The organism is Rhodovulum tesquicola (genome assembly GCF_024128855.1).
GTDB classification, from domain to species: domain Bacteria; phylum Pseudomonadota; class Alphaproteobacteria; order Rhodobacterales; family Rhodobacteraceae; genus Rhodovulum; species Rhodovulum tesquicola.
Map to the genome: position 1 here is coordinate 54499 of NZ_JAMYDV010000004.1, position 111648 is coordinate 166146.

110 protein-coding genes, 1 tRNA gene and 1 riboswitch (2 of these 112 cut by a window edge) are annotated in these 111648 nt (G+C 68.8%); of the genes, 41 read left to right on the forward strand and 70 right to left on the reverse strand.

Annotated elements, in window-relative coordinates; all coding sequences use genetic code 11:
• From NHN26_RS05525 to NHN26_RS05580, 12 genes are all read right to left on the reverse strand, one after another.
• On the reverse strand, nt 1–315 hold the 5' portion of the coding sequence (locus NHN26_RS05525; RefSeq protein ID WP_253088511.1) for an FAD-dependent oxidoreductase. 1668 nt of this gene lie to the left of the window's left edge; 315 of the gene's 1983 nt are visible here — the first part of the coding sequence; its start codon is at nt 313–315; its stop codon lies beyond the left edge, outside the window.
• Between the two features lie 100 nt (nt 316–415).
• Nucleotides 416–2275, reverse strand: a complete 1860-nt coding sequence (locus tag NHN26_RS05530; RefSeq protein ID WP_253088512.1) for an SLC13 family permease — start codon at nt 2273–2275, stop codon at nt 416–418.
• Between the two features lie 75 nt (nt 2276–2350).
• Entirely contained in the window at nt 2351–3172 is an 822-nt protein-coding gene (phnE, locus tag NHN26_RS05535; RefSeq protein ID WP_253088513.1) for a phosphonate ABC transporter, permease protein PhnE, read from the reverse strand.
• Nucleotides 3169–3930, reverse strand: a complete 762-nt coding sequence (gene phnE, locus NHN26_RS05540) for a phosphonate ABC transporter, permease protein PhnE (RefSeq protein WP_253088514.1) — start codon at nt 3928–3930, stop codon at nt 3169–3171. Before phnE (NHN26_RS05540) ends, phnE (NHN26_RS05535) begins: the two co-directional genes overlap by 4 nt.
• Before the next feature lie 74 nt (nt 3931–4004).
• Nucleotides 4005–4832, reverse strand: coding sequence for a phosphonate ABC transporter ATP-binding protein (phnC, locus tag NHN26_RS05545; protein ID WP_253088515.1), 828 nt, complete (start codon nt 4830–4832; stop codon nt 4005–4007).
• Nucleotides 4833–4900: 68 nt separating this feature from the next.
• A complete protein-coding gene (locus NHN26_RS05550) occupies nt 4901–5077 on the reverse strand; it encodes a hypothetical protein (RefSeq protein ID WP_253088516.1) in 177 nt (58 codons plus the stop codon).
• Between the two features lie 91 nt (nt 5078–5168).
• Nucleotides 5169–6116: a phosphate/phosphite/phosphonate ABC transporter substrate-binding protein gene (gene phnD / locus NHN26_RS05555; protein ID WP_253088517.1), complete on the reverse strand. Its 948-nt coding sequence runs from the start codon at nt 6114–6116 to the stop codon at nt 5169–5171.
• 112 nt (nt 6117–6228) lie between these two features.
• On the reverse strand, nt 6229–6807 hold the full coding sequence (locus tag NHN26_RS05560; RefSeq protein WP_253088518.1) for a c-type cytochrome: 579 nt from the start codon (nt 6805–6807) through the stop codon (nt 6229–6231).
• The gene (locus NHN26_RS05565; RefSeq protein ID WP_435594176.1) at nt 6807–8069 is read right to left on the reverse strand and encodes a PQQ-dependent sugar dehydrogenase; all 1263 of its coding nucleotides are present in this window, start codon (nt 8067–8069) and stop codon (nt 6807–6809) included. The genes NHN26_RS05560 and NHN26_RS05565 overlap by 1 nt, the downstream gene beginning before the upstream one ends.
• Nucleotides 8070–8477: 408 nt before the next feature.
• A complete protein-coding gene (locus tag NHN26_RS05570; protein WP_253088519.1) occupies nt 8478–10049 on the reverse strand; it encodes a hypothetical protein in 1572 nt (523 codons plus the stop codon).
• Nucleotides 10050–10093: 44 nt separating this feature from the next.
• A complete protein-coding gene (locus NHN26_RS05575; RefSeq protein ID WP_424511160.1) occupies nt 10094–10810 on the reverse strand; it encodes a winged helix-turn-helix domain-containing protein in 717 nt (238 codons plus the stop codon).
• Between the two features lie 6 nt (nt 10811–10816).
• Complete coding sequence (locus NHN26_RS05580; protein ID WP_253088520.1) at nt 10817–11110, reverse strand: hypothetical protein; 294 nt, start codon at nt 11108–11110, stop codon at nt 10817–10819.
• Between the two features lie 198 nt (nt 11111–11308).
• On the opposite strand from NHN26_RS05580, the gene NHN26_RS05585 reads away from it, so the two are divergent.
• The 4 genes from NHN26_RS05585 to NHN26_RS05600 all read left to right on the forward strand — a co-directional run bounded on the left by NHN26_RS05585 (nt 11309) and on the right by NHN26_RS05600 (nt 14507).
• The gene (locus NHN26_RS05585; protein ID WP_253088521.1) at nt 11309–11740 is read left to right on the forward strand and encodes a hypothetical protein; all 432 of its coding nucleotides are present in this window, start codon (nt 11309–11311) and stop codon (nt 11738–11740) included.
• 118 nt (nt 11741–11858) lie between these two features.
• Entirely contained in the window at nt 11859–12509 is a 651-nt protein-coding gene (rnhB, locus tag NHN26_RS05590) for a ribonuclease HII (RefSeq protein WP_253088522.1), read from the forward strand.
• Between the two features lie 98 nt (nt 12510–12607).
• Nucleotides 12608–13711: a site-specific DNA-methyltransferase gene (locus NHN26_RS05595; RefSeq protein WP_253088523.1), complete on the forward strand. Its 1104-nt coding sequence runs from the start codon at nt 12608–12610 to the stop codon at nt 13709–13711.
• A 157-nt stretch (nt 13712–13868) separates the two neighbouring features.
• Nucleotides 13869–14507 (forward strand): NAD(P)-dependent oxidoreductase, encoded by a 639-nt coding sequence (locus NHN26_RS05600; protein ID WP_253088524.1) that lies wholly within the window; start codon nt 13869–13871, stop codon nt 14505–14507.
• Nucleotides 14508–14522: 15 nt separating this feature from the next.
• Here the strand turns inward: NHN26_RS05600 and NHN26_RS05605 are convergent, their stop codons facing one another.
• Together NHN26_RS05605 and mutY are read right to left on the reverse strand one after the other, a co-directional pair.
• Complete coding sequence (locus NHN26_RS05605; protein WP_253088525.1) at nt 14523–15662, reverse strand: alkane 1-monooxygenase; 1140 nt, start codon at nt 15660–15662, stop codon at nt 14523–14525.
• A 65-nt stretch (nt 15663–15727) separates the two neighbouring features.
• Nucleotides 15728–16789, reverse strand: coding sequence for an A/G-specific adenine glycosylase (gene mutY, locus NHN26_RS05610; protein WP_290442832.1), 1062 nt, complete (start codon nt 16787–16789; stop codon nt 15728–15730).
• An 84-nt stretch (nt 16790–16873) separates the two neighbouring features.
• Here mutY and NHN26_RS05615 point away from each other — a divergent pair, with 84 nt between their 5' ends.
• From NHN26_RS05615 to NHN26_RS05625, 3 genes are read left to right on the forward strand one after another with little or no spacing between them, the layout of a single operon-like run.
• Nucleotides 16874–17392 (forward strand): DUF721 domain-containing protein, encoded by a 519-nt coding sequence (locus NHN26_RS05615; protein WP_253088526.1) that lies wholly within the window; start codon nt 16874–16876, stop codon nt 17390–17392.
• A 13-nt stretch (nt 17393–17405) separates the two neighbouring features.
• Nucleotides 17406–18068, forward strand: a complete 663-nt coding sequence (locus NHN26_RS05620) for a DsbA family protein (protein WP_253088527.1) — start codon at nt 17406–17408, stop codon at nt 18066–18068.
• Nucleotides 18069–18071: 3 nt separating this feature from the next.
• Complete coding sequence (locus NHN26_RS05625; RefSeq protein ID WP_253088528.1) at nt 18072–19229, forward strand: CaiB/BaiF CoA transferase family protein; 1158 nt, start codon at nt 18072–18074, stop codon at nt 19227–19229.
• On the opposite strand, the gene lpxK is transcribed toward NHN26_RS05625, so the two are convergent.
• The 6 genes from lpxK to NHN26_RS05655 all read right to left on the reverse strand — a co-directional run bounded on the left by lpxK (nt 19201) and on the right by NHN26_RS05655 (nt 25404).
• Nucleotides 19201–20202 carry a tetraacyldisaccharide 4'-kinase gene (gene lpxK, locus NHN26_RS05630; RefSeq protein WP_253088529.1) on the reverse strand — a complete coding sequence of 334 codons (1002 nt, stop codon included), beginning with the start codon at nt 20200–20202 and terminating at the stop codon, nt 19201–19203. The genes NHN26_RS05625 and lpxK overlap by 29 nt on opposite strands.
• A complete protein-coding gene (locus NHN26_RS05635; protein WP_253088530.1) occupies nt 20202–21374 on the reverse strand; it encodes a 3-deoxy-D-manno-octulosonic acid transferase in 1173 nt (390 codons plus the stop codon). The genes lpxK and NHN26_RS05635 overlap by 1 nt, the downstream gene beginning before the upstream one ends.
• An 11-nt stretch (nt 21375–21385) precedes the next feature.
• Nucleotides 21386–21631, reverse strand: a complete 246-nt coding sequence (locus NHN26_RS05640) for a DUF4170 domain-containing protein (RefSeq protein ID WP_132693343.1) — start codon at nt 21629–21631, stop codon at nt 21386–21388.
• 80 nt (nt 21632–21711) lie between these two features.
• The gene (locus NHN26_RS05645) at nt 21712–22485 is read right to left on the reverse strand and encodes a 3'(2'),5'-bisphosphate nucleotidase CysQ (protein WP_253088531.1); all 774 of its coding nucleotides are present in this window, start codon (nt 22483–22485) and stop codon (nt 21712–21714) included.
• Nucleotides 22472–23818, reverse strand: coding sequence for a TldD/PmbA family protein (locus tag NHN26_RS05650; RefSeq protein ID WP_253088532.1), 1347 nt, complete (start codon nt 23816–23818; stop codon nt 22472–22474). Before NHN26_RS05650 ends, NHN26_RS05645 begins: the two co-directional genes overlap by 14 nt.
• Before the next feature lie 83 nt (nt 23819–23901).
• Nucleotides 23902–25404 (reverse strand): DUF2125 domain-containing protein, encoded by a 1503-nt coding sequence (locus NHN26_RS05655; RefSeq protein ID WP_253088533.1) that lies wholly within the window; start codon nt 25402–25404, stop codon nt 23902–23904.
• Nucleotides 25405–25543: 139 nt separating this feature from the next.
• Between NHN26_RS05655 and NHN26_RS05660 the strand changes: the two genes are divergently transcribed.
• Both NHN26_RS05660 and NHN26_RS05665 read left to right on the forward strand, forming a co-directional pair.
• Nucleotides 25544–26299 (forward strand): SDR family oxidoreductase, encoded by a 756-nt coding sequence (locus tag NHN26_RS05660; protein ID WP_253088534.1) that lies wholly within the window; start codon nt 25544–25546, stop codon nt 26297–26299.
• Nucleotides 26296–26910 (forward strand): enoyl-CoA hydratase/isomerase family protein, encoded by a 615-nt coding sequence (locus NHN26_RS05665; RefSeq protein ID WP_253088535.1) that lies wholly within the window; start codon nt 26296–26298, stop codon nt 26908–26910. The genes NHN26_RS05660 and NHN26_RS05665 overlap by 4 nt, the downstream gene beginning before the upstream one ends.
• Nucleotides 26911–26966: 56 nt before the next feature.
• Here NHN26_RS05665 and NHN26_RS05670 read toward each other — a convergent pair whose 3' ends face one another.
• Nucleotides 26967–27596, reverse strand: coding sequence for a VPLPA-CTERM sorting domain-containing protein (locus NHN26_RS05670; RefSeq protein WP_253088536.1), 630 nt, complete (start codon nt 27594–27596; stop codon nt 26967–26969).
• A gap of 202 nt (nt 27597–27798) precedes the next feature.
• On the reverse strand, nt 27799–28665 hold the full coding sequence (locus tag NHN26_RS05675; protein ID WP_253088537.1) for a branched-chain amino acid aminotransferase: 867 nt from the start codon (nt 28663–28665) through the stop codon (nt 27799–27801).
• A gap of 186 nt (nt 28666–28851) precedes the next feature.
• Here NHN26_RS05675 and NHN26_RS05680 point away from each other — a divergent pair, with 186 nt between their 5' ends.
• Genes NHN26_RS05680 through dxs (NHN26_RS05705) form a run of 6 tightly spaced genes read left to right on the forward strand, consistent with a single transcriptional unit; the run spans nt 28852 to nt 34112 of the window.
• Nucleotides 28852–29367: a MarR family winged helix-turn-helix transcriptional regulator gene (locus NHN26_RS05680; protein ID WP_132693351.1), complete on the forward strand. Its 516-nt coding sequence runs from the start codon at nt 28852–28854 to the stop codon at nt 29365–29367.
• Between the two features lie 5 nt (nt 29368–29372).
• Nucleotides 29373–30068 (forward strand): response regulator, encoded by a 696-nt coding sequence (locus NHN26_RS05685; protein WP_253088538.1) that lies wholly within the window; start codon nt 29373–29375, stop codon nt 30066–30068.
• 39 nt (nt 30069–30107) lie between these two features.
• Nucleotides 30108–31043: a histone deacetylase family protein gene (locus tag NHN26_RS05690; RefSeq protein WP_253088539.1), complete on the forward strand. Its 936-nt coding sequence runs from the start codon at nt 30108–30110 to the stop codon at nt 31041–31043.
• Nucleotides 31040–31282, forward strand: a complete 243-nt coding sequence (locus NHN26_RS05695) for an exodeoxyribonuclease VII small subunit (protein WP_132693354.1) — start codon at nt 31040–31042, stop codon at nt 31280–31282. Before NHN26_RS05690 ends, NHN26_RS05695 begins: the two co-directional genes overlap by 4 nt.
• The gene (locus NHN26_RS05700) at nt 31282–32151 is read left to right on the forward strand and encodes a polyprenyl synthetase family protein (RefSeq protein WP_253088540.1); all 870 of its coding nucleotides are present in this window, start codon (nt 31282–31284) and stop codon (nt 32149–32151) included. Before NHN26_RS05695 ends, NHN26_RS05700 begins: the two co-directional genes overlap by 1 nt.
• A 26-nt stretch (nt 32152–32177) precedes the next feature.
• Nucleotides 32178–34112, forward strand: a complete 1935-nt coding sequence (gene dxs / locus NHN26_RS05705; RefSeq protein WP_253088541.1) for a 1-deoxy-D-xylulose-5-phosphate synthase — start codon at nt 32178–32180, stop codon at nt 34110–34112.
• Here dxs (NHN26_RS05705) and aroC read toward each other — a convergent pair.
• Nucleotides 34109–35212, reverse strand: a complete 1104-nt coding sequence (gene aroC, locus NHN26_RS05710; RefSeq protein WP_253088542.1) for a chorismate synthase — start codon at nt 35210–35212, stop codon at nt 34109–34111. The genes dxs (NHN26_RS05705) and aroC overlap by 4 nt on opposite strands.
• A 93-nt stretch (nt 35213–35305) precedes the next feature.
• Nucleotides 35306–35413, forward strand: a riboswitch (TPP riboswitch).
• Nucleotides 35414–35451: 38 nt separating this feature from the next.
• Between aroC and thiB the strand changes: the two genes are divergently transcribed.
• Genes thiB through NHN26_RS05725 form a run of 3 tightly spaced genes read left to right on the forward strand, consistent with a single transcriptional unit; the run spans nt 35452 to nt 38667 of the window.
• The gene (gene thiB / locus NHN26_RS05715; RefSeq protein WP_253088543.1) at nt 35452–36441 is read left to right on the forward strand and encodes a thiamine ABC transporter substrate binding subunit; all 990 of its coding nucleotides are present in this window, start codon (nt 35452–35454) and stop codon (nt 36439–36441) included.
• The gene (locus NHN26_RS05720) at nt 36417–37988 is read left to right on the forward strand and encodes a thiamine/thiamine pyrophosphate ABC transporter permease ThiP (protein WP_253088544.1); all 1572 of its coding nucleotides are present in this window, start codon (nt 36417–36419) and stop codon (nt 37986–37988) included. The genes thiB and NHN26_RS05720 overlap by 25 nt, the downstream gene beginning before the upstream one ends.
• Entirely contained in the window at nt 37975–38667 is a 693-nt protein-coding gene (locus NHN26_RS05725; protein ID WP_253088545.1) for a thiamine ABC transporter ATP-binding protein, read from the forward strand. Before NHN26_RS05720 ends, NHN26_RS05725 begins: the two co-directional genes overlap by 14 nt.
• 132 nt (nt 38668–38799) lie before the next feature.
• Here the strand turns inward: NHN26_RS05725 and NHN26_RS05730 are convergent, their stop codons facing one another.
• The 7 genes from NHN26_RS05730 to dapF form a co-directional block, all read right to left on the reverse strand.
• Complete coding sequence (locus NHN26_RS05730) at nt 38800–39588, reverse strand: cytochrome c1 (RefSeq protein WP_253088546.1); 789 nt, start codon at nt 39586–39588, stop codon at nt 38800–38802.
• A 17-nt stretch (nt 39589–39605) separates the two neighbouring features.
• Complete coding sequence (locus tag NHN26_RS05735; protein ID WP_253088547.1) at nt 39606–40949, reverse strand: cytochrome b; 1344 nt, start codon at nt 40947–40949, stop codon at nt 39606–39608.
• An 11-nt stretch (nt 40950–40960) separates the two neighbouring features.
• Nucleotides 40961–41518: a ubiquinol-cytochrome c reductase iron-sulfur subunit gene (petA, locus tag NHN26_RS05740; protein WP_253088548.1), complete on the reverse strand. Its 558-nt coding sequence runs from the start codon at nt 41516–41518 to the stop codon at nt 40961–40963.
• Nucleotides 41519–41816: 298 nt separating this feature from the next.
• Nucleotides 41817–42422 carry a glutathione S-transferase gene (locus NHN26_RS05745; RefSeq protein WP_253088549.1) on the reverse strand — a complete coding sequence of 202 codons (606 nt, stop codon included), beginning with the start codon at nt 42420–42422 and terminating at the stop codon, nt 41817–41819.
• Nucleotides 42422–42700, reverse strand: a complete 279-nt coding sequence (locus NHN26_RS05750) for a hypothetical protein (protein WP_132693365.1) — start codon at nt 42698–42700, stop codon at nt 42422–42424. The genes NHN26_RS05745 and NHN26_RS05750 overlap by 1 nt, the downstream gene beginning before the upstream one ends.
• A gap of 84 nt (nt 42701–42784) precedes the next feature.
• Nucleotides 42785–44050: a tRNA (N(6)-L-threonylcarbamoyladenosine(37)-C(2))-methylthiotransferase MtaB gene (mtaB, locus tag NHN26_RS05755; RefSeq protein WP_253088550.1), complete on the reverse strand. Its 1266-nt coding sequence runs from the start codon at nt 44048–44050 to the stop codon at nt 42785–42787.
• Entirely contained in the window at nt 44051–44887 is an 837-nt protein-coding gene (gene dapF / locus NHN26_RS05760) for a diaminopimelate epimerase (protein WP_253088551.1), read from the reverse strand.
• Between the two features lie 110 nt (nt 44888–44997).
• Here dapF and NHN26_RS05765 point away from each other — a divergent pair.
• Nucleotides 44998–45073, forward strand: a tRNA-Lys gene (locus NHN26_RS05765).
• A gap of 433 nt (nt 45074–45506) precedes the next feature.
• Here NHN26_RS05765 and NHN26_RS05770 read toward each other — a convergent pair.
• Complete coding sequence (locus tag NHN26_RS05770; RefSeq protein ID WP_253088552.1) at nt 45507–45995, reverse strand: peroxiredoxin; 489 nt, start codon at nt 45993–45995, stop codon at nt 45507–45509.
• A gap of 80 nt (nt 45996–46075) precedes the next feature.
• Here NHN26_RS05770 and NHN26_RS05775 point away from each other — a divergent pair, with 80 nt between their 5' ends.
• The 4 genes from NHN26_RS05775 (at nt 46076) to NHN26_RS05790 (ending at nt 50276) form a co-directional block, all read left to right on the forward strand.
• Nucleotides 46076–47284 (forward strand): NAD(P)/FAD-dependent oxidoreductase, encoded by a 1209-nt coding sequence (locus NHN26_RS05775; protein WP_253088553.1) that lies wholly within the window; start codon nt 46076–46078, stop codon nt 47282–47284.
• Nucleotides 47281–47856 (forward strand): 16S rRNA (guanine(966)-N(2))-methyltransferase RsmD, encoded by a 576-nt coding sequence (gene rsmD / locus NHN26_RS05780; RefSeq protein WP_253088554.1) that lies wholly within the window; start codon nt 47281–47283, stop codon nt 47854–47856. Before NHN26_RS05775 ends, rsmD begins: the two co-directional genes overlap by 4 nt.
• Nucleotides 47857–47941: 85 nt before the next feature.
• Nucleotides 47942–49180, forward strand: a complete 1239-nt coding sequence (locus NHN26_RS05785; RefSeq protein ID WP_253088555.1) for a PAS domain-containing protein — start codon at nt 47942–47944, stop codon at nt 49178–49180.
• Between the two features lie 76 nt (nt 49181–49256).
• The gene (locus NHN26_RS05790; RefSeq protein ID WP_253088556.1) at nt 49257–50276 is read left to right on the forward strand and encodes a DUF6635 family protein; all 1020 of its coding nucleotides are present in this window, start codon (nt 49257–49259) and stop codon (nt 50274–50276) included.
• Nucleotides 50277–50342: 66 nt separating this feature from the next.
• Here NHN26_RS05790 and NHN26_RS05795 read toward each other — a convergent pair whose 3' ends face one another.
• Nucleotides 50343–51896 (reverse strand): alpha/beta hydrolase family protein, encoded by a 1554-nt coding sequence (locus NHN26_RS05795; RefSeq protein ID WP_253088557.1) that lies wholly within the window; start codon nt 51894–51896, stop codon nt 50343–50345.
• Nucleotides 51897–51971: 75 nt separating this feature from the next.
• Complete coding sequence (gene map / locus NHN26_RS05800; protein ID WP_253088558.1) at nt 51972–52844, reverse strand: type I methionyl aminopeptidase; 873 nt, start codon at nt 52842–52844, stop codon at nt 51972–51974.
• 159 nt (nt 52845–53003) lie between these two features.
• Between map and NHN26_RS05805 the strand changes: the two genes are divergently transcribed.
• Genes NHN26_RS05805 through NHN26_RS05820 form a run of 4 tightly spaced genes read left to right on the forward strand, consistent with a single transcriptional unit; the run spans nt 53004 to nt 55946 of the window.
• A complete protein-coding gene (locus tag NHN26_RS05805) occupies nt 53004–53735 on the forward strand; it encodes a competence/damage-inducible protein A (protein ID WP_253088559.1) in 732 nt (243 codons plus the stop codon).
• Nucleotides 53732–54463, forward strand: coding sequence for a GNAT family N-acetyltransferase (locus tag NHN26_RS05810; RefSeq protein ID WP_253088560.1), 732 nt, complete (start codon nt 53732–53734; stop codon nt 54461–54463). The genes NHN26_RS05805 and NHN26_RS05810 overlap by 4 nt, the downstream gene beginning before the upstream one ends.
• Entirely contained in the window at nt 54460–55035 is a 576-nt protein-coding gene (locus tag NHN26_RS05815; protein WP_253088561.1) for a peroxidase-related enzyme, read from the forward strand. The genes NHN26_RS05810 and NHN26_RS05815 overlap by 4 nt, the downstream gene beginning before the upstream one ends.
• Complete coding sequence (locus NHN26_RS05820) at nt 55032–55946, forward strand: OmpA family protein (RefSeq protein WP_253088562.1); 915 nt, start codon at nt 55032–55034, stop codon at nt 55944–55946. Before NHN26_RS05815 ends, NHN26_RS05820 begins: the two co-directional genes overlap by 4 nt.
• 15 nt (nt 55947–55961) lie before the next feature.
• On the opposite strand, the gene NHN26_RS05825 is transcribed toward NHN26_RS05820, so the two are convergent.
• From NHN26_RS05825 to ilvD, 6 genes are all read right to left on the reverse strand, one after another.
• On the reverse strand, nt 55962–56864 hold the full coding sequence (locus NHN26_RS05825) for a LysR family transcriptional regulator (RefSeq protein ID WP_253088563.1): 903 nt from the start codon (nt 56862–56864) through the stop codon (nt 55962–55964).
• A 145-nt stretch (nt 56865–57009) separates the two neighbouring features.
• On the reverse strand, nt 57010–59025 hold the full coding sequence (locus tag NHN26_RS05830) for an NADPH-dependent 2,4-dienoyl-CoA reductase (protein ID WP_253088564.1): 2016 nt from the start codon (nt 59023–59025) through the stop codon (nt 57010–57012).
• Between the two features lie 59 nt (nt 59026–59084).
• Nucleotides 59085–59492, reverse strand: a complete 408-nt coding sequence (locus tag NHN26_RS05835) for a hypothetical protein (RefSeq protein ID WP_253088565.1) — start codon at nt 59490–59492, stop codon at nt 59085–59087.
• Nucleotides 59489–60250 (reverse strand): DUF6478 family protein, encoded by a 762-nt coding sequence (locus NHN26_RS05840; protein ID WP_253088566.1) that lies wholly within the window; start codon nt 60248–60250, stop codon nt 59489–59491. The genes NHN26_RS05835 and NHN26_RS05840 overlap by 4 nt, the downstream gene beginning before the upstream one ends.
• A gap of 111 nt (nt 60251–60361) precedes the next feature.
• The gene (locus tag NHN26_RS05845; RefSeq protein ID WP_253088567.1) at nt 60362–60967 is read right to left on the reverse strand and encodes a hypothetical protein; all 606 of its coding nucleotides are present in this window, start codon (nt 60965–60967) and stop codon (nt 60362–60364) included.
• A 40-nt stretch (nt 60968–61007) separates the two neighbouring features.
• On the reverse strand, nt 61008–62741 hold the full coding sequence (gene ilvD, locus NHN26_RS05850) for a dihydroxy-acid dehydratase (RefSeq protein WP_435594179.1): 1734 nt from the start codon (nt 62739–62741) through the stop codon (nt 61008–61010).
• A 98-nt stretch (nt 62742–62839) separates the two neighbouring features.
• Here ilvD and NHN26_RS05855 point away from each other — a divergent pair, with 98 nt between their 5' ends.
• The 4 genes from NHN26_RS05855 to NHN26_RS05870 all read left to right on the forward strand — a co-directional run bounded on the left by NHN26_RS05855 (nt 62840) and on the right by NHN26_RS05870 (nt 67021).
• Entirely contained in the window at nt 62840–63739 is a 900-nt protein-coding gene (locus tag NHN26_RS05855) for a CPBP family intramembrane glutamic endopeptidase (RefSeq protein ID WP_253088569.1), read from the forward strand.
• Between the two features lie 63 nt (nt 63740–63802).
• On the forward strand, nt 63803–64678 hold the full coding sequence (locus NHN26_RS05860; RefSeq protein ID WP_253088570.1) for a CPBP family intramembrane glutamic endopeptidase: 876 nt from the start codon (nt 63803–63805) through the stop codon (nt 64676–64678).
• A gap of 76 nt (nt 64679–64754) precedes the next feature.
• On the forward strand, nt 64755–65750 hold the full coding sequence (accD, locus tag NHN26_RS05865; protein ID WP_253088571.1) for an acetyl-CoA carboxylase, carboxyltransferase subunit beta: 996 nt from the start codon (nt 64755–64757) through the stop codon (nt 65748–65750).
• Entirely contained in the window at nt 65747–67021 is a 1275-nt protein-coding gene (locus tag NHN26_RS05870; protein ID WP_253088572.1) for a bifunctional folylpolyglutamate synthase/dihydrofolate synthase, read from the forward strand. Before accD ends, NHN26_RS05870 begins: the two co-directional genes overlap by 4 nt.
• Here the strand turns inward: NHN26_RS05870 and zapE are convergent.
• From zapE to NHN26_RS05900, 6 genes are read right to left on the reverse strand one after another with little or no spacing between them, the layout of a single operon-like run.
• Nucleotides 67018–68103, reverse strand: coding sequence for a cell division protein ZapE (gene zapE, locus NHN26_RS05875; protein WP_253088573.1), 1086 nt, complete (start codon nt 68101–68103; stop codon nt 67018–67020). The two genes, NHN26_RS05870 and zapE, sit on opposite strands and share 4 nt — an antisense overlap.
• Nucleotides 68104–68154: 51 nt before the next feature.
• Nucleotides 68155–69066: an alpha/beta fold hydrolase gene (locus tag NHN26_RS05880; RefSeq protein ID WP_253088574.1), complete on the reverse strand. Its 912-nt coding sequence runs from the start codon at nt 69064–69066 to the stop codon at nt 68155–68157.
• Complete coding sequence (locus NHN26_RS05885) at nt 69063–69980, reverse strand: ornithine cyclodeaminase family protein (protein WP_253088575.1); 918 nt, start codon at nt 69978–69980, stop codon at nt 69063–69065. Before NHN26_RS05885 ends, NHN26_RS05880 begins: the two co-directional genes overlap by 4 nt.
• Nucleotides 69981–70001: 21 nt before the next feature.
• Nucleotides 70002–70490 carry a YaiI/YqxD family protein gene (locus tag NHN26_RS05890; protein ID WP_253088576.1) on the reverse strand — a complete coding sequence of 163 codons (489 nt, stop codon included), beginning with the start codon at nt 70488–70490 and terminating at the stop codon, nt 70002–70004.
• Nucleotides 70487–71317: an S-formylglutathione hydrolase gene (fghA, locus tag NHN26_RS05895; protein WP_253088577.1), complete on the reverse strand. Its 831-nt coding sequence runs from the start codon at nt 71315–71317 to the stop codon at nt 70487–70489. The genes NHN26_RS05890 and fghA overlap by 4 nt, the downstream gene beginning before the upstream one ends.
• 58 nt (nt 71318–71375) lie before the next feature.
• On the reverse strand, nt 71376–72305 hold the full coding sequence (locus NHN26_RS05900) for an AEC family transporter (RefSeq protein ID WP_253088578.1): 930 nt from the start codon (nt 72303–72305) through the stop codon (nt 71376–71378).
• A gap of 205 nt (nt 72306–72510) precedes the next feature.
• Between NHN26_RS05900 and NHN26_RS05905 the strand changes: the two genes are divergently transcribed.
• The gene (locus NHN26_RS05905) at nt 72511–73218 is read left to right on the forward strand and encodes a choice-of-anchor K domain-containing protein (protein WP_253088579.1); all 708 of its coding nucleotides are present in this window, start codon (nt 72511–72513) and stop codon (nt 73216–73218) included.
• Between the two features lie 69 nt (nt 73219–73287).
• Here the strand turns inward: NHN26_RS05905 and mbfA are convergent, their stop codons facing one another.
• Nucleotides 73288–74265 carry an iron exporter MbfA gene (gene mbfA, locus NHN26_RS05910; protein ID WP_253088651.1) on the reverse strand — a complete coding sequence of 326 codons (978 nt, stop codon included), beginning with the start codon at nt 74263–74265 and terminating at the stop codon, nt 73288–73290.
• Nucleotides 74266–74437: 172 nt separating this feature from the next.
• Here mbfA and NHN26_RS05915 point away from each other — a divergent pair, with 172 nt between their 5' ends.
• Entirely contained in the window at nt 74438–75061 is a 624-nt protein-coding gene (locus NHN26_RS05915; protein ID WP_253088580.1) for a TetR/AcrR family transcriptional regulator, read from the forward strand.
• Here the strand turns inward: NHN26_RS05915 and NHN26_RS05920 are convergent.
• Nucleotides 75058–75777, reverse strand: coding sequence for an NYN domain-containing protein (locus NHN26_RS05920; protein WP_253088581.1), 720 nt, complete (start codon nt 75775–75777; stop codon nt 75058–75060). The two genes, NHN26_RS05915 and NHN26_RS05920, sit on opposite strands and share 4 nt — an antisense overlap.
• 159 nt (nt 75778–75936) lie before the next feature.
• Here NHN26_RS05920 and NHN26_RS05925 point away from each other — a divergent pair, with 159 nt between their 5' ends.
• Together NHN26_RS05925 and NHN26_RS05930 are read left to right on the forward strand one after the other, a co-directional pair.
• A complete protein-coding gene (locus NHN26_RS05925) occupies nt 75937–77580 on the forward strand; it encodes a Y-family DNA polymerase (RefSeq protein WP_253088582.1) in 1644 nt (547 codons plus the stop codon).
• Between the two features lie 385 nt (nt 77581–77965).
• On the forward strand, nt 77966–78310 hold the full coding sequence (locus tag NHN26_RS05930) for a DUF2794 domain-containing protein (protein WP_253088583.1): 345 nt from the start codon (nt 77966–77968) through the stop codon (nt 78308–78310).
• A 10-nt stretch (nt 78311–78320) separates the two neighbouring features.
• On the opposite strand, the gene NHN26_RS05935 is transcribed toward NHN26_RS05930, so the two are convergent.
• The 3 genes from NHN26_RS05935 to NHN26_RS05945 form a co-directional block, all read right to left on the reverse strand.
• A complete protein-coding gene (locus NHN26_RS05935; protein WP_253088584.1) occupies nt 78321–79151 on the reverse strand; it encodes a C40 family peptidase in 831 nt (276 codons plus the stop codon).
• Nucleotides 79148–80530 carry a leucyl aminopeptidase family protein gene (locus NHN26_RS05940; protein ID WP_253088585.1) on the reverse strand — a complete coding sequence of 461 codons (1383 nt, stop codon included), beginning with the start codon at nt 80528–80530 and terminating at the stop codon, nt 79148–79150. The genes NHN26_RS05935 and NHN26_RS05940 overlap by 4 nt, the downstream gene beginning before the upstream one ends.
• Before the next feature lie 74 nt (nt 80531–80604).
• Nucleotides 80605–80949 carry a hypothetical protein gene (locus tag NHN26_RS05945; protein ID WP_253088586.1) on the reverse strand — a complete coding sequence of 115 codons (345 nt, stop codon included), beginning with the start codon at nt 80947–80949 and terminating at the stop codon, nt 80605–80607.
• A 176-nt stretch (nt 80950–81125) separates the two neighbouring features.
• Between NHN26_RS05945 and NHN26_RS05950 the strand changes: the two genes are divergently transcribed.
• The 3 genes from NHN26_RS05950 to NHN26_RS05960 are packed head-to-tail and all read left to right on the forward strand — an operon-like array spanning nt 81126 to nt 83125.
• Nucleotides 81126–81776: a carbonic anhydrase gene (locus tag NHN26_RS05950; protein ID WP_253088587.1), complete on the forward strand. Its 651-nt coding sequence runs from the start codon at nt 81126–81128 to the stop codon at nt 81774–81776.
• Between the two features lie 55 nt (nt 81777–81831).
• Nucleotides 81832–82809 carry a sodium-dependent bicarbonate transport family permease gene (locus tag NHN26_RS05955; protein WP_253088652.1) on the forward strand — a complete coding sequence of 326 codons (978 nt, stop codon included), beginning with the start codon at nt 81832–81834 and terminating at the stop codon, nt 82807–82809.
• Nucleotides 82810–82813: 4 nt separating this feature from the next.
• Complete coding sequence (locus NHN26_RS05960) at nt 82814–83125, forward strand: P-II family nitrogen regulator (RefSeq protein ID WP_253088588.1); 312 nt, start codon at nt 82814–82816, stop codon at nt 83123–83125.
• Between the two features lie 65 nt (nt 83126–83190).
• Here the strand turns inward: NHN26_RS05960 and NHN26_RS05965 are convergent, their stop codons facing one another.
• The 13 genes from NHN26_RS05965 to NHN26_RS06030 all read right to left on the reverse strand — a co-directional run bounded on the left by NHN26_RS05965 (nt 83191) and on the right by NHN26_RS06030 (nt 98002).
• Nucleotides 83191–84813, reverse strand: a complete 1623-nt coding sequence (locus NHN26_RS05965; RefSeq protein ID WP_253088589.1) for a DUF4139 domain-containing protein — start codon at nt 84811–84813, stop codon at nt 83191–83193.
• A gap of 231 nt (nt 84814–85044) precedes the next feature.
• Nucleotides 85045–86067, reverse strand: a complete 1023-nt coding sequence (locus tag NHN26_RS05970) for an aspartate-semialdehyde dehydrogenase (protein ID WP_253088590.1) — start codon at nt 86065–86067, stop codon at nt 85045–85047.
• A gap of 43 nt (nt 86068–86110) precedes the next feature.
• A complete protein-coding gene (locus NHN26_RS05975; protein WP_253088591.1) occupies nt 86111–87313 on the reverse strand; it encodes a capsular polysaccharide export protein, LipB/KpsS family in 1203 nt (400 codons plus the stop codon).
• 106 nt (nt 87314–87419) lie between these two features.
• Nucleotides 87420–87716, reverse strand: a complete 297-nt coding sequence (locus NHN26_RS05980; RefSeq protein ID WP_253088592.1) for a hypothetical protein — start codon at nt 87714–87716, stop codon at nt 87420–87422.
• A 264-nt stretch (nt 87717–87980) separates the two neighbouring features.
• A complete protein-coding gene (locus NHN26_RS05985; protein ID WP_253088593.1) occupies nt 87981–88874 on the reverse strand; it encodes a glycoside hydrolase family 26 protein in 894 nt (297 codons plus the stop codon).
• Nucleotides 88875–88884: 10 nt separating this feature from the next.
• Nucleotides 88885–90729 carry a glycosyltransferase family 2 protein gene (locus NHN26_RS05990; RefSeq protein ID WP_253088594.1) on the reverse strand — a complete coding sequence of 615 codons (1845 nt, stop codon included), beginning with the start codon at nt 90727–90729 and terminating at the stop codon, nt 88885–88887.
• A complete protein-coding gene (gene galE / locus NHN26_RS05995; protein WP_253088595.1) occupies nt 90713–91714 on the reverse strand; it encodes a UDP-glucose 4-epimerase GalE in 1002 nt (333 codons plus the stop codon). Before galE ends, NHN26_RS05990 begins: the two co-directional genes overlap by 17 nt.
• 9 nt (nt 91715–91723) lie before the next feature.
• On the reverse strand, nt 91724–92689 hold the full coding sequence (locus NHN26_RS06000) for a UDP-glucuronic acid decarboxylase family protein (RefSeq protein WP_253088596.1): 966 nt from the start codon (nt 92687–92689) through the stop codon (nt 91724–91726).
• Between the two features lie 284 nt (nt 92690–92973).
• Entirely contained in the window at nt 92974–93459 is a 486-nt protein-coding gene (bfr, locus tag NHN26_RS06005; protein ID WP_253088597.1) for a bacterioferritin, read from the reverse strand.
• Nucleotides 93460–93800: 341 nt separating this feature from the next.
• Entirely contained in the window at nt 93801–94913 is a 1113-nt protein-coding gene (locus NHN26_RS06015; protein ID WP_253088599.1) for an ABC transporter ATP-binding protein, read from the reverse strand.
• A 3-nt stretch (nt 94914–94916) separates the two neighbouring features.
• Entirely contained in the window at nt 94917–95810 is an 894-nt protein-coding gene (locus tag NHN26_RS06020; RefSeq protein WP_253088600.1) for a carbohydrate ABC transporter permease, read from the reverse strand.
• Nucleotides 95807–96679, reverse strand: coding sequence for a carbohydrate ABC transporter permease (locus tag NHN26_RS06025; protein ID WP_253088601.1), 873 nt, complete (start codon nt 96677–96679; stop codon nt 95807–95809). Before NHN26_RS06025 ends, NHN26_RS06020 begins: the two co-directional genes overlap by 4 nt.
• A gap of 69 nt (nt 96680–96748) precedes the next feature.
• The gene (locus tag NHN26_RS06030) at nt 96749–98002 is read right to left on the reverse strand and encodes an ABC transporter substrate-binding protein (RefSeq protein ID WP_253088602.1); all 1254 of its coding nucleotides are present in this window, start codon (nt 98000–98002) and stop codon (nt 96749–96751) included.
• Between the two features lie 310 nt (nt 98003–98312).
• Here NHN26_RS06030 and NHN26_RS06035 point away from each other — a divergent pair, with 310 nt between their 5' ends.
• Nucleotides 98313–98888: a hypothetical protein gene (locus NHN26_RS06035; RefSeq protein WP_253088603.1), complete on the forward strand. Its 576-nt coding sequence runs from the start codon at nt 98313–98315 to the stop codon at nt 98886–98888.
• Here the strand turns inward: NHN26_RS06035 and NHN26_RS06040 are convergent.
• The 4 genes from NHN26_RS06040 to pncA all read right to left on the reverse strand — a co-directional run bounded on the left by NHN26_RS06040 (nt 98885) and on the right by pncA (nt 105456).
• Complete coding sequence (locus NHN26_RS06040; RefSeq protein ID WP_435594180.1) at nt 98885–101596, reverse strand: cation-transporting P-type ATPase; 2712 nt, start codon at nt 101594–101596, stop codon at nt 98885–98887. The two genes, NHN26_RS06035 and NHN26_RS06040, sit on opposite strands and share 4 nt — an antisense overlap.
• 49 nt (nt 101597–101645) lie before the next feature.
• On the reverse strand, nt 101646–103367 hold the full coding sequence (locus NHN26_RS06045; protein ID WP_253088605.1) for a cation:proton antiporter: 1722 nt from the start codon (nt 103365–103367) through the stop codon (nt 101646–101648).
• 185 nt (nt 103368–103552) lie between these two features.
• Nucleotides 103553–104845, reverse strand: coding sequence for a nicotinate phosphoribosyltransferase (pncB, locus tag NHN26_RS06050; RefSeq protein WP_253088606.1), 1293 nt, complete (start codon nt 104843–104845; stop codon nt 103553–103555).
• Nucleotides 104846–104847: 2 nt separating this feature from the next.
• Complete coding sequence (gene pncA / locus NHN26_RS06055) at nt 104848–105456, reverse strand: bifunctional nicotinamidase/pyrazinamidase (protein ID WP_132693293.1); 609 nt, start codon at nt 105454–105456, stop codon at nt 104848–104850.
• A 223-nt stretch (nt 105457–105679) separates the two neighbouring features.
• Here pncA and NHN26_RS06060 point away from each other — a divergent pair, with 223 nt between their 5' ends.
• Complete coding sequence (locus NHN26_RS06060) at nt 105680–106366, forward strand: hypothetical protein (RefSeq protein WP_253088607.1); 687 nt, start codon at nt 105680–105682, stop codon at nt 106364–106366.
• Nucleotides 106367–106375: 9 nt separating this feature from the next.
• On the opposite strand, the gene NHN26_RS06065 is transcribed toward NHN26_RS06060, so the two are convergent.
• Both NHN26_RS06065 and NHN26_RS06070 read right to left on the reverse strand, forming a co-directional pair.
• The gene (locus NHN26_RS06065; protein WP_253088608.1) at nt 106376–107734 is read right to left on the reverse strand and encodes a vWA domain-containing protein; all 1359 of its coding nucleotides are present in this window, start codon (nt 107732–107734) and stop codon (nt 106376–106378) included.
• Complete coding sequence (locus tag NHN26_RS06070) at nt 107731–108849, reverse strand: AAA family ATPase (RefSeq protein ID WP_253088609.1); 1119 nt, start codon at nt 108847–108849, stop codon at nt 107731–107733. Before NHN26_RS06070 ends, NHN26_RS06065 begins: the two co-directional genes overlap by 4 nt.
• Nucleotides 108850–109005: 156 nt before the next feature.
• Here NHN26_RS06070 and NHN26_RS06075 point away from each other — a divergent pair, with 156 nt between their 5' ends.
• Nucleotides 109006–110328, forward strand: coding sequence for an ABC1 kinase family protein (locus NHN26_RS06075; protein WP_253088610.1), 1323 nt, complete (start codon nt 109006–109008; stop codon nt 110326–110328).
• Between the two features lie 54 nt (nt 110329–110382).
• On the opposite strand, the gene dxs (NHN26_RS06080) is transcribed toward NHN26_RS06075, so the two are convergent.
• Nucleotides 110383–111648 carry the 3' portion of a 1-deoxy-D-xylulose-5-phosphate synthase gene (gene dxs / locus NHN26_RS06080; protein WP_253088611.1) on the reverse strand. Its footprint extends 654 nt past the window's final position, so only the last 1266 of its 1920 coding nucleotides appear in the window; its start codon lies beyond the right edge, outside the window; the stop codon is at nt 110383–110385.

Sequence of the window (111648 nt, forward strand, 5' to 3'; positions counted from 1 at the left end):
CGCGATCTGATTCAGATCCAGCGGTGCATCCAGCCCGCGCCGCATCGCGTCCAGCGCGTCGCGCACCAGCACCGTGCCCATACGGCAGGGCGTGCAGACGCCGCAGGATTGTTCGGCCGCCTTGCGCATGTAGTGGTAAAGCGCGTCCACAAGGCTGACGCTTTCATCGAACACGAAGAAACCTCGGTCGCCGAAAAAGGCGCGGATCGGGTTGCCCTCGTCGAACTCGTCGAAATTGCGGGGCTCAAGGGTGGCTTGCCCCGCCTGCCGGTCATGGACGACCCCGTCCCAGACCCCATAGGCCACCTGTGTCATGGCGCACTCCTTTCCGGGGACGGCCAGCGACACCGCCCCTGTCGCCCCGAACCTCGCGCGGCGGGACCGGCCCCGCCATGATCCAGCGCAAGGACAGGGGTCAGAGCGGCCAGACCACCAGCAGAAGCGGCAGGCTGACCACGACCACCAGAATCTCCAGCGGCAGGCCAAGCCGCCAGTAATCGCCAAAGCGAAAGCCGCCGGGACCCAGTATCAGCGTGTTGTTCTGATGCCCGATGGGGGTCAGGAACGCGCAGGAGGCCCCGATCGCCACCGCCATCAGAAAGCTGTCGGGATTGACACCGAGCGCCGCGGCGATGCCCAGCGCGACCGGGCACAGCACGGCGGCGGTGGCGGCGTTGTTCATCACGTCCGACAGGAACATCGTCGTCACCAGCACCACCGCCAGCGCTGCGACGGCATTGCCCTGCGCTATGGTCTCGACCAGCACGCGCGCCAGCAGATCGGCCGCACCCGTTGCCTGCATCGCACCCGCCACCGGGATCAGCGCGCCCAGCAGCACGATCACCGGCCAGTCGATCGCGGAATATACCTGCCGGGGCGGCACCGTGCGCAGCAGCATCGAGGCCAGGACCCCGAGCGCAAAGGCCGGGGCCGCGGGCAGAAGACCCAGCGTGACAAGGGCAACGGCGCCCAGCATGATCGCGCCCGCGATGATCGCCATGCGCTTGTCGGGGATGCGCAGTTCCCGCTCGCGCAGGGGCACGCAGCCGGTATCGTTGACGAAATCGGCCATCACCTCGGCCGGCCCCTGCATCAGCAACAGATCACCCGAGCGGATCCGCAGCGACCGCAGCCGGGTCGGCGGCGGCCGCCCCTCGCGCGAGACGGCCAGCAGGTTCAGCCCGAACCGCGTGCGCAGCCGAAGATCGGTAGCCGATCGTCCCACGATGCTGGACCCCGGCAGAACGGCCAGTTCCCGCAGCACGATATCCTCGTCTCGGTCCGGCTTGTCCTCGGCGCTCTCCTCGTCATGCTTGCCTGCGCCATCTTCCGCGACGTCCTGCGGTCGCGACCCGGGCGCCGTGTCGCCTGCCTCTTCCGAGGATGGACCCTGCTCCTCCAGTTCGATGCCGAACAGCGCCAGCGCCTCGGCCAGTCCCTCGACATCGGCATCCAGAACCAAGATGTCGCCCGCGCGGATGCGTCGGCCGCCATGCGGGGCGGTGATGCGGACCTCGTTGCGCACGAGGCCGACCACCTGCGCGCCGCTCTCCTCGATCTCGCGTTCGAAGCCGCGCAGGGTCAGGTGAACGGCCTTGCTCTTTTCGGGCACGCGCACCTCGGTCAGATAGGTGCCGGTATCGAACGCCTCGCCCGTGGCCGATTTGCGCGCGGGCACCAGCCGCCAGCCGACCAGCACCACGAACAGCACGCCCGCCAAAGCCACCGCAACGCCCACGGGCGCGAAATCGAACATGCCGAAATGCCCCGGCCCCGCCTCGGCGCGAAAGCCCGAGACGATCAGGTTCGGCGGCGTGCCCACCAGCGTCGTCATGCCGCCCAGGATCGTGCCGAAGGCCAGCGGCATCAGCACCTGCCCCGGCATCAGGTCCAGCCGCCCGGCAAGCTGCACCGCGACCGGCATCAACAGTGCCATGGCGCCGACATTGTTCATGAACCCCGACAGCGCAGCACCCAGCCCCATCAGCGCGGCCATGCTGGCCAGTCGCCCGGCCTCGCGCGGCAGAACGCTGCGCGCCAGCCAGTCCACCGCACCGGTGGTCTGCAGCCCGTGGCTCAGCACCAGCACGCAGGCCACCGTGATCACCGCCGGATGGCCGAATCCCGCAAAGGCGTCCGTGGCCGGAACGACGCCCGCGACGACGCAGGCCAGAAGTGCCGCCAGCGCCACCACGTCATGGCGATAGCGCCCCCACAGGAACGCCGCCAGCGTGGCGCCAAGGATTGCGAAGATCAGGAACTGGTCGGCGCTCACGGCCCCCTCCATCCGGTCCTTGCCCGAGGGGACCAGATCGGCGGTCCGGCTGCAATCGTCCTTTCGCCGCGCGCCTCAGATGATCGCGTGCCGCACCCGGGCCGAGACCCATTCGCTGACCACGACGGTCGCCAGGATCACCAGGATGATCAGCGTGACCTGCGGCCAGGCCAGCACGTTCAGGCTGGCCTGAAGCTGCGCCCCGATGCCACCCGCGCCCACCAGCCCGAGGATCGCGCTTTCGCGGATGTTGATATCCCAGCGGAACACCGAGATGCCGTAGAAACTGGGCAGCACCTGCGGCACGATCCCGTAATTCAGGATCTGCGCCTTGGTCGCCCCGGTGGCGGTGATCGCCTCGATCTGGGCGATATCCGTCTCCTCGATCGCCTCGTAAAGCAGCTTGCCGATGAAGCCGACCGAGCGGAAGCCGATGGCAAGGATCCCCGCAAGGATCCCGGGGCCCAGGATCGACACCAGCAGCAGCGCCCAGATCAGCGAGTTGATCGAGCGGCTGGCCACGATGCAGAACAGCGCGACGGGCCGCAGGATCATCCGCGAGGGCGTGGTGTTCGAGGCCGCCAGGAAGGCCAGCGGAACCGCCAGCACGATGCCCAGCAGCGTGCCCAGCGTGGCGATGTTGATCGTGTCCCACAACGGCTGCCAAAGCCTGTCCATATAGGACCAGCGCGGCGGCCAGGCGCGGCTGGCCAGATCAGCCGCGGCATGGGGCGCGTCATAGACGAAGACCCACATCGTGCGTTCCGTCATGATGTTCCAGCACCAGACGAACAGCGCGACCAGCCCCAGCCAACCGGCATAGATCGCCAGCCGGCCAAGCGGGGTGCGGTGGTGCCAGACGGGACGTTCGGCGGCGGGAATGTCGATCACGCTCATTGCACCCACCTGCGCAGATAGCCCGAGGAATATTCCGAGATCATCACGATGGCGATGATGATGAGCAGCACCGCCCCCGCGCTGTCATATTCATAGCGGTTCAGCGCGGTGTTCAGCGTCGCCCCGATCCCGCCCGCGCCGACGATGCCGATCACGGCAGATTCGCGGAAATTGATGTCGAGCCGGTAGAGCGACAGCCCGATCAGTCGCGGCATGACCTGCGGCTGGATCGCGTAGTTGATCAACTGGAACCACGAGGCGCCGGTCGCCCGGATCGCCTCGGCCTGGGATTCGTCGATATCCTCGATATCCTCGGCCAGCAGCTTGCCGATGAAGCCGATGGTGGCAAAGGTCAGCGTCAGGAACCCCGCAAAGGCGCCAAAGCCGAACAGCGCCACGAAGAAGATCGCGACGATGATTTCCTGCAACGCGCGGGAAACGGCGATGATCCCGCGGCAGATCGCATAGATCCAGCCCGGGGCGACATTGCGCGCCGCGCCGATGCCGATGGGGATCGAGATCAGGACGCCGACCACGGTCGAGGTCAGCGTCATCGTCAGGCTCTCGATCAGCCCGGTAGAGATGTCGCGCCAGCGGGTGGTGAAATCGGGCTGAAGGAACCCCGCGATGAAGCGCTGGCCGCGCTCCATCCCGACCATGACGCGCTGCCAGTTCACCTCGATGGTGCCAAGCGCCAGCACCAGCCAGACCAGCGCCCCGATGGCAAGCGCATAGCGCCAGAAGCGCGACTTGATCATCTGCGGCGGGCGCTTCCACCGCGTCGGATAGGGGCCCGGGGACACGCCCGGGGACACGGGGGCGGCGGTGTCGGTCACAGCGCCCTCATCATCTTCTTGGCCTCGTCGCGCTGTTCGGCCTCGGCGGCCTCGTCCTCGGCGGCGGCCTGGCGCATCGCGGTCCAGTCCTCCTCGCCATAGATCTGGGTCAGGACCGCCTCGGTCAGCCCCGTTGCCGGACCGTCGAAGACCACCCGGCCCGCCTGCAACCCGATGATCCGGTCGGCGAATTGCTGGGCCAGGACCACGTCATGGATGTTGATGATCGCGGGCAGGCCGCTTTCGCGGCAGATCTCGACGATCAGCCGCATGATCTGGCGGCTGGTCTTGGGGTCGAGGCTCGCGGTGGGTTCATCCACCAGCAGCAGCTCGGGATCCTGTTCCAACGCCCGGGCGATGCCCACCCGCTGGCGCTGCCCGCCCGACAGCGCATCGGCGCGCTTGTCGGCATGGGCCGACAGGCCGACGCGATCGAGCAGGCGAAACGCCTTGGCAATGTCCTCGCCCGGGAAGCGGCGGGTGAAGCTGCGCCAGAACGGCACGTAGCCCAGCCGCCCGGACAGCACGTTCTCCATGACCGTCAGCCGTTCGACGAGGGCGTATTCCTGAAAGATCATCCCGATCCGCCGCCGCGCCCGGCGCAGTTCGCCCGCGCGCAGGCGCGTGATGTCCAGATCGTTCAGCCGCACCGTCCCCTCGGTCGGCTCCACCAGCCGGTTGACACAGCGGATCAGCGTGGACTTGCCCGCGCCCGACGGCCCGATCAGCCCCACGACCTGCCCCTTTGGCACGGTAAAGCTGACATCGGTCAGCGCCTTGTCGCCGGTCTTGTAGACCTTGGTCAGCTTGTCGACGGTCAGCATGGGGCCTCCGTTCGGGACAGGGAAAACGGCAGGCGAGGGGCGCCTGCCATGCGCATGTTAACAACGGGTCAGTTGCAGGTGTGACTGATGCCGGTCGCGGCACCGAACTCGCGCAGCACCGACCGGTGTTCCTGAAAGGTGATGGGCATGAACTCGTCCATGTCGAAGGGTGCGCAAGCAGCCCCATGCGCCACACCGGCATGCATGGCCGGCGCTGCCACCGAGGTGACGCGGGTCTTCATCATGGTCGTTCTCCCTGACCGGGCCGGCGGGACAGTCCCGCCGGCACGACGCCTTGGCCGGGGCGCACAGCCCCGGTCCGTGACATTCCTGGTGTCAGTTACAGGTGTATTGCACGCCCATGGCTGCATCAATCTCGCGGATCACCGACCAGTTGTCCTTGAAGGTGATCGGGATGAACTGCGCCTCGCCCGAGCGCTCGAACTCGGCCTGCAGTGTCGTGCCTTCCCAGTCGAAGCTGAAGAACGCCTCGCGCACCTTTTCCTGCAGGTCGGGATGCAGGTTGTAGACCGTGCCGTAGCCGGTGGTGGGGAAGGTGTCGGACTGGTAGATCACGACCAGTTGATCCTCGGTAATCACGCCACGGTCAAGCATCCGCGCCTTCACCGAGTTGGCGATGGCGGCGGCATCGTAATCCTTGTTCGCGACGCCAAGGATCGAGTTGTCATGCGCGCCCGAGAAGGCCGGGGTGAAATCGGCGCCGGCTTCCATGCCATATTGCGCCGCCAGCAGCGCCGAAGGAGCCTTGAACCCCGAGTTGGAGGTCTCGGAGGTGAAGGCCATGGTGCGGCCCTTGATGTCCTCGACCTTCTCGATGCCCGAACCGGGATAGGTGATGAACTCCATCTCGTAGCCGAAGCTGCCATCGGCGGCGGCCATCATGGCAAAGGGACGGAAACCCGCACAGGCCACCGCCAGCGGGTTCGAGCCGGTGTTGAAGCCCGCCACATGCAGACGGCCCGCGCGCATCGCCTCGATCTGGGCGGCGTTGGACTGGACCGGGAAGAACTGCACCGGCTTGCCGGTCACGGCCTCCATATGGGTCAGGAAATCCGACCAGGCTTCGGCATAGACGGACGGGTCCTCGACCGGCGTGTAGGCGAAGATCAGGACCGAGGGGTCAATCCACTGGGCGGCATCCTCGGGGATGTCGGCGATCAGGTCGCCATCGGCATCGGAGAAGCGCGCATCAAGCTGGAAGGCGGCGGCGGGCAGCGCCAGCACGGCGGACAGGGCGACGGTCGAGAAGAGACGTGCGATCATTGGACGAGACCTCGGAATTGGAAGGGACTGCCCGGCGGGTAGTCTGGCCATATGAAGATCCCCTGACGGTTCTGTTAACTTTTTATGACAGACGCCACCCGATTCGTCCGGGCTATTCGATCGGGGCGATGTCAAGCCGGATGCGCGCATACCAGTCCGCGGCGGCCCGGATTTCCTCGTCGGTCATCTCGGCAGCGATTTCGGACATGATCGCATGACGGCGCTTGCCGCTGCGGAACGCCTTGAGCTGGGTGTCGATGTAGATGTTGACCTCGCCCGCAAGGTTCGGCGCATTCAGCGCGACCGAAATGCCGTCGACCCCGTGGCAGGACACGCAGGCAACCGGCGCATCGGCGGCGCTTACGCCGTCGGGCAGGGTTGCCGTGGCGACATGCGCGGCATACCAGGCAGCCACGTCGGAAATCTGCTGCGCCGACAGGCTCGTGGATACGACCGACATGATCTCGTGCTCCCGCGCGCCGGTCTTGAAGGCCATCAGCTGGGCCTCGATATACTCCTTCGGCTCGCCGCCGATATGGGGCGCGATCGGGACCTGCGCGTAGCCGTCCAGCCCATGACAGGTCCGGCACATGTTCGCGACCTGCCGTCCGGCCTCCGGATCCTCGGCCAAGGCAGGGCCGCCCCCGGCGAGCGCAAGCCCGCCGAGGACGAAAGGCACCGAAAGCCGCATTACTCGGCCGGTGCCGGGTTGTAGGCGATGCGCCAGATCGCGCCCGCGAAGTCGTCAGAGATCAGCATCGAACCATCGGGCAGGAAGGCGATGTCCATCGGACGGCCGCGGTATTCGCCCGTCTCCTCGTTCAGCCAGCCATCGGCAAAGACCTCGGTCCCGGCGGCGTTGCCGTCTTCGTCCAGCGTGGTGAACATCACGCGGGCGCCGACCGGCGTGGTGCGGTTCCACGATCCATGCTGGGCCGAGAAAATGCCGCCGCGATACTTCTCGGGGAAGGAATTGCCCCGGTAGAAGCTCATGCCCAGATCGGCGGCATGGGCCGGCATCTCGACCTGCGGTTCAATGAACTCGACGCCCTCGGGACGCGGCACGTTCCTGTATTCGGGGATCTCGACCCGCGCATTGGTCCAGGGGAAGCCGAAATGCTGGCCCGCCGCGGTCTGCCGGTTCAACTCGCCCGGCGGGATGTCGTCGCCCATCCCGTCGACCTGGTTGTCGGTGAACCACAGATCGCCATTCGCCGGGTTGAAGTCATGGCCGACCGAATTGCGGATGCCGCGGGTATAGACCTCGCGGCCCGATCCGTCGGTATTGATCCGGATGATGCCGCCGATGCCGATCTGGTCATACATCTCGTGCTTGTCGACTGGCTGCACGTTGTAGGGCTGACCGAGCGAGATATAGAGCTTGCCATCCGGCCCCACGCGACAGACCCGGGCGGTGTGGTTGAAGCTTTCCTCCTCGGGCGGGACCAGTTCGCCCTGCGCCACCACGACGCCCACGGCCGGGTCCGGACCCTCGAAGAAGAACTCCGCCGCCGGGAAGACGAGAACGCGGTTGCGTTCCGCGATGTACAGGAACCCGTCGCGCGAGAAGCACGGCCCGTTGGGGATGTCGAAGGTGATCGAGGGGGCGAAATCCATGACCTGATCGGCCACGCGGTCACGGTCGCGGTCGACCACCGACCAGACCTTGTCCTTGCGCGTGCCGACGAAGACGACCGTTCCCTGCGGTGCCACCGCCATCGAGCGGGCATCGGGCACGACTGCGTAAAGGCTGATCTCGAAACCCTCGGGCACGTTGATATGCGGAACAATGGCGTTGAGCGCCGCGGCCCTGTCCCCTTCCTGGTCGACGAAGGTAAAGGTCGCATCCGTGCGCTGCATGTTCGTCAGCCTGTCCATGTTGTCCTGCGCCGCAAGCGGCACGGCCATCACGGTGCCGAGCAACATCCCGGCCAACACGCGTTTCCTGAGCATTCGTTTCCTCCCTGTATCGGCGAATCCCGTGCGACGGGAACTCTCATGTCGCTCCTCCCGCGACATCCTATCCTTTGGACCCGGCTTGAGTTTCTTGTCAATTATTATAATCTAAACAAGGGCTTGGATGGATTTCTGGCACAATAGAAGCGTCGCCGGAAGGCTTGCCCCCGGACGAAACGGCGATGCGCCGCCTGCAATCGAAACCCTGGGCGCATTCAGGATGCGCCGCCCTCCACCGCACGACACCCCGACACGAGCCTCCCTCGTTCCGCCCCTGTCAGCGGACCAGCCTCGTGCAGTATCTCCGAAAAACGGCCCTCCCGCCTTCGCCTCCCCTGGACCGACAGGTTAGATCAATGCGGCATTGTCCGTGGTAGTAGCTTGCTACTACATCCGCGCGCGGCATCACTCCGCGAAGTTCAGCGCGGGCCTGCCGGCCTCCGAGCGGTCGATCCGGTAGCGCGGCCCACCTGCCGGGCGCAGATCGTCGAACGCGACGAAACGCTCGCGCCCATCGGCCCAACGCCGGATCCAGCCCAGTTGCCTTCCGTCGAGGTCATGGCGCGCCTCGTCCGACCATGGCGCGGTCCAGAACAGCACGGGATCGAAGCCGACGCCGCGCCCGGCCGCGTCATAGTCGATGGACAGAAGCCTGGGCTCGCCGCCGGGACCGGGCGGGCCATAGCTGCGCCGCTGATGCGCGGGAAAGGCGACGGTGACGAAGCCGGGCGCGCTGTCCTGCGCCCCGTTATGGGCAAAGACGCCGATATCCACGCGCGCATGGCGGCGGCTGTCATACTCGTCGCCACCGCCGGGCGCGGGCAGCGTCCAGGGATCGTGCCAGTCGATGACGATCCGCGCGCGCCGCCCCTCGGGGTCGAGCGGCTCGATCCGCACGCGGCCGGGATCGCCCGCCAGCAGCCGCCAGTCGAAGCGCAGCGGGCGGCCGTTCGGATCCGCGGTCTCCTCGGCGCTGAGGATCATCTCGCGCTGCCAGTCGAAATCCCGCCAGATCCGGGCAATCGCCGATGGCGTGTCGAACAGCCGCTCATCCAGCCCCGCCAGCCCCGCCTCCTGCCGGAATCCCTCGTCGATCACGCGCAGCCGGACCATGGGCGGGATCTCGTCCGCCCGCATCCCGGCGGCCTGGGCCACCATCCGCCCGATCCGGATCTGGCCGGGTTCGAAGGCGGCGGGATGGGCGCGGCCCGACAGGTACTCCTCGCGACTGCCGACCGTGGAGAGGTTGCGGCGCAGGATCATCTGGATCACGGGCGCCACAAGCCCGTGATCGCGCAGCGCGGCCATCGTGTCGGCGGGAAAGGCGGCCAGCGTCATCGCAATGGCGATCAGGAACCGCCGGTCGGATCCGGACGAGCCCTGGCTGGTGATCGTGTAGGGCCAGTTCGCGGGAAACAGATCCTCTGCATCATGGTCGCGATGCTCGGGATAGATGTAGATCGCGTTGCGCTGGAAAAGCTCCGCGGCAAGCTGCGGCCCCATCGGTCGGGTCATGGCAAGGCGCACAAGGCTGCGCGGGGCCGGTCCGTAGGTCAGCGCGGTCGAGGAGTTGCCCAGCACGATCACGGGCAGATGAATCTGGCCCGCCAGACCGTAATCGCGCCCCGCCTCGACCAGATCGGGCGCATAGACCAGCCGGGCAAGGCGCGGGAACAGGTCCGGGTCCAGCGGCGCATGGCCCCGGTCGCGGTTGTCGTAAAGGATGCCCGCAAAGCCGTTGATCCCGCCCTGCCCCGCCAGATGGCGCAGCAACCGCGCGCCGTCCTCTGTATTGCGCTCGCCGACGATGGGCAGGCTCCGGTCCTCGGCGGGCAGCGCCAAACCGGGGGCGGACCAGAGCCCCGGCGCGATCTCGGCCAGATCGGCGCGGGACAGGGTCACCTCTCCGGCAGCCGCCGCCAGCGGAAGCAGCAGCGCCACAAGGGCAAGGCGAAGGAACCGGAGAAGGTCGCGCATGGCCCGATCCTGACCCGGCGCGTCGCCTGCGTCCAGCGCAGGCTTCAGGTCATGCGGATCACGTCCTTGTCGATGGCCAGCATGTAGCCCCGCCGCGCGACGTTCTTGATCAGCAACTCGCTGACCATCTGGTTGCCCAGCGCATCGCGCAGCCGCTTGATCCGGGTCGCGCCCGCCGCCTCGTCGCAATCCTCGGCGCGGCGGCCCGAGATCGTCGCCTCGATCTCGGCACCCGACAGCATGTCGTCATCCATCCGCGCCTCGGCCAGCACCGACAGAGTCTCGATCGCGGCGGGCGTCAGCTTGAAGGCCATGCCGTTCAGGATCACCGTGTTCTCGGCCCGGTTGACCGTCAGCGACGAGACGCGAATCCCTGCACGCTCGATCTCGGACATCCGCCGGTTCAGGGTGATGATGGTCAGCAGGAACACCAGCGCCGCGATCAGCAGCGCGGTGGAAAAGACCAGCAGCACGAAGATCACCACCCGGTAGGAGGTCAGCACATCCGCGAATGCGGTGCCCGACTGGGCGAGGATCTCCAGCAGCTTGATCTCGGCGCCCGAGGTCAGGTCGTCATTCTCGACGAAGATGCGCTCGACCCGGATGTTGAAGGCGTCGGCATCGGGCAGGCTGAAGAACAGTACCCCCGCCGCGATCAGCAGGATCGCGACGATGGCGACCATCCCCATGACGACCACCCGCCCGGCCTGAAGCGGGCGGGCGGGCGCCTCGGCGTCGCTATCCGCAGGGGCGCGCACCATGTGGCCTCAGAAGCGCAGGAAGAACTGCCCGGCGCTTGCCTTGCGCTCGGCCAGCCCGTCCGCGCCGAAGATCGACATCACGTTCAGCAATTGCCAACCGTTGCGCCCGATCCGGCGGTCGATCTCGCGCGCGGCATCGCCCCGGCTGCCGCAGGCTGCGGCGGGCAGTTCGATCACGCCGTAATGCAGCCGCAGCGGGTTGTCCTGCTTGGCCTTGTAATCGGCATAGCACTGGGCCGAGGCGGCCCCCGCCATAAAGATTGCCGCCAGCGCGGCCAGGATGAGGTGATGCGTTTTCATGCGGCTGAGCATGGGCCAGCGCGCCGCGCTATTCAATATCACCCATGGCGCAAGGGGCTTCGCGCCAGCGGTTATCCGATAACAGGGGGGCGTTATTGCCTGTCAGTGCGCCCCGGCCGGATGGTCGACCCATCGCAAGGCCGGGCGGATCGCGTTCCCGCCGACTCGCCCCGGCGCCAACAGGAAAGGACCACGACCATGCCCCGCTTCTTCCTCGCCCCGCTTCTGGCCGCCGCCGTCGCGCTGACCCCGATTGCCGCCGCGCCCGCCCGCGCCGCCGACGATCTGGCCAAGATCCTGCTGGGTGCCGCGGCGATCTACGTCATCGTCGACAAGCTGGAGAGCAACCGCCGCGCCGTGAACCGGGTCGAGAAGAGCCAGGCCGCGGGCTGGCAATCCCCTCGCGGCTACAACCGGCACCAGGTGATTCCGGCAAGCTGCGTGCGCACGATCAACACCCGCCGCGGGCCCGAACGCGTCGTCACCGAACGCTGCCTGCGCAACGAAGGCATCCGCCGCCTGCCCGACCGCTGCGAGATCTCGGTGCGCGGCAACCGTGGCAGCGTCGATGCCTACAGGCTGAGCTGTCTGCAGAATGCCGGTTACCGGGTCGAGGGCCGGCGCCGCTGAGGCGACGGTTCGAGCAGGGCGCGGGGGGTTGAGGCCCCGCGCCGGGGGGCGGAGGGACGAGCAGCCTCCGCCCCCTTTTCGTGTTGCGGCCCGGCGCGAAGGGCGCTTGTGTCATCCCATGACCCGCGCCACGCCCCGACCGAACCCCGATTTCTCGCTGGAAACCGATGCCCTTGCCCGGGGCGCCCGCATCGTCGTGGGCGTGGACGAGGTCGGGCGCGGCCCGCTGGCAGGCCCCGTCACGGCGGCGGCGGTGCGGCTGGACCCAGCCGCGATCCCGCCCGGGCTGGACGATTCCAAACGGCTGACCCCCGCCCGCCGTGCTGCGCTTGCCAGGGCGCTGATGGACTGCGCCGAGGTCAGCATCGCCCATGCCAGCGTCGCCGAGATCGACAGCCTGAACATCCTGCGCGCCAGCCATCTGGCGATGTGCCGCGCCATCGCCGGGCTGAGCGCCCTGCCCGATCTGGCGCTGATCGACGGCAACCTCCTGCCCGTCGACCTGCCCTGCCCGGGCCTTGCCATCGTCAAGGGCGATGCGCGCAGCCTGTCGATCGCGGCCGCCTCGATCGTGGCGAAAGAGGCACGCGACAGGATCATGGTGGAGCTTGCGCAACACTTCCCCGGTTATGGCTGGGACAGGAACGCAGGCTATCCGACCAGGGCGCATGTCCAGGCGCTCCGAGATATTGGGGTCAGCCCACACCATAGGCGTTCGTTCGCGCCGGTGCACAACATATTGTATCAAGAAAATTCCGTAAGTGGCTGATTCAAAAAGGATTTGACGGCGAATCGGGTTTGACTCAAAGTCACCGCCAAGCAGCGACGCCCGCAACAAGGGCGCGCCACAAGAGGCAGTGACACGAGATGACCAAGGCGAAAGAGGCGGGGACGCTCCCGCTCAACACCATTCTTGCGGGCGATTGCATCGCGGCGATGAACGGCCTGCCCGAGGCCAGCATCGACCTGATCTTTGCCGACCCGCCCTATAACCTGCAATTGCGGGGCGATCTTCATCGGCCCGACAATTCCCGCGTCGATGCGGTCAACGACCACTGGGACCAGTTCGACAGCTTCGCCGCCTATGACCGCTTCACCCGCGACTGGCTGGCCGCCGCGCGCCGCCTGCTGAAGCCCAATGGCGCGATCTGGGTGATCGGCAGCTATCACAACATCTTCCGACTGGGCGCCGAGTTGCAGAACCAGGGCTTCTGGCTGTTGAACGACGTGGTCTGGCGCAAGTCGAACCCGATGCCGAATTTCAAGGGCAAGCGGCTGACCAACGCCCACGAGACGCTGATCTGGGCCTCGAAATCCGAGGGCGCGAAATACACCTTCAACTACGAGGCGCTGAAATCGCTGAACGAGGGCGTGCAGATGCGCAGCGACTGGGTGCTGCCGATCTGCACCGGCCATGAACGGCTGAAGGACGCCAAGGGCGACAAGGCCCATCCCACGCAGAAGCCCGAGGCGCTTCTGCATCGCGTGCTGCTGGCCACGACCAATCCCGGCGATGTGGTGCTGGACCCGTTCTTCGGCACCGGCACCACCGGGGCGGTGGCCAGGATGCTGGGCCGCGACTTCATCGGGATCGAGCGCGAGGAAAGCTATCGCAAGGTGGCCGAGGCGCGGCTGGCCCGCGTGCGCAAGTTCGACCGCGAGGCGCTGATGGTCTCGACCTCGCGCCGGGCCGAGCCGCGGGTGGCCTTCGGCGTGCTGGTCGAACGCGGGATGCTGCGCCCGGGCGAGGTGCTGGTCTCGCCACGCGGCAAGACCGCCAAGGTGCGCGCCGACGGCACGCTGGTCGGCCCGGACGTGACCGGCTCGATCCACCAGGTCGGCGCGGCCTTCGAGGGCGCCCCCTCGTGCAATGGCTGGACCTACTGGCACTACCGCCGCGAGGGCCAGATGGTGCCCATCGACGTCCTTCGCCAGCAGATCCGCGCCGAGATGGCCGAACGGCCGAACTAGACCCCATCGCTTACCGCCTGTGCCTGCGGCCTTCAGGCCGCCGCGCACAACCTTGCCCCGCCATTCCCGTGGCGGGGTTTTTTTTCGTGCGAAGCGGGCCGGGGGCCTCGGAATCGGCAAGGTCCGCCCTAATCTCTCAACCAAAAGGAGGTGTCACATGCGACTTCTTGTGATCGGAGCAAGCAAGGGCATCGGGCTTGAGACCGTGCGCTACGCCCTGCAACGCGAACATGACGTGCGCGCGTTCGCGCGCAGCGCGGACCAGATCGGGATCGAGGATGACCGGCTGGAAAAGGTGACCGGCGACGCGCTGAACCCCGAGGACGTGGCGGCCGCGCTGAAGGGCGTGGATGCGGTGATCGTGGCACTGGGCATTCCCAAGACGCTGGCCGGGATCGCCGAACGCACCACGCTGTTTTCCGACGCGACGCGGGTTCTGCTGCCCGCGATGGCGGCGGCGGCGGTGCGGCGGCTTCTGGTCGTCACCGGCTTCGGTGCGGGCGACAGCAAGGACAGGATCAGCACGGTCGAGAAGATCCCGTTCAAGACGCTGCTCAGCCGGGCCTATGCCGACAAGGACGTGCAGGAGGAGATGATCCGCGCCTCGGATCTGGACTGGACCATCGCGCGGCCGGGCATCCTGATGAACCGCCCGCCCAGCCACGCCTACGAGGTGCTAGTCGAGCCCGAGACATGGCGCAACGGCCTGATCTCGCGCGGGGATGTCGCACATTTCCTGGTCCATGCGGCCGAGGACGGCAGCCATGTCCACCAGGCGCCCGTCCTGATCCGCTAGACCGCACTCGCCGGTTCAGCTGCCCGCGGGCAAGGGCAGGCTGGCCGCGCGATAGGGCGTCCAGTCTGCGATGTCGGGGTAGTATTTCCGCCGCCACGCCCGCACGCGCGGGTTCATCCGCCGCCGCCACAGGGGCGGGATCATCGCCAGCGCCGTCATCGCCGGATAGCCCAGCGGCAATTGCGGCGCCTGCTCCTCGGGCCAGGTCTGCAGCAGCGGGAACCGGCGTTGCGGCTTGCAATGATGGTCGGAATGGCGCTGGAGGTTGATCAGCAGCCAGTTCGACGCGGCATGCGCCGCGTTCCAGCTGTGATGCGGCTTGACCGGCTCATAGCGGCCCTCGCCCAGATAGCGCCGGGTCAGGCCGTAATGCTCGACATAATTGGTCAGTTCCAGTTGCCAGACCGCGATGAATGCCTGCCACAGGAACAGCGCAAGCCCCGCACAGCCACCGATCCAGACCGCAATCCCGACCATCGCCAGTTGCAACGCGCCATAGCGCCAGAACGGGTTCGACAGGTGCCGGACCGGCCGCCCCGCCCGCGCAAGCATCAGCCGTTCCGCGCGCCAGGCCGATGGCAGGCCGGACGCCAGAACCCGCAGGAAATAGCGGAAGAACCCCTCGTTGTAGCGCGCGGTCACACCGTCGCGGGGGGTGCCGACATGGGGGTGATGGACCAGCAGATGCTCGGTCCGGAAATGGCTGTAAAGCACGGTCGACAGCAGCAGATCGCCCAGCCAGCGTTCCAGCCGGGTGCGCTGGTGCAGCAATTCATGCGAATAGACGATCCCCACCGTGCCCGAGAACACCCCCACGCCAAAGAACAGCGCGATGGTTTCAAGCGGCGACAGATGATCGCTGCGGCTGACCCACCAGAGCATGCCGAAGATCGTGACGAACTGGAGCGGGAACCAGATCAGCGTGATCAGCCGGTGCCAGAACAGGGCCTGTTCGGGCGTGTCAGGGTCCGGATTCGTCTCGTTCCGTCCCAGGATCGCGTCCAGCAGCGTGACCGCAACCCAGCCGTAAAGCGGCAGCAGGGCCAGCGCCCAGCCGCCGAAGGCCGCGCCCAGGATCGCCATGGGGATCATGCCCAGCGACATCCAGAACGGCAGGGCGGATTGCAGGGGCGAAAGCGGGGCCGTGTCGCTCATCGCGATCTTCCCATGGTTGCGCGCGCCAGTTCCATTGCCTCTATAGCGCGAAGCCGCGGGCCGGATCAATCGCAACCGACGCTGCCGCGGGCAAGGTCGAACGCCTTGCGCATCACGGTCGGCAGGTCCGAGGGACGGAAATCGTGCCGCGCAACGAAAGCGCCGCGCCGGGGCGCGCAGTCTGCGGGCAGGTCGGCCACGCGCAGCGCAAGGCGCAGGTGGAAATGGGTGAAGGTGTGGCGCACCTCGGCCCCCGGATCGCGCCACTCGGCATCGGCCGGGGGGGCACAAACAGGCTCTGTTTCGGCCCAATCCGTGCCCGGCCAGCCCTGCATGCCGCCCAGAAGCCCGCTTTCCAGGCGACGCTCCAGCAACCACGCGCCATCGCTTCGGCGACCGATATAGGCGATGCCAAGCCGCGTGGGTTTCGGCGGCTTCGCCAGCTTGCGCGGCAGATCGGCCGCGATGCCCTGCGCCCGCGCCGCGCAGGGCGCGCGCAGCGGGCAGATGCCGCAGGCAGGCCGCTTCGGCGTGCAGATCGTCGCACCCAGATCCATCACCGCCTGGGCATGATCGCCGGGGCGCCGCGTCGGCGTCAGCCGGGCCGCCAGCGCCGTCAGTTCGGGCTTGGCGGTCGGCAGGGGCGTCTGCACCGCGAACAGCCGCGCCATGACCCGTTCCACATTGCCGTCCACCACCGTCTCGGCCCGGTCAAAGGCGATCGCGGCGATCGCGGCGGCGGTATAGGGGCCGATGCCGGGCAGGGCCAGCAGCCCGTCGCGGCTGTCGGGAAAGCGCCCGCCATGGTCCCGCGCCACGGCCCGCGCGCATTTCAGCAGGTTGCGCGCCCTCGCATAGTATCCCAGCCCCGCCCATTCCCCCATGACCGCCGCATCCTCGGCCGCGGCCAGCGCCCCGACATCGGGCCAGCGCGCGGTGAAGCGATGGAAATAGTCGCGCACGGCGGCCACGGTGGTCTGTTGCAGCATCACCTCGGACAGCCAGACCGCATAGGGGTCGGGCTGCACCCCCGCCGCCCGCGCCGCGGGCCCCACCCGCCAGGGCAGGTCGCGGGCATGCATATCGTACCAGTCCAGCAAGGCCCGGCTCAGCTCCGCGTCACGCAATCTTTATGCCCCCGCCCCGGTCATTTGTCTGGCTGCCCGCACTCCTGCCGCTTAAGCTAGACGCAGGCAAGGGAAAGGACAGGTATGGCCAAGCCGGGCGACATTCACGGCCGCCGCAGGCGGGGGTTCGAGCCCGCCGCGACATTGCTGGCCCAGCGCATCCGCCGCGCGGGCGAAAAGCGCGGTTTCGCCGTGTCGCGCGTGCTGACCCATTGGGCCGAGATCGTGGGCGAGGACACCGCCCGCATCGCCCGTCCGGTCGAGGTGAAATATGGCCGCGAAGGTTTCGGGGCGACGCTGACCATATTGACCACCGGGGCCGTCGCGCCGCTGCTTGAGATGCAGAAGGACACGATCCGCGAGAAAGTGAACGCCTGCTACGGCTACAACGCCATCGCGCGGATCCGGCTGACCCAGACCGCGCCCACGGGCTTTGCCGAAGGCCAGGCCCAGTTCGCGCCCGCCCCGAAGCCAGCCCCCGCCCGGCCCGATCCGGCCGTCGCGTCAGAAGCCGCCGCCCTGTCCGGCGACGTGCATGACGAGGGGTTGCGCGCAGCCCTTGCGGCACTTGGCCAAAACGTCCTATCCCGCCCGAAACGCTAGGGAGACCCGTTCCATGATCCGCATCCTTTCGCTCTCGCTCGGCCTTGTGGCGCTGGCCGCCCTGGGCGGGCTGTGGCTGACCTCGACGCCAAGCCAGCCGCCCGGCCTGTCGCTGACGCCGATCCCGGCCGCCCATGCCGAGACGGCGCCGCAGGTCGAGTCCTTCACGCTGGGCGATCCCGATGCGCCGATCAAGCTCGAGGAATTCGCCTCGTTCACCTGCGGGCATTGCGGCACCTTCCATGACGAGGTGTTCAAGCAGCTCAAGGCGGATTACATCGACACCGGCAAGGTGCATTTCACCTATCGCGAGGTCTATTGGGACCCCTACGCGATCTGGGCCGGGCTTCTGGCGCGGTGCGGGGGCGAGATGCGGTTCTTCGGGATCGTGTCCACGATCTACCAGAAGCAAAGCGACTGGATCGACCCCAAGGATCCCTCGAAGACCGCCGAGAGCCTGCGCCAGATCGGACGGACCGCCGGGCTGGAGAATGACCAGATGGAGGCCTGCCTGAGCGATGCGGCACTGGCCGCCGCACTGCGCGACCACTCGGCCGAGATGACCGACAAGGCCGGGGTCAACGCGACGCCGTCGATCGTGATCGACGGGCAGCTCTACAAGAACATGCGCTATCGTGACCTGAAGAAGATCCTCGACGACAAGCTGGCCGGATAACCCATGGCGGCGCCGCTTTCCGGTCTGCGGGTCATCGAACTGGCCCGCATCCTGGCCGGTCCCTGGGCCGGTCAGATCCTGGCCGATCTGGGCGCCGAGGTCATCAAGGTGGAATCGCCCGAGGGCGACGATACCCGCCGCTGGGGGCCGCCCTTCGTCGAACGCGAAGGCGACCGCTCGGCCGCCTATTTCCACGCCTGCAACCGGGGCAAGAGATCTGTCGCCTGCGATTTCCGCACGCCCGAGGGGCAGGCGCTGGTGCGCGATCTGGCCGCCGGGGCGGATGTGGTGATCGAGAATTTCAAGGTCGGCGGCCTTGCGAAATACGGGCTGGATTACCAGTCCCTGTCGCGGCTCGATCCGCGTCTGATCTACTGCTCGATCACCGGTTTCGGGCAGGACGGGCCCTATGCCCACCGGCCGGGCTATGATGCGATCATTCAGGGCATGTCGGGGCTGATGTCGATCACCGGCACGCCCGATGGCCAGCCGCAGAAGGTGGGCGTGGCGGTGGCCGACATCTTCACCGGGGTCTATGCGGCAACCGCGATCCTGGCCGCGATCCACCAGCGGCAGGCGACGGGGCGCGGCCAGCAGATCGACATGGCGCTTTTCGACGTGGCCACGGCGATCACCGCGAACCAGGCGATGAACTACCTGACCACCGGGCAGGCGCCGCAGCGGCTGGGCAATGCCCATCCCAACCTCGCACCCTACCAGGTCTTCGACTGCGCCGACGGGCATATCATCATCGCGGTCGGCAATGACGGGCAATTCGCGCGGCTATGCGCGCTGCTGGGTCTGCCCGGTCTGGCGACCGACCCGCGCTTTTCCAGCAATGCCGACCGCGTGACCAATCGCGAGGCGCTGGCCGCAGGACTGACCGCGGCGACCCGCGGCTTTGCCAGGGACGATCTTCTGGCCGCCTGCGAGGGCGAAGGCGTGCCCGCCGGGCCGATCAACGACATGGCCCAGGTTTTCGCCGATCCGCAGATCCTTCACCGCGGGCTGGTGGCCACTCGCGACAGGGTGCCCGGTCTGCGCACGCCCATCGTGTTTTCCGATGTGGAACTGGCGCTGGACCGCGCCGCGCCGAAACTGGACGCGGATGGCGCGGCGATCCGGCAGGAACTCAGCCGCCGCCAAGCCCCAGCCGATTGAACGCCGTCTCCATCCCGGCCCAATCCGCGATGTCCAGCCGCACCGGAACCGTCAGCACCTTTTGCCTAAAACCGGACGGCAGGCGCACCGCGTCCTTTTCGGTGGTCACCAGTTGCGCCCCGATCAGCCTTGCCTCGGTTTCCAGCCTTGTCATCAGGGCGGGCGTCAACGGCTGGTGATCCTCCAGCGCCTCGGCCCGCATCAGCCGCGCGCCCAGCGCCTCGACCGTGGCAAAGAACTTCTCGGGATGGCCGATCCCGGCAAAGGCCAGCACGCGCAGCCCCGCCCAGTCCATGCCGGTTTCCAGCGGTCTCAGCGCGCCGGTCAGATGGGGCAGGGCCAACCGCTGGCCCCAGACGGATGCGAAATGGCGCTGGGCCGGGACCGGGCCGATCGACAGCACCAGATCGGCGCGCGCAAGACCCGCGGCCACCGGCTCGCGCAGCGGTCCCGCGGGGATCACCCGGCCGTTGCCGAACCCCTTGGCGGCATCGACCACGACGATCGACAGATCCTTGGCCAGCGCCGGGTTCTGGAACCCGTCATCCATCACGATCGCCTGCGCCCCGGCCGCCACCGCCGCGCGCGCGCCCGCAGCCCGGTCCCGCGCGACCCAGACCGGCGCAAAGGCCGCCAGCAAGAGCGGCTCGTCGCCGACCTCCGCGGCGCTGTGACCGCGTTCCTCCACCCTGACCGGGCCTTCCAGCCGCCCGCCATGCCCGCGGCTGACCACATGCGCCGCCACCCCGCGCGCCGCCAGCCGCTGCACCAGCGCGATCACCGTGGGCGTCTTGCCGGTGCCGCCCGCATTGATGTTGCCCACGCAGATCACCGGCACGCCGACCCGTTCGGGCAACCCGCGCCGCAACCGCCGCGCCGTGCCCAGCGCGTAAAGCGCGCCCAGCGGCGCCAGCGCGCGGGCCGCGATACCCGGAGCGTCGGGCGGGTTGAACCAGAAACCCGGCGGCCGCATCAGCCTGCCTCCGCCAGGGCAAGCGCCTCGATCATCCGGCGCATCACGCGCTCGGTCGCCGCCGACCCCTCGGTCGAGACCTCCCAGGCGGCGCGGGCCATCTCGGCGGCGCGGTCGGGCGACAGAAGGTCGGCCACCGCATCGGCGAGAGTCTGTTCGTCCCGCACCCGCCGCGCGGCCCTGGCCCCGGAAAGCCAGCGGTAATGCGTCGCGTGCGCGTCGGTGGTCGGGCCATGCACGATGGCCGAGCCCAGCGCCGCGGCATGGTAGGGATCGGGGCCGGGCGCGCCCGCCAGCGTGCCGCCGATGAAGGTCAGCGGCGCAAGCCGCAGCCAGAGCCCCAGCTCGCCCTCGGTATCGGCGACATAGATCTGCGTTTCGGTCTCGGGCTCCTCGTCCTCGGAGCGCAGCGATACCTCCCACCCCTCGCCCCGCAGCCGCCCGGCCAGCGACGGTCCCCTTGCGGGATCGTCCGGCACGAGCAGCAGCAACAGCCGGTGCGCCTGCCGGATCGCGCGGGAATGGGCCGCGACGACGACCGCCTCTTCCTCGGGCCGGATGCAGGCGGCCAGCCAGGCGGGGCGCGCGCCCATCATCCGGGCCAGAACCTCGCGTTCGGTCTCGCTGCAGCGCAGCACCGCACTGCCCTCGGACAGCGGACCGCAGGGGATCAGCTGGACCGACGACGCGCCCAGCGCGCGCAACTGCTCGGCACAGGCCCGGCTTTGTGCATAGATGCGATCGAAACGGCGCAGCATCCGCCGCGTCACCCCGCCGCCCAGCCGCCAGCGGCCGCGCCAGCTTTCGGGCAGGTCGCGTGCAATCAGGAACAGCGCAGCGCCGCGGGCATGGGCCTGGGCCAAGGCAGCCATCGGCAGGGTCTGGGGGTAGAAGACGGCGATATCCGGCCGCCAGTCCGCCACGAACTCGGCCGCGGCGCGCTGGCTGTCGCGCGGAGCGGCGGCAAGATGCAGCGCGCCCGGGCGAAGCAGCCCGCCGGTCCAGTCGGGCAGGCCATCCTCGCCGGTCACCAGGACCGCAAGATCCGGACGTTCGGAGTTCAGCATGCGGATCAGTTCGGCGGCGGCAGGCCGTTCCGCAGGTGGCGGCGCATGCAGCCACACCACCGGGCCATCGGGCCGCGTGCCCGGATCCTGCCCCCCGCCCGCCATCCGCGCCGCTTTCAGGTCCCGAGTTCCTCGGTCGGCCCGGCCTCGGCCTCTTCGTCGCGCAGGCGATGAATGTGGGCGATGAAGTAGCGCATATGGGCATTGTCCACGGTGCGCTGGGCCTCGGCCTTCCAGGCCGCATGCGCGCTGGCATAATCGGGGAACATGCCGACGATATGGATATCGTCGGTGTTGCGGAACACCGTCCGGCCGGGATCGACCAGTTCGCCGCCAAAGACCAGATGCAGGCGCTGGGTCATCGTCATCCCCCTTGGGTTCTGCCTTGCCGTCAGCCGCACCCTAGACCAAGCAAGGGGACCGTGAAAGGGCGCATCGGGGCTCAGGCCATCCGCGCGATCACCTCGTCATGCAGCGGCGGCGGCGCGGCGATCACCCCGCGCGAGATCGGGATCTCGGTGTTGAAGGCCAGCGCGGTGCCCGCACGATCGGTCACCCGCGCGCCCGCCTCGGTGGCGATCAGGCTGCCCGCCGCGGTGTCCCAGTCCCAGCTGTCCCGCAGCGTCAGCATCGCGTCGAACCGCCCCTCGGCCACCAGGCACAGTCGATAGGCCAGCGAGGCGCGCAGCGACCGGCGCAACCGCGGTGGCGGCCCGGCCCAGTGACACGGGTCGAGCGCGGGCCGCGCGGTCAGCACCGCGGCGCCGTCCAGCCGCGCCCGCCCGCTGGCCCGGATCGCCGCGCCGTTCAGCGTGGCCCCGCCCCCGGCGGTTGCGGCGTAAAGCTTGTCCAGCATCGGCAGATAGACCGCGGCGGCCACCACCCGACCCGCCTCGGCCACGGCCAGCGCATGGGCAAAGGACTTGTCGCCCTCGATAAAGGCGCGGGTGCCGTCCAGCGGATCGACCACGAAAACGCGCTCGGCGCCCAGCCGCGCGGGGCCGTCCTCGGTTTCCTCGGACAGCCAGCCATAGCCCGGCCGCGCCGCCATCAGGCGCTCGCGCAGCATCGCGTCGATTTCCAGATCGGCCTCGGTCACGGGGCCCTGATGGCCGGGCTTGTCCCAGACGCGCAGCTTGCGTCTCCAGTGGCGCTCGGCGATCCGGCCGGCGGCCTCGGCTGCCTCGATCAACAGCGCAAGGTCAGTCGCCGGCAAGCGTCAGCCCCTCGACCAGCAGGCTCGGCACCCGATGCGACTTGTGATCCCGGGCGTCATTCGCCGGAACGATCCGGCGCAGCATGTCGGGCAGGCTGCCGGCGATGGTGCATTCATTGACCGGCCAGGCGATCTGCCCGTTCTCGACCCAGAAGCCCGCGGCACCCCTGGAATAGTCGCCCGTGGTCGGGTTGATCGTGCTGCCGATCATCGAGGTCACCAGAAGCCCGGTGCCCATCTCGGCGATCAGGTCGTCGCGTGAGCGCGTGCCCGGCGTCAGCGTGACATTGCCCGAGGACGGCGACGGCGGCGAGGAGACGCCGCGCGCGGCATTCGCGGTGCTCTCCAGCCCCAGCTTGCGCGCCGTGCCCAGATCCAGCACCCACCCCGCCAGCACCCCGTCCGCGACCAGCGCACGCCGCGCGGTCGCCAGCCCCTCGCCATCGAAGGGGCGCGAGCCTGCGATGCGCGGCCGGTGCGGTTCGGCGATCAGCGACAGCCCCGCGGGCAGCACCGCCTGCCCCATCAGATCGCGCGCCCAGGAGGCGCCGCGCACGATGGCGGTACCGTTGATCGCCGACAGCAGATGCCCGATCAGCGAGGATGCCACCCGCTCGTCGAACAGCACCGGATAGGCGCCGGTCTTCGGCCGGCGGGGCGCGGCGCGTTCGATGGTGCGTTCCCCGGCGATGCGGCCGATTTCCTCGGGGCCGGGCAGATCGGCCTGATAGACGCGCGCCTCGTGGCACCAGTCGCGTTCCATGCCCGTGCCCTCGCCGCAGATCGCGACGCAGGATGTCGAGCGGATGGTCCGCTCATAGCCGCCCGCAAAGCCGTTCGTCGCGGCCAGGAACAGCCGCTGCCGGTCATAGCCCGCGCCCGCCGATTCGATCTGGGTGATGCCGGGAACGGCCCGCGCGGCCGCCTCGGCCCGGCGCGCATCCTCCTCCAGCATGGCGGGTTCGGGCTCGGGCGCGGGATCGGCCAGTTCCAGCGCGGCGATGTCGAGTTCGCGCGCGATCTGGCCGGGATCGGCCAGCCCCACGGTCGGATCCTCGGGCGCCTCGCGCGCCATGGCGACTGCGCGTTCGGCCATCTCGGCCAGCGTCGCGGGCCGCGTATCCGACGCGGAAACACATGCCTGCCGCCGCCCGATCAGCACGCGCAGCCCGATCTCGGTGCTTTCGGCGCGCTCGGCCTGTTCCAGCCGCCCGCCGCGCACGTCGATGGACAGCGAGGCCTCTGCAACCGCCAGCGCGTCCGCCGCGTCGGCACCGGCCTTGATCGCGGCATCCAGCAGCGCGGCGGTCAGCGTTTCGATTGTGTCGGGCATCGGGCCTCCGGCGATGGAACTGGCGTTCAGGTAGGCCGCCCGCGCCCCCCGCGCAAGCCTGCGCGAGGGGTCGGCGGCCGCGCTCAGCGCAGCCGCTGCCCGTTCGCCACCACCTGGCCGTCCGGCGTGACCTCGATCTGCGAACTCAGCGTGTCGCCCTCGCCGGTGGGCCGGGCGAACATGCCCAGCATCATCCGCATGCCCATCGCCTGATCCGCCGGAACCAGCCCCATCGCCACCAGCCGGTCAAGCAGCGTGTTCCCCCCCGCAAGCCGCAGCGCGATCCCGCCGGTGGGCCGGGGCATCCCGTCAAAGGTCACCTTGTCGGAATTGTCGAAGACGAAGGCCCCGCTGCCGGTCAGTTCGGCCCCGGCAAGGCTGAGCCTCAGGTCCTTGACGTTCAGCTCGTGCAGTTCGGCGGGCGCCTCGGACGACTGGGCGACCGCCGGATTGGTCAGGTCGGACAGCAGCCGCACCTTGCCCGACAGGTCGATCACCAGCGTCGCCGGATCGCGCGGCAACTGGCCCGAGGGGTCGAACATGGCCCAGAGGCCGTCGCTGATCGTCAGCCCGGCAATCCGGGTGAGCAGCCCGAAATCGGAGGGCGCCGCGCTCCGGACCATCGGCATGCGGAAGCTGAACGCGCTGTCGTCAAAGGCAAGGTCGATCCGCGGCAGCGGCAGCGCCGAGCCGGAAATCCCGATCTGCCCCCTGGTCGAGCGCACGTCGTACAGCATGCCGCCATCGGCCAGCGCGAAATCCAGCGTCCCGGGCCCAAGGGTTGCCGCGACATTCGTGCTTTCGCCCGCCTGCGCCATGTCCATGGCATAGGCCATGCCGCCATGGGCGATCTTGCCGGTCGAGGCGAAGCCTGCGGCCAGCATCGCGCCCAGATCCGTGGTCTGCATGCCCGCCGGAACCGTGCTGGACGAGGACACGACCATATCGGTCATCTCGCCGACCAGCTTGAAACGCGACCCGTCCTCGGGATTGGTCGCATTCATGTCCAGCCGCGCGGTGGTGGCGTTCAGGGTGCCGTCGATCCGCCCGGTTGCGCCCTCGGCCATCGTGTAGCCACCCGAAATCCCCCGCGCCGACATCTCCATCGCCATGTCCATCGGCTGGCCATCGACCAGCATCTGGTCGAGGGCAAAGGACGCCTCGGGCGCGGCGAAATCATAGGCGATGGCACCGGCATTGCCGCGGGCGGTCATGCTCAGGTCGCGCTGGCGCAGCGTCATCTTCATCTCGACGCGCTCGCCCGCCTCGGAAGTCGTTGACACGACCAGCGGGTATTCCGGCGCAAGGCGGATCGACACCGACCCGTCGCGGTTCTCGGTAAAGGCGATGTCGCCCATCGCACCCGAGGCCGAGCCGGTGGGGGTTTCCATCGCCATCGTCACGTCGCGGACGGTCAGGGTGTCGCCCGACTTCGTTTCGCTGCCGGAAATGGTCTGGCCCGACCGCTCGGCCAGCGCCTTCCACGAGGCCCAGACCTCGGCGGCGGTCAGATCGGCCGATGCCGGCGCGGCGATGGCCAGCGCGGCGACGATGGCCCCGGCAGAGGCCGAGATGCGCAGCAGCATGTGTTCCCTTTCATCGCAGGATGTCAGCCCTGAATGTCGGTGCTGGGCCGGGGGGAGTCAACGCCACGTTGCGCTGGCCTGCCGCGGGAGGCTGGGCTAGGACATGGCACACGGAATTGTGTCGGCGAGGAGGGGTGTCATGGGTGAATTGTCGGGCAGAAGCGTCCTGATCACGGGAGCCAGCCGCGGCATCGGCGCAGCCGCCGCGCGCGCCTTTGCCGAAGCCGGGGCCAGGGTGGCGCTGGCCGCGCGCAGCGAACAGGCGATTGCCAGCATCGCGCGCGAGATCGGCGGCGGGGCGATCGCCCTGCCCTGCGACGTGGCCGATTTCGCGCAGGTCGCGGACGCGGTGCGCGCCACGGTCCGGGCCTTCGGGCAGATCGACATCCTGGTGAACAACGCCGCCGTGATCGAGCCCATCGCGCGCTTGCAGGATGCCGATCCCAGCGAATGGGCGGCGGCGATCGACACCAACCTCAAGGGCGTCTTTCACGGCTTTCGCGCGGCCATGCCGGTGATGGCGGCGGCAGGCGGCGGCACGATCCTGACCATCGGCTCGGGTGCGGCCCATAACGCGATGGAGGGCTGGAGCGCCTATTGCACCGCCAAGGCCGGGGCCGCGATGCTGACCCGCTGCGCCGATCTCGAAGGCCGCGCGCAGGGCATCCGGGCGATCAGCCTGTCGCCCGGCACCGTCGCGACCGACATGCAGAAGACGATCCGCGACAGCGGCGTGAACCCGGTCAGCCGTCTGGACTGGGCCGAGCATGTCCCCCCCGCATGGCCCGCCCGCGCGCTGGTCTGGATGTGCAGCGCGGATGCCGACGAGTTCCTGGGCCAGGAGGTGTCGCTGCGCGAACGCGCCATCCGCCGCCGCGCGGGGCTGCCCTCGTGATCGGGCTGGACAAGGACGGCGCGCGCTGGGTTGTGACACTGAACCGGCCCGACAAGGCCAATTCGCTGACCCGCGCGATGCTGGGCGATCTGGACGACATCCTGGCCGAGGCGGCGCGCGAACGCATCGCGGCGCTGGTCATCACCGGCACGGGCAAGGTGTTCAGCGCGGGCGCCGATCTGGACGAGGCGCGCGCGGGACTGGCCACCGATCCGGTCTGGGAAAGCGTCTCGGGCCGGATCGCGGCGCTGGACGCGCTGACGGTGGCGGCGCTGAACGGCACGCTGGCGGGCGGTGCCTTCGGCATGGCGCTGGCCTGCGATCTGCGGCTGGCCGTGCCCGAGGCGAAATTCTTCTATCCGGTGATGAAACTGGGCTTCCTGCCGCAACCGTCCGATCCCGGGCGGCTGGCGGCGCTGGTCGGCCCGGCGCGGGCCAAGCTGATCCTGATGGGCGGCGCAAGGGTCGGCGCGGACGAAGCGCTGTCCTTCGGGCTGGTGGACCGTCTGGTGCCGCAGGATGGGCTGATGGCAGCGGCGGACGATCTCTTGGCCGCTCCGCTCGCCGCGTCGCCTGAACACCGGGCGGCCATCAAGGCGCTTCTCGAATAGGGGACGCCCTGAAGCAGGGCGCCCGCCTGTGTTATCCGGTCAGGCTGATGACGCCATCATGCAGCCTTGCGGCGGCGGCGCAGCGCGGCCATGCCGCCCAGGCCCGTCAGCAGCAGCAGACCCGCCGCCGGCACCGGCACCGGAGCGACCGCATAGTCCCCAAGGTTGGAGAGGAGCTGGACCTGCGTGACGTTCCCTTCGAAGAACCACATTGTCATGGAGTATGTGCCGTCCGGCCCCGCCCAATTCGCGTTGGAGTTGCTGCCTGGCGCACGGATGCCGTTGTACTCGAGGAAGGTATTGCCGTCGATGATCAGGCGGAAGCCGTCATCAGAGGTCACGCTGATGTTGTCGCCAGTGTTCAGTGAAACAAACCCGGTGAAGCGGAACACCGATTCCTGGATGTTTGCCGAGTTGGTCCCGACAATGGACCCTGCGTCGGCTGCAAGGAAATCCGACAGCGAACCGATTGCCCAATTGGCGCCGGCGTTGCCGTAGTTAAGTGCGGTGGACGTGAACGTGGCGGTCGGCGCACCCGCGGCCTGCGCGATCGCTTGGCTGAGGAAGTCCGGTCCGTCGATCGAGTTTGCGGGCGCGTCCCAGAACTCGCCGTTGAAGGTTGCCGCGGACGCTCCGCCAGCGGTCATGCAGCCGATGGTTGCGACTGCGATCAGATATTTACGCATGTCAGATATTCCCCCTTTAAATCAACTCATGAAGCGACCGAGCGCACACCCGGCCTTCGCGTGCCTGTGCACAGAGCGAAGGTTAACAAAAAAACGACACTCTCTCCACGTTTTTCCGCGTCGGCCTGTGCTGCCGGGGGCGTGCCATCGCGTCCCTGGCCGTGCAAGGACGTGGCGATGGGGCTGATCTGCCGGTCCCGCACTACGCACGCACGAGTTTCTCGTAGGCGTCGACCATCTCGCGGGCCAGCGCGCCGACCTCGAAACTGTAATCGCCGATCTGGCCCACCGGCGTCACCTCGGCCGCGGTGCCGGTCAGCCAGCATTGCTGGAAGCCTTCAAGCTCCTCGGGCATGATATGGCGCTCATGGACCTTGATCTGGCGGTCATGCAGCATCCCGATCACGGTCTGCCGCGTGATGCCGTTCAGGAAGCAGTCTGGTTTCGGCGTGTGCACCTCGCCATCCCTGACGAAGAAGATATTGGCCCCGGTCGCCTCGGCGACATAGCCGCGATAGTCGAACATCATCGCATCCGAACAGCCCTTTGCCTCGGCCGCGTGCTTGGACATGGTGCAGATCATGTAAAGACCGGCGGCCTTGGCCTGGCTGGGCGCGGTCTCGGGGCTGGGGCGCTTCCATTTCGAGATGTCGAGCTTGGCGCCCTTCATCTTGGCATCGCCGTAATAGGCGCCCCATTCCCAGGCCGCGACCGCCATGCGCACCGGGTTGCGGCGCGAGGCGACGCCCATATCCTCGCCCGCGCCGCGCCAGGCAAGCGCGCGCACATAGGCATCCGTCATGCCGTTGGCCTGCATCACCTGCGCCTTGGCCGCCTCGATCTCGTCGACGCTGTAGGGGATCTCGAAGTCGATCAGGCTGGCCGAGGTCCTCAGCCGCTCGGAATGCTCGCGCGACTTGAAGATCCGGCCGCCATAGGCGCGCTCGCCCTCGAAGACCGAAGAGGCATAATGCAGCGCATGGGTCAGCAGATGCACATTGGCCTCGCGCCAGGGCACCAGTTTGCCATCCATCCAGATAAAGCCGTCGCGGTCGTCATAGCCAGTCATTGCGCTTCCCCTTCGCTTGCCCATTCGGGGCGGTGTTTTTCCTAATGTTGCGCGAATTAGGTCCACTTCGGACATAATATTACGCCAAATCCACGGCTCGCTACCAGTTGAGTCTTGGAAAGTCAACAAGGCTGACATAAGATCGCCCCGGATCGGTCAGCGGTGATATCGGACAGGGGTGTGGGTATGTCACAGGGCGCATCCGCGGTTGCACAGAAGAGCGGCGAGAGCCTGCTGTTCCTGACCGACGACCAGATCCGAAAGGGGATCGAGGCGATGTTCTTCGCCTATCGCGGCTTCACCGCCGACCCCGACCGCATCCTTGACGAACATGGCTATGGCCGGGCGCATCACCGCGCGATCCATTTCATCCACCGTTCGCCGGGCACCACGGTCAACAACCTGCTGTCGATCCTTGGCGTCACCAAGCAGTCGCTGAACCGCGTGCTGCGCGCGCTGGTCGAGGACGGGTTGGTCGAGGCCCGCATCGGTCACCGCGACAAGCGCGAGCGGCATCTCTACCTGACCGAGGCGGGGGCCGCGCTGGAACAGAAGCTGTCGGACGCCCAGCGCGAACGCATGCGCGCGGCCTATCGCGCGGCGGGGCCGGTGGCGGTCGCGGGCTTCCGGCAGGTGCTCGAGGCGATGATGGACCCAGAGATGCGGCGCCATTTCGACGGGTTGTCGGACAGTTCGCGATGACGTCCATGCCGGGCATTCACCTTCTCGTGGTCGATGACGATGCGCGGATCCGCGATCTGCTGCGCAAGTTCCTGCTGCGCAACGGCTTTCTGGTCAGCACGGCGCGCGATGCCGGGCATGCGCGGCGGCTGCTGGCGGGGCTCGACTTCGACCTGATCGTGCTGGACGTGATGATGCCGGGCGAGGACGGGGTTTCCTTCACCCGCTCGATCCGGTCCGACATCCCGACGCCGATCCTGCTGTTGACGGCGCGGGGCGAAACCTCGGACCGGATCGCGGGACTTGAGGCAGGCGCCGACGATTACCTGCCCAAGCCCTTCGAGCCCAAGGAACTCCTGCTCAGGATCAATGCCATCCTGCGCCGTGTGCCGCAGATCAGCACCCCGGCCGATCTGCCCAAGGTCCTGCATCTGGGGCTGGTGCGCTATGACGTCGGCCGGGGCGAGCTGTGGGCGGGCGACGAACGGGTGCGCCTGACCGCGACCGAGGCGCAATTGATGCGCATCTTTTCCGCCCGCCCCGGCGAGGCCGTCAGCCGCACCCGGCTGGTCGAGGAGCTGGGCCGCGACGGCGACCAAGCCCAGGAACGCGCCGTCGATGTCCAGATCACCCGGCTGCGCCGCAAGATCGAGGCCGACCCGCGCCAGCCGCGCTATCTTCAGACGGTGCGGGGCGAAGGCTACATGCTGGCGCCCGATTGAGCCTTGCCGGGCCCCGCCCCGCCCCCTAGCCATTGCGACATGACAACCGCGCTGATCACCCATCCCGACGCCCTGACCCATGTCACGCCGCCCGGCCATCCCGAACGCGTGGCCCGGATCGAGGCCGTGAACGAGGCGCTGACCGCGCCCGAATTCACCTTCCTGATCCGCGAACCCGCGCCGCTGGCCGACGCATCGCAGGCGCTGCACGGCCATCCGCAGGGCTATATCGACAAGTTCAGGGCCGCGGTGCCGGTCTCGGGCGAGGTGGCGATCGACCCCGACACATGGCTGTCGCCCGGGTCCTGGCAGGCAGCGCTGCGTGGCTTGGGCGGGTGCCTGCGGGCGGTGGACATGGTGCTGGGCGGCGAGGCCCGCAATGCCTTCGTCGCGATGCGCCCGCCCGGCCACCATGCCGAGGCGCGGCGCGCGATGGGGTTCTGCCTGCTGTCCAATGCGGCGATCGCGGCGAAACACGCCCTCGACCATCACGGGCTGGCGCGGGTCGCGGTCATGGATTTCGACGTGCATCACGGCAACGGCACGCAGGACATCCTGTGGGACGAGCCGCGCGCGCTGTTCGTCTCGACCCACCAGATGCCGCTTTACCCCGGCACCGGCGCCCCCGACGAACGCGGCGCGCATGACAACATCCTGAACGTGCCCCTGCCGCCCCATTCCGACGGCGCGCAGTTCCGGGCCGAGGTGGAACGGCAGGTCCTGCCCCGGCTGGACGGGTTTGCACCCGATCTGCTGATCGTCTCGGCGGGGTTCGACGCGCACAGGGCCGATCCGCTGGCCCAGCTTGACCTCGGGGCAGAGGATTTCGCCTGGGTCACCGAACGGCTCTGCGACATCGCCGACGCCCATTGCGGCGGCCGGGTGGTCTCGACACTGGAGGGCGGCTATGATCTGGATGCGCTGGCCGCGTCCGTCGCGGCGCATGTCAAGGTGCTGATGGAGCGGGGCGCATGACCGACAAGCCGGTGTCCGAGATGAGTTTCGAAGAGGCGATGGCCGCGCTGGAGGCGGCGGTCACGGCGCTGGAACGGGGCGATGTCCCGCTCGAAGAGTCGATCACGCTGTCGGAACAGGCCGCGACGCTGAAACGGCATTGCGAGAAGAAGCTGAAGGAAGCCGAGGAAAAGGTCGCCCAGATCACGCTGGACGGCAACGGCAATCCCACCGGCACCACCCCCGTCGAGGGGATGTGATGTTCCAGTCGCAACTGAAGGACGCCGCCGCCCTGATCGAGGCGCGGCTGATGCGGGCCTTGGCCGATGCCGCCGACCAGCCCGTGACCCATGCGATGCGCTATGCGGTGGCGGGCGGCAAGCGGCTGCGCGGCTTTCTGGTGATCGAGGGGGCGGCGCTTTACGGCGTGTCGGCCGGTCAGGCCGTGCATGCCGCCGCCGCCATCGAGGCGATCCATGCCTATTCGCTGGTCCATGACGACATGCCCTGCATGGATGACGACGACCTGCGCCGGGGCCTGGCCACGGTGCATATCAAATGGGACGAGGGCACCGCGCTGCTGGTGGGCGATGCGTTGCAGACGCTGGCCTTCGGCCTGCTGGCCGATCCCGCCTGCCATCCCGACCCGTCCGTGCGGATCGACCTCGTGGCATCGCTGGCGCGGGCCGCGGGCATCGACGGCATGGTGCTGGGCCAGGCCCAGGACATCGCGGCGGAAACCGCAGGCCGGGCGCTGAGCCTGGCCGAGATCACCGAATTGCAGGCCAACAAGACCGGCGCGCTGATCCGCTGGTCGGCCGAGGCGGGCGCGCGGCTGGGCGGCGCCGATATCGCGCCCTTGTCATCCTACGCGACCGCGCTGGGGCTGGCCTTCCAGATCGCCGACGACATCCTCGATGTCGAGGGTGACGTGGAAAGGACCGGCAAGCGCGTGCAGAAGGATGCCGATGCGGGCAAGGCGACCTTCGTCTCGCTGCTGGGGCTGGATGGCGCCCGGGCAAGGGCGCGCGATCTGGTGGACGAGGCCTGCGCCGCGCTGGACCCCTTCGGCCCAAGGGCCGATGCCTTGCGGGAAACCGCCCGCTTCGTTATTGCGCGCGACACCTGACCCACGCGCCCCAAAGGACCGATCGCTTGACCAACCGTCCCCATACGCCGCTGCTCGACCGCGTCACCAGCCCGACCGACCTCAAGGGCCTGTCCGATGCCGAGCTGATCCAGCTGGCTGACGAATTGCGGCAGGAAACCGTTTCCGCCGTGTCCGAGACCGGCGGGCATCTGGGCGCGGGGCTGGGCGTGGTCGAACTGACCGTGGCGCTGCATGCGGTCTTCGACACGCCGCGCGACCGGCTGATCTGGGATGTCAGCCATCAATGCTATCCGCACAAGATCCTGACCGGACGGCGCGACCGCATCCGCACCCTGCGCCAGAAGGACGGTCTGGCGGGCTTCTGCAAGATGAAGGAAAGCGAATACGACGCCTTCGGCGCGGGCCATTCCTCGACCTCGATCTCGGCCGCGCTGGGCTATGCCGTCTCGCGCGACCTGGGCAGCGCGCCCGAGGCGGGCGTGGGCGACGCCATCGCCGTGATCGGCGACGGGGCGCTGTCGGCGGGCATGGCCTACGAGGCGCTGAACCATGCCGGTCACCTCAAGACGCGGCTCTTCGTGATCCTGAACGACAACGAGATGTCCATCGCCCCCCCGGTGGGCGCGATGTCGACCTATCTCAACCGGCTTTACGCGGGCGCACCCTTCCAGGAGTTCAAGTCGCTGGCCAAGGGCGCGGTCGGTTTCCTGCCGCAACCCTTCCAGGAAGGCGCGAAACGCGCCAAGGACCTGATCAAGCATGTCACCGTCGGCGGCACGCTGTTCGAGGAACTGGGATTCTCCTATGTCGGCCCGGTGGACGGGCACGATCTGGACCAGCTTCTGCCGATCCTGCGCACCGTCAAGGCCCGCGCCACCGGGCCGATGCTGATCCATGTCATCACGAAAAAGGGCAAGGGCTACGCCCCCGCGGAAAACGCGCCCGATTGCGGCCATGGCGTCTCGAAATTCGACGTGGCGACCGGCGAACAGGTCAAGACTCCCGCCAACGCGCCCAGCTATACCAAGGTCTTCGCCAACGCCCTGATCGCCGAGGCGCGGACCGATCGCAAGGTGGTCGCCGTGACCGCCGCCATGCCGGACGGCACCGGGCTGAACCTTTTTGCCGAACGCTTTCCCGAACGCAGCTTCGACGTGGGCATCGCCGAACAGCATGCCGTGACCTTCTGCGCCGGGCTGGCGGCGGGCGGGCAGAAACCCTTCTGCGCGATCTACTCGACCTTCCTGCAACGGGGCTATGACCAGATCGTGCATGACGTGGCGATCCAGCGCCTGCCCGTGCGCTTCGCCATCGACCGGGCGGGGCTGGTGGGCGCCGACGGGCCGACCCATGCGGGCGCCTATGACACCGCGTTCCTGGCCAACCTTCCGGGTTTCGTGGTGATGGCCGCCGCCGACGAGGCCGAGCTTGTCCACATGGTCGCCACCGCCGTGGCCCATGACGAGGGCCCGATTTCCTTCCGCTTCCCCCGCGGCGAGGGCGTGGGCGTCGAGCTGCCCGAAAAGGGCACCCCGCTGGAGATCGGCAAGGGCCGCATCATCGCCGAGGGCGAGCGCGTGGCGCTGCTGAATTTCGGCGCCCGGCTGAAGGAGGTGCGCGAGGCGGCGCAGGCGCTCTCCGCCCATGGAATCCGCCCCACCATCGCGGATGCCCGCTTTGCCAAGCCGCTGGACGAGGACATGACCCTGCGCCTCGCGCGCGAGCACGAGGCCGTCATCACCATCGAAGAGGGTGCAGTCGGCGGCTTCGGCAGCCATGTCGCGCAGCTTTACGCCGAACGGGGCGTGTTCGACCGCGGGCTGAAATTCCGCGCGATGATGCTGCCCGACATCTTCATCGACCAGGCCAACCCCGCCGACATGTATGCGGTCGCCCGCCTGAACGCCCGCGACATCGAGACCAGGGTGATCGAGGTTCTGGGCGCCTCCGGGGCGGCGATGCGGCAGGCCGGGGCCTAACCGATAAGGCCACGCACCCCGCCGGTCTGTCCCCGGTCCAGCAGCAGGTGGTCCAGGATCACGCAGGCCATCATCGCCTCGCCCACCGGCACGGCGCGGATGCCGACACAAGGGTCATGGCGGCCCTTGGTGACGATCTGGGTTTCCTCGCCCGCCCGGGTGATCGTGCGCCGTGGCGTCAGGATCGACGAGGTCGGCTTGACAGCAAAGCGCACCACCACGTCCTGCCCGGTCGAGATGCCCCCCAGGATCCCGCCTGCATGGTTCGACGCATAGACCGGCTGGCCATCCGCGCCCGGCGCGATCTCGTCGGCATTCTCGACGCCGGTCAGCGCGGCGGCCGCCATGCCCGCACCGATCTCGACGCCCTTGACGGCATTGATGCTCATCATCGCGGCGGCCAGATCGCTGTCGAGCTTGCCATAGACCGGCGCGCCCAGACCGGCGGGAACGCCCTGCGCCACCACCTCGACCACCGCACCGACCGAATTGCCCGACTTGCGCATCTCGTCCAGATAGGTGGCCCAGTCCTCGGCCGTCCGGGCATCGGGGCACCAGAACGGATTCGCCTCGATCTCGGCCCAGTCGAATCGTTCGCGGTCGATCAGATGCGGCCCCATCTGCACCATGTAGCCGGTGATCCGGATCCCGGGCGCCAGCACCCCCAGCACCGCGCGCGCCACGCCGCCCGCGGCCACCCGCGCCGCGGTTTCGCGCGCCGAGGACCGTCCCCCGCCACGCGGATCGCGGATGCCGTATTTCTGCCAATAGGTGATGTCCGCGTGTCCCGGCCGGAACGCCTGGGCGATATCGCCGTAATCCTTCGACCGCTGGTCGGTGTTGCGGATCATCAGCTGGATCGGCGTGCCGGTGGTCCGCCCCTCGAACATGCCCGACAGGATTTCCACCGCATCGGGTTCCTGGCGCTGGGTCGTGAACCGGTTCTGCCCCGGCCTGCGCCGGTCCAGCCAGTGCTGTAGCATCCCCTCGTCCAGCGCCACGCCCGGCGGGCAGCCATCGACGGTCGCCCCCAGCGCGGGCCCGTGGCTTTCGCCCCAGGTGGTGACGCGGAACAGGTGGCCGAAACTGTTCAGGCTCATGCGGGCTCTCCTTCTGGCGCGTCCGGCATAGCGGGCGGGCGCCGCCCCCTCAAGAGCTTTGCCTTGCGGGAATGGCCGCGGGGCGTTAGCGTCGGGTTTACCTCGGGGTGCCCCGTCATGGGGCTGAGATGCGGAAAGGCCCGCGAACCCGTCGAACCTGACCCGGTTAGAACCGGCGGAGGGAAGGTGACTGGACAACCTCCACCCTTGCCCGACCGCCCCGCAAACGGAGGATGACCATGCGACTGCCGCTCATCGCCGCGGGGATTCTGTGCGCCACGACCGCCGTGGCCGAGACCCCCGTGCTGACCGTCTATACCTATGACAGCTTCATCTCGGACTGGGGGCCCGGTCCGCAGATCGAAACCGCGTTCGAGGCCATCTGCGGCTGCGACCTGCGCCTTGTCGCGGCGGGCGATGGTGCGGCGCTTCTGGCCCGGCTGCGGCTGGAGGGCGCGCGCAGCCCGGCCGACGTGGTGCTGGGGCTCGACACCAACCTGATCGCGACGGCCACCGAAACCGGCCTGTTCGCGCCGCATGGGATCGCGCCGCCCGCGCTGGATCTGCCCGTCGAATGGACCGACGCGACCTTCCTGCCCTATGACTGGGGCCATTTCGCCTTCGTCTACGACAAGACCCGCCTGCCCGAACCGCCCGACAGTTTCGAGGCGCTGATCACCGCCGAGGGCCTCAAGATCGTCATCCAGGATCCGCGCAGTTCCACCCCCGGCCTCGGATTGCTGATGTGGGTCAAGGCCGCCCATGGCGACCGCGCGCCCCAGATCTGGGCCGGGCTTGCCCCGCGCATCCTGACCGTGACCAAGGGCTGGTCGGAAAGCTACGGGATGTTCCTGGAGGGCGAGGCCGACATGGTGCTCAGCTACACCACCTCGCCCGCCTATCACCTGATCGCCGAGGACGACGACAGCAAGGCCGCCGCGCCCTTTGCCGAAGGCCATTACCTTCAGGTCGAGGTCGCAGGCCGCGTCGCCTCCTCGGACCAGCCGGAACTGGCGCAGGATTTCCTGCGCTTCATGCTGTCGGATGCCTTCCAGTCGGTGATCCCGACGACCAACTGGATGTATCCGGCCGTGACGCCCGCGGCCGGGCTGCCCGACGGGTTTCAGACCCTGTTCCGCCCCGAAACCTCGCTTCTGCTTTCCGCGGAAAAGGCCGCGGCGGTCCGCGATACGGCCCTGGCCGAATGGCGCGACGCGCTCAGCCGTTAGGGCGCGCGCTGCCCGCGGGGCTGGCCGCGGCGGGCGCGATGCTGGGGCTGAGCCTCGGCACGCTGGCCGCGGTCGCCTGGCGGGCCGAGGGCGCCGCGACGCTCGGCCCCGCCGACTGGGCGGCGCTGCGCTTCACGCTGACCCAGGCGCTGCTGTCGGCGGCGCTGAGCGTGGCGCTTGCGGTGCCGGTGGCGCGCGCGCTGGCCCGGCGGCAATTCCCGGGCCGCGCGCTGCTGATCGCCCTGCTCGGCGCGCCCTTCATCCTTCCGGTGATCGTCGCGGTCATCGGGCTTCTGGCGGTGTTCGGGCGCAGCGGGCTGATCTCGCAGGCACTGGCCCCGCTGGGCCTTGGCCCCATCGACATCTACGGGCTGGGCGGCGTGGTGCTGGCGCATGTTTTCTTCAACCTCCCGCTGGCCACGCGGCTGATCCTGCAAGGCTGGCTTGCGATCCCGGCGGAACGGTTCCGGCTGGCCGCCTCGCTCTGCTTTTCGGCGCGCGATGTGGCCCGGCTGCTGGAATGGCCGATGCTGCGCAGCGTGCTGCCCGGCGCCTTCCTCGTGATCTTCCTGATCTGCACGACCAGTTTCGCCGTGGCACTGACGCTGGGCGGCGGGCCGCGGGCGACGACGGTGGAACTGGCGATCTACCAGGCGTTCCGGTTCGAATTCGATCTGGGCCGCGCCGCCCTGCTGTCGCTGATCCAGGTCGCGCTTTGCGCAGGCGCGGCCGCGCTGGCCTTCGCGGTGACGGTGCCGGGCGGGTTCGGCGCGGGGCTCGACCGGCCGCTGGCCCGCCGGGATGCAGGGGGACCGGGGCTGCGGCTGCTGGACGGGCTGTGGATCGGGCTTGCCGCGCTGTTCCTGCTGGTGCCGCTGGGAATGATCGTGGCGCGCGGGCTGGCCGGTATCCTCGATCTGCCGCCCTCCGTCTGGCAGGCCGCAGGGCGCTCGCTGGCGGTGGCGCTGGGCTCGGCGGCGCTGACGCTGATTCTGGCCCTGCCGATGGCGCTGGCGGCGGTGCGGCTGGGCGGGGCGCCGGGGGCAGCATTGCAGGCGGCCGGTCTGATGACGATTGCCGCCTCGCCGCTGGTGATGGGCACGGGGCTGTTCATCCTGCTCTTTCCGCTGGCCGATCCGGTCGCGCTGGCCCTGCCGCTGACCGCGCTGGTCAACGCGGCGATGAGCCTGCCCTTCGCCCTGCGCGCCCTGACCCCCGCCGTGGCCGAGGCCGAGGCTGGCTTTGGCCGGCTTGCCGACAGCATGGGCCTGCGCGGCACCGCCCGGCTGCGGCTGGTGCTGCTGCCCCGGCTGCGCCGACCCATCGGCTTCACGCTTGGCCTCGCGGCGGCGCTGTCCATGGGCGATCTCGGCGTCATCGCCCTGTTCGCCGATCCCGACCGGGCCACCCTGCCCTTGCAGCTCTACCGGCTCATGGCCGCCTACCGGATGGAGGCGGCGGCGGGGGCAGCCCTTCTGCTGCTGGCGCTCAGCCTCGGACTGTTCTGGATCTTCGACCGCGGAGGGCGCATCCATGCTCAGGCTTGAGCGGCTCGAAATCCGGCAGGGCGCGTTCCGTCTCTCGGCGGATGTCACCGTCGAACCCGGCCGGATCGTCGCGCTGCTGGGGCCGTCGGGTGCCGGAAAATCCACACTTCTCGACGTGATCGCCGGGTTCCTGCCACCCACATCGGGGCGGGTGCTGTGGAACGGCACCGATCTCGGCCCGCTGGCCCCGGGCGCGCGGCCGCTCTCGATGCTGTTTCAGGACAACAACCTCTTTCCCCACCTGACCGCCGCGCAGAATGTCGGTCTTGGCCTGCGCCCCGACCTGCGCCTCTCCACCGATCAACGCGGCGCGGTCGACGCGGCCTTGGCCCGCGTCGGGCTGGAAGGTCTGGGCGCGCGCAAACCCGCCGAACTCTCGGGCGGCCAGCGCGGCCGGGTGGCGCTCGCGCGGATCCTGCTGCGCGGCCGCCCGCTGATGCTGCTCGACGAACCCTTCGCCGCACTCGGCCCCGCGCTCAAGACCGAGATGCTGGGGCTGGTCAGGGATCTCGCCCGCGAAACCGGCGCGACGGTCCTGCTGGTCACCCACGACCCCGCCGATGCCCGCGCCATCGCGGACGAGACCATGCTGGTCGCGGACGGCATCGCGCATCCCCCGCACCCCACCGCGGCGCTCCTGGCCGACCCGCCCGCGGCGCTGCGCGCCTATCTGGGCTGACCCTTCCCTTCTTCTGGCCGGAAATATCCTCGGGGGGTCCGGGGGGCAGACGGCCCCCCGGCCTCCGCCAGGGGGCAAGGCGTAACGAAAAACGCGCCCCTAGGGCGCGTTTTCCTTCCGATCCGGACGGGATCAGACCTGTTTCTTGGGCTTGTAGGGCGCCCAGAGACGCTTGTTCGTCAGGTAGAGCAGAACCGTCAGCACCGTCAGGAACATCACCGAGACGAAGCCCGCCTGTTTGCGCGCCATCAGATGCGGCTCCGCCGCCCACATCAGGAAGGCCGCGACATCCTTGGCCTCCTGCTGGATGGTGGCTTCGGTGCCGTCGGCATAGAAGACATCATCCCCATAGAGGATCGGGGCCATGCTGCTCCAGTTGTCGGGGAAGACATGGTTGTAGTAGAAGAACGACCCCGCCTCTTCCTTTATGTCATCGGTGAAGGATTGCAGGTAGGTCGCGATGTATTCCGCGCCGCCCATGCCCTTGAAGAGCTGGTTGAGCCCGGTGCCATGCGGCCCGTGGAACCCGGCGCGTGCCTTGGCCATCAGGCTCAGATCCGGCGCGTTGGGGTCCATCGATTCGGGGAAGTGGTCGGTCGGCTCGGCCGGCCGCCAGTCTTCCAGCTCCTCGTCGAACACCTCGAAGGTGCCCGCGTAGTCGCGCATCGCCTCGTCGCTCAGGCTGGGACCGCCCGGATCGGCCAGCGTCCGGAAGGCCACCAGTTCCAGCCCGTGGCAGGCCGAGCAGATCTCGGTATAGATCTGCAGGCCGCGTTGCAGCTGGGCCTGGTCATAGCGGCCGAAGGGACCCTCGAACGAGAAGTCGTAATCGGTCACATTGGCCCCGCCGCCGGCGGCGAGGGCGCCGCCCGCCCCAAGCGTCAGGGCGGTCAGCGCGGTGATCGTGAGTTTCTTGAACATTCTTCCGATCCCTTCTCTCACTCGGCGGGGCTGGGGGCGGCCTTGCCGCTGGCCGCGCCATCGCCGTAGTGGGCGTTGAAGTCTTCCTCGATGGTCGCGGGCTGGGGCAGCGGCTTCTCGATCACGCCCAGCACCGGCAGCACCACCAGGAAGAACCCGAACCAGACGACCGAGCCGATCAGCGCGATGGTCGGGTAGATGCCCTCGGCCGGCATGGCGCCCGCCCACATCAGGACGAAGAAGTCGATGAAGAAGATCCAGAAGGCGACCTTGAACATCGGCCGGAACCGTCCCGAGCGCACGTTCGACGTGTCAAGCCAGGGCAGCAGCGCCATGACCAGGATCGAACCGAACATCGCCAGCACGCCGAAGAACTTGGCGTCGATCACGCCGAAGGACATCCAGTCGAGCAGCTGAACCGCCCAGACCTCGCCGTCGAAGGCCCGCAGGATCGCGTAGAACGGCAGGAAGTACCATTCGGGCACGATATGGGCCGGCGTCACCAGCGGATCGGCGGGGATGTAGTTGTCCGGATGGCCCAGGTAGTTCGGCATGAAGCCGACGATGGCGAAGAAGATCACCAGCACCACGCCCAGCGCGAACAGGTCCTTGATCACGAAATAGGGCCAGAACGGCAGGGTGTCGGCATCGGCCTCCTGGCGCGAGCTGCGGCGCACCTCGACCCCGGTGGGGTTGTTGTTGCCGGTCGTGTGGAAGGCCCAGACATGCACGATGGACAGACCCAGGATCACGAAGGGCAGCAGGTAGTGCAGCGAGAAGAAGCGCGTCAGCGTCGGGCTGTCCACCGCCGGGCCGCCCTGAAGCCAGATCAGCAGCGGCTCGCCGACCCACGGGATCGCACCGAACAGACCGGTGATCACCGTCGCGCCCCAGAACGACATCTGCCCCCAGGGCAGCACATAGCCCATGAACGCGGTCGCCATCATCGCCAGGTAGATCAGGATGCCGATGATCCAGGTCAGTTCGCGCGGGCTCTTGTACGAGCCGTAATAGATGCCGCGGAAGATGTGCAGATAGACCGCGACGAAGAACAGCGAGGCGCCGTTCATGTGCAGGTAGCGGATGAAATCGCCGCCATTCACGTTCCGCATGATGTGCTCGATCGAGGCAAAGGCCATGTCGGCATGCGGCACATAATGCATCGCCAGCACGATGCCGGTGACGATCTGCAGCACCAGCGTGAAGAACAGCACGACGCCCCAGATCCACATCCAGTTCAGGTTCTTCGGGGTGGGGATCATCAGGGTATCGTAGAGAAGGCCGACGATCGGCAGGCGCCGATGCAGCCACTTCTCGGAGCCCGATTTCGGCTCGTAGTGATCGTGAGGAATACCGGACATCGGGTGCTCCCTTAACCGAGTTGAATGGTCGTCTCGTCCACGAAGGACGCGACCGGGATGTACAGGTTCTCGGGCGCAGGCCCTCTGCGGATGCGCCCTGCGGAATCGTAGTGCGACCCGTGGCAGGGACAGAACCACCCGCCGTAATCACCCGACTGGTTGCCGATGGGCACACAGCCCAGATGGGTGCAGACGCCGATCATGACCAGCCAGCGGCCATCCTCGTCCATGGCGCGGTTCTGGTCCGTGGCCTGGCCCGGCTTGTTCGGGTTGCGCGAGTCGGTATCGACCAGATCGCCAAGGGGGATCGAGCGGGCCAGTTCGATATCCTCCTGCGTGCGCAGGCGGATGAACACCGGCTTGCCAAGGAATTTCACCGTCAGCTGCTGGCCTTCGACAACCGAGGACACGTCCACCCGGATCGAGCTGAGCGCCTGGACATCGGCAGAGGGGTTCATCTGGTTGATCAGCGGCCAGGTCGCCGCCCCGGCGGTCACGACACCCGCGCCCGCCGTCGCATAGTAAAGGAAATCGCGGCGGGTACCGTCGTGATCTTCTGCGTGCGACACGAGAAATTCTCCTTTCCATGACCGGAGGTCCGGTCGGTTCGCAAAGAGGCCGCAGGAAAAGCCCCGGCCTTTTCCGGACTTACCTAGCCCCCGTTAACACTTGCGTCCAGCGGACATAGTCGCGCAGCAAGGGGGGTGGGCCGGTCAAATTCCGGTCGACTGTCGTATACCCGGCACACATGGCCTCAGCCAGAAGAATCTGGGTGCTTAGAGCGATTCTGAGACGTTCCACCGCATGCGGGACGCGCCTGCGGACGTTCCGGGCGCCCGTCTCGGCTCACGGCCTTTTGACGAGGCATCAGCCCCCCGGAGCGGTCTGTTCCATCGCCGGGCGCCGGGCGATTCCCGCCTCCCAGGCGGCCAGCGACTCGCGGCCCTGCCGCCAGTCGCACGCGCCGTGGCGGAAATCAAGATAGCCCAGCGCACAGCCCAGCGCGATCTGCCCCATTGTCAGCGGTCCGGCAAGCTGGCTGATCCAGCGCGCCTCGATCGCATCCAGCGCGCGGGTGACCCTGTCCCATTGCCCCTCGACCCAGGGCGCGCTGCGCTCCGCCTCGGGACGGCAGCGCGTCTCGTAGACCATCAGCACGGCGGCATCCATGATGCCATCGGCGGTCGCCTCCAGCGTCAGCACCTCCCACAACCGGCTTTCGGGATAAAGCCCGCCCCCCGCCCGCGCATCCAGATAGCGGCAGATCACCCGGCTGTCGTGAAGCGCCGGTCCCTCGGGGCGGGTCAGGACGGGGATCTTGCCCAGCGGGTTCTCGGCCAGCGGCATCTGTCCGGGGTCCAGCGCGGTGCCCGCCGCAGGCAGAACCTCGACCGCGTCGATCTGGCCGGTCTCGATCAGCACCACCCGCACCTTGCGGCAGAAGGGCGAGGCCGGATTGTCGTAAAGCTGCATCATACCCGGCGGAAACGGATGCGGCCCAGCGCGCTCGCGTCGATCTCGATGCCGGGGCCGGCCGGGCCCACGCGGATCGTGCGTTTCATCCGCGCGCCGCCATTGACCTGTTCGCTGTCGCGGCGGAACTGCACGCCCTCGTGCAGCTCGTCCATCGCATCCTCGCTGCGCTGGTCGCGGCGCAGCGGCGTGCTGTAGCGGGTGATGGCATAGGCCGCCAGCGCCAGCGCACCATAGCGCAGCGCCACACCGGCAATCGGGGCAATCGGCAGAGGCATCGCGGTCCCTCCCTCGGTCGGCGAAAGGATAGGCGAAGGCGGGGCGGCTGTCCATTCACGCATGTCTGCGGCCAGGATCAGACCCTATTCCGCCTGAAGTCGCCCGTCTGCCTGCCCGGTGACGGTCACGGTCACGATCTGCCCCTCGGGCCGGTCGCTTGACAGGTCGACCTCGGCGAACTGCTCGGTCCGCCCCATGCGCGGGCTTTCCATCAGGACGCGATGGCTGCGGCCCACCTGCGCGGCCAGATGCGCGGCGGCGGCCCCATCGCCCGCAGCACGCAACCGCGCAGCCCGGTCGCGGATCGCGGCGCCGTCGACCTGCGGCATCCGGGCCGCGGGCGTGCCGGGCCGCGGCGAATAGGGAAAGACATGCAGCCAGGTCAGGCCGCATTCCTCGACCAGCGCCAGCGAGTTCGCGAACATCGCCTCGGTCTCGGTCGGGAAACCGGCGATGATGTCGGCACCAAAGGTCATGTCCGGGCGCAGCGCGCGCGCCTCCCGGCAGAAGCGGATGGCGTCGGCGCGGGAATGCCGCCGCTTCATCCGCTTCAGGATCAGGTCATCCCCCGCCTGCAAGGACAGGTGCAGATGCGGCATCAGCCGGTCTTCCCCGGCGATGGCCCGCATCAGCGCCGGATCCGCCTCGATGGAATCGATCGACGAAATCCGCAGCCGCGCCAGCCCCGGCACCAGCCGCAGGATGCGCGCCACCAGATCGCCCAGCCGCGGTGCCCCCGGCAGATCCGCGCCCCAGCTTGTCAGGTCGACCCCGGTCAGCACCACCTCGTTATAGCCGCGCTCCACCAGCCGGGCGATCTGGTCCACCACAACGCCCGCGGGCACCGACCGCGAATTGCCCCGGCCGAAGGGGATGATGCAGAAGGTGCAGCGATGGTCACACCCGTTCTGCACCTGCACATAGGCACGGGATCGCGTGCCGAAGCCGTCGATCAGGTGGCCCGCCGTCTCGCGCACCGACATGATGTCGTCGACCATGACCCGCTCGGTCTCGCCGATGAAATCGGGGCCTGCGAGTCGCGCCCAGGTCTCGGGGCGCATCTTTTCGGCATTGCCGATCACCAGGTCGACCTCGTCCATCGCGGCAAAGGTCTCGGGCTCGGTCTGGGCGGCGCAGCCCGTCACCACGATCCTCGCCCGCGGATTGTCGCGGCGCAGGCGGCGGATTTCCTGCCGTGCCTTGCGCACGGCTTCGGCGGTGACGGCGCAGGTGTTCACGATCACCGCGTCGTCCAGCCCCGCGCGGGCGGCCAGTTCCTTCATCGCCTCGGTCTCGTAGGCGTTCAGCCGACAGCCAAGCGTGGTAAACCGGGGGGCGGCGCGATCCATCTAGAGCGCCCCCAGAAAGGCCGGGGTCAGCACCCCGTCAAAGACATGCGCCGTCGGCCCGGTCATCCAGACGCCATCCGCGCGCCAGTCGACCTGCAATTCGCCGCCGTCCAGATCGACCGTGACACGGCGCCCGGTCAGCCCCCGCCGGGCCGCCGCAACCGCAACCGCGCAAGAGGACGACCCCGAGGCCAGCGTGATCCCCGCGCCCCGCTCCCACACCCGCATCTGCAGCCGGTCGGGGCCGGTGACCTGCACCACCTGAACATTGGTGCGCGCCGGGAACAGCGGGTGATGTTCATGCGCGGCGCCAAAACCCGCCAGGTCCACCGCCGCCACATCCGGCACGAAAAAGGTGCAATGCGGGTTGCCCATCCCCGTCGCCACCGGATCGCCCGGGATCGGCAGATGCAGGCTGTCCATCGGCCCGGCCAGCGGGATATCGGCCCAGTCGAGCAGGGGCGCCCCCATATTGACCGAGGTCAGCCCGCCCCCGGCATCGCAGGCCGCCAGCATCCCGCGTTCGGTGACCAGCCGAAGCGCCGCCTTGCCGGTTTCGTCCATCAACCGGCGCGCGATGCAGCGGGTCGCGTTGCCGCAGGTGGCCGAGGCCGACCCATCGGCATTGAAGAACACCAGCCGCGCATCGCCCCCCTCGGCAGGCTCGATCACCGCCAACTGGTCGAAGCCCACGCCCCGGTGCCGATCGGCAATGGCCGCGACCAGGCCGGGCGTCAGCGGCACCCCGCCCGCGCGCGCGTCGATCACGACGAAATCATTGCCCAGCCCATGCATCTTGGCGAAGGGCAGACCGTTGCTATGAAGCGTTTCGACCATGGGGCCGCCCTATACTCCCCCCGCCGCGCCGAATCCAGCGGCACCGTGCAAGGCGGCCGTTTTTGCCCTTGACCGCCTGCCGCGCATTTCCTACAGAGCGGGCCTCAAGTGGGCCGTTAGCTCAGTTGGTAGAGCAACTGACTTTTAATCAGTGGGTCGCAGGTTCGAATCCTGCACGGCTCACCACTTGTCACGATCATCCTTGGTGTCCGGCGCTGTCGGCGGATCCTGCGACCTCGTCCGGCGGGTTCGACACCTCTCGTTCGCCGTCTGGCCGGGCGATCAGCGTCTCGAAGGCTGAACAGGCCAGCCCCTCGCGGCCCGCCGCTTCGGTGGTCAGCCGCACCGGGGCGCGGGTCTTGTGTCCGGCGCGACGTTGCCCGGCCGGTTCAGGAACTCCCCCCGAAGAACACAGCGTTGCCCGACCGGCGCTGGCATTGCGGCCCCTGCGGCAGTGCAAAGACGGTTCTCCCGCAGTGAGAAACGCCCGCAAGGCGAGCCAGGCATCACCCCGATCCGGGCAATGCAGAACCGGGCCACGGGGGTCGATCGGCGGCCCCGTCCGAACCCGGCCCTCAAGACCCGCCCGACACCCCGTCGCGCGTCGGGCGGGCCTGGCTCAGAGCGCCTCGAGCAGGGCTTCCCCGGCAGAGATGCCGCATTCGCCGGGGCTTTCCTCCAGATTGAGGACGCTCACCACCCCGTCATCAGCGATCAGGGCATAGCGGCGCGAGCGCGACACCAGACCCACTGGCAGCGCGGTGAAATCCAGACCGATCGCCTTGGTAAAGGCGCCTTGCGGATCCGACAGCATGGTGATGCCGACGGCGGTGGCGCCGGTGGCCTCGCCCCAGGCCTTCATCACGAAGGGGTCGTTGACGGCAAGGCAGATCACCTCGTCCACGCCCTTGGCCGTGAGCTGGTCCATCACCCGCACGAAGCTGGGCACATGGGCCGAGTGGCAGGTGGGGGTAAAGGCGCCGGGGACGGCGAAGATCACCACCTTGCGGCCCGCAAGCGTCTCGGAGAGTTTCACCTCTTCGGGGCCGGCCTCGCCCAGTCGGACGAAAGTGGCCTCGGGCAGGCGGTCGCCGGTGGAAATCGTCATTTCTGTCCCTCCTGATGGATTGCAAACGGTTTCGGCCGTCAGATAGTGTCTGCCCCGGATCGTGCCAGAGCGGAAGTGCAATGTCCCGTATCGTCATCATCGGCGCCGGTCAGGCGGGGGCGGCGCTGGCCGCGAAACTGCGCGCGCTGGGGCATGAGGGGCCGATCACCATGATCGGCGAGGAACCCGCGCCCCCCTATCAGCGCCCGCCGCTGTCCAAGAAATACCTGCTGGGCGAGATCGGCGTCGAGCGGCTCTATCTGCGTCCGGCAGAGTTCTATGCCGAGCACGGGATCGAGCTGCGGCTTGGCCTGCAGGCGGCGCGGATCGACCGGGCGGCGCGCGTGGTGCATGCGGGCGGCGCGGCCATCGGCTATGACATGCTGGCGCTGACCACGGGCGCGGTGCCGCGGCGTCTGCCTGCGGCGATGGGCGGCGATCTGGGGGGCGTGCATCTGGTGCGCACGCTGGCCGATGTGGACGGCATGGCGCCCGCCTTCCGCGAGGGCGCCCGGGCGCTGATCGTGGGGGGCGGCTATATCGGGCTCGAGGCGGCGGCGGTCGCCGCGGCCCGCGGGCTGAAGGTGACGCTGGTCGAGGCGGCAGCGCGGATATTGCAGCGCGTGGCCTGCGCCGAGACATCGGACTGGTTCCGGGCCTTGCATCTCGCCCATGGCGTCGATCTGCGCGAGGGCACGGGGCTGGTGCGGCTGACCGGTGACGGCCATGTGCGCGGGGCCGATCTGACCGATGGCACGGCGCTGGAGGTGGATTTCGTGATCGCCGGCATCGGGGTCACACCCGCGACCGATCTGGCCGAGGCCGCAGGGCTGACGATCGAGGACGGGATCGCGGTGGATGCGCTGGGGCAGACCTCGGACCCGGCGATCTGGGCGGCAGGCGATTGCGCAAGCTTTCCCTGGCGCGGCGGGCGGCTGCGGCTGGAAAGCGTGCAGAACGCCATCGACCAGGCCGAGGCGGTCGCCGCGAACATGCTGGGGGCCGGGGCCGCCTATGATCCGAAACCGTGGTTCTGGTCGGACCAGTATGACGTGAAGTTGCAGATCGCGGGGCTGAACACGGGCTCCGATCATGTCGTGGTGCGGCCGGGCGAGAAGACCGGCATCAGCCACTGGTATTACCGCGGCGCCGACTTGCTGGCGGTGGACGCGATGAACGAGCCGCGCGCCTACATGACCGCCAAGCGCCTGATCGAGGCCGGGCGCTCGCCCGACCCGGCGCTGGTGGCCGATCCGGCGGTCGATCTCAAGACCCTGATGGCGGCGTGAGGATCATCGCGGGGCGATACCGCGGGCTCAGGCTGACCTCGGTCGGCAAGGGCGATCCGGCGGCGCATCTGCGTCCCACCGCCGACCGGGTGCGCGAAAGCCTGTTCAACATCCTGACCCATGGCGCCCATGGCGATCCGGTGACCGGGGCGCGCGTGCTCGACCTGTTCGCGGGCACCGGCGCCCTGGGGCTGGAGGCGCTGTCGCGCGGCGCGGCGCATGTCGCCTTCGTCGAAACCGGCGCCAGGGGGGCTGCGCTGATCCGCGAGAATGTCGCGAAATGCCGGGCCGAGGCGGAAACCGTGCTGATCCGGCGCGATGCGACGCGGCTGGGGGCCTGTCCGGGGGCGCCCTTCGATCTGGTCTTTCTCGACCCGCCCTATGGCATGGGGCTGGGCGAACGGGCACTCGCCTCGGCGCTGGCCGGCGGCTGGATCGCGCCCGGCGCGCTGATCGTCTGGGAGGAGGGCGCGGAGATCGCCCCGCCCGACGGGTTCGACCTGCTGGACAGCCGCCGCCACGGCGAGACATCGGTCACGATCCTGCGCCGGACTCCGCCGAGGGACGTCTAGCAACATTTTGGAAAGACATGGCCCCATAGGTTGGGCAGGATTTTCAATGGGCTGCGAGTCGCGGCCCGTCACAAGGGGATTGTCCATGCGTCAGACCGGCGGCCGCGAACCGATCCCCGACCGGGGCGAGGTCGCATTCGGGCTCGACGAGATCTTCTATTCCCGCACCGATCAGCGCGGCGTGATCCGGGCCGGGAATTCCGTGTTCCGGCGCGTCTCGGGCCATGACTGGAAGGACCTGATCGGCGCCCCGCACAAGATCATCCGCCACCCCGACATGCCGCGCGCGGTGTTCTGGCTCTTGTGGCAGACGATCCAGGGCGGCCAGCCGGTCGCGGCCTATGTCAAGAACAGGGCGCGCGACGGGCGGCATTACTGGGTCTTCGCCGTGGTCCTGCCGATCGAGGGCGAGTTCCTGTCGGTGCGGATCAAGCCCTCGGCCCCGCTTTTCGAAATCGTGCGCACCGAGTACGACGCGCTGCGGGCCCGCGAACAGGACGAAAACCTGCCCCCCGAGGCCAGCGCCACGCTCCTGCTCGCACGGCTGGGCGAGCTGGGCTTCTCGGGCTATGCCGACTTCATGTCCCGGGCGCTCAGCCAGGAACTGGCGGTGCGCGATGCCGCCTCGGGCCGGGCACGCTGCGAAAGGCTGGCCGAGATCGAAGCGGTCAGCGACAGCCTCGGCGCAGCCGCGCGCGAACAGCGCGACCTGATCCGGACCTTCGGCGCGCTGAAATCGGTGCCGACCAATATCCGTATCCTCGCCAACCGGCTGGAACCCGCGGGCGGGCCGATCACCGCGATTTCCGAGAACTACAAGACCGCCTCGGGCGAGATCGTCACCCGGCTGAACGGCTTTGCCGGGCAACAGGACAACCTTTGCGACCGCATGGGCCGCGTGGTCGGCGACGCGGTCTTCCTGATGGGCTGCGCCGAGGTGCAGTCGGAACTGGTCCGCCAGTTCCGCGCCGAGGCCGGAACGCCCGGCCCCGGCGACAGCGCGGCCGAGATGGCCTCCCTGACCGCGCTGGAGGCCGCGTGCAACACGCGCGCCCGGACCGGTCTGGCCGAGGCGATGCGCGTGGCGCGCACGCTCTCGCAGGCCAGCAACGATCTGCGCCGGATGGTCGCGGGGCTCGATTCGATCCGCGTCATGGGGCGGGTCGAATGCGGCCGCCTGACGACCGGCGGCGAAAGCCTGTCCAGCATGATCGAGGATCTCGACATCTATCACGGCGCGATCAAGGACCGGCTGGAGGCGATCATCCGGCTGTCGGAACGCATCCATTGCGGCGCGGAACGCTACGCCAGCCGGGCCGCCTGAACCCGCTGCACCCGGCCCTGCCGAAATCCGCCGCCGCCCACTGGCGGGGCGGCAGGCGGCCGCCTATCTGACGGCGATGCGCCCCGATCCCCTTCCCGCCCCTGCCCCCGCGACCGGCCAGGACCCCGGCCAGGACCCCGGCCCGGACCAGGGCATGGCGGGGCCGACGGGGGAAACGGATGCCGCGCTGATCGCCGCCGCCCGCGCCTATTTCGCCCAGCGCCGCGCGCGGGTGCCGGGTTTCGTGCGGGAACGGTTCGGCCTGCGCGGCACGCTGGCGCTGCACCGCCACGCGCTGGGCTGGGACATCCTCAGGGCCCCGGCCAACATGCTGCTCTCGCCGGTGCTGGTGCTGGCGCGGCTGGGCGCCGGGGCGGCCGGGCGGCTGGGCGCGCGGCGGGTCTCGCACTGGCTTGCCTCGCGCCGGGTGCTGTTGCCGACCGCCGTATCGCGCGCGGCCGGGCGGGCGATCGTCGTCGACCTGCTGGAACTGCCCTGGGACGGGCCGGGCGGGGCCAGCACCGGCGACGCGCTGGCCCGCGCGATCCTTGCGGATCCGACGCTGGCCGGGCTGGTCGCGACCCGGCACGCGGCCGGGGCGCAAAGCGTCCGGGCGCTGTCGGAATATGGCGGCACGCGCAGCGCGGTGGCCGAGGTGACGACCGCGCTGGGCGCGCTCGGGGCGGGGGCTTTCGCGTTCCACGCGCTGACGCCGGGCATGCTGTCGCTGGCGCCGGGGCTGGCCGCGGTGCTGGCGCAGCAGGCCGCGATTGCCGCCTTTCCGCTGGGCGGGCTGATGGGGTCGGCCTGGTACGGGCTGTTACCGGCCGCCGCCTCGCCCCTGCTGATGGCGGGCGTGGCGCTCGGGCTGGTCGCCTCGGGCGCACTGGCCGCGGCCTTTGCAGGCGTGATCGCCGACCCGGTCCAGGCGGCGCTGGGGCTGCATGAGCGCCGCCTCAACCGGCTGATCGACGCGATGGAGGATGCCTTTGCGGGCACCGGCGAGCGTGGCTTTGCCGCGCGCGAACATTACCTCGCCCGGCTGCTCGACCTCTCCGATTCGGGGCTGGCGGCGCTGCGGGCCATGTCGGGCTGAGGCGCCGCGCCCTGTCTTCTTCTTGGCGAAAATACCCAAACCGCAACGGCGGATGCGGGCGCGCGCTCAGACCGCCTGGAACATCGGGAAGGTCACGCCCAGCGCCCAGGCCAGGAACAGGCCCAGCCCGATGCCCGCCCCCGCAGGCCGCGCCGTGGCCCGGCCGATCCAGCCGCCCATCATCCCGAACAGCAGGAAGAACAGCAGCACCACCGGCAGGATCACCAGCAGGAAGAACAGCCGCTCGAAATCCAGCGCCGTGGCGATCCCCAGCGAGATCAGGAAGGCCCCGCGCGCGGTCAGGCTGCGCCAGAGCGGCGCGCGCCCGCCCTCGACCATCAGCGCATCCGACAGCATGTAAGGCACCGTGCCCAACGCCATCGCCGCGATGATCGCAAGCCGGATCGGGATCGGATAGAAACTGGTGACATAGCGATCCATCGCCAGCCCGAAGACGCAGATGCCGTAAAACGCCACCAGCCCGGCCAGCATCAGGATACGCCCCGCCTCGGCCCGGCCGGGCCAGCGCAACTCGCCCCACCACCACAGCAGCGCCAGCGCCAGCGCGCCATAGGCGGCGAAATGCAGCGCAAGATATTCGGCCACCAGCACCGGGAAAAGCTGCGTCTCGACCGGCGAAAGCGCAAGCGGCACGACAAGCGCGGGCAAAAGCGCCACCACAAGGAAGCGGTTGCGCGACAGCGGTTCGGGGCGCGGCTCATGGGTCTTTTCGCGCAGCCGGGCCAGCGGCCAGGCAAGGGCCACGATGCCGGTCAGCAGCAACGCGATCCAGCCGCCCATCCGCGCCACCGGCCCGTCGCTCTGCCGCCCGAAGGTGGCATCCAGCCAGGCGCGGGTCTCCTCGATCATCGCTGGCGACCAGATCACGCCGACATGCTCGACATTGGGCGCCAGCACCGCGCGGCGGGCAGTCCCAAGCGCCGGATCGCCCACGGTTTGGCCGAATTCGGCGTCGGGATCGGCCAGCGCCAGCGCCGCGCGCGCGTCGGGGATCAGCCGCCCCTCCCACGCGCCCTGGATCATCAGCAGGTTGCGCGGCGCGCTCGGCGTGATCGAATCGTTGGACATCGACACCCCGACCGTGGCGGCCAGCCGGTCATCGACCACCGCCTGCCGGATCGCGATATAGCTGCCCATGGAATGCCCCATGATCGCCACCCGCCCATCGGCCCAGGGCTGGGCAAGGGCGGCGTCGATCACCCGCCCGGTCTCGGCCATCAGCAGGATCGCGGTGCCCTCGGGGCTGTCCAGATCGCCCGACATCGGCACAGGGTTGCGGCCATGCCCTTCATAGTCGAAGGCGACCACGGCATAGCCCGCGCGGGCCAGCGTCAGCGAACTTGCCTGCATCAGCGGCCGGGATCCGGCAAACCCGTGCGAGACGATGACCACCGGCGCCGGGCCGCTGTCGGGCAGCCGGTAGACCGTGGCGGGCGTGCTGCCGGTGCCGGGCACGGGCTCGATCAGGATGCCCGCGCGTTCGGATTCAAGTTGCCAGACCGAAAGGACGATGGCCAGGACGGACAGGATCGCCACGGCCAAGCGGGCGGGCGTCAGCCGCCAGGCAAGACGGTGTTGCGGCGCGTCGGCATGGATCATGGCGGGCTGTCTCCTGCGGCCGGTCCTGTGAGGCGAGGATCTAGGGCGGGATCGGCGCGGGACAGGGGGCGGCCTTCAGCGATAGGTGGGGTGAAAGAGACCGGCGGGCGAAAGCGTGAAGATCTCGACCCCCGTGGCGGTGACCCCCACGGAATGCTCGAACTGCGCCGACAGCGTCCTGTCGCGGGTGACCGCGGTCCAGTCATCGGCCAGCACCGCGGTTTCCGGGCGGCCCAGATTGACCATCGGCTCGATGGTGAAGAACATCCCCTCTTCCAGCCTGGGGCCCATGCCGGGCTGGCCGTAATGCAGCACATTGGGCGGGGCATGGAACACCCGGCCCAGGCCATGGCCGCAGAAATCGCGCACTACGCTCATCCGGTGCCCCTCGACATAGGTCTGGATGGCGTGGCCGATATCGCCGAAGGTCGCGCCGGGGCGGACCGCCTCGATCCCCTTCATCAGCGCGTCATGGGTGACCTCGATCAGCCGCCCGGCCTTGCGGCCCAGCCTGCCCGCGACATACATCCGCGAGGTGTCGCCATACCAGCCATCCACGATCACGGTCACATCGACATTCAGGATGTCGCCATCCATCAGCACATCGTCGGCGCGGCGCTTTTCCAGATCCTTCGAGATCGTCTCGGTGCCGCTTTTCGGGATCGGGGCGCCGGGGATGCCGTGGCAGACGACATGATTGACCGAAATGCAGCTTGCGTGCCGATACCCCTTGTAGCCGATCGTGGCCGAGCTTGCGCCCTTGGCTTCGACCAGCTCGCCGATCACGCGGTCGATCTCGCCCGTGCGCCGGCCGGGCTGGATCAGCGGCACGATCTCGTCCAGAATCTCCGCCGCCACCCGGCCAGCCGCGCGCATCCCGGCGAAATCCTCGGGGTGATACAGGCGGATATTGTCCCGGGTGCGGCGGTCGCGCGATCTGTCGTCCAATGGCTACTCCTCGGCTTCTCGCGCGGAAAGATAAGCCGCAGCGCCGCCAAAGGCCAGAGCGTGCAATCGCGGCGGACCGGCGCGCCCGGCGCGAGGGGGCTTTGAAACCGCAAGGCAGGCTCCTATACCGGTGGCAAGGGCCGGACAAGGAGGGCAGGCATGGGCAATCCCACGGCGGCGATGCTGGTGATCGGCGACGAGATCCTCTCGGGGCGGACCCGCGATGCCAACATGCATTTCCTGGCGGGCGAACTGGTCAAGCACGGCATCAGGCTGGCCGAGGTGCGGATCGTGCCCGATATCGAGCCCCGCATCGTCGAGGCGCTGAACGCGCTGCGGGCGGGCCATGACACGGTCTTCACCTCGGGCGGCATCGGGCCGACGCATGACGACATCACCGCGGATGCGGTGGCCAAGGCGTTCGGCGTCGGCATCGACGTGCGCGAGGATGCCCGCGCCCTGATGCAGGACTATTGCGACCGGATGGGGCGCGATCTGAACGCGGCGCGGCTCAGGATGGCGCGGATCCCCGATGGCGCCAGCCTGATCGAGAACCCGATTTCCGCAGCACCCGGCTTTCGCATCGGCAATGTCTGCGTGATGGCGGGCGTGCCCTCGATCTTTCAGGCGATGGTGGCGGGCGTGCTGCCGACGCTGACCGGGGGCGATGCCCTGCTGTCGCAAAGCCTGACGCTGCAACGCGCCGAGGGCGATATCGCGGGCGCGCTGCGTGGGCTGGCCGAGGCGTTTCCGGGACTCTCGATCGGGTCCTACCCCTTCGTGCGGGACGGGGTCTATGGCACGAATGTGGTGATCCGGGGCACCGACGGGGCCCGGATCGACGCCGCCATGGGGCAATTGTCGGCGCTCTTCCCCGAGGCGATCGCGTGACGCCCGCCCGGCTGTTCGCGGCACAGGAGGCCACCTGGCCACCCGCCGCCGTGACCCAGGTCGGTCCCTTCCGCATCCGCGAGGGGCAGGGCGGCGGCAACCGGGTCTCGGCGGCCAGCGCCGAAGGGCCGGTCAACGAGGCCGATCTGGCCAAGGCCGAGGCCGCGATGACGGCGCTGGACCAGGTGCCGCTGGTCATGGTGCGGCCGGGCGAGGACGCGCTGGACGCGCTGCTGGCGGCGCGGGGCTATGCAGTCGTTGACCCGGTGGTGATGCTCGCCGCGCCGGTGGCCGACCTCGCCGCCGAGCCGCCCGCGCCGGTGACCGCCTTCACCGTCTGGGAACCGCTGGCGATCATGGACGAGCTGTGGGCGGAGCTGGGCATCGGCGCCGCGCGGCGCGCGGTCATGGCGCGGGTCGCAGGGCCGAAAACCGCCCTGCTCGGCCGCCAGAACGACCGCGCCGCCGGGGCGGGCTTTGCCGCGATCCATGACGGGCTGTGCTTCGTGCATGCGATGGCCGTGACGCCGGGGCATCGGCGGCAGGGCGCGGCCCGCAACATGATGCGGGCGGCAGCGCAATGGGCACAAGATCAGGGAGCGGAACAGATCGTCGTTCTGGTGACCGAGGCGAATGCGGCCGCACGCGCGCTCTATGCTTCCTTGGGGATGCGGGATGTGGGACAGTATCACTACCGGATGAAACCGACGCCAGTGCCCCAGCCGTGACCCAGGACCGCGACCTTCCCACCGCCCTCGACCTGCCGCCGGTCGATCCGCTGCCGCCCGAGACGCGGAAATATTTCGACATCTGCGCCGAAAAGCTGGGCCTCGTGCCAAATGTGCTGCGCGCCTATGCCTTCGACATCGCCAAGCTGAACGCCTTCACCGCGATGTATAACGACCTGATGCTGGGCCCAAGCGGGCTGAGCAAGCTGGAACGCGAGATGATCGCGGTCGTCGTCTCGTCGATCAACCGCTGCTGGTATTGCCAGGTCGCCCATGGCGCGGCGGTGCGCGAGTTGTCGGGCGATCCGGCGCTCGGCGAGGCGATGGTGATGAACTACCGCGCCGCGAAACTGGACGCCCGTCAACGCGCGATGCTGGATTTCGCCGCCAGACTGACCGAGGACAGCCACAGGATCGAGGAATCCGACCGCCAGGCCCTGCGCGATCAGGGCTTCACCGACCGGGACATCTGGGACATCGCGGCCGTCGCGGGCTTCTTCAACATGTCGAACCGGATCGCCTCGGCCAGCGGGATGGAGCCGAACCCGGCCTATCACGGCGCCCATAGATGAGATTTCACGGTCTGGCGGTGGTCATGGCGGCGCTGCTCGCCCCGGGCGCGGTTGCGGCGCTGACCCCACCCGAGGGCGCGACCGCGACCGCGGAAGAGCAGGTGGCACTCGGCACGGTCGCGGTCCCGGTGGGCGCTCACGATGGCACCCATGTGCCCGCGATCGCGGCCGAGGGCGCGATCACCCGCCGGGCCTGGCACGAATCGCTGGACGGCCGGACCACGATGCAGATCCTCGCGCCCCTGCGCGACCGTCTGCTGGCCGACGGGTTCCTGCCGATCCTCGACTGCGCGGCCGATAGCTGCGGCGGGTTCGATTTCCGCTTTGCCACCGACACGCTGCCGGCGCCCGTGATGCATGTGGACCTGGGCGATTTCCGCTTTCTCTCGGCCCGGCGGCTGACCCGGGCGGGGCCGGAATACGCGACGCTGATGGTCAGCCGGTCGAGCACGCGGGGCTTCGTGCAGGTGACGCGGATACGCCCGGCCGCCGCGCCCGAGACCGCCCCCCGGGCGGAGGCGCCGCAGGCCGGGGACGATCTGGCCGCGCGGCTGGATCGCGACGGCCGGGCGGTGCTGCCCGATCTGGATTTCGACACCGGCGCGGCAACGCTCAACGGGGGCGACATCGCCTCGCTTCAGGCGCTGGCGCAGTATCTGGCCGACAATCCGGGGCTGACGCTGATGCTGGTCGGCCATACCGACGCGGTGGGCGCGCTGGAGGGCAATATCGCGCTCTCGCGCCGCCGGGCCGAGGCGGTCCGCGCCCATCTGGTCGAGCGGCTGGGCGTGCCCGCCACCCGCGTCACCGCGGCCGGGGCGGGCTTTCTGGCCCCCGTGGCCAGCAACCGCAGCGAAGAGGGCCGGATGCAGAACCGCCGGGTCGAGGCGATCGTCACCGCGCTGGAATAGCGCGGCGGCGCCCGGTCAGATGACCGCATCCTCGCCCGAAAAGCGTTCGACAAGGAAGTCGATGAAGGCGCGCACCTTGGGTTGGGTAAAGCGCCCCGGCGGATAGACCGCGTAAATCCCCAGCTTCTCCATCGGCAGGCCCGGGATCGCCTCTTCGACAAGACCCTTTTCCAGCGCGTCCCTGAACAGGAAGCTCGGCAGATAGGCGATGCCAAGGCCCGAGATCGCCGCGTTCAGCAGCGACTGCCCGTCATTCACCGTCAGCCAGCCCGCGGTGCGCACCTGCCGCTTTTCGCCCGAGGGCGCGGTGATCTTCCAGACATTGCCGCTGGCCTGGTTGGAATAGTGCAACAGCTTGTGCTCGTTCAGATCGTCGATCTTCTGCGGGCGGCCGAATTTCTGGAAATAGCCGGGCGACCCGATCATCCGCCTGGCGGTCTCGGCCAGCTTGCGGGCGCGCAGCGTGCTGTCCTCCAGTTCGCCCACCCGGATCGCCATGTCGAACCCTTCCGAGATCAGTTCGACATAGCGGTTGTTCAGCACCATGTTCACTGTGATGTCGGGATATTGCAGCAGGAAATCGCCCAGCAGCGGCGACAGGTGATTGACCCCGAAATCGGTCGCGACCGAAATCCGCAACAGCCCCGACGGCGCCGATTGCATCGAGGTGACCAGCGCATCGGCCTCGCCCGCATCGTTCAGCACCCGTCGCGCCCGGTCGTAATAGGCCAGCCCGATCTCGGTCGGGCTGACGCGGCGGGTGGTGCGGTTCAGCAGACGCGCACCCAGCCGCGCCTCGAGCGAGGAGACATGCTTGGACACGGCGGATTTGGAGATCCCCATCTTCTTGGCGGCATCGGTGAAGCCGCCCTGGTCCACCACCGTGGCAAAGGCCTCCATCTCGGTCAGTCGGTCCATCGGAACATCCTTGATCACTCCCCCGTGCTGACCGTTACAATCCAACGCAATTCGGGCAGGAATTGGGAAGCCGCTCGACAATACTGGGATGATGGGGCCATCGTCACGCCCCGGGAAACCCGGACGGGCACGCAAGGCGTTGATCTCAAAGGCTGGCGGCAAGCCTTGCGCCCTGGTCGATGGCGCGCTTGGCATCCAACTCGACCGCGACATCCGCGCCGCCGATGACGTGATGGGCCAGGCCCGCGGCGCTCAGCGCGACAGACAGGCGGCGCTCGGGCTCCTGCCCGGCGCAGAGCACGACGGTATCCGCAGCGATCAGGCGGGGGCTGTCTCCCTCGGCGATCTCGATCCCCTCCCGGGTGATCCGGCTATAGGCGACGCCGCCCAGCATGCGCACCCCCTTCATGCGCAGCGCGGCGCGGTGGATCCAGCCCGTGGTCTTGCCCAGCCCCTTGCCGGGCGCACCGGGCTTGCGCTGCATCAGCGTCACCTGGCGCAGCGGCGGTGCGGGGCGCGGTCCATCGGGGGCCAGCCCGCCGCGATGCTCCGCCGGGTCGGCCACGCCCCATTCGGCGCGCCATTCCTCGGGATGCAGGGTGGGGCTGTCGCCCGTCACAAGGAACTCGGCCACATCGAACCCGATGCCGCCCGCCCCCACGATGGCGACACGCGGACCGACCGGGGCAGCCCCGGCCAGCACATCCGCATAGCCCAGCACATGGGGCAGATCCTGACCGGGAAGCCCCGGATCGCGCGGCAGAACGCCGGTGGCAACGATGGTCTCGTCGAACCCGGCCAGCAGGGCGGCGTCGGGCGCGGTCGACAGGCGCAGATCGACCCGGTGCAGCTCCAGCATCCGGCCATACCAAGCCAGAAGCCCCCGGAATTCCTCCTTGCCGGGGATGCGGGCGGCAAGGGTCAACTGCCCGCCGATCCGGTCCGATTTCTCGTAAAGCGTGACATGATGCCCCCGCTCAGCCGCCACCAGCGCCGCCGACAGCCCGGCAGGTCCGGCCCCCACCACGGCAATGCGCTTCGGACGGTCGGTCGGCGCATAGCGCAGTTCTGTCTCGAAACAGGCGCGCGGATTGACAAGGCAGGTCGAGACCTTGCCCGAAAAGGTGTGATCCAGACAGGCCTGGTTGCAGGCGATGCAGGGCGCGATCTGCTCGGCGCGGCCCGTCGCGGCCTTGGCGACGAACTCGGCATCCGCCAGCCAGGGCCGCGCCATCGAGACCATGTCGGCCACACCCTCGGCAAGCAGCGCCTCGGCGGTTTCGGGCGTGTTGATCCGGTTCGAGGTGATCACCGGGATCCCCACCCTGCCCATCAGCTTCCGCGTGACCCAGGCGAATCCCGCGCGCGGCACCGATGTCGCGATGGTCGGCACGCGCGCCTCGTGCCAGCCGATGCCGGTGTTCAGGATCGTGGCGCCCGCCATTTCGATGCGCTGCGCCAGGTCCACCACCTCGTCGAAACTGGACCCATCGGGGACAAGGTCGATCATCGACAGCCGGTAGATCAGGATGAAATCGGCGCCGACCGCCGCGCGCACCCGGGCCACCACCCCCAGCGGCAGGCGCATCCGGTTCTCGTAGGACCCGCCCCAGCGGTCGCTGCGCCGGTTGGTGTGCGTGACAAGGAACTGGTTCAGGAAATACCCCTCCGACCCCATCACCTCGACCCCGTCATAGCCTGCCTCGCGCGCACGGGCGGCCGCGGTGGCGATGTCGGCAATCTGTTTCTCGATCCCCGCCTCGTCCAGTTCGCGGGGCGCAAAGGGCGAGATCGGCGACTTGATCGGGCTGGGGGCGACGCAATCGGGACCATAGGCATAGCGGCCCGCATGCAGGATCTGCATCGCGATCCGCCCGCCCGCGTCATGCACCCTGTCCGTCACCCGGCGGTGGTTGGCGATGTCCTCGGCCGAATACAGCCCCGCCGCGCCGGGAAAGACGCCGCCCTCGGGATTGGGGGCCATGCCGCCGGTCACGATCAGCCCGGCCCCGCCCCGGGCGCGCAAGGCGTAGAACTCGGCCACCCTGTCCCAGTCGCCGCGTTCCTCCAGCCCGGTATGCATCGAGCCCATCAGCACGCGGTTTCCAAGCGTCACGAAACCCAGATCGAGCGGGGCCAGAAGATGCGGAAAATCGGTCATGCGGTCCTCCCCGTGCGAGAGTGGCGCGGCGGCGGCGCGCTGTCACGGGGGACCCTGCGTCACCCGGGCGGCGATATGGCCTCGACGCAATGCGCGCGGAAGGCGCGTTTGAGCAGGTCAAGCTCGGCGCGCAACAGCTCGATCTCGGCGCGCAGGTCGTGATCCAGAGGCTGGCCCGCGAGGATCGCGAAACTGGCCAGCATCGCGCCGGTCGCCCGGTCGCGAATCACGCAGGTCTGGACCCCGTCGGACAGGATCTCGGCCGGGATCGGCAGGGCCAGCCCATAGCGGCCGGGGCGGCCGGGATCGGGGGTCAGGCGCAGGCCGGGCAGGGGACGGCCCTGATGCAGCGCCTCGATCCCGGGCGGGACCGCGGCAGGGCCGGCCTCAAGCACCCCCTCCCATATCCCCGCCTGCAGCCGGGTGGGGGTCAGCCGCATCGGGGCCGGGGGGCGCAGATGCATCATGGCTCTGCCCTCGGGCGGCGGCTCAGCACCATGTCGCCCAGCGTGATGCGGTTCATCTGCGGCGCCTCGAAGATCAGGTCCAGCCACATCCGCCCCACTCCCCGCGCGTCGATCCCGGTCAGCGCAAGGTCGAACTCGACCACCGTAGCAGGGCCGTCAGGGGGGATCGCGCGGACAAGCTGCGCACTGTCCGGGCCGTGGCAGATATTGAGGCGGGCAAAGATCCGCAGCGGCCGCTCGGTCTCGATCACGCTGTCCAGCCGGATCAGGTGGCGGCGGCCCAGCCCCGCTGCCGCCGCCTGCGGCAGGTCGATGGCCAGCGACAGGAAGCTTCCGGCAAAGCGGAACACCTCGATGCACAGCCCATGCGGCGCGGCGGATCCGGCGATCTGGCGCAGGCCCAGCTCGGCATGGGGACAATCGTGGAACAACCGCGCCTCGGCCCCGAAGGCGGTGCCGCTGGCCGGTGCCGCGACGCCCGGCGGATCCAGCGGGCCGCAGAACATCGCGGGCCGCCAGTCCCAGTCACAGCCCAGCGGACGGCGCGCGCCCCCTGCCCCGGCGGGGGGCCGGGCAAGCCGCCGATCCGCGGCATGGATCACCCGGTCCAGCCGGGGCCGCAGCGCGGCGGCGCGCGCCCGCAGCGGCCGCAATCCGGCAAGGTCCAGATCCTCCGCGCGCTCGGCCGCCCGCCCCCATGCGGCCAGCGCATGGCGAAACAGCAACCTGTCGACCAGAGAGACGGAGGGACCAAACATCGTTGAACAAGGCTTTGCGGGTTATCGACCCGCCCACAGGAGCCCGGCGGCGGTTTCCTTGCGGTAAACGCCGGGGCCGAAAAAGCCGAAAATCCGCCGCATTCGGGCGGGTCAGTCCTCGGGGCCCGGGCTGGCCGCGCGGATCCGGGCGGCAAACTCCAGCAGCAGCGCCAGCGCCGCCTCCTCGTCCAGGGGCGCGTCCGCGAAGCCGATGACCGAGGCGGTCACGATCCGCCCGTTCACCTCGAAGATCGCCCGCCAGTATTCGTCGCGCAGCCCCGGCGCCAGCCCCGCGCTGCGGTCGCGGGCGCGCAGCACGAACAGCCCGTCACGCTCGAATGTCTGCATCACCGCGACGCTGGCCGCATTCCCGTCACGGGCCAGCGCGGCGCGGCCCTCCTCGGCCTCGAAGAACCGCGACAGCATCACGGCGCGGTCGTCCGGGCGGCCGCCCGGGCCGGGATTGGCGGCGACCGAGGCGGTCAGCAGCGCGTTTCTCGCGGGCGAGGGGGCGTCGGGCGCCCCGGACAGGGCCGCGCAACCGCCCAGCAGGACAAAGGCCCCCTGCTCGCCGTCGCGCGTGGCGGCGGGATCGACGCAATAGCCCGACGGCCCGGCAATGGCCACGCTGCCGTCCGCCACGGCGACCGCCTGCGGCGCGGCACGCCCCGCCCCGTCCAGACATCCCGCCAGCGCAAGCGCCGCAAGGGCGGCCATCAGGGGCCGGCCGGAACGGGCGAAAACGCGGCGGGCCGGATCAGAGATCCATATAGGCATGCTTCTCGTGGGCACCGCCCGGATGGGTGACGGCGCCCTTGCGCGTCGGGCCGACCTGCTGGGCGAATTTCCACAGCGCGCCCGAGCCATAGATCGTCTCGCGCGGGCCTGTCCACGCGGCCTTGCGGGCGGCCAGGTCCTCGTCCGACAGCGCCACCGACAATTCGCCCCTGATGGCGTCGATGGTGATCATGTCGCCATCCTTCAGCAACGCGATCGGCCCGCCATGCGCCGCCTCGGGGCCGACATGGCCGACGCAGAAGCCCCGCGTCGCGCCCGAGAACCGCCCATCGGTGATCAGCGCGACCTTCTTGCCCATGCCCTGCCCCGACAGCGCCGCGGTGGTGGCCAGCATCTCGCGCATGCCCGGGCCGCCTGCGGGGCCCTCGTTGCGGATGACCAGAACCTCGCCTTCCTTGTAGCTGCGCGCCTTGACCGCCTCGAAGGCGTCCTCCTCGCATTCGAAGACCCGGGCCGGTCCGGTAAAGACCTGCTGATCGGCCTCCATCCCCGCCACCTTGACGATGGCCCCGTCGGGGGCAAGGTTGCCCTTCAGACCGACGACCCCGCCCGTCGGCGTGATCGGGGCCGAGACGGGATAGATCACGCGGCCATCGGCCTCGCGCGTGACCATGTCGATCTCCTCGCCGATGGTGCGGCCGGTGACGGTCATGCACTCCTCGTGGATCAGGCCCGCCTTGCGCAGTTCCTTCATCACCACCGGCACGCCGCCCGCCTCGTAGAGATCCTTGGCGACATATTTGCCGCCCGGTTTCAGGTCGACGAAATAGGGCGTGTCGCGGAAGATGTCGGTCACATCGAACAGGTCGAACGCGATCCCCGCCTCATGCGCGATGGCGGGCAGGTGCAGCCCGGCATTGGTCGACCCGCCGGTGCAGGCCACCACGCGCGCGGCGTTTTCCAGGCTCTTGCGGGTGACGATGTCGCGGGCGCGGATGTTCTTCTCGATCAGCGCCATCACCGCGCGGCCCGACGCCTCGGCATACTGGTCGCGGGATTCGTAGGGCGCGGGCGCCCCCGACGAGTTGGGCAGCGCCAGACCGATGGCCTCGGACACGCAGGCCATGGTGTTGGCGGTGAACTGCCCGCCGCAGGCGCCCGCCGAGGGACAGGCGACCTTTTCCAGCGCGATCAGCGCCTCTTCGGACATGTTGCCCGCCTGGTTCTGGCCGACCGCCTCGAACACGTCCTGCACGGTGACATCGCGCCCCTCGTGCCGGCCGGGCAGGATCGAGCCGCCATAGATGAACACCGACGGCACGTTCAGCCGCACCATCGCCATCATCATCCCCGGCAGCGACTTGTCGCAGCCCGCCAGCCCCACCAGCGCGTCATAGCAATGCCCGCGCATCGTCAGTTCCACGCTGTCCGCGATCGCCTCGCGGCTGGCCAGCGACGAGCGCATTCCCTCATGGCCCATGGCGATGCCGTCGGTCACGGTGATCGTGGTGAACTCGCGCGGGGTGCCATGCGCCTCCTTGACGCCCATCTTGACCGCCTGGGCCTGCCGGTTCAGCGCGATATTGCAGGGCGCGGCCTCGTTCCAGCAGGTCGCGACGCCGACAAAGGGCTGGTGGATCTCGGCCTCGGAGATCCCCATCGCGTAGTAATAGGACCGGTGCGGCGCGCGCGACGGGCCTTCGGTGACGTGGCGGCTGGGCAGGCGGGACTTGTCGATGGGGGGCATGGGCATGGCTTCCTTCGGGTCGTGTCGCCCTTGGGAATAGACCCCGCGGAAGAGGGAGACAAGCGATTGATGGGCGGGCGGGGGCGGTCTAGTCTCGACCAGCAATGGACCGGGGCACCATGGATTACCGACCCCATCACGCCTTGACCCGCGCGGCCCGCGCCCGGCCCCAGCTCTGGCGTCTGGTCGCGGGCGGTCTGACAGCCGTTGCGATCCATATCGGGCTGATCTACGCGGCCTACGGGCTGGTCGCGGCGCTGCGCGGCACGGCCTTCGCGGATTCGACCTTCGCGGGCGTGTTCGGCACCACGCTGACGGCGGCGAATGCGCTGTGGCTGCTGGCCTCCTTCGTCTTCCTCGGGATCGGCACGCTGGTTGCGGCCAGCACCTTCCACGGCCGCGGGCTGATATCGCTGACCGGCCCGCCGGGGCGCGCCGCCGCGGGTTTCCTCCGCGTGCTGGGCGCACTGGCGCTGCTCTACGCGGTTTTGTGGGTGGCGTTGCCCATGGGCGACGACCTGCAACCGAACCTCGATCCGGGGCGCTGGCTGATCCTGCTGCCGCTGGCGGTGGGTCTGGTGCTGGTGCAGGTGGGCGCCGAGGAATTGCTGTTCCGCGGCTATCTGCAACAACAGCTGGCCGCGCGTTTCCGCACCCCGCTGATCTGGATCGGCCTGCCCGCGGCGCTCTTCGCGCTGGGTCATTACCAACCCGGGGTAGCGGGCGGCAATGCGCTGGCCCTGGCGGCCTGGGCGGGGCTGTTCGCGGTGGCGGCCGCGGATCTGACCGCGCGCAGCGGCACGCTGGGCCCGGCCATCGCGCTGCATTTCGCCAACAACGCGGTCGCGATCCTGATCGTGGCGCTGCCCGGGCCGGTCTCGGGGCTGGCGCTCTATACCTATCCCTTCGCCCCCGACGACCCGGCGCTCGGGCCGATGTTCCTGGTCGAACTGGGGGTTCTGGGCCTGTCCTGGCTGGCCGCGCGGGTGGCCCTGCGCGTCTGAGTTGAAGCCCCGGCGCCCGCGCGCTAGCTTGCCCGCAACATGCCGCCCCAACCCCGAGAGCCCATGCGATCCCCCCTTTTCGAGGCCTATGTCGAGCCCGCGCGGCTTTACCCCGAACTCTGGCGGGTCTTCGTCGCGCTCGGCGTGATCGCGCTGATCTATGCGGGCTGTTTCGCGCTGTTGCTGGTGGGCGCCTACCCGGTGCTGGGGCCGCTGAACTATTTCGGCTGGATGCAGGGGATCATGGCGCCCGCCACGCCCGGGCAGACCCTGTTCGTGCTGGCCAGCTTCATCGGCATGGGGCTGGGCGTGCTGATCGCCACGCCCGCGCTGCATTACCGCGAACCGGGAACCCTGTTCGGCCCGATGCGCGACTGGATGCGCGGCTTCTTCCTGTCGCTGGCGGTGCTGGTGCCGGTCTATGCGGCGCTGTTCGCGATCGGGCGGCTGGTCGTGTCGCCCGACGCGGGCCTGCCGCCGGACCAGTGGCTGCGCCTGCTGCCCTTCGCGCTGGGGCTGGTGCTGATCCAGACCGGGTCCGAGGAATTGCTGTTCCGCGGCTATCTGCAGCAGCAGCTTGCCGCGCGCTTTGCCGCCCGCGTGGTCTGGATGGGCCTGCCCGCGCTGATCTTCACGGCGCTGCATTTCAACCCGATGGCGGGGGCCAATGCCTGGGTCATCATGGTCGCGATCCTCGCCTTCGCGCTGGCCGCCGCCGACCTGACCGAACGCTCGGGCAGCCTGGGCATCGCGATGGGCTGGCATTTCGTGAACAATTGCAGCGCGTTGCTGATCGTGTCGGTCAAGGGCACGATCACCGGGCTCGCGCTTTACGTCACCCCTTTCGAGATGTCGGACCGGGTGATGGTGCCGCTGGCACTCGGGCTCGACATCCTGGTGATCTTCGCGATCTGGCGGCTGTTGCGCGCGCTGATCTGACAGGTCGGGCCGCGATTGCATTTCCCGCCCCAGCGGCTTATCTGAGCGGCCAGACCGTTCCGAGGGTGGCCCGCGCATGAACTGGATCAACAACTACGTCCGGCCCAAGATCAACTCGCTGTTCTCGCGCCGCGAGATCCCCGAGAACCTCTGGACGAAATGCGATGCCTGCGGAACGATGCTGTTCCACCGCGAACTCAGCGACAACCTGAATGTCTGCACCGCCTGCGGCCATCACACGGGGATCACGCCGCGCGACCGGTTCCTGACGCTGTTCGACGGCGGCATCTTCACCGAGGTCGCGGTGCCCGTCCCGGTGGCCGATCCGCTGGGCTTCCGCGACCAGAAGAAATACCCCGACCGCATGAAGGCCGCCCAGAAGGGCACCGGCGAGAAAGAGGCGATGCTGGTCGCCGAGGGCGAGATCGGGCGCACCCCGGTCATCTGCGCCGCGCAGGATTTCAGCTTCATGGGCGGGTCCATGGGCATGTATGTCGGCAACGCGATCATCGCCGCCGCCCAGCGCGCGCTGGAACTGCGCCGCCCGCTGATCCTGTTCTCGGCCGCAGGCGGCGCCCGCATGCAGGAGGGCATCCTCAGCCTGATGCAGATGCCGCGCTCGACCGTCGCGATCCAGATGCTGAAAGAGGCCGGGCTGCCCTATATCGTGGTCCTCACCCACCCGACCACGGGCGGCGTGACCGCCTCCTACGCGATGCTGGGCGATATCCAGATCGCCGAGCCGAACGCGCTGATCTGCTTTGCCGGGCCGCGCGTGATCGAACAGACGATCCGCGAGAAGCTGCCCGAGGGCTTCCAGCGCGCCGAATACCTGCTGGAACACGGCATGCTCGACCGGGTGACGCCGCGCGGCAAGCTGCGCGAGGAACTGGTGACCATCACGCGGATGCTGATGGGCCTGCCGCCCGCGGTGATCGCCGACCTGCCGCCCCCCGCCAGCTTCAGCCACGGCCCGACCGACGCGGCGCAGGACGACACCGAGAACACCGAACCGCCCCGGCGCAACGCACCGCCCGACACCGAACCCCCCGAGGCGGGCGCCAAGGGGTGAGCGGGGGCACAAGCGACGCCCTCCTCGCCCGGATGATGGCGTTGCATCCCAAGATCATCGACCTGACGCTGGACCGGGTGTGGCGGCTGCTGGCAGCGCTCGACCATCCCGAGCGGCGGCTTGCACCGGTGATCCATGTCGCGGGCACCAACGGCAAGGGCTCGACGCTTGCGATGATCCGTGCGGGGCTGACCGGCGCCGGGCAGCGGGTGCAGGCCTATACCTCGCCCCATCTCGCCCGCTTCCACGAACGGATCCGCCTGGCCGACGGCCTGATCGCCGAGGACACGCTGTCCGCCGTGCTGGACGAATGCGACCGCGCCAATGGCGGGCAGGCCATCACCTATTTCGAGATCACGACCTGCGCGGCCTTCCTCGCCTTTTCCCGCGACCCGGCCGATTTCTGCCTGCTCGAAGTCGGCCTTGGCGGGCGGCTCGACGCGACCAACGTGATCGAGCGTCCGGCGCTGACGGTGATCGCGCCGGTCGATCTGGACCACCAGCAATATCTGGGCGAAACCCTGCCCGAGATCGCCGCCGAAAAGGCCGGGATCCTGAAACGCGGCGTGCCCTGCGTGGTCGGCCCCCAGCAGGAATCCGCGCTGGCGGTGATCGAGGCTCAGGCCGCCCGCCTTGGCGCCCCGCTCCTCGCCCATGGCCAGCACTGGCATGTCTGGGAGGAACGCGGGCGGCTGGTCTATCAGGACGAGCGCGGGCTTCTGGACCTGCCCCCGCCCCGCCTGATCGGCGCCCATCAGGTGCAGAACGCGGGCATGGCGATCGCCACCTTGCGCGCACTGGGCATGGACGAGACCGCCTGCGAGGCGGCGCTGACGCGCGCCGACTGGCCCGCCCGGCTGCAACGGCTCCGCCACGGCCCGCTGGTCGATGCGGCGGGCCGCGCCGAACTCTGGCTCGATGGCGGACACAACCCCGCCGCAGGCATCGCGCTGGCCGAGGCGCTGACCCGCCTGCCCCCGCGCCCGCTGCACCTGATCTGCGGCATGCTGAACACCAAGGATGTCGCGGGCTTCATGCGGCCGCTGGCAGCCGTGGCCGACAGCCTGACCGCCGTCTCGATCCCCGGCGAGGCCGCGACCCTGCCCGCCGAAACCACCGCCGCCGCGGCCACAAGGGCGGGCCTGCCCGCCACGACCGCCTTGGATGTGGCCGAGGCCGTGGCGCGCATCGCCGCGGCGCAGCCGAACGCCCGGATCCTGATCTGCGGCTCGCTCTACCTTGCCGGGCGGGTGCTGACCGACAATTCCTAGCCTCCGGCCACCCCCCATTCGGCCGCCTGCATTTCCCTCAACCGGCTCGCCGTGCGCTCGAACTCGAAGGATCCCGCCCCTTCGAGATACAGCATCTCGGGCTGCGCCGCCGCAGACGCGATCAGCCGCACGCGGCCCTCGTAAAGCGCATCCACCAGCGTCACGAAGCGGCGTGCCTCGTTGTAGTTCTCCGACGACAGCCGCGGGATGTCCTCCAGGATCAGCACCCGCACCGCCTCGGCCAGCGCAAGGTAATCGGCCGGTCCCAGCGGGCGGGCGCACAGATCCCAGAAACTCGCCCGTGCGACCCCGTTGTGAAACAGCGGCAAGGCAAGGTCGCGGCCCTGAACCCGCAGCGTCAGCGGCCCCCCCGCCCCCTCGGTCAGATCCCGCCAGATCGCCGACAGCGCCTCGCGCGCCAGACGGTCGGCGGGGGTGAAATAGACATCCGCCCCGGTCAGCCGGTTCTGCCGGTAATCCGTGGGCGAGGCGAGGTGCACCCCCTCCAGCCGCTCCTCGATCATCCGGATGAAGGGGACGAACCGCTCGCGCTGCAACCCGTCCTTGTAAAGGTCCCCCGGCACCCGGTTCGAGGTCGTGACCACGCACACGCCCTCGGCAAAGATCAGCTCGAACAGCCGCCCCACGATCATCGCATCCGCGATGTCGGTGATCTGCATCTCGTCCAGACACAGAAGCCGCAAGCCCCTGAACTCGGCCGCCACGACCGGGCGCAGCGCGTCCTCGGCCCCGGCCTTGCGCGCGGCATGCAACCCCTTGTGGATCTGCTGCATGAAGGCGTGGAAATGCACGCGCCGCTTGCCCTCGATCCCGACGCCCGCATGGAACAGGTCCATCAGCATCGACTTGCCGCGCCCCACGCCCCCCCACAGGTAAAGCCCGCGCACCGGCGCGGGCGGCGGGGGCTTGCGGAACAGCCCGCCACGCGGCGCGGGGGGCGGGTTTTCCAGCGCGGCGCGGATCCGGTCCAGCGGCGCCAGCGCCGCGATCTGCGCCGGATCGGGGCGCAACTCGCCCGCGCTGACCCGGGCATCGTAAAGGCTTCGCAGACTCTGTCCCATGGCGCGGTTCTAGGCCGGGGGCGCGGCGGCGAAAAGGGGCGCGTTCGCCGGTCAGCGGCGCGGCAGGACCCCCGCCAGCGCCCTTGCCACCTCTGCGGCATGGGTGATCGGCAGGACATGGCTGGCACCCGCCAGGGTGATCTGCACGGCCCCCGGGTTCAGCGCGGCAAGCCGTTGCGCGGCCGCGGGCGCGATCAGCTCGTCCCCCTCGGCCCAGATCGCCAGCACGGGCATCCCCGCGGCGGCAAGGCGGCGATGGGCGGGGGCAAGATCCTCGGCCAGCAGGCCGCGCAGGCTGGACAGCATCGCGGGCAGAAAGCCACGATACCGGGTCTCGGCGACCTGCGCCTCGATCACCGCCGCGGGCAGGGCGCGCGCGCGGCCGTATCGCCGGGCCACCAGCCGCATCAGCGCGCCGCCCGGAACCCGCACCAGCCAGTCCGCCAGCCCCGGCAGGGCGCGGGCCAGCGCCACGGCCCGGGGCATCTTCAGCCCCAGCCCGGCGGGCGCGATCAGGATCAGCCGCTCCACAAGGTCGGGCCGGGCGGCCGCAAAAGCCGTGGCAAGTGCCCCCCCCATCGAGAAGCCCAGCACCCCCAGCCGCCCCGTCACGCCCTGCGCCGCCAGCAATTCGTCGATCTGGCCGATCAGCATCGCGCTGCTCTGGCGGCCGGGCGGACGGTCGGACAGGCCGCGCCCGTAAAGATCAGGCACCAGCACGCGGTATCCCAGCCGGGCCAGCGTCTCGGCGGTGCTGTCCATGAACCAGCCGCCGGTGGAAATCCCGTGCAGGCACAGCACGACCGGGCCATCTGCCGGGCCATGCCAGCGGTAATGGGTGCACCCCGAGGGCAGCGCGGCCATCGCCCCCGGCGCCGCGGCGCGCGCCTCCGCCACCGGGCGGCGCAGCCATTCCGACAGCGGGTAAGCGCCCGCCGCCAGCGCCGCCAGCGCCCAGATCATCGCGCGCGCCAGGCGTCGAGGATATGCGCGCAGGTCATCAGGTCCAGATGCGCGCCGCCGCCATTCTTGAACAGCGTGATCTCGTCCTCCGCGGTCCGCGCGAACCGCCCCGCGGGCAGGTCGTAGAAATCCGCCACGATATCGCCTTCCGCGATGGCGCCCGAGGCAAGCGGGATCTTCAGCTCGCCGATATGGCCCAGCGTGGTATCCCGGCTGTCCACGAAGATCCGCGCCCGTTTCAGCGCGGCATCGTCGGCCTCGCGCATGTCGGGGCGGAACGCGCCGATCAGGTCGACATGCTGGCCCGGCCGCAGCCACTCGCCCCGGATCAGCGGATGGGTCGCCATGGTGGCCGAGGTCACGATATCGGCCGCGCGCACCGCGTCTTCCAGATCGCGCGCGACCGCGATCCGCGGAACGCTGCTGGCCAACCGCTCCGCCCCCGCGGCCGAGCGGTTCCAGACGGTGAAGCGCGCCTGCGGAAAGGCGCTGGAATAGGCTTCGTACAGCGCATGCGCCACCGTGCCCGCGCCGACGATCAGGATCTCGCGGCTGTCGGGCCGGGCCAGCCGCGTGGCGGCCAGCAGACTGTCACCGGCGGTCTTCCATTTCGTGACAAGGTGGAAATCGACGATCGCCTCAAGCGTGCCGTCGCGGTCGGAGTAAAGGCACACGCCGCCATTGACCGCCGGTTTGTCGCGGGCGGGATTGGCCGGAAAGATCGTCGCCGATTTCACCGCCAGCCCCAGCCCGTCGATCCAGGCCGCCCGGTTCAACAGCGTATCCGCCCCGCGATAAAGGAAACTGTCGGCAATCTCCGCACGCGGCAGGGCATGCCCCGCCGCCAGCGCGGCGCACAGCCCGTCCCAGTTCAGGCAGGCCTGGCCTTCGGCAAAGCCGATGATCTCGGGCATCCTCCCTCCCCCCCCCTGCGCTCAGCCCGTCGGCCCAGCGCCACGCGGCGCCGCATCCGCGGACTGGCTGGCCGCACGCAAGGCCCGTTCCAGCGCGTCGAGAAAGCGCGAGCGGTCGGCCCTGGAAAACCCGCGCCCGCCGCCCTGCCGGAACGGATCGGCGGCGCGCAGGTCGGCCATCAGGTCGCGGCTGGCCAGTTTCGGGCCGATATTGGCAAGGGTGAACGCCTCGCCATTGTGGTTCAGCACCGCCGCCCCGGCCGCCACGCATTTCGCGGCCAGCGGCACATCGGCCGTCACCACCACGTCGCCGGGGCCGGCCTGATCGGCGATCCACTTGTCGGCCTCGTCGGGGCCTTGCGCCACATAGACCATCCGCGCCAGCGGGTGATCCACGGGGCGCAGCCCGCCATTCGCGACATAATGGATCGGGGCGCCATGGCGTTCGGCGACGCGCAGCGCCTCGTCCTTGACCGGACAGGCATCGGCGTCGACGAACACCCGGCTCACCGGTACAGCGCCTCGGCGTGGAAGGCGACGTGATCCTCCATGAAGGTGGAGACGAAGAAATAGGAATGGTCATAGCCGCCCTGCATCCGGAAGATCGCGGGATGCCGGGTCTCGGTGATCGCCGCGGCCAGCGCCTCGGGCATCAGCGAGTCGATGAACTGGTCGCCCGTCCCCTGGTCGATCAGCATCGGCCCGTTGAACCCGTTCTCGCGCAGCGACAGGCAGGCATCGTGCCGCACCCAGTCCACATTGCCCTCGCCCAGATAGGCGTGGATCGGCTTCTTCGCCCAATCCGACCGGCTGGGATGGGTGATCGGCGCAAAGGCCGACACGGACGCGAACCGCCCGGGATAGGCCATCGCGATGGTCAGCGCGCCATGCCCGCCCATGGAATGGCCGGTGATCGCCTGGCGTTCCTCGTCCAGCGCGAAGCCGTTGAACAGAACCCGCGGCAATTCCTCGGCGATATAGTCCCACATGCGGAAATTCGCGGCCCAGGGGGCTTCGGTGGCGTTGACATAGAATCCCGCGCCCTGGCCCAGATTGTACATCTCGTGATCGGCCACATCCGCGCCCCTCGGCGAGGTGTCGGGAAAGACCAGCGCGATGCCATGCTCGGCCGCCCATTGCTGGGCGCCCGCCTTGACCATCGCGTTCTCATGCGTGCAGGTCAGGCCCGACAGATACCACAGCACCGGCACCGGCCCGTCCTCGGCCTCTTCGGGCAGGAACAGGCCAAAGGTCATGTCGCATCTGCAAACCTCGGAGGCGTGGCGATAGACGCCCTGCTTCCCGCCGAAGCATCTGTTCTCGGATAGGGTTTCCATGGCGCTCTCCCTCGCTGGCCCGGCTATGGGGTAGCGCGCCCGCGCCGCCCGGGCAAGCTCAGAGCGTGGCGATCAGCGCGATCACCGCGGGAACCGTCAGGATCGAGGCCGCGGTCGAGATCAGGATCGAGGCCGACACCCGCTGCGGCGCGACGCCGTAATGCTGGGCCAGCATGTAGACATTGCCCGCCACCGGCAGCGCGGCCGCCGCGATCATCACCCCCGCGGCAAAGGGCCGGACATCGAACAGCACCAGCGCGCAAAAGGCCACCGCGGCCGGGTGCAGGACCAGCTTGGCGAGTGACAGCCAGCCCGCCACCGCCAGCCGCTCGGCCGACCGCGCGGCAAGCGAGGCGCCGATGGCAAACAGCGCGCCCGGCGTGGCCGCAGCACCCAGCAGCACCAGGAACATCGCCGCCGGTTCCGGCAGCGGCAGGCGAAAGGCCGACCAGCACAGCCCCAGCACGATCGACACGATCATCGGGTTCTTCACAAGCCCCAGCGCGACAGTGCCCAGGATCGCGGGCGACAGCCGCCCCTCGCGCGAGGCGGTGACAAGGATCACGATCAGGCTTGAGAACACGATCAGATCGACCGCCAGCACCATCATCACCGGCCCCACCGCGGCCTCGCCCAGCAGGACCGCCAGCATCGGGATGCCCAGAAAACCCGTATTGCCGATGGCCGCGCATTGCGCCTCGACCGCCGCCTCGGCCACGCCCCGGCGGCGGATCAGCGCGACCGCGGTGGCCAGCAGGTAGACCGCCATCGTGCCGGTCAGATAGGCCGCGATGAAGGCCGGATCGAACAGCTCGGCCGCGGGCAGGTTGGCGGCAAAGCGGAAGATCATCGCCGACAGCGCGAAGTAGAAGACGAATTTCGTCAGCCAGGCGGTCGCCTCGGGCGTGAAGAACCCGGTCCGCCCGGCCCCGTAGCCAAGGCCGATCAGCGCGAAGAAGGGCAGGGTCTGAAGAAAGATCGCCAGCATGTCCGGCGGTTAGCACGCGGCGGCGGACTTGGGAATGTCGCGCGCGCAGCGCACGCGCCAGGCCGACCGCACGAGTTCGATTATTGCGCAGAGGGGCCTTCCTTTGCAATCTTGTTGAAATTTTACCGATTTTCTGATCTTCTCGCCGGGTGGACGGTGCAGGTTTTCGAGTGCACCGCCCAGGGGTAAGAAGGGGAAACCAGACATGAAACACCATCTGATCGCGGCCGCGATCCTCGGCCTTTCGGCCGGTGCGGCCCATGCCGTCACCTTTTCCGGAACGGCGGAAGGAAGCTGGGTCGACCCGATCGGCAACGTCGGCTTCACGATCGCCAACAACGATGCGAGCGGGACGGCGGATGTCGACTGGGGCACGCCGGTCGACACCGATTTCAACAATCTCTGGAGCTTCGACGGCGTCGGATCGGATGGCGGGCCGGGCTGGACGGCCGAGGCGGGCAACCTGTTCAAGGTGGGCGATTTCACCTATCGCAACGGATCGGTGACCAACCACGATTTCGACGGCGCAAGCCTTGCCGTGACACTGTTCATCGTCAGCCCGCTGAACGTGACCGAAGCCTTCAGCTTCGCCTTCGACGTCATCAACACGCCCAACACCAGCGGTGACCCGGTCACGGACGGCGACATCGCGTCGATCGCGAACACCTTCACCAGCGCGACCTTCATGTATGACGGGCTTAACTACACACTTGAATTGCTGGGCTTCTCGCAGGATGGCGGCACCACCCTGACGACCGGCTTCAACAGCCCGGAAGGATCGACCTCGGTCGCGGCGCTCTATGGCCGGATCGTCGAGCCCAACGTGGTGCCGGTCCCCGCAAGCCTGCCGCTCCTGCTGGCCGCGCTGGGCGGTCTGGGCCTTGTCCGGCGGGCACGTCGCCGCGCGGCCTGACCCGGCCCCTGCCCTGACAGCCCAAGGCGCCCCGACCGGGGGCGCCTTCCTCGCCCGGGCGCCGCCCCCCTATCCCGACCCGATCAGGATGCCCGCCGCCAGCACCAGCCCGCCGCCCAGCACCACCTGGAAGGCCGCGCGCAGGAAGGGCGTTTCCATATAGCGTTTCTGGATCCAGGCGATGACCCAGAGCTCGATGAAGACGACGATCATCGCGATGGTGGTGGCGGTCCAGAAATCCGGGATCAGATAGGGCAGCGCGTGGCCCAGCCCGCCGACCGCCGTCATCACCCCCGAGGCGATGCCCCGCTTGAGCGGCGAGCCGCGCCCCGAGATCACCCCGTCATCCGAGGCCGCCTCGGTGAACCCCATCGAGATCCCCGCGCCCACCGAGGCGGCGATGCCCACCAGCAGCGTGGTGCGCGGATCCTGCGTGGCAAAGGCGGTGGCAAAGATCGGCGCCAGCGTCGAGACCGAGCCATCCATCAGCCCGGCCAGCCCCGGCTGCACCCAGGTCAGCACGAATTTCCGATGCGCGGTGCGCGCCTCCTGCGCCTCGGCATCCTCGCCGACATGCGCGTCCACCAGCTTGTCGGCCCGCGCCTCATGCCCGGCCTCGGCGGCGGCAAGATCGCCCAGCAGCCTGCGGGTGCCCGCATCCGAGGTCCGCTGCGCCGCCTTCAGGTAGAAGGCATGCGCATCGCGCTCCATCATCTCGGCCTCGTCGCGGATCCGCTCGATCCCCAGATTCTCGATCAGCCAGACCGGGCGGCGCGCGTAATAGCCCGAGACATGCTCGCGCCGGATCAACGGGATCACCTCGCCGAACCGTTCGCGGTGCTTCTCGATCAGGCGCTGGCGGTGCAGGTCCTCTTCCCCCGCCATGCTGTCGAAGACCTGCGCCGAATCGGGATAATCGGCACGCAGCCGTTCGGCATAGCTGCGATAGATGCGGGCATCGTCCTCCTCGGACGAGATCGCAAGCGCAAGGATCTCCTGCTCGCTGAGATCGGAGAACCGGCGCCGCTGGGTAAGTCCGGGAATCATCGGCATCCTCACAGTCTGGAATTGTTCTAAACTATGCCGCGAAAGGCGGGTTTCAAGCGCAGGATTTCCGTTCGCCACGCAGCGCGACAGAGGGCCATTTGCCGCCCCGCCAAGGCTTGCCCGAAGTGAACCGTCTGGTTTAGACTACCCCCTCGGTAGAACGGAAGGCCGGATGAACACCAATCCCGCGACGATCCGCAAGGGGCGCAAGTTCGAGCAGGTGCTGGAAGGCGCCCGCGACATCTTCCTGCGCGACGGGTTCGAGGGGGCGAATGTGGACGACATCGCCCGCACGGCGGGCGTGTCCAAGGCCACGCTCTACAGCTATTTCCCCGACAAGCGGCTCTTGTTCATCGAGGTGTTCCGACAGGAATGCGACCGCCAGACGCTGGCCGCGCTGGACCAGATCGACCTCGGCGCGCCGGTCGCCGAGGTGCTGCGCCAGGCCGCGGGGCATATGGTCGCCTCGTTCCTGTGCGAGTTCAACCAGGCGGTGTTCCGGATCTGCGTGGCCGAATCCGACCGCTTTCCGGAACTGGGCGCGGCCTTCTACCGCTCGGGTCCGCGGCGGCTGCATGACGAACTGGCCGGTTTTCTGGCGGGCGTCGACGGACAGGGCGAGGTGGCGATCCCCGACGCCGCCCTTGCCGCCGACCAGTTCATCGAGCTGTGCAAGGCCGATCTCTACCTGCGCCACCTGCTGCGGATCGACGACCGCTTTTCCCCCGAGGAGATCGCCCGGGTGATCGACGGCGCGGTCGCGACCTTCATGGCCCGCTACGGGGTCCGGACCTAGTCCACCCGGCGCACCTGCATCTGGTTGGCGATCTTGCGCGTCTCGAACCGCTTGAGTTCATGCACAAGGTCCGACAGCTTGCGCTTGCCATAGGTGCGGGTATCGAAATCGGGATTGTCGGCGGTGATGTACTGGCCAAGCTGGCCCAGCGTGTACCACTCGTCCTCCTGCTCGATCTTGTCCATCGCCCGGATGATCAGGTCGATCGCCTCCTTCGGCGGCCGCTTGCCCGACGGCGCCTCCGGCGCCTTGCCCTTCTGCACCGGCACCGTCTCCTCGACGATGTTCTCGATCAGCACGAAGCGGTTGCAGACATTGCGCAAGCTGACCGGCGCCTTGGCCTCGCCGATGCCGATCACGTCCAGCCCCTGTTCGCGGATGCGACTGGCCAACCGCGTGAAGTCGCTGTCCGACGAGACCAGCACGAACCCGTCGAACCGGCCCGAATGCAGGATGTCCATCGCGTCGATCACCAGCCCGATATCGCTGGCATTCTTGCCCTTGGTATTCGCGGTTTCCTGATGCGCCACCAGGCCCAGCCCCAGCACCTTCTCGGACCAGGGCTTCAGCCGGTCCGACGACCAGTCGCCATAGACCCGCCTCAGCGCGGGTTCCCCGAAGGACGTGATCTCCTTCAGGATCGCCTCGGCATAGCGGGCGGGGATGTTGTCGGCGTCGATCAGAACGGCCAGAAGCGGGGGCTTGGGGTCGGGCAAGAAAGGTCTCTCCTGTCGGCGATGTCCGAGTCGCACCGGATCGGACGGGTTCGGGGCAAGCTGGGGCAAAGGGCGCGGGCTTGCAAGCGGGGCGGGTGGACTCGACTCCGGGCCGGGGGCGGTCTAATCTGGAACATATAGGGAACATTTGCTGCCGCCATGCCCGCCCGCCGTATCCTGTCGCTCTGGTTTCCGCGGCTTGCCGCCGAACGCGCGCTGCGCCGCTGGCACGGGCTGCCGCCCGGGCCGCTGGCGGTGGTCGCCGAAACCGGGGGGGCACAGATCCTCGCCTCGCTGAATGCCGAGGCCGAAGCCGCGGGGCTGCGGCGCGGCCAGCCGCTGCGCGACGCGCTGGCGATCTGTTCGGGGCTGATCACCCGGCCCGCCGACCCGCCGGGCGAGGCGGCCTTTCTGGACGGGCTGGCGCGCTGGGCCGGGCGGTTCTCGCCCTGGGTCGCGGCCGAGCCGCCCGAGGGGCTGGTCCTCGACATCACCGGCTGCGCCCATCTGTTCGGCGGCGAGGAGGGGATGATCGACGCGCTGCGCACCGACTGCGGGGATCTGGGGCTGAGCCTGCGCGCCGGGCTGGCCGATACCCGCGGCGCGGCCTGGGCGCTCGCGCGCTTTGCCGGCGTGCAGGCCGCGCCGCACCGCTCGGGCGACGCCATCGCGCAGGAGGCCCGCGCCACCCGCGCGCGCGCCGCGAAACGCGCCGTCTGGCAGCGCCGCCCCGACCTGCCGCAAGGCGCCCCGCCGCCGCGAATCGCGCCGCCCGGCCAGACCCGCGCCGCGCTCGCGCCGCTCCCCCTGGCCGCGCTGCGCCTGCCCCCCGACATGGTCGAGGGACTGGCCCGGCTGGGGCTGCGCCAGGTCGGCGACGTGCTGGGCCTGCCGCGCGCGCCGCTGGTCCGCCGGTTCGGCCGCGACCTGCCGCGCCGCATCGACCAGGCGCTGGGGATCGAGGCCGAACCCGTCTCGCCGCTGCGCCCCGCCCCCCGTTTCGCGGTGCGCCTGACCCTGCCCGACCCGATCGGGCTGGAGGCCGACATCCTGGCCGGGATCGACCGGCTGCTGCCCGCGCTCTGCGCCCGGCTGGCCGAGGCAGGCCGCGGCGCGCGGCGGGTGCGGCTTCAGGCCTTGCGCTGCGATCACGGGGTCGAGACGGTGGAGCTGGGCCTTGCCCAGGCCGTTGCCCAGCCCGAGCGGATCCGGCCGCTGCTGGCGCTGAAACTGCGGGCGCTGGAGGCCGGGCCGGGCATCGACCGGCTGCGGCTCGAAGCGCCCGTGACCGAGCCCGTCCATGCCCGCCAGCATGCCGGCCATGCCGAGGCCGCCCGCGACGCGCTGGCCCGCGGCGGCGCCGGGACGGCGCTGGCGGACCTGATCGGGCGGATCGGGGCGCGGGTGGGGCTGGACGCGCTGACCCGGGTCGCCCCGGCCGAAAGCCATATCCCCGAAAAGGGCTGGCAGGTGCTGGCCGCCGCCTGGTCCGAACCGGCCGCCGACTGGCCCGCCCGCACCCGGCCCCGGCCGCTGCTGCTGTTCCCGCCCGAGCCGGTCACCGCCCCCGACCGGCCCGCGCCCCCGGACCGGTTCCGCTGGCGGCGGCGCGATTTCGCGAGTCTGGGCGCCACCGGCCCCGAGCGGATCGCGCCGGAATGGTGGCTGGACGATCCCGCCTGGCGGTCCGGGCCGCGGGATTACTGGCGGGTCGACACCGCCGAGGGGCTGCGGCTGTGGCTTTACTACGCCCATGGCGGCGAGATGTCGTCAGGCTGGTTCTGCCAGGGCCAGTTCGCCTGAGCGCCCGGGGCAAGGGGGCGCTGCCCCCGCCGCCGCTGCCGCAAGCGGCACCGGCGACTCCCCCGGGATATTTCCGGCCAGAAGAAGCAGCGCGGCCGGGGGCGGGCCCTGCGCCGGTCGTGCCGCCGGTCGCACCATGGATCCCGCAGATGCGCGAACGCGCGCGCGGGGTCATTGCCGTCGAGGGGGAGAGCGAAAGTTCCCGGTGCCACAGGCTGGGTGGGGGCTGTTGAACCGCGGCACCGGGGTAGCGTCTTCGCTATGAAGGCAATATTCCCGCGAATCCGGGCGGCATCGCGGACCGCGCGCGACCATCGCAAGGTAATTTCGGGGCGCGATCCGGGCAGAACTTGATTTGACGACGCGGCGGCGGCACGCTGGGCGGATGAACGTCGTGACACCGCCCCCGTTCGTCCATGCCGGCCCGCCCGAGCAGATCAGCTTCGACCGGGCCGAGCTGGGGGCGATCCTTGCGCTTTACGGCCGGATGGTCGCCGCGGGGGAGTGGCGCGACTATGCCATCTCGTCGCTGCGCGAGGCGGCGGTCTTTTCCGTCTTTCGCCGCACCGCCGAGCACCCGCTTTACCGCATCGAGAAGCGCCCGCGCCTGCGCGCCCGCCAGGGGATCTATGCGGTGATCGGGATGGACGGCCGCATCCTGAAGCGCGGCCATGACCTGAAACAGGTGCTGCGCGTGCTGGACAAGGCGCTGATCCGCCCGGTCGGATAGGGGCGGTCGGCTAGGCGCGGCGATGCGCGGTGGGCGCGCCGCCGCCCGTGGCCGCGATCCGGGCAAGCGCCTCGTCGATGGGCTCGCGGGCCACGGCCATCGCATGGGCATTGGCATGGATCAGCGTCTGCGGATCGGCGACCAGCGCGACATGGCCCCTCCAGAAGATCAGATCGCCGCGCCGGGGCAGGCTGTCCGGCGGCAGCAGCCTGCCCAACACGCGGGCCTGCTGGTCGCTGTCGCCGGGACAGGCCCGGCCGCAGGCCAGAAAGGCCGCCTGGACCAGCCCCGAACAGTCGATCCCCCGGATCGAATTGCCGCCCCACAGATAGGGCACCCCGAGGAACAGCTCTGCCACCGCGACCGGATCGGCAAAGGGCGCATCCAGCGGGCGCAGATGCGGCCTGGGCAGGAACCAGCCTTCGGCACTCTGGCAGAAATCGCCGCTCTCGGCGGTGACGCGGATCTGCGTGCCGAAGGACAGGGCGCAGATCTCGGGGCATTTCAGGTCGGGCGCTGGATAGGCATGGGTGGCAGGCGCGGCGACGGCATGGCTGGGCTCGGGCAGGTCGGCCGACAGCGCCGTGGCGGCCATATAGCCCACATAGCCGTCGCGCGCGGCCCAGCCGAAGGCATGGCCCTCATGCGTGTCCAGCACCTCGAACGCCTCGCCATGGACAAGCTGGCGCTCGCGCGGGCCGCCGGGGGCGCGCAGCAGATCCGTCAGCGGCGGGATGACCCGGTGGCGGGTGGGCGCGGTGAAGCGGTCGGCCGTGACCCGGCCGTGCAGATGCAGCGCCGCGACGCGGGCATTCGCCGGTGTCTCGCGCCGGTCGCTCACAGCCCCAGCACCTGCGGCAGCGCGCCCAGGATCGCGCGCGCGCCCTGTCCCAGCCCGCCCTTGGGCCGGGCGGGCGCATCGGCGGGTTGCCAGCCATAGATGTCGAAATGGGCATAGCGCGCGTCCCCGGCAAAGCGGCGCAGGAACAGCGCGGCGGTGATCGACCCGGCAAAACCGCCCCGGGGCGCATTGTCGAGATCGGCGATGCCGGGCTCGATCATCGCCTCGTAGGGGGCGTGGAAGGGCATGCGCCAGACCGGATCGGCGGCTTCCGCCCCGGCGGCGGCCAGCGCGGCGGCCAGCACCTCGTCCCCGGTATAGAAGGGCGCGATATCGGGGCCGACGGCAACGCGCGCCGCCCCGGTCAGCGTGGCCATCGAGATCAGCAGGTCGGTCTCTTCCTCGCAGGCCAGCGCCAGCGCGTCGGCCAGCACCAGCCGCCCCTCGGCATCGGTATTGTTGATCTCGACGCTCAACCCGTTGCGTGCGGTCAGGATGTCCTGCGGGCGAAAGGCGTTGGCGGAGACCGAGTTCTCCACCGCCGGGACCAGCAGCCGCAGCCGCACGGGCAGGCCCAGCGCCATGATCGCCTGCGCCAGCCCCATCGCGGTCGCGGCCCCGCCCATGTCCTTCTTCATCAGGCCCATCGACTCGCCCGGTTTCAGGTTCAGCCCGCCGGTGTCGAAACAGACCCCCTTGCCGACCAGCGTCAGACGCGGCCCCGCATCGCCCCAGCGCAGGTCCAGCAGCCGCGGCGCCTGCGGCCCGGCGCGGCCGACGGCATGGATCAGCGGGAAGTTCTGCGCGACCAGGCCGTCGCCCCGGATCGCGGTGACGCTTGCGCCCTGCCGGGCGGCCAGCGCGACCAGCGCCTCCTCCAGCGCCTCGGGGCCCATGTCGCAGGCGGGCGTGTTGATCAGATCCCGGGTCAGCCATTCGGCCGCGGCCAGCGCCTCGATCCGGGGCGCGTCGATGCCGGGCGGCGCCTTGACCTGCGCCTTCAGCGGCGGCTGCGCGCGGTAGCGGTCAAAGCGGTAGGCGGCCAGCAGCAGGCCCAGCGCCTCGGCGGCCAGCTCGGCGCCCGAAAGCGCGGTCTCCAGATGCCACACCCCTTCGGGCAGGCGCGCCGCCGCGCCCGCAAGGTGGAACCGCCCGCGCGCGCGTTTGCCCGCCGTTCCGTAGCCCGCAACCGCCCCCGCGACCCGGCCATCGGGCCCGGGCAACAGCGCGACCTCGCCCAGACCCGCGGCAAAGCCCGTGGCATTCAGCCATTCGGCCTCGGCCGGGGGACGGGCGGCGCGCCATTCGGCAAGGGTTGCCTCCTCGACGACATGCAGCGGCAGCGAGGGCGCGTCGGGCGCGGCGAAACGGGGCGGCATGGGCGGGGCGTCCTTCGGTCGGGGATCGGGATGGACCCCGAGCCTAGCCGTTACGCCCGCGCCCGCAAGCGGGTTCAGCCCGAGCGGTGCTGCAACTCCGCCGCGATCCGGAAAGACCGCTGCGCGATCCGCCGCAGCCGCTCCATGGTGGCGGCCACCGCCACCGGGTCGCCGGTCTGCACCGCACGCGACACGCCCCGCGCGGCGATCGACAGGCCGATCAGCCCCAGCGAATCGCCCAACGCGCGGATCTGCCCTACCAGATCGACGCAATCGCCCGGACGCACCTGCGACACCGCCAGATCGAGGCTGGCCATCAGATCCTCCAGCCGCTCGACCGACACCGAGACCAGATGCGCGGCCCTCGCCTCGCCCAGATCGACGAACATGTCCGCCAGCCGATCCGAATCCACACTCAACGGTTCGTCCTGACGCAAGACCACAACTCGGGACACGGAACCCCTCCGATTTATCGCACCACACCTGCGGGGAAACTGCCCCCTCAGCGTCAAGAAAGCGTTGCACCGCGGCACCGAAATCACTCGAATTACCGGCAAATGCGCTTTAAGCAGCCGCAGAGAAAACGGAGAACGTGATGAAAGACGCCCGCCCTCTGCCGCAATACCTCGTCCAGCGTTACCAGGGCTGGAAGGCCACCGCCCATGCCGAGAACAAGGCCTGGTTTCGCCGCCTCGCCGAGGAAGGACAGCGCCCGCGCACGATGGTCATCTCCTGCTGCGACTCGCGCGTGCATGTCAGCGCGATGTTCCGCGCGGACGGGGGCGAGTTCTTCATCCATCGCAACATCGCGGCGCTGGTGCCGCCCTACGCGCCCGATGGCGGCAATCACGGCACCTCGGCGGCGGTGGAATATGCGGTCACCGTGCTCAAGGTGGCGAACCTGCTGGTGGTGGGCCATTCCCGCTGCGGCGGCATCAAGGGCTGCCATGACATGTGCGCGGGCCTCGCGCCCGAGCTTGAGGAAAAGACCAGCTTCATCGGCCGCTGGATGGACATCCTGCGCCCCAGCTACGACCGGACCGAAGGGGCCGCGACCGAGGCCGACCGGCTGGAAGCGATGGAAAAGGACGCGGTGCTGGTCTCGCTCGAGAACCTGATGACCTTTCCCTATGTGCGCGCCGCGGTCGAGGCCGAGGAACTGGCCCTGCACGGGCTTTGGAAGGATATCGCCGAGGGCGTGGTGGAATGCTACGATCCCGAAACCGGGCGGTTCGTGGCGATCTGATCCGGTCCTTGGCGCATGATCCATCGGGGTCCAACAGAATGAACGGGGGCCGCACCTGACCGGCATCGTCGAACTCGCGGCGGGCAACCTGCTGTCGCCGATCATCCTCAGCTTCGCGCTCGGGCTCGCCGCGGCGCTGGCGCGCTCCGATCTCTCCGTGCCCGAGGCCGCGGCCAAGGCGCTGTCGATCTACCTGCTCTTCGCCATCGGCTTCAAGGGCGGCGCGGGCGTCGCGGCGCACGGGCTGGACGGCACGCTGGTTCTGGCGCTGCTGGCGGGGCTGGTTCTGTCGGCGGGCATCCCCTTCGTGGCCTTTGCCCTGCTGCGGACGATGACCCGGCTGGGCACGGTGGATGCGGGCGCGGTCGCGGCGCATTACGGCTCGATCTCGATCGTGACCTTCGTGGCCGCGACATCGGTGCTGACCGGCCAGGGCATCGCGTCCGAGGGCTTCATGGTCGCCGTCGCCGCGATCATGGAGGCGCCCGCGATCCTCGCCGCGCTGTGGCTGGTGATGCGCAAGGGCGGCCAGACCGACGTGGAATCCGGCCTCTGGCGCGAGATCCTGCTCAACGGCTCGATCGTGTTGCTGATCGGCGCCTTCGCCATCGGCTGGATCACCGGCCCCCAGGGGCTGGCCGAGATCGAAAGCTTCATCGTCGCGCCCTTCAAGGGCGTGCTCTGCCTGTTCCTGCTGGACATGGGGCTGGTCGCGGGCCGCAACCTGCGCAACAGCCGGGGCGTGATCACGCCGGGGCTGCTGGCCTTCGGGGTGGTCATGCCGCCCATCGGCGCCGCCTTCGGGCTGGCGGCGGGGCTGGCGCTGGGTCTCAGCCTGGGCGGCGTGGTGCTGATGATGACGCTGGCGGCCTCGGCCTCCTATATCGCGGTCCCGGCCGCGATGCGGGTGGCGCTGCCCGACGCGAACCCGTCGATCTACCTGACGCTGTCGCTCGGGATCACCTTCCCCTTCAACCTGACGCTGGGCATCCCGCTCTACCTTGCCGCGGCCCGGCTTGCGACCGGAGGATAGGCCCATGCAGACCCATGCCGCGAAACGGGTAGAGATCATCATCGAGGCGCCGATGGAACGCCGCCTGACCGCCGCGCTGCGCGAGGCGGGCGTCACCGGCTATACCGTGCTGCCGGTCCTGGGCGGCACCGGCCGCTCCGGCCCCTGGAGCCGCGAGGGACAGGTGGGGCGCGCGGGCGGCATGGTCGCCGTCGTCTGCCTGATCCGGCCCGAACGGCTGGACGCGCTGCTCGACGCCGCCTTCGCCGTGGTCGAGCGCCATATCGGCGTCGTCTCGGTCACCGATTGCCAGGTGCTGCGCGCCGAACGGTTCTGACCCGCGCGCGGCGCGGGTCCGACAAAAGTCCGATGAAAGTCCGATGGAATTCCGATACGGGATTCCTATTGCAGAACCTTGCCCTCGGGCCAGGTCATCCGCTGGGTCACCCCGACCTCCCGCACCGCGCCGGGGGCCAGATCGAAGCGCCATTCCAGCACGCCGCGCCGGTCGTCCAGATCGGTCCCGGCGGGCGGCGGATCAGCGGTCCAGGTGATCTTCAGATCCTCCTGTTCGGAATAGGGCACCCGGTCCGTCAGCCGCACGGACCACGGTTCGGCGGTCAGGTTCTCGGCCCTGATCCGCACGGTCTCGGCCCATTCGTTCGCCTTGCGGATCACGCCCCGATCGCCCTCGCTGCGCGCCACGACACGGCTCAGGCGCAGCCCCTCGACAGGACCGAAGGCCAGTTCCGCCTCGCCCCCCGCCGGGATCAGCGCCAGGTCCTGCCGACCCACGAAACGCCCGTCCAGATGGAACATCGCCTCGCCCGTCGGCAGGATCACCTCGCCGCTTTCATTGGTAAAGCTGGCAGCCACGAAGCCATTGGAATCCCACAAGGGAACCGCCCGGACAAAGACCTCGGCCGGGGCCGTCAGCGCGCCCAGCGCCAGCCGCACCCGGTCCGCGCCCGCGGCGATATCGACCGGGTCCGGATAGGCATGGGTGACCGCCAGCGCATCGGCCTGCGCCACCGCCTCGACCTTCGGCGCGGGCGCCGCGGCCAGTTCGAATCCCCCCCGCGCCATGTCGGCCTCGGCCATCGGCGCGGCGCCGAGCCTCGGGCCGATCTGGCCCGGATCGACGATCCTGCGCAGGTCCGGCCAGACCTCGCCCGGCGCGGTCCGCTCCGAGGGGCGCACGGTCGAAAGAGTCAGCGCCACACCGGCCCAGTTCTCGCCCGTGTCCTGCGTCACGAAGGCACCGCGCTCGATCTCCAGCCGCCCGGCGGCACGGTCCAGCCGCAGGTCATAGACCGGCATCCAGCCCGCCTCGGCGATGGTATAGCTGACGCTCAGATCGCCGCTGGCCGGCACATCGGACCACAAGTCCACCGCCAGAAACGCCCGAACCTCATCCTCTGGAACAAGCGCCGCCAACGCCTGCCGCGCCCGGGTCAGCGCCTCGCGCAGGTCCTTCAACCCCCGGTCGGCCGTATCGGCGCGTTGCTCGGCCGCATGGGCCGCGCGCAGCGCCTCCAGCGTCCCCGCGCCGATGGTGGCAGCAAGGGCGGCGATGTCAGTGCCGGGGGGCAATTCGGTGGCCCCCAGCCGGTCGAAAAAGGCGATGCGGGCGCGCGCCGCCTGCGCGTCCAGCCGGATCGCGGCAATGTCGGCCTCGGCGCTGCGCAGCGCATCCTCCAGCCGCGCGACCTCGGCCTCGGCGGCGGCAAGGGCGGCGCCCTTCTCGGCGCTGCGGGGCGGCACGAAATCGGCGCGCGTGGTGACGCCGCCCAGCGTGGCGCCGGTCACGCCCACGCGCACCGCATGCAGCGGCGTCGAAGCGGGCAGATCGGTCAGGATCAACCGGTGACGCCCGGCGGGGATGTCATAGGGAACCGCGCGGGTGACGCTCGCACCCTGCGGGTAGAGCGTGACGGCGCTGACCGCGCTGGTCAGGGGAAAATCCTCGGCCACAAGCGGGGCGGGGATCAGGGCGAAGGGCAAGGCAAGGGCAAGGCGGCGCATGGGGATCGCTCCGGCGGCGGGCTGCGGCGTGCAGGTTGCGGCAGGGGGCCGGGGCTTGGCAAGGGCAAAGCCGCCGGAACGAAGAACGGCGCGGGGCCGGGCCGCCGCGCCGTGCTCTGCCGTCAAGGGCCGGCCATTCGGCCCGGACCGGACCCTTCCCGGGGCTCCGCCGGTTCGAGGCTCAAACTCTCCACCGGAGAGTTTGCCGGGGCTTGCGCCCCGGACCGGGCCTCACCCCTTCTTCAGCGCCCGCTGGCCGAGAACCTCGGCGATCTGCACCGCGTTCAGCGCCGCGCCCTTGCGCAGGTTGTCGGAAACCACCCACAGGTTCAGGCCGTTCTCGATGGTCGAATCCTGCCGGATGCGGCTGACGAAGGTTGCGTAATCGCCCACGCATTCGACCGGCGTGATGTAGCCGCCGGGCTCGCGCTTGTCGATCACCATGACCCCGGGCGCCTCGCGCAGGATGTCGCGCGCCTCGTCCTCGTCGAGGAAATCCTCGAACTCGATATTGATCGCCTCGGAATGGCCGACAAAGACCGGCACGCGCACGCAGGTCGCCGTGACCTTGATCGCGGAATCCATGATCTTCTTGGTCTCGGCGACCATCTTCCATTCTTCCTTGGTCTCGCCGGAATCGAGGAAGACGTCGATCTGCGGGATCACGTTGAAGGCGATCTGCTTGGGATAGACGCTGGGCGCGACCTCCTGACCCGGGACATACATGCCCTTGGTCTGGTTCCACAGCTCGTCCATCGCCTCCTTGCCCGAACCGGAGACGGATTGATAGGTCGAGACCACCACCCGCTTGATCCGCGCACGGTCATGCAGGGGCTTGAGCGCCACCACCATCTGCGCGGTGGAACAGTTGGGATTGGCGATGATGTTCTTCTTCGCATAGCCCATGACCGCGTCGGCATTCACCTCCGGCACGATCAGCGGCACGTCGGGGTCGTAGCGGTAGAGCGACGAGTTGTCGATCACCACGCAGCCCGCGCGGGCGGCCCTGGGGGCGTATTCCCTGGTCGCATCCGAGCCGATGGCGAACAGCGCGATATCCCAGCCGGTGAAGTCGAACTGTTCCAGGTCCTGGGTCTTGAGGGTCCGGTCGCCAAAGCTGCATTCGGTGCCGAGCGAGCGGCGCGAGGCAAGCGCGGCGATCTCGTCCACCGGAAACTCGCGCTCGGCGAGGATGTTCAGCATTTCGCGGCCCACGTTGCCCGTGGCGCCGACGACGGCGACCTTGTAGCCCATCGGGTTCTTCCTTCAGCGTCGGGTGGATTCCCGGGGCGGAGCCTTACAGGAAAGCGCCGCCGGGCGAAAGGGCCGTTCCGGACCGCGCGGCGTCCAGCATCCGGGCCAGCGCGTCGGGGTCGATGGTGATGCTGCCATCGGGGGCTTCGGTCACGCGCGGGTAATAGACAAGGTCGAGACAGGACATGAAGGCCGCGCGCAGCGCGGGATCGAAGCTCAGCGCCTGCGGATGGGCCAGCGTCTCGGCCAGGGCGGCCTCGGAATGGACCGGGGTCACAAGGCCGGGGATGGCGAAGAAGGCCTGGCCCAGCACGATCACCGGCTTGTCGTGAAAGAACGCCTGCAACCCCATCGAGGAGTTGATGGTCAGAACGCCCCGCGAGGCGGCAAGCTGGGCAAAGCTGTCGGTGGCGTTGTCGATCACCAGCCGCCCGCCCGCCTCGGCCACGGCACGGGCCAGCGGATCGGCCAGCGAACTGCGCGCCGAGGGGTGTTCCTTGAGCCGGACATGCCAGCCTTCCGGCAGGGCGCGGGCGGTGCGGGCAAGGGCCGCGATCATGCCCTCGACGCTGCCGACCCAGCCCGCGAACAGGGTGATCTGGCTGTCATTCGGTACCTGGAGCGGGCAGAACAGGAACGGCCCCGCCCCCGCCAGCGCATCCCCATCCCCCTGCCCCACATCGGCCCGGCGCGAGGCGCGCGCGGTGAGGTTCGCGCCCAGCGCGCGCCAGCCCTCGCCCTGCCGGGCCGGGTCGGCGGCGGCCCAGTCGCGGTAGAAACCGGGGTCGCGCGGCAGGGCGTTCTGCGCGTTCACGCCCAGGGGGTCGAGGGTGATCCGCCCCGGAAAGGGGGCGAGTTCCGCATATAGCCGCCCAGCACCCGCATCCCGCGCCCCTTCCATGAAGGCGCGGCGCGAGCCGGTCAGCCCGTTCCAGCAGACGGCAACCGCGCCGGGCTGGCGGGTGAAGAAGCGGCGCGACCAATTGTATTGCGCCGCGATCAGCGCGCGTTTCAGCCCCCGGCCAAGCCGCCCCCTGGGCTGGCGCTTGGCCACGGCCAGCGCGGCGGCGGCGCGTTCTTGCGTTTCGGGAAAGTTGCGGAACGACAGCCCGATCAGCGGAAGGCGCCGTCCGCCGCCCGATTGGCTGGCAATCGCGGCGAAGATCGCGTCCTTGCGGCGGGTCCATTCGGCCAGCCAGAAGATCACCGGTGGCGCGCTGGTGTCTCGGGGGTCTGGGGGTCTCATGCCTCTGGTCCCTGCCGCTGCCGCAGGCCCGACCGGAACCCGGACACGGCCGCCTGCATGCCGGGCATAGCCCGGAACGGGGGCGTGGGGAAAGGGGCGTGGGGCCTTAGCGGGTGAAGCAGCTGGGCCGCTTGCCGAAGCCCGAGGCGGTGCAGATATAAGTGCCGCTGCCATGCCGGGAATCGAACCGGCTGGCCATGGCCTTGCGTTCGCGCATGGACAGCGACCTGTCCGCCCGGGGCGCGGGGTTCAGCCAGCGCATGACCGAGGCGCCGACGATGGCCGGGCGCTGGACGGTCTTTCCCTCGGCCGCGGCCGGGGCAGCCGTGGCCATCGTTCCGGCCGTCGCCAGCGCGGCGATCAGCGGAAATGCGGCGCGGAATGGGCGTCTTTTCAGTCGCATGACGAATGGTTCCTGCGTTGCCTGTCCACGGTTGCCCGACACGAGACCCGACCGCCCGGCGTGCGCATGGCTTTGCCGAAACAGGCCCAAGGCCCCCGGAGCATAGGTAGCGTGGTCAAGTGGTGACGCTTTTTTGTGGCATTGCGATGGCAATGGCGAGACATCACGTGGCATGCCCATCTTAACAGGCAAGAAACTGCCGAGGGCCGCCCGATTTCCGGGCGGCCCTCGGCCGATCTTCGCGTCAGGGATGTAATACTGCGCCTATTCGTCGATCACGCGCGAGTCGAAACGCCAGTTCGGGAGGCCATAGCCGTCGGGCCAAGGATAGACCTCTTTCTGGTTGAAATAGACCACGGCGACCAGGCTGGGGAACTCGGGATAGATCAGCCGGATCTCGCTGTCCCATTTCGCGACATAGTCCTCGCTGCCGGAATAGCCCAGTTCGGCCACCACCACGGGCTTGCCGAATGCCTCGGCGCGGGCGTAGCGGGGCCCGAGGATCGACTCGAAGGACTGCTCCGCGCCGAGAATCTCGCGCTCCCATGGCTGAAGGCCGAAGACCGACAGACCGACGATGTCGACATGGTCATCGCCGGGATAGTATTCGGCGAGATCCTCGAAGCCGAGCGGCGACCACATGTAGTTCACCCCGGGCGCCTGGGCGCGGCAGACATCGACCATGCGGCGATAGGCGGCGATATAGGTCTCCGGCTCCCAGTCGGCCCAGATGAACTGGCCGCTTTCGTCCTCCATCTCCTGCGCCCAGCGCACGGTGACGGGGCTGTCGAACAGGTTCAGCACCGCGCAGATCGAGGCCATGTAGCGGTCATACTCGCCAGAGGCGATGCCCTGTTGCAGGATCTCGGGGGTATTGCGCTCGCTGCGGTTCCAGGTCCAGGGCTCGATCGTGGCCAGGATCGACCGGCCGCGCGCCAGCGCGTAGGCATCCGCCTCGATCAGGCTGGGCAGGAACACGTCTTCCCAGGGCAGGAAAAGGTGTTCGATGGTGACCCCGGGATCGTCCGCGAACAGCCCGTCGGGATCGTAGACGCCGAAGGGCAACTCGCCCGGGGGCGCGGATTCCGCAAGCGCGGCGCCGGACAGCGCCAGGCTTGCGGCCAATGCGGTCATCGCGGGTTTCAGAGCGTAGACCATGATGCGTTCCTCACTCGATGAACGGTCTGCGGTCCTGCCGCGCAAAGGGAAGGTCGAAAGAATAGCGCATCGACCTCTTGCCCCCTTGCCCGGCCCCGGAGACCAGGAATTCCACCTTGGTGAACTGGTAGGGTCCCAGTCCGGTGGACAGATAATGCAGGCTTTGCATGCCCCTTAGCCAGCCCGAAAACACCAACGCGACCGCCAGCGCCAGGGTGATCGCCACCTGCGGACCCAGCCGCAGCGCATTGCCCATCCAACCGAGGCCAGTCTGGCGGATATGATGCGTGAGCGCCACGCCGAGAACGGCGAGATAGAGGGCTGCGTTCAAAAGACACAGCAGGTAGAAGCCGGCCGAATTCTCGAGGTGATCGACGGCCAGAACCGGCAGGATCGCCGCCGCCGCGATCACCATGTAGGGCAACAGCACCCGGAACGGCATCCGCGTGGCCGCCGACGTGCCCTTGGGCGTGATCCGGAAATCGACGAAACGGCCCGTGAGACCGTCGCGCACCGCCATCAGGCAGCCCCACAGCACCCAGGGCCATTGCGCGCATTGGAACAGCCCCTTTTCCCAGCTGATGACCTTGGCATCGGTCGGGCGGAACAGCCCGTCTGCCTTGAGCTGATAGGCGATCAGGATGAAGGCCAGCACCACCGGCGCGCTATGGCCGACAAAGGCCGGGTAGGTGACATTGGCGAAGCGCATGTCGAACAGGACGGCCGTGATCGGCACAAGCAGCGTGGCCGCCATGAAGAAGGCAAAGCCCGGATACCAGAGCTGCGAGAACAGGAACTGGAACTTGAGGATCGGCCGGAGCCCCGAGAAATAGCCCGGCGTATAGCGCAGGAACAGCGTCACCAGGCTGCGCGACCACTGGAATTCCTGCGTCAGCATGTCGGCGAAGGTCACCGGCCCGTCGCCCACCGCAATGGCGTCGAAGGCATGCACCCCGCGCCAGCCGAAGGCATTCATCATCATCGAGGTCGAATGATCCTCGGCCAGTTCCGGCCCCAGCCCGCCGATCTCGCGCAGCGCCACCGTGCGCACCGCGTAATGCGAGCCGATGCACATCGGCGCCCAGCCGTTGGAATAGCCCGCCTGGAGGATGCCGTGGAACATCCCCTCGTGATCCAGCCGCATCCGCGCCGCCCAGCTTTCGCGCGCATTGCTGGCGCAGATCGACGGCGCGCTGACATAGCCGACCTCCGGATCGACGAAACCGCGCAATACCTCGCGCAGATAGCCGGGCTGGGGGACGTGATCGGCGTCAAGCTGCGAGACGAAGTCGTAATTCTCGTAGCCGTAGCTGTCATAGAAGAAGGCAAGGTTGCCTTCCTTGCAGCGGGTCCGGCGCGGCCATTCGGCGCGGTGATAGTCGGGCCGGTCCTTGCGGGTTGAGACCTTCACGCCATGGGCGGCGCACCAGGCCAGCGTCTCTGGCGCGGGGTCCTCGTCGGCCAGCCAGGTGTCATGCGGCCAGTCCTGCGCCAGCATGCCCTCCAGCGTGCGGCGCACCACCTCGAAGGGTTCGGACGGGCTTTTCGTCACGACCATGGCGACCCGCGCGCCGTTCAACGCCGCCAGATCGCCCGAGGGGCGCACCGCGCGCAGCATCACGGTCAGGAAATAGACCTGCAGGAACATCACCCAGGCCACGGCCAGCGTGATGACCACATAGCGGAAGGTGCCGATATTGTGGTGCGGCTGGAACCACCAGGCCCAGAACCACAGGGCCGTTGCAGCCCATAGCAGGACCGACAGCCAGTAGCGCAGCTTCATGCGTTGCGTGTAGATCGGGACAAGGTGGCGCGGCCGGGGGCGCGGCGGGTGTCGGTCAGGGCGTGGGGTCATCACCGAACTTCATGCCGAAGGCCCGCGCAGCATGGGCGACGGTCGCGTCGAGATCGCGAAAGCGGGCCGTGAACCCAAGCGCCTCGCGGGCGTGGGTCGGGTCGGCGACCAGCGCGGGCGGATCGCCCTCGCGGCGCGCGACCTCGTTCACGGGCACCGGGCGGCCGAGCACGCGACCGACGGCGGCCAGCACCTCGCGGTTGGAATGGCCGGTGCCGGTGCCAAGGTTCACCGCGAGGCTCTCGCCCCCCGCTTCCAGATGGCGCAGCGCGGCCAGATGCCCCTCGGCCAGGTCGCAGACATGGATATAGTCGCGGATGCAGGTGCCGTCGGGCGTGGGGTAATCGGTGCCGTAAAGATCGAGTGCAGCACGCCGCCCGGCTGCCGCGAACAGCGCCAGCGGCAGCAGATGCGTCTCGGGGTCGTGGCGTTCGCAAAGCGTGCCGTCCGGATCCGCCCCGCAGGCGTTGAAATAACGCAGCGCGGCGTAGCGGATGCCATGGGCGCGGGCGAAATCGGCCAGCATCCATTCCCCGATCAGCTTGGTCCGGCCATAGGGGTTGATCGGGTTCTGCGGCGTATCCTCGGTGATCGGCAGCCGCTCGGGCACGCCATAGGTGGCGCAGGAGGAACTGAAGATCACCCGCGAAAGCCCGGTCTCGCGGCACGCGGTCAGCAGACCCAGCATGCCGTTCACGTTGTTGTCGTAGTAGAAGGCCGGATCGCGCACCGAGTCCCCGACATAGGCCGCGGCGGCGAAATGGATCACGGCCAGCGGCGCATGGGCGCGGATCGCATCCGCAATGGCCGCAGCGTCGCGGGTATCACCCCGCACCAGCGGCCCCCAGCGCACCGCATCGGCATGGCCGGTCGACAGGTTATCATAGGTCACCGGCAGATAGCCCGCCTCGGCCAGCCGCTTGCAGGTATGAGAGCCAATGTAACCGGCGCCGCCGGTGACCAGAACTGCATTCGACTGGGTCAAGGTCCGCTCCTATTCCCCGGTCTTGCCCTGATGGATGCTTTCCGCGAAATACGCGATGGTGCGATCCAGCCCCTCGGCAAGCGGCACGCCGGGCGCCCAGCCCAGCAGCCGGTCGGCCAATGCGATATCGGGGCGGCGCTGGCGCGGATCGTCCTGGGGCAGCGGCGCAAAGGTCAGGGGCGAATCCGAGCCCGTCTTGGCAAGCACCATTTCGGCCAGTTCCAGCATCGTGAACTCGCCCGGATTGCCCAGGTTGACGGGACCCAGCCCATGCCCCGGCGCGGCCATGAGCCGCATCAGCCCTTCGACCATATCGTCGACATAGCAGAAGGACCGCGTCTGCCGGCCGGAGCCATAGACGGTCAGCGGCGCGCCGGTCAGCGCCTGGACGATGAAGTTCGACACCACGCGGCCGTCATCGGGGCTCATCCTCGGGCCGTAGGTGTTGAAGATCCGCGCGATCCGCGCATCCAGCGCGTGGCTTTCGCGGTAATGGTAGAACAGCGTCTCGGCGCCGCGCTTGCCCTCGTCATAGCAAGCGCGCGGCCCCACGGGGTTGACGCTGCCGCGATAGGTTTCGGGCTGCGGGCTCACGGAGGGATCGCCATAGACCTCGGAGGTCGAGGCCTGGACGATCCTCGCGCCGTTTGCGCGCGCCAGTTCCAGCATGTTCATCGCCCCCAGAACGCATGTCTGGAAGGTGTGGATGGGGTCGCGCGCATATTGCGGCGGCGAGGCCGGGCAGGCGAGGTTGAAGATCTCGTCCACCGCCTCGTTCGGATCGAAGGGGGCGATCACGTCATGCTGCACGAAGCGAAAGCCGGGCCTGCCGATCAGGTGCGAGATGTTCGCGATCGAGCCCGTCATCAGGTTGTCGAGACAAATCACGCGGGCGCCTTCGCCCATCAAGCGATCGCACAGATGAGATCCAAGGAAGCCCGCGCCCCCTGTAACCAAGACCACTCGTTCAGCCATCCAATGCACTCCTCGCTATCTGGCGGGAATATGGCACCGGAAAATCGCCCTGCCCAGAAAAACACGCACTAAAACCATGATTAAGGCCAAGACTTCGGTATTTCCGCACCAATTGTCGCAGGCGCCCGGAATTGTCCCGCGATCCTGCCGGGTCGCACCGGGCCAGGACGGGCCTGAGGCTTCAATCATGGCGAGTAGGGGGCGGCCGCCTTACCCGTCCATCGGCCGGGAGGCGCCGATCAGGGCGTGGCGGCCGAAACGGCCGCCGACGCCGCGCGGAGGGCCTATTCGGCCTCGTCCATCCTGCTTGCGTTCAGATGTGCATAGTTCTCGGGACCGATCCGCGCGAGCAGGTCAAGCTGGGTTTCGAGGAAGTCGATATGCCCCTCCTCGTCGGCCAGAAGCTCGTCGAACAGCTCCTTGCTGACATGGTCGCCAACGCTGGCGCAGTATTCGCGCGCCTCCTTGTAGAGCGCATGCGCCTCATGCTCGGCCGCAAGGTCGCATTCCAGCGTTTCCTTCGGGGTCTGCCCGATCCGCAGAGCATCGAGCTTTTGCAGGTTGGGATGGCCTTCGAGGAACAGGATGCGCGCCACCAGCTTGTCGGCGTGGTTCATCTCCTCGATACTTTCCTCGCGGCTCTTCTTGGCCATATGCCCAAGGCCCCAATCCTCCTGCAGGCGGAAATGAAGCCAGTACTGGTTGATCGCCGTCAGTTCGCTGCGCAGCGCACGATTGAGGTAGTCAATGACCTTGGGGTCACCCTTCATGTCGATCTCTCCTTTGCGAGTCCGTGATCTTACTGCGAAGCCCTTGAAGTTCCCTGGGAACTTCGAGGTTCGGATTCGCCCGCATCGTATCAAGGAAGACAGACAGACAGCACCCGCAATCGGAGGAAGTGCCCAGCGCGTGAAAGATCCTGCCCGGCGTGATGATCGTTTGCCTGTCTGATGAGCGCATCCAGTCTATGGCGGCGTGTATGTCGCGGTCAGAGATGTTTCGGCAATGGCAGACGATCATGGCGCAGGATCCCGGCGACGAGCTGGCGACCCCTAATTCCTGAGTGATTTTATCGAAAAAGTCAATCCGGGTCGTCCCGCCGGGCTTTCGCTCAGAGGCTCCGGCCCGTATCGGCGTCGAACAGCTTGGCCTTGCCCATGTCCACCTCGAAGCGGAAGGCCGCGCCGGGCGTGGCGGCATCCTCGGGGCGGACGCGGGCGACCAGGTCCTGCCCGCCGATCTGGAAGACCAGCATCGTGTCGGGGCCGGTGGGTTCCACCACCTCGACCGGCGCCTCGAACAGGTAGCGGTTCGGCCCCGGCAGCTTGGCCCCGGCCGCAAAGATCGTTTCCGGGCGCAGGCCCAGCACCACCTCGCGGCCATCGGTCAGCCCCTCGCCCTGCCCGGCCGGCCCGTCCAGCGGAAAGCGGATGCGTTCACGCGCGCCGCGGGGCAGGACAAAGACCTGCCCGTTCTCGTGGAACAGCCGCCCGGGGATCATGTTCATCGGCGGCGAGCCCATGAAGCCCGCGACGAACAGGTCGACGGGGTTTTCATAGATCGTGGCCGGATCGGCGAATTGCCGGATATGGCCGTTATCCATCACCGCGATGCGGGTGGCCAGCGTCATCGCCTCGATCTGGTCATGGGTGACATAGACCACGGTCTTGCCCAGCCGCTGGTGCAGCTTCTTGATCTCGGTGCGCATCTCGATCCGAAGCTTGGCGTCGAGATTGGAAAGCGGTTCGTCGAACAGGAACACCGCCGGTTGCCGGACCAGCGCGCGCCCCATCGCGACGCGCTGGCGCTGACCGCCCGAGAGCTGGCCGGGCTTGCGGTCCAGCAGGTGGTCGATCTGAAGAAGCTTCGCGAAGTCCGCCAGCGCGGCCTCTTGCGCGTCCTTGGGCACGCGGCGGGTTTCCATGCCGAAGGTGATGTTCGCCCGCACCGTCCTTGTGGGGTAAAGCGCGTAGGACTGGAACACCATGGCGATGTCGCGGTCGCGTGGCGGCACGCGGTTGACGTTCTGCCCGCCGATCAGGACATTGCCCGAGGTGACGGTTTCAAGCCCCGCGATCAGGTTCAGCAGCGTGGATTTCCCGCACCCCGAGGGGCCGACGAGAACCACGAACTCGCCCGGCTCGATCTCCAGGTCGACGCCCTTGATGACCTCTGTTCCGCCGAAACTCTTGCGGACCTTGTCCAGCCGGATGCCCGATGCCATGCCCTACCCCTTGACCGCACCGGCCGACAGCCCGCGCACGAAATACGCCCCCGCCACGACATAGACCAACAGCGTCGGCAGCCCCGCGATGATCGCCGCGGCCATGTCCACGTTGTATTCCTTGACCCCTGTCGAGGTGTTCACGACATTGTTCAAGGCCACCGTCACCGGGTTTGAATCGCCCACCGTGAAGGACACGCCGAACAGGAAGTCGTTCCAGATCTGGGTGAACTGCCAGATCACGGTCACCACGATGGCGGGCAGCGACATCGGCAGCACGATCCGGAAGAAGATGCCAAAGAAACCCGCCCCGTCCACCTTGGCCGCATTCACGATGCCATCGGACACGCCGATGAAGAAATTGCGGAAGAACAGCGTGGTAAAGGCCAGCCCGTAGACCGTATGCACAAGGATCAGCCCCGGCACAGTGCCGGCCAGCCCCAATTGCCCCAGCGTGCGCGCCATCGGCAGCAGCACCACCTGGAACGGGATGAAGGCGCCGAACAGCATCAGCGCAAAGACGATGTCGGCGCCGGGAAACCGCCACTTGGTCAGCGCATAGCCGTTCAGCGCGCCCAGCAGGGTCGACAGCAGCACCGCGGGCACCGCCATCATCACCGAGTTCATGAAATAGGGCTGCAACCCGTCGCAGCGCACGCCCACGCAGGCCGACCCCCAGGCCTTGGCCCATGCCTCGAAGCTGATCGCCCGGGGCAAGGCCAGAAAGCTGCCCTCGCGGATCTCGGCCAGCGACTTGACCGAGGTCGAGACCATCACGAAAAGAGGGAAAAGGTAGTAAAGGCAGAACAGCCCCAGCACGACGAACAGCAACACGCGCAAGAGCCTGGCCCCCGGCCCCGAGGCGCGCACGATGCCGTCGGTCCTGCGCGCCCTCATCGCCGCGCCCCCCGAAGCTCGGAATAAAGATAGGGCACGATGATCGCGCAGACGGTCGCCAGCATCATCACCGCGCTGGCCGCGGCCACCCCCAGTTCGGACCGCTGGAAGGCAAAGGCATACATGAAGGTCGCGGGCATGTCGGTGGCAAAGCCGGGACCTCCGCCGGTCAGCGCCACGACCAGGTCGAAGCTCTTGATCGCCAGATGCGCCAGGATGATGACCACCGACAGGAAGACCGGGCGCAGCGACGGCAGCACGATCCCGGTATAGACCCGCCACGGCCCCGCGCCGTCGATCGCGGCGGCCTTGAGAACCTCGTCATCGACGGATCTCAGCCCGGCCAGGAACAGTGCCATGGCGTAGCCCGAGCTTTGCCAGACGCCCGCGATGACAATCGTGTAGATCGCGAAATCGGGATTCACCAGCCAGTCGAAGGTGAAGCCCTCGAACCCCCAGTCGCGCATCACCTTCTCGATGCCCAGTCCGGGGTTCAGGATCCATTTCCAGACGGTGCCGGTAACGATGAAGGACAGCGCCATGGGGTAAAGGTAGATCGTGCGGATCGCCCCCTCGATCCGGATGCGCTGATCCAGCAGGATCGCCAGAAGGATGCCGAGGCCCATGCTGATCGCGATGAACAGGCCCGAGAAGACGAACAGGTTCTTCAGCGCCACATACCAGCGCGGCGTGGCCCAGAGCCGTTCATACTGGGCCAGACCGTGAAAGTCGTAGACCGGCATCACGCCGGACTTGGTGAAGGAAATCCAGATCGTCCAGGCGATGAAGCCATAGACGAAAAACAGGCTGACCGCGAAAAGCGGCGAGACCACGATGAGCGGCAGGCGCCGCTCGATCGTCCGTGACATGGCCCTCAGCATGTCAGCCCCCTGCCCCCCCGGCACCGGCCGGGGATTGCCCCCGGCCGGGATTGTCCCCTACATCGCGCGCTTGACGGCGGCGGCCAGCCGCCCTGCGGCGTCCTCGGAACTCATGTTCGAGTTGAAGAACTCGGTCACCAGATCGAGGAACTCGCCCCGGACCGAGCGCGAGATCGCCATCTCATGCGCCATCGAAGGCACCAGCGCGTTCGCCTCGGTCGCCTTGAGCAGATCGTCATGCGAGCGTTGCGCACAGGCGTCGAAGGCCTCCAGCGGCACATCGGTCCGCGCCGGGATGGACCCCTTGGCCAGGTTGAAGGTCGCCTGGAACCCGGGCGACATGATCAGGCTCGCCAGCAGTTTCTGCCCGGCGATGTTGTCCTCGCCCGACACCTTGAAGAAGGTGAAGCTGTCCGAGTTCAGCACAAAACCGTTGCCCGGCGTCGGCGCACACAGGAAATCCTCGCCCGGCACCTTGCCCGCGGCAAGAAACTCGCCCTTGGCCCAGTCGCCCATGATCTGGAACGCAGCCTCGCCATTCATCACCATGGCGGTGGCAAGGTTCCAGTCCCGGCCAGAGAAGTTCGGATCGACATAGCCGCGCATCCTGCGCAACTGGTCGAAGGCCGCGACCATGGTGGGCGAGTTCAGCGCGTCCTGGTCAAGATCGACCAGGGCTGCGCGGAAAAAATCGGCCCCGCCCACACCCAGAACCACGTTCTCGAAGATCGTGGCGTCCTGCCAGGGCTGCCCGCCATGGGCCAAGGGCGTAATGCCCGCGGCCAGCAAGGCGTCGGCCGCGGCGTTGAACTCGTCCCAGGTGGTGGGCATCGCCTCGATCCCGGCGCGGGCCAGAACCTCGGGATTGGCCCAGATCCAGTCGACGCGGTGGATATTGACCGGCGCGGCGACATATTTGCCGTCATGTTTCATGATCGCGGCCAGAACGGGCGGCAGAACGGCATCCCAGCCCTCGGCCCCGGCGACATCCTCGACATCGGCCAGCGCGCCCTGCTCGGCCCATTCCTGGATGCCGGGTCCTTTCAGTTGCACCGCGGCGGGCGGGTTTCCGGCCACCACGCGGGCGCGCAGCGCGGTCATCGCTGCATCGCCGCCCCCGCCCGCGATGGGCGAGTCGATCCAGGTGCCGCCCTCGGCCTCGAAGCTGTTCTTGAGCTCGCCCACCGCGCGGGCCTCGCCGCCCGAGGTCCACCAGTGCAACACCTCGACCGTGCCCCCGGCCTGGGCGGCGCCGGAAAACGCCAGACCCGCCGCTGCAACGAGCGGGGTAACCGTCCTGTAACGGAACATGGGTATTCCTCCTCTGCTAGACGCGGCCACGCGGGCCGCATGCGGCGCATGGCCCGTCCTCCTCCTGCGGGAAAGTGTCAGGCCGTTCCTGCGCCCGGTCAAGCTAGCATGCGTGCGGGAGAACGATCTTGACGGCCGTCAATGCGCGGACAGGGCAGCAAGGCGGCGGCAGGGCGCCGGGATGGTGCGAGTCGACTCGGGGGCCGGGCAGGGCCGAAGCTGCGGATGCGACAGACCGTCGCTCGTGCATCGGCCGCAGCGGTGACCCATATGCGGCGGGCATCAAAACAACCAGAGAGGCGCGGGCAGGATGACTTCGGGACGGGATTTCTTCGGACGAGGGGGGCTGGCCGCGCTTGTGGTGCTGGTGGTCTATCTGCTGGTGCTGTCGGGCGTGCTGCTTGGCACGGCGGTGCCGCTTCTGGTCCTGCTGGCGGCGGCGGCGGTCGTGCTGATCCTTGCCTATCTGAAAAACCCCGACCGTTTCCACCGGCTGCTGGCCCGCCTTCGGGCCGCCTGGCAGGCGCGCCCCCGGCGCCGGCCCGCCCCGCCCCGCCCGGCGCCTGCCCCCCGCGCCGCACCGCTGCGCCAGGGGCTGGTCGCGACGGCGCCCGCGCGCAGCCCGGACATGGCCGACCGGCGCGGGCTGGCCTCGGGGTCGCCCCTGCTGCGGGCGCTTCTAGGCCGCGGCTGGCGCAGCCCGGCCGCCATGGCGCGGGATTTCCTGCTGATCGGCCTTGCGGGCGCGGCGCTGCTGCTGACCGGCCTCGCCCTGCCGGACTGGCCTTTGCTGTCCTGGCTGGGCAAGGTCTTCAGCATGCTGGGCGTCCTCGTCATGCTGATTTCATCGGGCGTGGTCTACTCCTACTGGCGCGGCCGCAGCTAGTCGCGCGACGGCGGGGCCGCCTGCGCCGGGCGCCGGAAGGCCAGCCGCATCTGTTTCTCGGTCTCGATCAGCGCAAAGAACAGCACCCCCACCGCGACGATCAGCACGCCGTCCCAGAACGGGATCGCCGCGGTGCCGAACAGCATCTGCAAGGGCGGCAGATAGGTGATCGCGAATTGCGCCGCCGTCACGGTGAGGACGCAGATCCACACCACCCGCGTACCCCTGGCCGCAGCCCAGGTCAGCGAGGTGCCGTGGATGTTGCGGATGAAGAACAGGTGGAAGATCTTCAGCACGACCAGCGTGTTCAGCGCCATGCTGCGGGCCACGTCCTGATCGTAGCCGCGGTCCAGCGCATAGGCATAGACGCCGTAGATCCCCGCCAGGAACAGCAGCGAGACCAGCACGATATGCCAGACCAGTTCGCCGGTCAGCAGCGGTTCGTCGCGCGGGCGGGGCGGGCGGCGCATGGTATTCGCCTCGGTCGGCTCGAAGGCCAGCGCGATGCCCAGCGTGACGGCCGTGATCATGTTGGTCCACAGGATCTGGACCGGGGTGATCGGCAGCGCCATGCCCAGCGCCAGCGCCAGAACGATGGTCATCGACTCGCCGCCATTGGTGGGCAGCGTCCAGCTTATGACCTTCTTGATGTTGTCATAGACGGTGCGCCCCTCGCGCACGGCAGCGGCGATCGAGGCGAAATTGTCATCGGCCAGCACCAGTTCCGAGGCTTCCTTGGCCGCCTCGCTGCCCTTCTGGCCCATCGCGATCCCGGCATCCGCACGCTTCAGCGCGGGCGCGTCGTTCACCCCGTCGCCGGTCATCGCCACGGTCAGCCCGCGCGATTGCAGCGCCGTCACCAGCCGCAGCTTGTGGGCGGGCGAGGTGCGGGCGAAGATGTCGGTCCCGACCGCGATCTCGGCCAGTTCAGCATCGTTCATCGCCTCTATATCGGCGCCGGTCAGAACGGTCTTGGTGTTCTTCAGCCCGATCTGCGCGGCGATGGCCTGCGCGGTGGCGGCATGGTCGCCGGTGATCATCTTGACCCTTATCCCGGCCTCGTGACACTCGGCCACCGCGGCAATCGCCTCGGGCCGGGGCGGGTCGATCAGCCCGATCAACCCGATCAGCGTCAGATGCCCATCCAGATCGGCGGTGTTCAGGATCGTGTGCTCCTGCGGCACGCTGCGCGCGGCAATGGCGATCACGCGCTGACCCTGCGCGGCCAGTTGCTCGACCATGTGATGCCAGTGCCCGGGGGCCAGCGGCTCGGTGCCGCCGCCCTCGGCCCGCTGGTCGGCGCACATGGCCAACACCGCCTCGGGGGCGCCCTTGACATGGATCGCGGCGTGGCCCTCGTGGTCGTGATGCAGCGTGGCCATGTAGCGATGCGCCGCATCGAAGGGGATCGCGTCGGTACGGGTCCAGGTGCGGAAGGGGTCGGGACCATCGCCCGTGATCTTGCCGGCCAGCGCCATCAGCGCCCCTTCCATCGGATCGCCCTCGACCCGCCAGCCCGCCTCGGCGCCATGCAGCACCGCATCGTTGCACAGCCCCGCGACATGCGCGAATTCCGTCAGAACCGCCTGCGCTCCGGCATCGGGATCATCGCCGTCAAGACGCACCCGCCCCTCGGGGGCATAGCCCTCGCCTTCGACCGCGTAGACCCGGGCGGCGGCGACAAGGCTTGCGGCCATCATCTCGTTGCGGGTCAGCGTGCCGGTCTTGTCCGAGCAGATCACCGAAACCGAGCCCAGCGTCTCGATCGCCGGAAGCCGACGGACGATGGCGTTGCGCCGCGCCATGGCCTGCACGCCCACCGCCAGCGTGATCGTCAGCACCGCGGGCAGCCCCTCGGGGATTGCCGCGACGGACAGGCCGACAACCGCCATGAACAGTTCGGAAAACTCCATGTGGCTGACGAAATAGCCATAGCCCAGCAGGCTCGCCGCCACGAGCAGGATGAACACCGTCAGCCATTTCGCGAAGATGTCCATCTGGTGCACCAACGGGGTGGTCAGCGTCTGGACCTCGGCCAGCATGCCGCTGATCTGGCCGATCTCGGTGCGCGCGCCGGTTTCGACGACGACCCCGCGGCCCGTGCCGGTAGCGATCAGCGTGCCCGAGAAAAGCATCGGCGTGCGGTCGCCCAGCGCGGCCCCGGCGGCTACGGGCTCGGTGCCCTTGTCGACCGGCACGGATTCGCCGGTCAGGATCGCCTCTTCGGCCTTCAGCCCGCGTGCCTCGATCAGCCGGATATCCGCGGGCACCCGGTCGCCCGCCTCGATCAGCACGATGTCACCGGGGACCAGTTCCGCGGCATCGACGCCGATCCGCCGTCCGTCGCGCAGCACCGCCGAGCGCGGCGCGAGCATGCCGCGGATCGCCTCCATCGCCTGTTCGGCGCGGCCCTCCTGGATGAAGCCGATGATCGCGTTGACGACGACGACCGCGATGATGACGCCGGTGTCGATCCAATGGTTCAAGGCGGCCGTAACCACCGCCGCGACCAGCAGGACGTAGATCAGCACGTTGTTGAACTGCAACAGGAAACGCTTGATCGCGCTGCGCCGGGGCGGCTCGGGCAGACGGTTCTCGCCATGGGAGTCAAGGCGGCGGCGGGCCTCGGCGGAACTCAGCCCGTCGGGGCTGGACTCGACCGCCGACAGCGCCTGCCGGGCGGACAGCGCGTGGAGGGATTGCGACATTTCGGGCATCCTGTCTCCTTTGGCGCGGACATGGTGAATGCGTGTCGGATCAGGCGGTCCGCAATTCCTCGCCGTCGATCTCGGGGATTTCGGTGCGCTCCGTTTCGGGAGCACCCGTCAGCAGTTCCACGGCCCGGTCGGCGGCGTCCTGAAACGGTTCCAGCACGATATCGGCGCCCGCGACGGTCAGCTCTTCGGTGTCCCTGGCCGTGTGCGAGGTGACCGCGATGCGCCCGCGAAAGCCCGCGGTCCGCGCAAGCTGGATCAGGGTCCGGCGGGTGTCCTCATGGCTGAGGCCGCCAACATGGATCGGTACGGTCGAAACGATCCAGTCGGCCCGCGCCAGCGGCAGTTCGCTCACGAATTCCGGGTCCGAGGCATCACCGTATTTCGCCCGGATCCCCAGCGCGCGGGCGCGGCGCACCGCCTGCGGGTTGAAATCGACCCCCAGCACCCTGACGCCGCGTTTCTGCAGCCGCACCGCGATGGCCGCGCCGAACCGGCCCAGCCCGAACACCAGCACCGGACAGCCGTCCTGGCCGACGACGCTGCCCCCATTCGGCTCGCGCGGGGTCCCGCGGCGCTCGAAGATACCCAGCACCGGCTCGAACAGCCGGTAAAGCTGATGCGAATAGGTGATCATGTAGGTCGAGGCCGCGATGGTCACCAGCCCGACCATGGTCACAAGGCCCAGCGCATCCTGCTGGACATGCCCCAGCCCCACGCCCATCGCGATGAAGATCAGCGAGAACTCGCTGATCTGCGCAACGGTCAGCCCGGCCAAGAAGCCGGTGCGCTTGCGGTAGCCCATGGCCCCCATGATGGCGAGCACGATCAGCGGGTTGCCGATCAGCACGAACAGCGAGAACACGATGGCGCCCGTCACATGCGCGCCCAGCAGCGACAGGTCGAGAGACGAGCCCAGCGCGATGAAGAAGAACAACAGCAGGAAATCCCGCAGCGGCGACAGCCGGGCCGCGATGGTCTCGCGATAGGGGGTCGAGGCCAGCGACACGCCCGCCAGCAGCCCGCCCACCTCCTTGCCCAAGCCGACGAAATCGCCGATCGCGGCGAAGATCGCGGCCTGCGCGATGGCGAAGATCACCAGCAATTCGGGCGCCCGCGCCAGCCGCTCGGTCAACGGGTTGGCGACATAGCGCACGAACAGGATCACCAGCGCCACCATCGCCACGCCCGAGGACAGCACCACCACGACCGACCCGCCGCCATGGCCGTCGGCCGCCGCGCCGATGCCGATGGCCGACAACACGATCATCGCCAGCACCACGACCAGGTCCTGCACGATCAGGAAGCCCAGCGCGATCTGGCCATGCAGGCTGTCGATCTCGCGCTTGTCCGACAACAGCTTGACGATGATGATGGTCGAGGAAAAGGTCAGAGCGACGGCGACGTAAAGGCTGGTGATATGGCCCAGCCCCAGCGCCAGCCCGATCAGGTAGCCGAAGATCGAGGTGAAGGCGACCTGTCCCAGCCCGGTCAGCACCGCCACCCCCCCGAGCGAGCGGATCAGCTTGACGTCGAGCTTGATGCCGACCAGGAACAGCAGCAGCGCGATCCCGAGCTGCGACAACAGGTTGATCTGTTCGTCGGAACGCACGAGGTCCAGCGCCGAAGGCCCGGCGATCAACCCTACCGCGATGAAGCTGACGATCAGCGGCTGACGCAGGATGATCCCCACAAAGCCGATCACCGCCGCCATGACCAGAAGCGAGGCGACTTCTCCGAAGGCCGAGTTGAGGATGATTTCCATCAGCTCACATGCCCCTTGCTTCGGTTTTCCCCGGACCGGAGTCGCGGCGCGTCGGGAGATGGCGCACGGACCGCCGGCCTAGTGTGAGATACCGTTGCAGGGCATTTTTGAAAACCTCTTGACGCGATTTCCGTGCAAACCGGACGCGAAAAAGGCGATCTCGCCCGGTGGGGACGGGGCGGCGGTCAGACCACGACGTCGAGCGGGCGCTGCGCTCCCACATCGAAGACACGCTTGTAACGCGCGACCTCGTCCGCTGGCCCCATCGCCTTGTTGGGGTTGTCCGACAGCTTGACCGTCGGCCGACCATTCGCGCTGACGGCCTTGCAGACCAGCGAGAAGGGCGCCAGCGTGTCACCCGGCACCAGCCCGCGGAAATCATTGGTCAGCAACGTGCCCCAGCCAAAGCTGATCCTGGCGCGCCCCGCGAACCGGGCGTGCAGGTCGGTGATGACGTCCACATCCAGCCCGTCCGAGAAGATGATCAGCTTCTTGCGCGGATCCTCGCCGCGTTCGGTCCACCAGGCGATCGCGGTCTCGGCGCCTTCGACGGGATCGCCGGAATCCACCCGGATCCCGGTCCAGCCCGCCAGCCAGTCGGGCGCGTGCTGCAGAAAGCCCCTGGTGCCGAACGTGTCGGGCAGGATGATGCGCAGGTTGCCGTCATGCTCCTCGTGCCAGTCGGCCAGCACCCTGTAGGGCGCCTGGCGCAGATCATCGTCGGTCTCGGCCAGCGCGGCATAGACCATGGGCAGTTCGTGGGCATTGGTGCCGATCGCCTCGATATCGCGGCGCATCGCGATCAGGCAGTTCGAGGTGCCGACGAATTTCGGCCCCAGCCCCTCGATCATCGCCTGAACGCACCAGTCCTGCCACAGGAAGGAATGCCGCCGCCGCGTGCCGAAATCGGCCAGTTTCAGCCCCTCGACGGGGCGTAGCCGCTCGATCTTTTCCCAAAGCTTGGTCATCGCCCGGGCATAGAGCACCTGAAGCTCGAACTTGCCCATCGCCTGCAACACCGCGCGCGAGCGCAGTTCCATCAGCACGGCGAGTGCGGGGATTTCCCACATCATCACCTCGGGCCAGCGCCCTTCGAAGGTCAGTTCATACTGGCCGTCGCGCTTTTCCAGGTGATAGGGTGGCAGTTGCAGCCCCTCGTACCATTCCATGAAATCGGGGCGGAACATCTGCCGCTTGCCGTAAAAGGTATTGCCGCGCAGCCAGGTGCTTTCGCCGCGGGCCAGCCGCAGGGTGCGGATATGGTCAAGCTGCTCGCGCAACTCGCCCTCGTCGATCAACTCGGCCAGCCGGATATCGGTGGTGCGGTTGATCAGGCTAAAGGTCACCTGCGTGTCGGGCCGGTTCCGAAAGACCGACTGACACATCAGCAGCTTGTAGAAATCCGTATCGAGCAGCGAGCGGACAATCGGGTCGATCTTCCAGTGGTGGTTGTAGACCCGCTTGGCGATGTCCAGCATTCTCAGGGCTCCAGCACGATATGCGCATCCAGCATCGCCTGGCGCGCATCTTCCAGCGAGCCGTTCAGGTCGATGCCGCGGCACGCCCCCTCGATCACCGTCACGCGATAGCCCAGACGCGCGGCATCGAGCGCCGAGTAGAGCACACAAAAATCCGTGGCAAGTCCCACCAGCGTCAACTGGTCGATCCCGCGCGCCGTCAGAAAATCGTCAAGCCCGGTGGGCGTCTCGTGATCGTTCTCGAAGAAGGCCGAATAGCTGTCGATCCCGGGGCGAAAGCCCTTGCGCACGACATGGTCGGCCAGCGTGAGGTCGAGATCGGCATGGAAGGCCGCGCCCGGCGTGTCCTGCACGCAATGGACAGGCCACAGGATCTGCGGACCATAGGGCATCTCGACCACCTCGTAGGGCTGCTTGCCCGGGTGGCTGGCCGCAAAGGACGCGTGGTCGGCCGGGTGCCAGTCCTGGGTCAGCACGCGGGTCTGGAACTCGTCCATCAGCGTGTTGATCCGCGGCACCACGTCTTCGCCACCGGGAACGGCAAGCGCGCCCCCGGTGCAGAAATCGTTCTGCACGTCGATCACGATCAGGGCTTCGTTGGCGGGTCGCATGGGCCGTCCTCCGGTCGCTGTCGGTCTTCGGGGTTAAGGGGGCGCCCCCCTTTGGTCAATGCCCCGCTCTTGCCGCACCCGGCGGGGCGGGCCGCCGGGCCCGGACTCGACCGTCAGGTTAGCAGGGGCCGGGCGGCGCGTCGAATCCCTGCCGGGCACCGGGCTGGACGGCGGGCCGGGCGGGGCTAGAGTTATTCGTCTCCGACATAGCAGAGGCTGCGCCATGCTTCACGTCATCACGCCTTCGACCGTGTCCAGCCCCTCGACCATGAAGATCCGCAAGGTGCCGCGGGGGCTTTTCGCGCATGGATTCTCGGTCCTGCCGCGGGGCTCGTTCGGCAGTCCGCTTTACCGAAGGATGGTGGTCGAGGTCTCGTTCCTGCGCTATCTCCTGGCGCTCAGTCCGTTCCCGGTCCTGATCCTGATGCTGCCCGAACATGCGCTGGCGATCGGTCAGGCGCCCGCGCTGATGTTCCTGGTGGTCTATCTGGTCGAATCCCGCGTGCTTTCGGTCGACAACCCCGAACGCCGCCGCCGCCTGATGCCCGAGGAAGAGGCCGAGCGCGGCGCCGACATTGCCCGCGCGCGGGGCCGCGAGATCCTGACCCGGATCGCCGCGAAACGGGGGCTGAAGGCGGGCGAACTGCATCTGGTGATCGAACAATCCGCACTGGCCCGGATTTCGCCGCTGACCTTCGTTTCGGTGCAGTCCGACGTGCCCGAGCCGCATGTTCTGGATCTGGACGACGAGGAACGCGGGCTGATCGAGACAACGCTGTTCGATGCCGAGTTCACCGAGCAGCGCATGCACATCACCAGCCTCGCGCTGGGCCGGTTCCTGCATGACGTCACGCTGGAGACGAAGGGCGTGTCGGCCCATGCGCGGCTGGAGGCGCTGGCGACCGCCTGAGCGGCCACATCAGCGCGCAAGGCTCAGGACGCGACCGAAAGGCGCACCCGAGGGCGGCGGATCGCCCGGCACGGCCCAGATGATCGGCAGCCGCCGTCGGGGGACAGGGCCAAAAGGCCCCTCAAGGTCGGTCAGGATCACCACCGCCGAAGGGTCAAGCGCCAGCGCCTCGTCCATCACCTGGATGAAGGAGGTGCCGCCGTCGCGGGTGAACAGGATGTCGGTGATCCGCTTTTCCCAGGCCGCCCCCCCCATCACCACGCGGCTGCGCACCTCGGTATCGAAGACCAGCACATGGGTTTCGGCCCCCGTGCGCTTGGCGATGGCGCCCAGCTCGGCCGCGAATTTTGCCAGAAGCGTGCCATCGACCGAGCCCGAACTGTCGATGCCGACCACGATCCGGGGAATGTCGCGGTCGCGCAGGATGCCCGGCTCGAAGGCCGGATCGGGACCACCATGGGCGCGGGCATCGGCATCGCGGGCCAGCCAGCGCCGCGCGGGCCGTGTGGCCAGCGGCCGGGGGCTGGACAGGACCGCGCGGCTGACCAGCCCGCGCAGCAGCACCTCCCATGGGGTGTGGACCTCGGGCAGATCGGCCAGCCGGTGACCCAGCGCGCCGATGCCATGCCCGGCCAGCCGGCCCGCCTCCATCGCGCGGGCGACACGCTGGCGCCACTCGGCATCCTCCTCGCGGCCCGCGCCGTCGTCACGATCGTCCCGCGCGCTGTCCAGATCGGGGGCAAAGGCCATCTGGTCGGCATAGGCTCGCGCCGCATCCGCCAGCGCACCGCCGGGGCGCGGCTTCTCGCCGCCGGTGCCGCCCTGCCCGCCCGTCCGCCCGCCGCCGCTGGCCACGCCCTTGTCGCCGGGCCTTGTGGTCCGGGTCGCCGCATTGTCCTGCATCAGCGCGATGTAGAGCCGTTCGGCATCGTATTTCGTGACAGCATCCTGGCCGGAAATCTTCTCGCGCGTGGTGGCCAGCAACAGCCCCGTCAGCCGCACCGCGGGCCGCGGCAGGATGAAACCGGTCAGCATCAGCGTCTCGTTCACGATGGCATCGGTGGCGAGGTTGAACAGATCCTCGTCGAACCGGTCGCCGAAGCGCAGATACATCGCGTGCGACCGCGGCGAGTGGCGAAAGGCGATGTGCAGGATGTGGTGGGCGGCAAGGCCGATCTGCTCGGGCAGGCTCAGCGCCTCGAAATCGGCGCCGTAATGGATCGCGCGGCCATCGGTCCAGGCCGCCCCCTCGCGCCGGTCGCTGTCAAGATGGGTGCACCACAGCGCCAGCGCGGCAAAGGCCGGGTCCTGTACGGCAAGCTTGGTCAGCGCCCGCCGCGCCCGGGTGGAATGACGCAGCGGCGTCACGCGAGCCCGGCCTCCTTGCGCTCGGCCGCGTAGGAGCGATAGGCGTCATGGCCAAGGAAGCGTTCGCCCAGTCCCAGATCCAGCCCCTTGCGGATCAGCCCCTCGAACCCGTAGGTGCACAGCTCGGACAGCGGCATGCGCTTGAACTCCTCCTCCTCGCGAAGCCGGGCAAGCTGGCGGATATCGGCCATGATGTCGATCACTCCATTGACGTTGCGCCCGTCCAGAATCCCGATCAGCCCATAGATCAGCGCGTTCAGCCCGTGCATCGAGACGGGATAAAGCCTGATCCGCTCCTTGCGGTCGGCCTCCAGCATGTCCTGCACCTGCACGGTGGCGGAAATGTCGTCGGCGATCATCGCGAACTCGGCGGCGACGGCCTCGCCCACCGTGCCCGCGACCAGCACGTTGCGCATCCGCCGGTCGGGCACGGCGCGCAGGATCTGGCCGACGCGTTCCCAACTGCGCGGCGTCGTGGCGATCAACTGGCCCTCGGCAACCGTGCGTTCCGTCGTGTCCAGCAGGTCGGGCCGGGTCTTGATGAAGGCGACGACCGTGGGGTGCAGCCCGCGCGGCACCGCGTAATTGTCCAGCCAGTCGGCGGCGGCGGCCTGAACATGCAGGTGGATCAGCCGGTCCGACAGCGCGGTGTTCATCTGGTAGGCAATCGCGCCATCCTCGACCGTGTTGCCCGCCGCAACGATGAAGACATTGCCCGGCAGCTTGTGGCGCCCCACCCGGCGTTCCTGCAACAGCCCGTAGACCGTGGGTTGCAGCATGGGCGAGGCGGCGGTCAACTCGTCCAGAAACAGGATCGAGGGATGCTCGGGATCGTCGGGCAGATCCTCGGGGCGGTACCACTTGGTCTTTTGCGCCTCGTGATCGTAATAGGGCAACCCGCGCAGGTCCTGCGGCTCGATCGTGGTCAGGCGAAGATCGAACAGCCGCGCGCCGATCTCGTCCGCCAGTTGCTCGACCACCTGCGTCTTTCCGACCCCCGGCCGGCCGTGCATCATGTAGGAGGCCAGCATGTGCCCCCCCGCCTGTGCCTGCCAGCCCGCGCGCAGCACATCAAGCGCCTCGCCGGCCGAAACGATCATCGCATTCACACTCATGGCCTGACCCGTCCTGCCTGTCTGTTCCCGTCAACCTAGGGCGGTCGGCGCCGGGATCACGCCCGCCGCGTTGCGGGCGCGGGTTTTGTGCCTATGTCACTGCGGGCGCCAGCCCGTCGCCCTATGCTCGCCCCTCACCCCCCGAAGGAACGCACCATGACCCAGCCGAAACCCGACGCCCGCGCCCTTGCCGTTCCCTCCGGGCGGCTGACCCGGCTTGCCCGGTTCGGCGCGCTGACCTCTTCCGTCGCGGGCAACATGGCGCTGGCGGGCGCACGGCAGGTGGCGCAGGGCAAGCGGCCGCGCGCGGCCGATCTGCTGATGACGCCCGCCAATGCGCGGCGCGTGGCCGACCAGCTTGCGCAGATGCGCGGCGCGGCGATGAAGGTGGGGCAACTGATCTCGATGGATGCGGGCGACATGCTGCCCCCCGAACTCGCCGAGATCATGGCCCGGCTCAGGGCGGATGCGCATCACATGCCGGGCGGACAGCTGAAGAAGGTGCTGACCGACGCCTGGGGCGCGGACTGGCTGAAGCGGTTCGACAGGTTCCAGGTCCGGCCCATCGCCGCGGCCTCGATCGGGCAGGTCCATCGGGCCCACACGAAGGACGGGCGCGATCTGGCGATCAAGGTGCAATATCCCGGCGTGCGCCGGTCGATCGATAGCGACGTGAACAACGTGGCCGCGCTGATGCGGCTGTCCGGCGTGATGCCCCGGGAACTCGACATCGCGCCGATGCTGGACGAGGCCAAGCGCCAGCTTCACGAAGAAGCCGATTACGAGCGCGAAGGCCGCTACATGCGCCGGTTCGGCGACTTGCTGGCGGATGCAGCCGATTTCGTGGTGCCGGGGCTTCAGCCGGACCTGACCACGCCCGACATCCTGGCGATGGATTTCGTCGAGGGCATGCCGATCGAGACGCTGGCCGAGGCCCCGCAGGCGGAACGCGACCGGGTGATGGGCCTGCTGATCGGGCTGTTGTTCCGCGAACTGTTCGAGTTCCGGCTGATGCAGACCGACCCGAATTTCGCCAATTACCGCTATCAGCCTGACACGGGGCGGATCGTGCTTCTGGATTTCGGCGCCTCACGCGACTTTGGCCCCGAAATGGCCGAACAATTCCGCGCGCTGATGGCGGCGGGGCTGGCGGGCGAGCGGGCGGCGATGCGGCACGCGATTCTCGATATCGGCTTCTTCGCCGAAGATACGGCGGCGCATCACCAGGAGACGATGCTGGCCATGTTCGAGATGTCGATGGAACCCCTGCGCCGTCCCGGCGCGTTCGACTTCGCCAGTACCGATCTGGCGCTGCGGATGCGGGATGCGGGGATGGAACTGGGGGCCGACCGCGACTTCTGGCACATCCCGCCGATGGACACGCTGTTCATCCAGCGAAAGTTCGGCGGCATCTACCTGCTGGCCAGCCGCCTGAAGGCCCGCGTCGACCTGCGCGCGATCATCGAGCGGCATGTCTGAAACGCAGAACGGCCCCGCCTGGGACGGGGCCGTCCGCTGTCGTTTTCCTCGACCTCAGCCTGCCGCGCTGCCGAACCGCGCCGCCGCGATGCCCAGAACCTCGAGCCCGGTATTGGCGATGTCCTGCGCGGTCAGCCCGGCCTCGGCATACATCCGCGCGGGGCTGTCCTGTTCGATGAAGGCGTCGGGCAGGGTCATGGTCCGCACCGGCAGACCGCGGTCCAGCCGCCCGGTCCGCGCCAGCCAGTGCAGCACCATCGCGCCGAAACCGCCCTCGGCGCCGTGCTCGACAGTCACTAGCGCCTCGTGCTCCCTGACCAGACGCGCCACCAGGTCGGTGTCGAAGGGCTTGGCAAAGCGGGCATCGGCCACGGTGACCGAGATACCGCGCGCCTCCAGCTCTTCGGCGGCCTTCAGGCAGTCGATCAGCGGCGCGCCCAGCGACAGCAGCGCGAGTTTCGTGCCTTCCCTGACGATCCGGCCCTTGCCGATTTCCAAGATCCGGCCGCGTTCCGGCATCTCGACGCCGATCCCCTCGCCCCGCGGATAGCGGAAGGCGATGGGGCCCTCGTCATAGGCCGCGGCGGTCGCGACCATATGGACCAGTTCCGCCTCGTCACCCGCGGCCATCACGGTCATGCCGGGCAGGTTCGACAGGAACGCCACGTCGAACGCCCCCGCATGGGTCGAGCCGTCCGCGCCGACAAGCCCGGCCCGGTCGATGCAGAACCGCACGGGCAGCTTTTGCAGCACCACGTCATGCACGATCTGGTCGTAGCCGCGTTGCAGGAAGGTCGAGTAGATCGCGCAGAAGGGTTTCAGACCCGACGCCGCCATCCCGCCCGCGAAGGTCACCGCATGCTGTTCGGCGATGCCCACGTCAAAGACCCGCTGCGGAAACCGGCCCTGCATGATGTCGAGCCCGGTGCCCGAGGGCATCGCCGCGGTGATCGCCACCACCTTGGGATCGCGCGCGGCCTCGTCGGTCAGGGTCTTGCCGAAGACCGCCGTATAGCTGGGCGCGTTCGGCTGGCTTTTCGCCTGCGCGCCCGAGGCCACGTCGAATTTCGACACGCCATGGCCGCGGTCGGCCGAGGTTTCGGCCGGATGATAGCCCTTGCCCTTGACGGTGCATACATGGATCAGCGTCGGCCCCGAGGCCCGCGCCCGTGCGGCGCGCAGGACGGTCAGCAACTGGCCCATGTCATGCCCGTCGATCGGGCCGATATAGTCGAAGCCCAGTTCCTCGAACAGCGTGCCGCCACCGGGAAAGCCGGTGACCAGTTGCCGGGCGCGGCGCGCACCTTCGCGGATAGGCCC

Bases quoted from the DNA above. Each gene is read 5' to 3' on its own strand.
- thiB (WP_253088543.1), top strand. From the start codon at position 35,452: ATGCGACTGCCGCTCATCGCCGCGGGGATTCTGTGCGCCACGACCGCC.
- NHN26_RS05575 (WP_424511160.1), bottom strand. From the start codon at position 10,810: ATGGTGCGCGCCCCTGCGGATAGCGACGCCGAGGCGCCCGCCCGCCCG.
- NHN26_RS05880 (WP_253088574.1), bottom strand. From the start codon at position 69,066: ATGATCTGGGCGCTGGCGGCGCTGGCGGCGGGCGCTTACCCGCTGTCG.
- NHN26_RS05950 (WP_253088587.1), top strand. From the start codon at position 81,126: ATGAAAGACGCCCGCCCTCTGCCGCAATACCTCGTCCAGCGTTACCAG.
- NHN26_RS05990 (WP_253088594.1), bottom strand. From the start codon at position 90,729: ATGACCCCACGCCCTGACCGACACCCGCCGCGCCCCCGGCCGCGCCAC.
- NHN26_RS05585 (WP_253088521.1), top strand. From the start codon at position 11,309: ATGCCCCGCTTCTTCCTCGCCCCGCTTCTGGCCGCCGCCGTCGCGCTG.
- NHN26_RS05790 (WP_253088556.1), top strand. From the start codon at position 49,257: ATGCGCCCCGATCCCCTTCCCGCCCCTGCCCCCGCGACCGGCCAGGAC.
- NHN26_RS05735 (WP_253088547.1), bottom strand. From the start codon at position 40,949: ATGTCCGGTATTCCTCACGATCACTACGAGCCGAAATCGGGCTCCGAG.
- NHN26_RS05655 (WP_253088533.1), bottom strand. From the start codon at position 25,404: ATGCTGCTGCGCATCTCGGCCTCTGCCGGGGCCATCGTCGCCGCGCTG.
- NHN26_RS05930 (WP_253088583.1), top strand. From the start codon at position 77,966: ATGAACGTCGTGACACCGCCCCCGTTCGTCCATGCCGGCCCGCCCGAG.
- NHN26_RS05595 (WP_253088523.1), top strand. From the start codon at position 12,608: ATGACCAAGGCGAAAGAGGCGGGGACGCTCCCGCTCAACACCATTCTT.
- NHN26_RS05770 (WP_253088552.1), bottom strand. From the start codon at position 45,995: ATGACGATTTCCACCGGCGACCGCCTGCCCGAGGCCACTTTCGTCCGA.
- dapF (WP_253088551.1), bottom strand. From the start codon at position 44,887: ATGGTCGAAACGCTTCATAGCAACGGTCTGCCCTTCGCCAAGATGCAT.
- NHN26_RS05940 (WP_253088585.1), bottom strand. From the start codon at position 80,530: ATGCCGCCCCGTTTCGCCGCGCCCGACGCGCCCTCGCTGCCGCTGCAT.
- NHN26_RS06060 (WP_253088607.1), top strand. From the start codon at position 105,680: ATGCTTCACGTCATCACGCCTTCGACCGTGTCCAGCCCCTCGACCATG.
- NHN26_RS05550 (WP_253088516.1), bottom strand. From the start codon at position 5,077: ATGATGAAGACCCGCGTCACCTCGGTGGCAGCGCCGGCCATGCATGCC.
- NHN26_RS06020 (WP_253088600.1), bottom strand. From the start codon at position 95,810: ATGAGGGCGCGCAGGACCGACGGCATCGTGCGCGCCTCGGGGCCGGGG.
- NHN26_RS05820 (WP_253088562.1), top strand. From the start codon at position 55,032: ATGAGATTTCACGGTCTGGCGGTGGTCATGGCGGCGCTGCTCGCCCCG.
- NHN26_RS05960 (WP_253088588.1), top strand. From the start codon at position 82,814: ATGCAGACCCATGCCGCGAAACGGGTAGAGATCATCATCGAGGCGCCG.
- NHN26_RS05775 (WP_253088553.1), top strand. From the start codon at position 46,076: ATGTCCCGTATCGTCATCATCGGCGCCGGTCAGGCGGGGGCGGCGCTG.
- NHN26_RS05570 (WP_253088519.1), bottom strand. From the start codon at position 10,049: ATGCGCGACCTTCTCCGGTTCCTTCGCCTTGCCCTTGTGGCGCTGCTG.
- NHN26_RS05685 (WP_253088538.1), top strand. From the start codon at position 29,373: ATGCCGGGCATTCACCTTCTCGTGGTCGATGACGATGCGCGGATCCGC.
- NHN26_RS05675 (WP_253088537.1), bottom strand. From the start codon at position 28,665: ATGACTGGCTATGACGACCGCGACGGCTTTATCTGGATGGATGGCAAA.
- NHN26_RS06040 (WP_435594180.1), bottom strand. From the start codon at position 101,596: ATGTCGCAATCCCTCCACGCGCTGTCCGCCCGGCAGGCGCTGTCGGCG.
- NHN26_RS06000 (WP_253088596.1), bottom strand. From the start codon at position 92,689: ATGGCTGAACGAGTGGTCTTGGTTACAGGGGGCGCGGGCTTCCTTGGA.
- NHN26_RS05905 (WP_253088579.1), top strand. From the start codon at position 72,511: ATGAAACACCATCTGATCGCGGCCGCGATCCTCGGCCTTTCGGCCGGT.
- NHN26_RS05925 (WP_253088582.1), top strand. From the start codon at position 75,937: ATGCCCGCCCGCCGTATCCTGTCGCTCTGGTTTCCGCGGCTTGCCGCC.
- NHN26_RS05565 (WP_435594176.1), bottom strand. From the start codon at position 8,069: ATGCTCAGGAAACGCGTGTTGGCCGGGATGTTGCTCGGCACCGTGATG.
- NHN26_RS06070 (WP_253088609.1), bottom strand. From the start codon at position 108,849: ATGAGTGTGAATGCGATGATCGTTTCGGCCGGCGAGGCGCTTGATGTG.
- NHN26_RS05915 (WP_253088580.1), top strand. From the start codon at position 74,438: ATGAACACCAATCCCGCGACGATCCGCAAGGGGCGCAAGTTCGAGCAG.
- pncA (WP_132693293.1), bottom strand. From the start codon at position 105,456: ATGCGACCCGCCAACGAAGCCCTGATCGTGATCGACGTGCAGAACGAT.
- NHN26_RS06015 (WP_253088599.1), bottom strand. From the start codon at position 94,913: ATGGCATCGGGCATCCGGCTGGACAAGGTCCGCAAGAGTTTCGGCGGA.
- pncB (WP_253088606.1), bottom strand. From the start codon at position 104,845: ATGCTGGACATCGCCAAGCGGGTCTACAACCACCACTGGAAGATCGAC.
- NHN26_RS06025 (WP_253088601.1), bottom strand. From the start codon at position 96,679: ATGTCACGGACGATCGAGCGGCGCCTGCCGCTCATCGTGGTCTCGCCG.
- NHN26_RS05785 (WP_253088555.1), top strand. From the start codon at position 47,942: ATGCGTCAGACCGGCGGCCGCGAACCGATCCCCGACCGGGGCGAGGTC.
- NHN26_RS05720 (WP_253088544.1), top strand. From the start codon at position 36,417: ATGGCGCGACGCGCTCAGCCGTTAGGGCGCGCGCTGCCCGCGGGGCTG.
- NHN26_RS05840 (WP_253088566.1), bottom strand. From the start codon at position 60,250: ATGTTTGGTCCCTCCGTCTCTCTGGTCGACAGGTTGCTGTTTCGCCAT.
- NHN26_RS06075 (WP_253088610.1), top strand. From the start codon at position 109,006: ATGACCCAGCCGAAACCCGACGCCCGCGCCCTTGCCGTTCCCTCCGGG.
- NHN26_RS05860 (WP_253088570.1), top strand. From the start codon at position 63,803: ATGCGATCCCCCCTTTTCGAGGCCTATGTCGAGCCCGCGCGGCTTTAC.
- bfr (WP_253088597.1), bottom strand. From the start codon at position 93,459: ATGAAGGGTGACCCCAAGGTCATTGACTACCTCAATCGTGCGCTGCGC.
- NHN26_RS05620 (WP_253088527.1), top strand. From the start codon at position 17,406: ATGATCCGCATCCTTTCGCTCTCGCTCGGCCTTGTGGCGCTGGCCGCC.
- NHN26_RS05845 (WP_253088567.1), bottom strand. From the start codon at position 60,967: ATGGCCGCCCTTGCGGCGCTTGCGCTGGCGGGATGTCTGGACGGGGCG.
- NHN26_RS06035 (WP_253088603.1), top strand. From the start codon at position 98,313: ATGACTTCGGGACGGGATTTCTTCGGACGAGGGGGGCTGGCCGCGCTT.
- NHN26_RS05970 (WP_253088590.1), bottom strand. From the start codon at position 86,067: ATGGGCTACAAGGTCGCCGTCGTCGGCGCCACGGGCAACGTGGGCCGC.
- NHN26_RS05885 (WP_253088575.1), bottom strand. From the start codon at position 69,980: ATGCCCGAGATCATCGGCTTTGCCGAAGGCCAGGCCTGCCTGAACTGG.
- NHN26_RS05650 (WP_253088532.1), bottom strand. From the start codon at position 23,818: ATGCCCGACACAATCGAAACGCTGACCGCCGCGCTGCTGGATGCCGCG.
- phnD (WP_253088517.1), bottom strand. From the start codon at position 6,116: ATGATCGCACGTCTCTTCTCGACCGTCGCCCTGTCCGCCGTGCTGGCG.
- zapE (WP_253088573.1), bottom strand. From the start codon at position 68,103: ATGGGACAGAGTCTGCGAAGCCTTTACGATGCCCGGGTCAGCGCGGGC.
- NHN26_RS05695 (WP_132693354.1), top strand. From the start codon at position 31,040: ATGACCGACAAGCCGGTGTCCGAGATGAGTTTCGAAGAGGCGATGGCC.
- NHN26_RS05660 (WP_253088534.1), top strand. From the start codon at position 25,544: ATGGGTGAATTGTCGGGCAGAAGCGTCCTGATCACGGGAGCCAGCCGC.
- NHN26_RS05985 (WP_253088593.1), bottom strand. From the start codon at position 88,874: ATGGTCTACGCTCTGAAACCCGCGATGACCGCATTGGCCGCAAGCCTG.
- NHN26_RS05980 (WP_253088592.1), bottom strand. From the start codon at position 87,716: ATGCGACTGAAAAGACGCCCATTCCGCGCCGCATTTCCGCTGATCGCC.
- lpxK (WP_253088529.1), bottom strand. From the start codon at position 20,202: ATGCGGCCGCCGGGTTTCTGGTTCAACCCGCCCGACGCTCCGGGTATC.
- mtaB (WP_253088550.1), bottom strand. From the start codon at position 44,050: ATGGATCGCGCCGCCCCCCGGTTTACCACGCTTGGCTGTCGGCTGAAC.
- NHN26_RS05730 (WP_253088546.1), bottom strand. From the start codon at position 39,588: ATGTTCAAGAAACTCACGATCACCGCGCTGACCGCCCTGACGCTTGGG.
- NHN26_RS05745 (WP_253088549.1), bottom strand. From the start codon at position 42,422: ATGCAGCTTTACGACAATCCGGCCTCGCCCTTCTGCCGCAAGGTGCGG.
- NHN26_RS05640 (WP_132693343.1), bottom strand. From the start codon at position 21,631: ATGACCCAGCGCCTGCATCTGGTCTTTGGCGGCGAACTGGTCGATCCC.
- phnC (WP_253088515.1), bottom strand. From the start codon at position 4,832: ATGCTGACCGTCGACAAGCTGACCAAGGTCTACAAGACCGGCGACAAG.
- phnE (WP_253088513.1), bottom strand. From the start codon at position 3,172: ATGAGCGTGATCGACATTCCCGCCGCCGAACGTCCCGTCTGGCACCAC.
- NHN26_RS05830 (WP_253088564.1), bottom strand. From the start codon at position 59,025: ATGACCGATTTTCCGCATCTTCTGGCCCCGCTCGATCTGGGTTTCGTG.
- accD (WP_253088571.1), top strand. From the start codon at position 64,755: ATGAACTGGATCAACAACTACGTCCGGCCCAAGATCAACTCGCTGTTC.
- NHN26_RS05700 (WP_253088540.1), top strand. From the start codon at position 31,282: ATGTTCCAGTCGCAACTGAAGGACGCCGCCGCCCTGATCGAGGCGCGG.
- NHN26_RS05965 (WP_253088589.1), bottom strand. From the start codon at position 84,813: ATGCGCCGCCTTGCCCTTGCCTTGCCCTTCGCCCTGATCCCCGCCCCG.
- NHN26_RS05725 (WP_253088545.1), top strand. From the start codon at position 37,975: ATGCTCAGGCTTGAGCGGCTCGAAATCCGGCAGGGCGCGTTCCGTCTC.
- NHN26_RS05615 (WP_253088526.1), top strand. From the start codon at position 16,874: ATGGCCAAGCCGGGCGACATTCACGGCCGCCGCAGGCGGGGGTTCGAG.
- NHN26_RS05835 (WP_253088565.1), bottom strand. From the start codon at position 59,492: ATGATGCATCTGCGCCCCCCGGCCCCGATGCGGCTGACCCCCACCCGG.
- NHN26_RS05690 (WP_253088539.1), top strand. From the start codon at position 30,108: ATGACAACCGCGCTGATCACCCATCCCGACGCCCTGACCCATGTCACG.
- NHN26_RS05795 (WP_253088557.1), bottom strand. From the start codon at position 51,896: ATGATCCATGCCGACGCGCCGCAACACCGTCTTGCCTGGCGGCTGACG.
- NHN26_RS05805 (WP_253088559.1), top strand. From the start codon at position 53,004: ATGGGCAATCCCACGGCGGCGATGCTGGTGATCGGCGACGAGATCCTC.
- NHN26_RS05825 (WP_253088563.1), bottom strand. From the start codon at position 56,864: ATGGACCGACTGACCGAGATGGAGGCCTTTGCCACGGTGGTGGACCAG.
- aroC (WP_253088542.1), bottom strand. From the start codon at position 35,212: ATGAGCCTGAACAGTTTCGGCCACCTGTTCCGCGTCACCACCTGGGGC.
- NHN26_RS05635 (WP_253088530.1), bottom strand. From the start codon at position 21,374: ATGGCGGGCGGGGGGCAGGATCCGGGCACGCGGCCCGATGGCCCGGTG.
- NHN26_RS06030 (WP_253088602.1), bottom strand. From the start codon at position 98,002: ATGTTCCGTTACAGGACGGTTACCCCGCTCGTTGCAGCGGCGGGTCTG.
- NHN26_RS05625 (WP_253088528.1), top strand. From the start codon at position 18,072: ATGGCGGCGCCGCTTTCCGGTCTGCGGGTCATCGAACTGGCCCGCATC.
- rnhB (WP_253088522.1), top strand. From the start codon at position 11,859: ATGACCCGCGCCACGCCCCGACCGAACCCCGATTTCTCGCTGGAAACC.
- NHN26_RS05580 (WP_253088520.1), bottom strand. From the start codon at position 11,110: ATGAAAACGCATCACCTCATCCTGGCCGCGCTGGCGGCAATCTTTATG.
- phnE (WP_253088514.1), bottom strand. From the start codon at position 3,930: ATGATCAAGTCGCGCTTCTGGCGCTATGCGCTTGCCATCGGGGCGCTG.
- NHN26_RS06045 (WP_253088605.1), bottom strand. From the start codon at position 103,367: ATGGAAATCATCCTCAACTCGGCCTTCGGAGAAGTCGCCTCGCTTCTG.
- mbfA (WP_253088651.1), bottom strand. From the start codon at position 74,265: ATGATTCCCGGACTTACCCAGCGGCGCCGGTTCTCCGATCTCAGCGAG.
- NHN26_RS05600 (WP_253088524.1), top strand. From the start codon at position 13,869: ATGCGACTTCTTGTGATCGGAGCAAGCAAGGGCATCGGGCTTGAGACC.
- NHN26_RS05750 (WP_132693365.1), bottom strand. From the start codon at position 42,700: ATGCCTCTGCCGATTGCCCCGATTGCCGGTGTGGCGCTGCGCTATGGT.
- fghA (WP_253088577.1), bottom strand. From the start codon at position 71,317: ATGGAAACCCTATCCGAGAACAGATGCTTCGGCGGGAAGCAGGGCGTC.
- NHN26_RS05900 (WP_253088578.1), bottom strand. From the start codon at position 72,305: ATGCTGGCGATCTTTCTTCAGACCCTGCCCTTCTTCGCGCTGATCGGC.
- NHN26_RS05670 (WP_253088536.1), bottom strand. From the start codon at position 27,596: ATGCGTAAATATCTGATCGCAGTCGCAACCATCGGCTGCATGACCGCT.
- NHN26_RS05605 (WP_253088525.1), bottom strand. From the start codon at position 15,662: ATGAGCGACACGGCCCCGCTTTCGCCCCTGCAATCCGCCCTGCCGTTC.
- NHN26_RS05975 (WP_253088591.1), bottom strand. From the start codon at position 87,313: ATGAGACCCCCAGACCCCCGAGACACCAGCGCGCCACCGGTGATCTTC.
- ilvD (WP_435594179.1), bottom strand. From the start codon at position 62,741: ATGCCCATGCCCCCCATCGACAAGTCCCGCCTGCCCAGCCGCCACGTC.
- NHN26_RS05560 (WP_253088518.1), bottom strand. From the start codon at position 6,807: ATGCGGCTTTCGGTGCCTTTCGTCCTCGGCGGGCTTGCGCTCGCCGGG.
- NHN26_RS05680 (WP_132693351.1), top strand. From the start codon at position 28,852: ATGTCACAGGGCGCATCCGCGGTTGCACAGAAGAGCGGCGAGAGCCTG.
- NHN26_RS05855 (WP_253088569.1), top strand. From the start codon at position 62,840: ATGGACCGGGGCACCATGGATTACCGACCCCATCACGCCTTGACCCGC.